Origin of the sequence: Pedobacter ginsengiterrae (genome assembly GCF_039537385.1) — a bacterium.
GTDB lineage: Bacteria > Bacteroidota > Bacteroidia > Sphingobacteriales > Sphingobacteriaceae > Pedobacter > Pedobacter ginsengiterrae.
In genome coordinates, this window is sequence record NZ_BAABAK010000011.1 from 1 (window position 1) to 115,343 (window position 115,343).

Sequence of the window (115,343 nt, forward strand, 5' to 3'; positions counted from 1 at the left end):
GTTGGGAGTGCAAAGGTAGGAATCTTTTTTAAACTTCCAAATAAAATAATTTTTATTTTTTCGTTTGTTTTAAAGGTTAATCATTATCACTCATCTCGCTCGCTAACAACCCTTATTCCCAGTCTTTCATTTTTTCCCTCTTCCTTCCGAAGCGGGATGCAAAGGTAATAATATTTAGCATTCCTGCAAAGCTTATTTTAAAATAATTTAAGCTCCTTTTCCTGCCCTACAATACCTCAAACATCTTTTCCCTTCCTTCCGAAGCGGGATGCAAAAGTAGGAAAATTATTCACTCCTCCAAAGCCTGCCCCGCTTTTATTTGTTAACACCACACTAACTCCATGAAGATCAATAAGAAAAAATGAAAACTTTTTTAAACCTGGTTTGTTTGGCTGGGCGTCTGGATGCTAAATGTCGGGGGACTGAAAAGCATTTTGTTACCTGTTGCACGAATTTTAACCATCTAAGAAGTCTTAGAACATCTAAGTTGATGGCGGATTAGTTTGCACTTTGTGGGTTTTAGCCATATATATAGATAGGACATTTATGTTAAAGGCGGATTTAGTTATATGGTGCACAAATTTTAACCAGCTAAGAACTCTTAGAACATCTAAGTTGATGGCGGATTAGTTTGCACGTTGCGGGTTTAGCCATATATATAGATAGGACATTTATGTTAAAGGCGGATTTAGTTATATGGTGCACGAATTTTAACCATCTAAGTAGTCTTAGAACATCTAAGTTGATGGCGGATTAGTTTGCACGTTGCGGTTTTTAGCCATATAAATAGATAGGACATTTATGTTAAAGGCGGATTTAGTTATATGTTGCACGAATTTTAACCATCTAAGAACTCTTAGAACATCTAAGTTGATGGCGGATTAGTTTGCACGTTGCGGTTTTTAGCCATATCGATAGATAGGACATATAGAAGGTTTACTCGTATTATGTATAGCAGGTAGTATATATATGAATGCCAGAAGTTGAAATTATAGTTTTTACAGATGATTAAGAGGGTTTCGGGGGAATGGTAGAAAATTAAATAACATCGATTAAAGGGGATTTCGAAGTTAATTAGTTGAGGATTCTAAAGTTGATGAGGGAGACAGCTGTATTCGGGCAAAGTTTCTTAGTTGACCAGAGATTTTTTTGGCTAGGGTTAACAGGGTGATAACAGGGTGTAAACTCGGTCAGGACTCGGTTACAACAGGGTCAGTAACCCTGTATAAAGCCTGTGTTTACCCTGTCTAAATCCTGATGACAAATGGGGAATTATCCGCGAAGGTTTTAAATGGCTATAAAAGGTGGTAGCGGGATTGAAGCCAAGAGATTTTTTCGGCTACTTATTAGAACATAAGTTATCAGAATACTTTTTTTGATATAATAAGAATTGCAGGATCTACAACCGTGCAACCTGGCCTTTGAAATACTAGCCAGAATGAATTAAACCCGACCCTAATGGAAAACCCGCAGGATGAAGTAACGATGAGATCGGCACACACCCTAACCGAGGATTTGGAATGGAGGGCGGGACTGCAGAATAATAGTAGAACAAACGTTGATTTACATATAATAAAACTATATGTTAAAAATTGTTAACTATATATATGTACTGATTTGCTTTCCATAGCTTAGCGCAGAATTGTTTTTATTGATGTTATCGTATTATTAATTATCTTTGCAGAATGTTTAAAGTTAAACACTTAATTATTTTAGTATTTGTTGCCGCTATTGGTATGGCGGGGTGTAAAAGTCGTTTCGAAAAACTTAGGGCTAGTAATGACGTTGCTAAAAAATACCAGGAGGCTATTAGATTATATAATAAAAGGGATTTTAGTAAAGCATTAGTGCTTTTCGAAGATTTATCTCAGAAATATCGCGGACGTGAGCAAGCTGAGGGTTTGAACTTTTATTACGCCAATACTTTATATAAATTACAGGATTATACTACTGCAAGATATCAATTTAAAAGCTTTGCCGACACTTATCCTGCGAGTAAAGATGCAGAGGAGGCTCGTTATATGGCAGCATATTGCTACTATTTAGAATCGCCAACTTTTTCTTTAGATCAGGAGAATACGTATAAAGCTATTGATGCATTGCAATTATTTATCAACTTATACCCAACAAGCGATCGTGCTGTGGCTGCTGCAAAGTATATTGCAACGCTTAGAGGTAAATTGGAAGATAAGGCCTTTGAAAATGCGAAAATGTATTTAACTACTGGCCCGAGTAATGTAGAAAATTACAGAGCTGCAGTTATTGCGTTAAAAAATGCACAAAGAGATTACCCAGATATTAAATATGCTGAAGAAATGGATTTTCTAATGATCAAATCTCAGTATATGTATGCTAAAAACAGTATCCCTGTTCGTCAGGAAGATAGATATAATGAGGCTACCGACTTATATAATGAGTTTACACAAAACTACCCTAAAAGTAAGTTTACCAATGATGCTAAACAGCTTAAATCAGATATTGAATCTGGTATAGCATTTAACAAACAAGAAATGGCTACTTTTGCTGCCGACCAGGCTAAGTATATGGAAATGCTTAAAAGAACAGGCAAAATTAAAGACACAATTTCTGCAAAGCCAATTAAAGCAGATAACACAAATATTAAAAACAAGTAACACATGAATACTAACAAACCTGCTGTACCAAATACAACAATTACTAGAAATGTACGCGATTTAGATAAATCAACTGATAACTTATATGAGTCTTTAGTTGTTATTGCTAAGAGAGCAAATCAGATTTCGAATAACATGAAAGAAGAATTGCATGGTAAATTGGCAGAATTTGCATCGAGCAATGATAACTTAGAAGAGATTTTTGAAAACCGTGAGCAAATTGAAATCAGCAAGCACTATGAGCGTATGCCTAAGCCTGTTTTGGTTGCAATTGATGAGTTTTTAAACGAAAAAATTTATCACAGAAATCCTTCAAAAGAACAAAAGTAAATTGCAAAGCATGGCGTTTAGGGCATGGCGTTAATATGCATACGCTCTGGCTCTTTGCATTATAAAGTAATGCGTTTACGCTATGCTGAAAAATAAAAATATAATCCTTGGCGTTTGCGGTAGCATCGCAGCATATAAGTCGGCATTTTTAGTTCGGCTTTTAGTTAAAGCTGGTGCAAACGTTAAGGTTATCCTTACCCCCGATGGTGCTAATTTCATAACACCACTCACCCTTGCTACGCTTTCTAAAAATCCTGTTTATACACAATACTTCGAAGAAGAAACTGGGGTATGGAGCAACCATGTAGAACTTGGGCTTTGGGCTGATTTAATAATTATTGCCCCAATTAGTGCCAATACTTTAGCTAAACTTTCTACTGGAATATGTGATAATCTGTTAACTGCGGTTTATCTTTCTGCCAAGTGTCCTGTTTATGTAGCACCCGCTATGGATTTGGATATGTGGAAGCATGAAAGCACACAACAAAATATTGAGCGCATAAGCAGCTTTGGCAATGTTGTTATTTCGCCAGGAAATGGTGAACTAGCAAGTGGCTTAGTTGGAGAAGGCCGAATGGCTGAACCTGAAGAAATTGTTTCTTTTCTTGACAATGCCATAAAAAAATCGATGCCTTTGTTTGGCAAAAAGGTTATGGTTACAGCGGGACCGACTTACGAAGCCATTGATCCAGTTCGTTTTATTGGAAATCATTCTTCAGGTAAAATGGGTTTTGCCATTGCCGATGAACTTGCAAGTTTAGGTGCTGAGGTAACTTTAATTGCAGGGCCAACTGCTCAACAATCAAATCAAACCTTAAAAAGAATAAATGTAGTAAGCGCTTTAGATATGCTAAATGCCTGCAACGCTCTTTTTAATGAAACCGATATTACAGTAATGTGTGCAGCTGTTGCAGACTATAAGCCTAAAACCGTAGCTAACCAAAAGATTAAAAAACAAGACGGCGATTTTAACTTAGAATTAGAGAAAACAACCGATATTCTTGCGTCATTAGGAAAAAGTAAAAAACCGAATCAGATATTAGTTGGCTTTGCTTTAGAAACTAACGACGAAGAAAATTATGCGAAAGGCAAACTGGAAAAGAAAAATCTAGATTTAGTTGTCTTAAATTCGTTAAACGATGCTGGTGCAGGATTTAAATCAGATACAAATAAAATTACTATTTTTAACAAGGCTTTAGAGAAAACGGTATTCGAATTAAAATCGAAAACTGAAGTTGCGAAAGATATTTGCGAAGCCATTTTAAAAATAATATAATGATAAAAAGGATTATTTGTTTGCTATTGCTTATTGGTTTTGGAAAACTACAGGCACAGGAACTTAATGCAAGGGTACAATTATTAGCGCCCCAGGTTTCGAATATTAGCAAACCTACACTAGATGCCTTACAAAAAACGATTCGGGATTTTTTAAACAACAATAAGTTTACGAACGAAAGCTATAAGCCACAAGAACGCATTGACTGCAATTTTGTAATTACGATAAACTCCTGGGATGGTGGTTCTGGTTATACGGCCGAGGCTCAAATTCAAAGCAGTCGCCCTGTTTTTAACAGCACTTACAACAGCACACTGCTAAACATGAGCGATAAAAATTTCGACTTTAGCTTTAATGATGGCTCCGTAATCGATTTTTCTGACCAGAATTACATTTCGAATATCAGCGCTCTGCTAACCTATTATGCTTATACCATTATTGGTTTAGATAAAGATAGTTTTAGTAAAATGGGCGGTACTTTTTACTTTAAAAAGGCTCAAAACATTATTAATCTGGCACAAGCTTCGGGTAATGCTGGCTGGAGAGCGGCCGATGGGTTACGCAATCGTTTCTGGTTCAATGAAAATGCGCTAAATCCAATTTTCTCTGAGCTACGCAATTTCATTTACAATTATCATTTCTCTGGTTTAGATCAATTAACGGATAACGATAAAGGACTAATGCCGATTGTAAACGCACTTTCTTCCTTGCAACAAATGGATAAACAGAAGTTAGGTTCAATTTTTCCAAATGTGTACTTCGCAACAAAAGCCGAAGAAATTACCAATATACTTTCAAAGTTAAATACCCAGGAAAGAATGAAGGCTTACAATATGCTTTCAGAAATCGACCCAGCAAATATTGGCAAATACGAAGGTTTAAAACAGAATTAATTTCTGCTTGCAACACTTAAAATCTCTTAAATGATGAAAAGGTTTTTGTTTCTTACTGTTTGCCTTTTTCCATTAAGTTTATTTGCCCAATCATCTTTCATTATTCGTGGCTTTGGAAAAGGTTTTAAAGATGGTGATAAGATCTTTTTAAGCTACAGACAAAGTGGTCAGATAATTGATGATTCTACTATAGTACATCGATCTACATTCGAATTTAAAGGAAGCACTAATACAAAAGTAAGAGGCTATTTATCCAGAAACAACAACCCCAGATATGCCGAAGATCTATCTGATTCCTTTAGCATTTATGTTGAGGCAGGACAAATTACTCTAAATTCTATCGATACTTTGAGTAACTCAATCATCTCTGGAACACCATCAAATAATGATTATGCAGAACTTCTTAAAGCATTAGGTCCGCTTAATAAGCAAATGAAAAAATTAAGCGATGCTAATAAAGAATTGAAAGATACGGCATTACTAAATTTGAACAAAACAAGATTAGAGGCTGCCTATTATGATACATTTCCCATTCAATTTAACTTTATAACTAAGCACCCAGATTCTTATGTAAGTCTACTTACTTTAGGAAGTATGGCTCGATCATCCAAATTCTTACCACAAGTAGAACAAAGTTTTGCCAAGTTAAGTGCCAACCTTAAGGCAATGCCAGAAGGCAAGGAAATAATCAGAAGGATTAGTGAAGGCAGAAAAATTTCAATAGGCATGCCAGCAAAGGATTTTATACAAAATGACATAAATGTAAATCCAATTAAACTCTCTTCTTATCGAGGTAAATATGTTCTGGTTGACTTTTGGGCGTCATGGTGTGCTCCTTGCAGAGCAGAGAATCCAAATATTTTAAATATTTATAAGCAATACAATTCTAAAAACTTCACTGTTTTAAGTGTATCTATTGATACAGATAAAACGAACTGGCTGAATGCTATAAAGGAAGACAAACTTCCGTGGATGCAGGTTTCTGATCTTAAAAAAGAAAATGAAGCGGCTAAACTTTATGGTGTTACAACAATACCTTCTAATGTATTAATCGATCCTGATGGAAAAATTATTGCTAAAGATATTAAAGGAAAAGAGTTACGTGATATGTTGGTTTTGTTATTAGATTCAAGGTAAATAACCCAAAAGCAATTACTTTTTTAATTAGCCCCGACAAACGCGAAAATACTTTTGGTTACAACAACTTAAACGCTTGCAGACACCGTAACCAAAAGATTGTAGTATTGGCGGGAACGAGCTTACAAAAGAACCACAGGTTTTGCGCTTCAAATAATTTTATTAAAATCGGTAAGGCAATTAAGTATGTCCTTATTAAATTATAACGAATTACCTCCGAGCAGTTTTTCAAACTCCCCTACTCCGCAAATAATTGCCTAAAATTACATGCAACGTTTTCGATAAAACAACGTCTTATAGCAAACAATACACGTTTTCGTTAAAAATTTGTTAAAACATTTTGATATTACGAATAACTTCGTACATTTGAATACGAAATAATTCGTAGAACTGTAACATATGAGCAATAACAACATCAAACCAACAGAAGGCGAAATGGAGATCTTACAAGTACTTTGGCAAAAAGGCCTTTGCACAGTTCGGGAAGTTCATGAAGCTTTAGATAAAAAAGATTCTGGTTACACAACCACCTTAAAATTAATGCAAATTATGCATGAAAAAGGAATGGTAGAAAGAGATACCAATCAGAAAACACATATCTACAAACCGATAGTTAATCAGGATAAAACTGAAAAACATTTGGTAAATAAAATGATTGACAATGTGTTTAATGGTTCGGCGGCAAGATTGGTTATGCAGGCTTTAGGTAACCATAGCGCAAGTGCAGATGAAATAGACGAGATAAAAAAGTATTTAGAACAATTAGAAAAAAACAACTAATATGGAAACTTTAGTACAACAGTTTATCAAAGCATTCGGCTGGAGCATTGTTAACTCGCTTTGGCAAAGTGCCCTAATTTATGGGGCTTTGTTTATCGTATTACTTAGCTTACCAAAACTTGCAGCGAAGTATAAGCACAACCTCGCTTTTGGAGCAATCGTTTTAATGTTTGCCTTCTTTGTTTACAATTTTGTTAGTCATATTATAAAAAATATGCCGACTCAAAATGCATTGTCTGGAGTACAAAAGTTAGAGGCTTATCAATACTTTAATAATTTGCCACAAAGTTTTAGCAGCAAAGCTGAGCAATATTTCCCATTAATAATTATATTCTACCTGATTGGTATTGCACTGCAGTTATATGTTATTGTTAAAGGTTACAGTAAACTTTCTAAATTAAAAAAGGATAGCCTGAGCGCTATTCCAGCGCATTGGAAAACCATTTTCGAAACTGTTACGGCTAATTTAAAAATTAATAAATCTATCCAGTTTCATTTATCGGCTATTGTAAATGTGCCATTGGTAATTGGGTATTTAAAACCAGTTGTACTCTTCCCTATTGCATTGGTTAACCAATTAGACAACGATCAGGTTGAGGCCATTCTCATTCATGAACTATCACACGTTCGCAGAAACGATTTTCTACTAAACCTAATCAAAACCGCGATCGAAACCTTCTTGTTTTACAATCCGTTTGTTTGGATGGCCGGTAAATTTATACACATTGAACGGGAGCATGCTTGTGATGATCTGGTTCTTAAAATAACTGGAAAGCCACTAAACTATGCGCATGCCCTGCTAAAACTAGAACTACTTAAAGACAAAACCAGTCCAGCTTATGCATTAGCTGCTACTGGCAAATCGCAAAATTTGTATCAACGTATTAAAAGAATAACCAACATGAAAACAAATTATTTAAACGCCAAACAGCAAATGGCAGCGCTAACTTTAGGTGTAGCATGCTTATTCTCAATCGCCTGGATTAATCCTACTGCGAAGAAAAACACGGTAAAAAAAGAAATTAAACATAATATCCTTGAACTTACTGCTGTTGCAGACAACGGTAAAACAGTTGTATTTATGGATACGACTAAGAAACGAAAAATAAAAATTGTAACCATTGATGCAAATGGCAAGAAAACGGAGTACAATTCGGTAAAAGAAATGCCAGATAGCTTGAGAAAAGATTTTTACAGGGACGAGCTTTTTGCTGGTAGAAGAGCTTTCATTTATAAATCAGATTCGTTATTTGAATATAAAGATTCGTTATTAACTAGAAAAATGTACAATGAGTTCCATTCGCCAGCTGCCCAGTTGAAATGGAAGAAATTTGGAGAAGATGTTGCAAAAGAATACAGCTCGCCAGAAGCTCAGGCAAAATGGAAAAAGTTTGGAGAAGATATTGCAAAGGAATATGGATCACCTCAGGCGCAGGCTAAATGGAAAAAAATGGGTGATGATCTAGCAAAGGCATACTCATCTCCAGAGGCACAGGCTAAATGGAAAAAATTTGGAGAAGATGTTGCCAAAGAATACAATTCGCCAGAAGCACAAGCGAAATGGAGAAAAATGGGCGAAGATATGGCGGCCAAAATAAACACACCAGAATTTAGAGCGCAGCTAGATCGGGCCAGAATTAAAGCTTCAACGAATGCTCGTCTTAAAGGCTTATCAGAACTAACAATAGTAAGAGGTGATACTGCGTTTGGAGGTTCAAATAACAAACTTACTGGTCCAGACGGCTCTGTATTTTATTTCAACAACTCAAATAGCAAACTTAGACAAAGCGAAGAATATAAAAAGTTGAAACAAAAATTCGACATGGAAGTAAAAGAACTTAAAGAAAAAATGGAGAAACAGGAAAAGAAAGAAAAACCTGAGCAGCTTGAATTGAAAGAACAATAAAAAAACCAAACAAATTATAACCGACAGCGAAGATTTATCTTCGCTGTTTTTATTTTCGGCCATTGTTAAAATAACTTTTTAGTATTTTTGCTTAGGTATGCTACAAAAACTTTCCATTCGTAATTACGCATTAATTGATAGTCTTGATATCGAATTTGATAAAGGCTTAAACATAATAACTGGTGAAACTGGTGCTGGAAAATCCATCATTTTAGGTGCGCTTTCTTTAATTTTAGGTCAAAGGGCCGAAAGCAAGTATTTCTTTAATCAGGATAAAAAGTGCGTAATAGAAGGCACATTTTTATTAGCTGATGAAAATTTAAAAGTGCTTTTCGAGGAACAGGATTTAGATTTTTTTAACGAAACCATTCTTCGCCGCGAAATATCTATCGATGGAAAATCACGTTCTTTTATAAACGATACGCCAGTAAATTTATCGCTTTTAAAACAAATTGGAGAAAAGTTAATTGACATACATTCGCAACATGCCACACAAGAAATTAACAATGCCGATTTTCAATTGTTGATTGTTGATTCTCTGGCCAACCACAATGCCCCTTTACTTCAGTATCGATCAGGTTTTAAAAAGCTGAAGCAAGATACCAGCCGTTTAAAAAAATTAACCAGTGATGCTGATGAAGCAAGAAGTAAACAGGATTACGAACAGTTCTTATTTAATGAATTGGAACAGGCAAATTTAAAAGAAGGCGAGCAGGAAGAGTTGGAGCTTGAACTGGAAAAATTAACGCATGCTGAAACGATTAAGAGGGCATTAATTACGGCCTCAGGATTATTAACTGAAGCTGAACCTTCGGCCATGCAACTTTTGAAAGAAGCACAGCTACAACTTCAAAGTATAGAAAAATTCGACTCGAATATTAATGTGCTTTACGAACGTTTACGTTCATCAATTATAGAAATTAAAGATATTGCCGATGAAACTTCGGCCATTGAAGCCAACACAATTCATAGCGCCGATCGACTGGAACTTATAAACCAGCGTTTAGATTTACTTTATTCGCTTCAACAAAAGCATCGGGTTGGTGGCAACGCAGAATTACTGGCCTTGCAACAACAATTGGAAAATAACTTGAACCAGTTATTATCGTCTGATGAAAACATTGAAAAGCTGCAAAAGGAAATCGAACAGTTAGAATCTGAATTGCTTAAACAAGCAAACCAGCTTAGTGCTGGACGAAAAAAAGCAATAAAATTAGTAGAAGCGCAAACCGCTCAAACTTTAATAAAGGTTGGTATGCCAAATGCTAAACTAGTATTAGCTCAAAATCAATTATCGGAACTGAACAAAGATGGTTTGGATGAGATTAATTTGCTGTTTACTGCAAATGCGGGTCAATTACCTGCTCCTGTTAGTAAAGTAGCATCGGGTGGAGAGCTTTCGAGATTAATGTTATCCATTAAGGCATTATTAGCTAAACACACAGCACTCCCTACCATTATTTTTGATGAAATTGACACAGGGATTTCTGGAGAAACAGCATTAAAAGTTGGCGAAGTGATTTCGGTATTGGGAGCAGATATGCAGGTTATTTCCATCACCCATTTACCTCAAATTGCTGCAAAAGGCAAGTCGCATTATTTTGTTTATAAAAATGATGATGGCGGAAAAACCACTACAGGAATCAGAAAGTTAAAGCAGGAAGAAAGAGTTAATGTAATTGCAGAAATGTTAAGTGGTAGAAATCCTGGTGCTTCTGCAATAGAAAATGCGAAGGAACTATTAAATTAATTTTCTTCATTAACGGTTTTTTTAAACCTCTTTTATAAACTAACAAATTAGTTTATATTTGTTTTAATGAAAAGAGCGTTAATATTTTCTTTGCTTGTATTTGTCGCCACGATCACATTTGCGCAACAAGCTTTTATGCTTTCGGGCGCAGTTAAAGACAAAAAAGGAGAACCGCTCCCAGGCGCAGGTGTATACGTTAGTGGTTATAAAATTGCTACCGTTGCAGATAACAATGGTCGTTATAGCTTAAGTTTAAAACCTGGAAATTACGATATTCTTGTACAGCTAATCGGTTTTAAAGCTTTCAATAAGAACATTATAGTAGCCGATAAAGCCTTAACATTTGATTTTGTTTTAGAAGAAGATGCCTTCCAGCTTCAGGAAGTTACCATTAAACCAGATCCAAACCGAGAAGGATATATCAGAATGTTTACCGATTTTTTTATCGGGACCACGCCAAACGCCCAGCTTTGCAAAATTATTAATCCAAATGTTCTCATCATTGATTATAGCAACGACGATGCTAAGCTAACGGTGAAAACCAATCAGTTTCTAATAATCGAAAACCAGGCTTTAGGTTATCGGGTAAAGTATCAGTTAAATAATTTCGAGTTTGATAATAAGAGCAGAATCATTTATTATGAAGGCTTTCCTTATTATGAAGATTTAAAAGGATCGAAAGGGAAAATGAAAAGATGGGCTGAAAAAAGAATTGAAGCGTACCATGGCTCAACACAGCACTTTTTTAATAGTTTATATGCAGGAAAATCAAAAGAAGAAGGTTTCGAAATTAACAAATTAATTAGACAGCCAAATCCAAATAGGGCACCAGATAGCCTAATTAATGCCAATATTAAAAGATTAATGCAGGTTAAACAGGCTTTGAATGGTACAATAAAAATTATGGCTGGCGATTCTCTTAACTATTGGAGCAAGCAAAAAAATGCTCCTGCCACAATCGCCATGCTAAACAGGCAACAGGTTAATACCGATACATTAGTTAAAACGTATAACGAAAGTATAAAATCGATTAATTTTAATGATGTACTGTATGTAATTTATAAAAATGAGCGTGAGGCTTCCAGTTATGCCAACCGAATTGGGCAATCGATATCCAGACCTTTAGACATGCCCGATTATCAGGTTTCACTTATAAATTTACAGGTTGCTCCTGTTTATTTTTATGAGAATGGCGGCACTTACAATCCACGATCTATGTTGTATGAAGGCTATTGGAGTTGGGAAAAAATTGCAGATAGCGTGCCGCTCGATTATCTTCCACCAAAGCAAAAACCCTAGAATGTTAAAATTGTTAAAATCCAATAAAAGTTTTAACAATTATTATTCCATTTGGCTACATTCGCTCTCATGATTAAAAGCGCTTTTCTGTTTCTGCTTTTCTGGGTTTTTACAATGAGTGCTTTTAGCCAGGGAACTTTTTCGATAAGTGGAAAAGTTAGAGACAATGGTGGCGTATTACCTGGTGCGGGCGTTTACTTAAGCGGCTATAAAATTGCTACCGTTGTAGATAATAACGGTAACTTTAGCTTACCAAACCTTAAACCAGGGAGTTATGATTTATTGGTTCAAATGGTTGGATATCTACCTTTTTCTAAAAGTGTAATCATTTCAGATCAATCGGTACAGGTTGACCTCCTTTTAAAAGAAAATACATTTCAACTGAATGAAGTTACCATTAGAGCCGATCCAAACCGAGCAAAATATATAAAGCAGTTTACAGAGTATTTTATTGGAATTACACCCAATTCCAAGCAATGCAAAATTTTAAATCCGCAGGTTTTAAATGTAGATTTTGATGTTACTAAAAGCTTATTAACCGTAAAAACTACAGAATTTTTAATTGTAGAAAACAAAGCCTTGGGTTATAGGTTAAAATATATGCTTGATTATTTTGAATACAATAGTCGCACACATATAATTTATTTTTCTGGTCACCCATTTTTTGAAGAATTAAAAGCTTCGGCTGCCAAAAAGAAAAAATATGTTGAAGCCAGAGAAACGGCATATTACGGTTCGTCTCAACATTTTTTCCGTTCACTTTACGAAAATAAAAGTAAGGAAGAAGGATTTCTGATTAACAAAATTATAAAAACACCAAATCCAAATCGTTATCCAGAAGAGGTAATTAACGATATGCTTGTTAAAATAAAAACACTTCCCGAAAAAACAGGGGTAAGAAAAGTTGCAGGCAAGATTGATGGTGGCCTGCTTGAATTTTGGACCAAGCAAAAAGAAATGCCAAGGTTTATAGATAAATTTAGTCGGGCAGATGTTAATCCTGATACGCTTGTTCACGATTACAATAACAATTTAAGGTGGATCAATTACACAGATGCACTTTGTGTTCAGTACACCAAAGAAAAAGAATCTCTTGCTTATTCTAATACAGGTTTTTGGATTTTCCGTCCGCTTGATGTGCCTGAAAATGAAATCTCAGTTATAAATTTAAGTCAGGGTCCAGTTCGTTTCTATGCAAATGGTGGAGTTTACGATGCACGCTCTATGCTTTACGAAGGCTATTGGGCCTACGAAAAAATAGGCGATATGGTGCCGATGGATTATATCCCGATAGGAAAGAAATAGTTACTATGCGCTTTTTCTACTGGTAAATACTTCTACACAAATTATTAACATCTGCATAAAATTACTAAAAATATTAGTAATTTTATATTATGGTTAATGAGGACGAAAGCACATATTTTAAGGGAAGAGGCGCTCAATTTAACCCGCACAATAAATTTTTAAAAGATGCCTACGTAAAAGAGCATGATGAAGGGATTGATGATTGGGAAGAAAGTGATCACAAAACAACTTTTCTCTTCGAAAACTCGAAAACCATTGTGAATAAAGTTGATAGCCCTGATGTTGGCATGGATTATTCATTAAATCCTTACCAGGGTTGCGAACACGGCTGCACTTATTGTTACGCCCGTAATGCACATCAGTATTGGGGTTACAGTGCAGGCTTAGATTTTGAGCGAAAAATAATCGTCAAAAAAGATGCTCCTATCCTATTCAAAAAGTTTCTGGAAAAGAAAGGTTGGGATGCTACCACAATTTCTTTATCGGGCAATACAGATTGTTATCAGCCAGCTGAGAGAAAATTCAGGCTTACCCGCCAGCTTTTAGAAATCGCACTGGAATATAAGCAGCCAATTGGCATGATCACAAAAAATTCGCTTATTCTCAGAGATATTGATATTCTGCAAGAAATGGCTAAGCTTAATTTGATTATGGTTTATTCATCAATAAATAGTTTGAACGATAAACTAAGATTAGCTATGGAACCAAGAACTGCAACGGCAAAACAACGTTTAAAAGTTGTAGAAGAGTTAAGCAAGGCTGGAATTCCGATGGGTGTAATGGTTGCGCCGTTAGTTCCTGGATTAAGCGACCATGAAATTCCTACGGTTTTAAAAGCAGTTGCTAACGCGGGCGCCATTCGTGCAGGTTATACAATTGTTCGTTTAAATGGCGCAATTGCTCAAATTTTTGAAGATTGGTTGCGTAAAAATTTTCCTGATCGGTTTGATAAAGTTTGGCATATGATACAAAGTTGCCATGGTGGTAATGTTAACGACAGCAGATTTGGCGATCGAATGCGAGGCGACGGCAATATTGCGAAAATGATAAGAGATAGTTTTCGGTTACATTGTCGACTTAATGGTATAAATACGAAGGATATATTTTTGGATAGAAGTCAATTCAAAATCCCCACCGATCAAATGTCATTATTCTAATTTTATTTGTCAGTTAGTTGATTAAAACTTAGTTTTAAAAATGAATATTGCTTTAATAACTTACGAAGATAAAGGTGCTTATGATAGTCCGACGGTTGAAAGTGAAGATGATAAACTCCTGTTATTCTTAAAAGAAAAAGGTTTAAATATTGAAACGGTAATTTGGAATGATGAGCAGATTAACTGGGAAAATTATCAGCTTGCAATATTAAAATCGCCATGGGATTATTTTGATTTATATGAAGACTTTAAAAGTTGGTTGAATCTCCTGGAAGGAAAAAACATCAGACTGTTAAATCCGATTGATATTGTTAGATGGAATGCCGATAAACATTATTTAAAAGAAATTGAGTTGGCTGGATTGAATATTACACCTAGTATTTTCATTAACAATAGCGACGAAATAAATCTTAATGCTTTTTTTGAAAAGTTTAATACCGATAAACTTATTGTAAAACCTTGCGTTAGTGGTGGTGCTAAAAATACATTTAAAGTTACAATAGATAATGTTGAGGCGGTTAATGAAAAACTAAGTTTGCTTATTCAAAATGAGGATTTTATTATTCAACCCTTTCTCCCTGAAATTTTAGAAAACGGCGAATGGTCGTTTATTTTCTTTAATGGCATTTATAGCCATACTTTAGTTAAAAAAGCAAAACAAGGAGATTTTAGAGTTCAACCCGCACATGGGGGTTCTGTACATATCCAAAACCCAGATCAGGCTTTAATAGAAATTGCTGCAGAATATGTAAAGCTTTTCGCTAAAGATTGCCTTTACGCCAGGGTTGATGGCACATTCGTAAATAACCAATTCTTACTAATGGAATTAGAATTAATCGAGCCTTTTTTATTTTTGAATACTGCTCCTCAAAATTATGAGAATTATTACAATGCTTTAAAAGCATTAATCTAGATAAGTAAACATTTCATGGCCGTAGCAGCCATAGCCATGAAAACTTATTGCCTGCCAAATTCCTGAGTCCAGTATTTGCCATCTTTGGCAGCACCCATTTCCTTGAAATTAGCATTCATAATATTTTTGCAATGCCCTTCGCTGTTTATCCAGGCATCGAAAACAGATTGTTCCGTTGGTTGTCCTGCGGCAATATTCTCTCCATAGGTTGTCCACTTGTAACCAGCAGCCGTAATTCTATCTCCAGGATTTTTGCCATCTTTAGAAGTATGATCAAAGTAGTTATTGGCATTCATATCTTTACTATGCGATAATGCAGCGGCCGCTAATAAATTATTCCAGGTTAATTTAGCAACAGGAGGCATAACCGTTGTACCACAGTTACAACCAGCAATTCGCTTATCGTTTACAAGTTTTAATAAAAGATCGTTGTTTAAATTTGTGGTAACTGCAGCACCATTATTAATTGGAGGGATCGTTTCAACGTCAATTGCTGTCTTTTTACAAGCAGTAAAAACAATGGTAAAACCAATCATCAGGATAAATATCTTCTTCACAATTCGGGGTTTTGTAACGAAAATACGTAGTTAATTGGTAAAAAAAGAATTTGCTGTTTATTTTCCAACAAGATGGCACAGACTTATTACTCACTACTAACCAGTTATTTACAAAAATGTAAGTTTACCAATACAGTTATTAATAACCACCTTAAGCAAAAAAGCTCCAGATTTTCATCTGAAGCTTTTTCGATTTATTAATTTGAAGAATCTTCTTTTTTAGGTTCTTCTTTTTTCTTCTCGCCCTTTTTATGAACGATGCTAATTAACTCTGTTGTTTTATCATAATCAATTTCTAAAACATCACCTTCGGTTAATTCGCCTTTCAAAATTTCTTCAGCAATTGGATCTTCCAAATATTTCTGAATAGCTCTCTTCAACGGACGGGCACCAAAATTACTATCAAATCCTTTATCAGCGATGTAATCTTTAGCATTTTCAGTTAATACGATTTCGTAACCTAATGTATGAACGCGACCGAATAAAGCTTTTAATTCAATATCGATAATTCTGAAAATTTCATCTTTACCTAAGCTGTTAAATACAACTACATCATCAACACGGTTTAAAAACTCTGGCGCAAAAGCACGTTTTAAAGCACTTTCAATTACACCACGACTGTGAGAATCTGCCTGATTTGTTTTTGCTGCAGTAGAGAAACCAACACCCTGACCAAAATCCTTCAATTGGCGTGCACCAATATTAGATGTCATAATGATAATCGTGTTTCTAAAATCTACTTTACGACCTAAACTATCTGTTAACTGACCTTCATCTAAAACTTGCAATAAGATATTAAATACATCAGGGTGTGCTTTTTCAATCTCATCCAATAAGATTACAGCATAAGGCTTTCTTCTAACTTTTTCAGTCAATTGTCCACCTTCTTCGTAACCTACATATCCTGGAGGCGCTCCTACTAAACGAGATACCGCGAATTTCTCCATGTATTCACTCATGTCAATCTGAATTAGTGAATCATCACTATCAAACATGAAACGAGCTAATTCTTTTGCTAATTCTGTTTTACCAACACCAGTTGGGCCTAAGAAAATAAATGAACCAATTGGTTTTTTAGGATCTTTTAAACCTGCTCTGGTACGTTGGATGGCTTTGGTTAATTTCTTAATCGCATCATCCTGACCGATAATTTTCTCGGCCACTTTATCGTACATGTTCAATAACTTAGCGCTATCTGTTTGGCCAACACGCTGTACAGGAATCCCTGTCATCATGGCCACAACTTCAGCTACATTATCTTCAGAAACTTCGTAGCGCTTAGTTTTAGTTTCAGCTTCCCATTCCGCTTTAGCTTTATCTAATTCTTCAATTAAATTTTTCTCTGTATCGCGAAGTTTGGCCGCTTCTTCATATTTCTGACTACGAACAACTTTGTTTTTCTCTAACTTAATATCTTCGATCTTAGCTTCGATATCGATAATGTTTTGAGGAACATGAATGTTGGTTAAGTGAACTCTCGAACCTGCTTCATCTAATGCATCAATTGCTTTATCTGGCAAGAAACGATCCGAAATATAACGAGAAGTTAAAGTAACACAAGCCTGAATCGCTTCATCGGTGTAGGTTACGCCATGATGTTCTTCATATTTATCTTTAATTCTGGTTAAAATTTCTACAGTTTCATCAGGAGTAGCTGGTTCTACCATTACTTTTTGGAAACGACGGTCTAATGCACCATCTTTTTCGATATACTGGCGATACTCATCTAAAGTAGTTGCACCAATACATTGAATTTCTCCTCTCGCTAAAGCTGGTTTAAACATGTTCGATGCATCAAGCGAACCCGATGCGCCACCTGCGCCAACGATTGTATGAATCTCATCAATAAATAAAATTACATCAGTAGACTTTTCAAGCTCGTTCATTACAGCTTTCATACGCTCTTCGAACTGACCGCGGTATTTTGTACCAGCAACCAACGATGCTAAATCTAAAGTAACTACACGTTTACCGAAAAGCACACGCGAAACTTTACGCTGCACAATACGCAAGGCTAAACCTTCTGCAATTGCCGACTTACCAACTCCTGGCTCTCCAATTAAAATTGGATTGTTCTTTTTTCTACGAGATAAAATTTGCGAAACACGCTCAATTTCTTTCTCCCGGCCAACAATCGGGTCTAAACGACCTTCTTCTGCGGCCTTCGTTAAATCACGACCGAAGTTATCTAATACTGGCGTTTTAGATTTTATATCAGAAACCTTTTTAGGCGCCGTAAAGCTTTCTTCTTCGCGATAATCATCATCACCACCTGTCGATGCGCTGTTTGAAATATCGTCTCTGAAACCGTTTTTATTTACTTCAACTTCCTGTTTAAAAACATCATAAGTAACCCCGTATTGCAACAAGATTTGTGAGGCAATGTTATCATCATCTCTCAAAACCGACAATAATAAATGCTCGGTGCCAATTAAATCGCTTTTAAATATTTTAGCTTCTAAGTAAGTAATCTTTAAAACTTTTTCTGCCTGTTTGGTTAATGGTATATTTCCTAAATTTACGGTAACACTCGATGTACCGCGAACGGCATCTTCAATTGAGCGGCGCAATTTACTGGTATCAACCCCTAACGATCGTAAAATTTTTATTGCCATACCATCGCCTTCGCGGATGAGGCCTAATAATAAATGTTCGGTTCCAATGTAATCATGCCCTAAACGGAGAGCTTCCTCCCTACTAAAAGAGATTACATCTTTAACCTGTGGTGAAAATTTTGCTTCCATAATACCTTTCTTAACAGCTCGCCTCTAAACTATAAAATTAATTATAAAAAGCGACCTTACTGTTTTGTTTATTTTATCAACAATTGCGCCATATAGGTGGATAAACAGGCTTTCGGATATCTAACTACCTAAAAATTACTCTATGAATAGCATTCAAACAAATAATTACTCGCTTAAATATATCTACGTAATAACTGTTTCGTGGGTTTTAAAACAAGTTAAAGTCTAAAGCATAACTAAAACTACCTTATTTGTCGTCTAATTGTAAGGATTTATTCTGGTTATTTTACTGACAAATTGTTGCTTTTCGACTATGCAATTTACAGTTTTTGACAGAAAAATAAAAACAAGCTGACATCATTTAACATATTACAACGTTAAAATCTATATGCTTTTAGAAAATCTACTAACCTAAATAAATATTCATACGAAAGAAACCCTTAAAAAGTTGCTATTGTTTTAGAAAAGCAGTGTAGTTACTAATATTTATTGCCAGTCCCGCTAACGTTGTAATCTTTTGCGAATGGCTCAGGGAATTTATTGGAAGATTAACCAAAGTATTTTCACTTATATCGGGTTACTATACCCAAGCATATAAAACCATCGCGTTTCGGCGGGTGAGACACCAGCCGATAGGTAAATATTAACAAAAGTATTTTCACTTATATCGGGCTACTATACCCAAGCATGTAAAACCATCAGGTTTCGGCGGGTGAGACACCAGCCGATAGGTAAATATTAACCAAAGTATTTTCACTTATATCGGGCTACTATACCCAAGCATGTAAAACCATCGGGTTTCGGCGGGTGAGACACCAGCCAATAGGTAAAGATTAACAAAAGTATTTTTACTTATATCGGGTTACTATACCCAAGCATGTAAAACTATCGGGTTTCGGCGGGTGAGACACCAGCCGATAGGTAAATCTTTTGTGAATGGTATAGGTTATCTGTTGGATCCTTAACATTCTGGAGCAATATGCTCCTGTTTTTTACTTGTTAATGTAGCCCCTGCACTGGCAATAACAACTAAACCGACAGCAAGCCATTCGTAAACCGAAAGATACTCATGCAAAAATATAAGGCCAGATAAGGCCGCAGCAGCGGGCTCCAAACTCATTAAAACACTAAATGTTTTTGCTGGCATTTTCCGTAGGGCATTAATTTCTAAGGTAAAAGGAATAGCACTCGATAGTAAAGCCAGGGCTAAGCCCGAGAGTAAAAAAACTGGTTTTATATTCAATAAAAGTCCATCCCAAATGGCTACAGGAAGCACTAAGGCAGAGGCAAATAACATGCCTATTGCAACTGCTTGTCCGCCATCCATTATTTTAGAAATGCGGCCACCCATAACAATATAGCCAGCCCAGAAAGCTCCAGCCAGTAGCGCCAATAAAACACCGATTAAATCTACACCATTATTACTCCATGGCGCAATTAATGCAATTCCCGCCGCAGCAAGTATTACCCACAAATAGTCTAAAATGCGCTTCGAACCCGTTAAAGCCAAAACCAACGGACCGATAAACTCTAGTGTAACCCCCAATCCGAGCGGAATTCTGGCAAGTGCTAAGTAAAAAATCAAATTCATTGCTCCTAATGTTAAACCATAAAGGGCAACTGCTTTCCATTGTGCTGATGTTAAATTTTTTAAATTGGGCCTATTATAAATGAACAAGATGATAGCAGATAAGCCAATCCTTAATGCAGAAGTTGATGCAGCGCCCAAAGCTGGAAAAATTCCTTTAGCAATTGCAGCCCCACCTTGCACACTTATAATAGATAGTAAGACAGCAGGTACTGGCGGAATTGAAAGGTTTTTTTTATTCTTAGTCATCAATTAAGGATTTCTGCAAAAGTAATCTTTTTGAATGAGCCTAAAATGTTTATTTAATTTATGGATTTACTGTTACGGTCTATCAAAAATGGTGTTATAATAGTAACCATTGCAAGGAAACATAATAAAGAGGCTTTTAAAAGCCTGAAAAGATATTTAACTACTCTTTAAATGACTAGAATTTAGCTTATATTTGAGTATAAACTTACCTCATATGCTATTATTTGCTGCTCCTTTATATTTTATAGCCTTTATTGGCTGGTTAATTTATGTATCTTTAGTAAAGAAAAACATCAAGCAGAACATGCAAATGGTTTACATTGGCTCTGTTTTTAGCGTAATCTGGATCGCTATTATATTCCTATCCATTTAAACGCAAATCCTGGCAATTCGTTAATCTCTTTATCTTTCTCGAAACAAGTTTCCATTTCATTTGAAATTAAGCATCTTTGCAAAAACAAAAATTTCACAATGTCTGACGAGAAAATAATATTTTCAATGGCTGGTGTAAATAAGATTTACCCACCACAAAAACAGGTTTTAAAAAATATTTACCTTTCATTTTTTTATGGCGCTAAAATTGGCGTTGTTGGTTTAAACGGCTCTGGTAAATCATCTTTACTTAAAATTATTGCTGGTTTAGACAAATCTTACCAAGGTGAGGTTGTTTTTTCACCAGGTTTCTCTGTTGGATATTTAGCTCAGGAACCTATTCTTGACCCTGAAAAAACTGTACGTGAAGTTGTTGAAGAAGGGGTTGCTGAAGTAACTGCAATTTTAAAAGAATACGAAGAAGTTAATGAAGCTTTTGGTTTAGAAGAAAACTATTCTGACCCCGATGCCATGGATAAATTAATGGCTAGACAAGGCGAATTGCAAGATAAAATTGATGCAATGGGTGCCTGGGAGCTGGATTCGAAGTTGGAAAGAGCAATGGACGCTTTAAGATGTCCTGATCCTGAAACTAAAATCGGTGTATTATCTGGTGGCGAACGTCGCCGTGTTGCGATGTGCCGTTTGTTGCTTCAAAAACCTGATGTTTTATTATTGGATGAGCCTACCAACCACTTGGATGCTGAAAGTATCGATTGGTTAGAACAGTTCTTACAAAACTACGAAGGAACTGTTATAGCAGTAACCCACGATAGATATTTCTTAGATAATGTTGCAGGCTGGATTTTAGAACTCGACCGTGGTGAAGGTATTCCATGGAAAGGAAATTACAGTAGCTGGTTAGAGCAAAAAGCAAAAAGATTAGCGCAAGAAGATAAAACGGAAAGCAAGCGTCAGAAAGCATTAGAACGGGAGTTAGAGTGGGTACGTATGGCTCCAAAAGCCCGTCATGCAAAATCTAAAGCTCGTTTAGCCAACTACGATAAGTTAGCATCGGAAGATGGAAAAGAAAGAGAAGACAAATTAGAACTTTTCATTCCTGCAGGACCGCGTTTGGGTAATGTAGTTATTGAAGCTACTAACGTAACGAAGGCTTATGGCGATAAGGTACTGTTTGATAACTTAAACTTCTCCCTTCCACCAGCAGGTATTGTAGGCATTATCGGCCCGAATGGTGCAGGTAAAACTACTTTGTTCCGTTTAATCACTGGTCAGGATCAACCCGATAGCGGAACTTTCCGTGTTGGTGAAACCGTAGAATTAGGTTATGTAGATCAAATGCATAACGATTTAGATGCTGATAAAACGGTATATGAAAATATTACGGATGGTTTAGATAATATTCAGTTAGGTACAAAAGCTGTAAATGGCCGTGCTTATGTTTCTAAATTCAACTTTAACGGTGGCGATCAACAGAAAAAAGTTGGTATTTTGTCAGGCGGTGAACGTAATCGTGTTCACCTGGCGATTACTTTAAAGAAAGGTGCTAACGTACTCTTACTCGATGAGCCTACCAATGATATCGATGTTAACACTTTACGTGCGCTGGAAGAAGCTTTAGAAAACTTTGGAGGTTGTGCGGTTGTGATTAGTCACGATAGATGGTTCTTAGACCGTATTTGTACGCACATTTTGGCTTTCGAAGGTAATTCTGAAGTGTATTACTTTGAAGGTAACTATTCTGATTACGAAGAAAACAGAAAGAAACGTCTGGGTGATGTTGCGCCGAAACGAATTAGATACAAAAAATTAAACTAAAAAAAACGCCCGATGAGAATCGGGCGTTTTTTTTATCTATTTTCCTATAGTCTTTTTTATCGCGGCATCGGTTACAACTTCCATAACCTTATAGCCAGCCAAATTTGGGTGAACACCATCTGTCGTATATTCTGCCTTTTGACCATTTCTTTTATCAACCAAAGGGGTAAAATAATCTAAAACAGTAAGGTTTTTGGATTCAGCGTAATCTACGATAGCTGCATTGAGAGCAATAATTTGCTCTGCTGTTCCTTTAAGCGATTTATTCCAAGGGTATTCGTAAACTGGCAGATATTTACAAAGAATAACTTTTATATGATTTTTTTTGGCCAATTCGGCCATTGATTTAATGTTATTGAGAATTGTTTCATTCGAAACATGCCCTCGATTTCCCGCCAGATCATTGCTACCCGCTAAAATAATTACAGCTTTAGGCTTTAAATTTATCACATCCTGCCTGAAACGGATTAACAACTGTGGCGAAATTTGTCCGCTAATTCCTCGATCTAGATAAGCATTGTTACTAAAATACGCTGGATCTTTTTGCTTCCAGAATTCAAAAATAGAACTCCCTAAAAACACCACACGCTTCTCCCCCTTTTTAGGAAGACCAACTAATTCGTTTTCTTTTTTATATTTTGATAAAGCCGCCCAATCATCAGAAAAATCTTCTTTCGTATTTTGTGCATGTAAACTGCACACGCTTGTAACGAGAATAAATAGGGATAATATTATTTTCATTTTTTAATAGAGATCCATTTGTCAAATCAATGATATGCAAAACCTATTGCGATAAACTCAGCCTGACAATCAAATTGAGAATTAACAAGATTTAAAAAATCTACAGAGGTTAAATTATTTATTTTTTCTCTTCTCTTGGGCCTCTTTTATAAATAACCAAACCGTTTAAGAAATTACGTAAAATCTGATCGCCGCAGGGCTTAAAATTTTCATGGTCGTCGTTTCTAAATATATCGCCTAATTCGGCTTTTGTTACTTTAAAACCAACCAAATCACAAATGGTTATAATATCTTCAGTTTTTAAAGAAAGTGCTACTCTTAGCTTTTTTAATATATCGTTGTTACTCATGTTTAATCAATGAATTTTGAATAATTAGATAATCAGATATCAGGCTTAATTACCTAACTTGTCACCCAATTTATTTTAACCTTTAACCTTTAACCTTTAACCTTTAACCTTTAACCTTTAACCTTTAACCTTTAACCTTTAACAAAAAACCTAACTTGCTACTTCGAGTTTTAGTTTTTTACCCTTTATTTTTTCGCCGCTTAATACCTTTAAAAGTTTATCAACTTTATTTCTTTTAACGGCAATGTAACTTGTTGTGTCTTTTACCTCGATAAGTCCCAGATCTTCTTTATCCAAGCCACCTTTTTGCAAAAATAAACCAACAATATCAATCTTGTTTATTTTATCTTTTTTACCATGAGCCAAATAAAGCGTTTGCCAATCACTAACTTCAGGCATTTTATATTTTTCGCCTAACTTTTCCTCTTCAATGTTTTCTGGCAGATATTTATAATGCTCCTCATTAGTTAAAACCGCATAAGCAGTGCCTTTCGCATTCATTCTCGCGGTACGCCCATTACGATGAATGTAGGCGTCTTCTGTGTAAGGAAGTTGATAATGAACGATGTTTTCTACTTCAGGAATATCAAGGCCTCTGGCCGCCAAATCGGTTGTAACTAAGATTTTGTGGCTTCCGTTTCTAAATTTCAGCAAAGCCTTTTCTCGGTCAAACTGCTCCATGCCACCATGAAAAACATCGTGCTCCAAGCCATGTTCAAAAAGTAAATCACTAATTCGGTCAACCGTTTCGCGGTGGTTACAGAAAACTAAAGTATTCTTGTTTCCAATCTTACTCAGCAATTTAAATAAAACATCAAGCTTATCAGCCGCTGTTGGCGCAACAACCTTTTTTAATTTTAAATCGGGCTTTACTTCTGCATTTTTAGAAAAATCAACTTCAACAGGATTATTTAATTTAACAAAGGCAGGAATTTCTTCCATTTTCGTTGCAGAAGTAAGTATTCGTTGTTTTAACGATAAAAGAGAACCGATGATGTACGACATATCCTGTTCAAAGCCAAACTCAAGCGATTTATCAAACTCATCAAGAATTAGGGTTTCAACGAAAGATTCATCAAAATTCTGATGTTCCAAGTGATAGGCAATTCGCCCAGGGGTCCCTATTAATACAGCGGGCGGATGCGCAAGATTGTTCTTTTCTATACGAACAGCATGGCCGCCATAACAGCAATTCACTTTAAAAGAAGTGCCCATTTGCTTAAAAACCTGCTCTATTTGCAAAGCAAGCTCACGCGATGGCACCAAAACAAGCGCTTGTACACCTTTAATGTCGGCTTTGAGGTTCGACAATAAGGGCAATAAAAATGCTAATGTTTTACCCGAACCCGTAGGTGCTATTAAAACAACATCTTTGCCAGCTTTTGCTGCCTTAAGCGATGCATTTTGCATATCGTTAAGGGCAGTTATATTTAATCTTTTAAGCGCATTTTCTATCATTACGCCAAAGATAATCATTTCTCTTTGTTGCTATCTACCGAAGATTTAATTAGAACTTCAGAAATCTTGTTTTTAATCTTTTTAAAACAGAAAAATTAAATCTTTTTTCTAATAACATTAACATTCTGCCTCTTTGCGACATAGAATTCGTAACTTTCTCAGTAACAGCATCAACCGATGAAATAATGGTTTCTGCAAGTTCATCTGCAAATTTATTAGCACGACTTTGTTGTAATAATTGAAGTTCCTGGATTAATTCAGCTTTCATAATAAAAAACGATTTGGTTAACTAATAGTAAATGTAACGTTTAGTAAACTGAAATTGTTGTAAAAAACACCAAAATAACCAACAAATTACATTTAACCTGTTGATAACTAAGTTTTTGTTAGCAAATAAACAATATCGACTTAACAAGGATTTAATTTTTAGCACTTATTTTTATAAAAACCTGATTACCATTTGTTAACCTCAAAAAAAAACAATGTATGACATGGAAAAAATTTAGTGGCGAAGTAATCCAATCTTCTATCCTGGAAGAAATTGAACAAGCAATTATCAGAGAAACAGAAAATGGTTACAAACTTAAAGTCTGTATCGGAACCGATTCGCAGGTTAAGGGTTTAATAACCGATTTTGCGACTGTAATCGTATTACTAAGAGAACATCATGGTGGTTTTATGTACATCCACCAGGAAAAGTCAAATCAACAGGTAAGTATTAAGGAAAGAATGTTAATGGAGGTGCAAAAGTCTATTGAAACAGCCTATTCCATTTGCGACTTGCTCGATATCTATGATGTAGCCCTCGAAGTACATGCAGACATCAACACCAATCCATCGTTTAAATCGAATAAAGCTTTGAACGATGCAATGGGCTATATCTTAAGCATGGGCTTTATTTTCAAAGCCAAACCCGAAGCTTTTGCAAGCTCCACCTGCGCCGATAAAATGGTGCATTAACTATTTAAACATATTATGGAGTATCTTTAAACCTTAACTTATAATGGAAGAGATACTCCTTTTTCATTTTAAAATAAAAACAACAAAATAGCTTTTCGGCTGTTGTGTTTTAAATTTATAATTTGAAAACTTATCGTTTAGAATTCTCGCAAAAAATACCAGTTGATTTAGATACAGCCTGGAACTTCTTTTCATCACCACTTAACTTATCTGAAATTACACCAGATGATATGACTTTTGATGTGACTTCACCGATTTCAAAAGATGCAAAAATGTACCCTGGTATGATTATTACCTATAAGGTTGCACCTTTATTGGGGATCAAATTAAACTGGATGACAGAAATTACCCATGTAAAGGATAAAGAATATTTTATTGATGAGCAGCGATTTGGTCCATTTGCTTTTTGGCACCACAATCATCATTTCGAAGCCATTGATGGTGGTGTTTTGATGCACGATATTTTACACTATGCCATTGGTTGGGGTCCAATTGGATCTATTGCCAATAGTATTATTGTAAACAATAAAATAAATGGAATATTTAATTTCAGATATAAAAAAGTAGAAGCCTTATTGGGCAGGCTCTAAATCCTGGCTACCATTTTTTAGTCGATATTGTTTCCGCCTTTTTTTTCGGTTTCTCCGTAAGGTTAGTCGCAAGTGCTTTCTTAAAATTTTCAGCAAGCTTAGCTGCCTTTGCATAAGTAGCCTCAACAATATCCTTCCATTCGCCAGCATTTAGTTTGCCTGGCGTTTTTTCTAAGGGGGTTGCAATTTTGGTAGTTGCAACGTAATTACCATATCGGTCACGTCCGTATGGAATGTACTCAAATTCGCTTAACCAGAACCTATATTTTTTATCCCTTGCTTCGAAGCTGAACTTGTAATTCACCTCTCCGCTTGGGTGTCCTGCCACTAAGATTGTTTTATCTATTATCATTTTACCCCTAGCAAGCATTGAGGTATCGGTTGTGCTTTCTGTGTTGATCGATTTTTTATAAAGATTAAAAAAAGAGGCAGCTCTTAACATCAAGCTATCTTTATTGGTTGTTTTCGTATCCACAACCTCATAGTAAATATATTTACCATTATCATCTAATGGAAATTGCTTTTGCTGGGCAACAACATTTAATGAAGCAATCGTTAATAATAAAATCAAACTGTATTTCATATTGGCAAATATTTACTAAAAAAATAAAGGTAATAAAAAGCCTCTGGCTTAAAAGCCAGAGGCTAGTTTTCGAAATTAATTATTTCTTAAAAAGCGTAAACAGCTGCTAAAGAGAACTGACCTGCATTAGGCGCAGCACCTCCTGTTTTATTAAAGAATGGTTTATCACCATTGTGATCTAATCTCACCTCAGGAATAAAAGTTAAACCGCCTGATTTAATATTAGCTGTAAGCGTTAAGCCCGTGTAAGATGTGCCTTGCACTGCACCAACATCTTTTGTTTTGAAATACTCCCCTCTTAAACCTAAAGTTACTGCTTCGGCAACAGCAATTTGAGGATACAAAGCAACGCCTGCGTAACCGCCTGCATCATCAGCCATATCGTAATTAGCTGCATTTAAACCCAATTTAAAAGATTTCGTAATTTGATATGAAGTTGTTAAATCTTCGATTGTACCGTAACCATAAGGATCTGCTCCAGATAATACATTTAAGTATGCCGTCCAACCTTCAACAGGCGAAATCATTAACTGACCGCCAATGCTCGAAACACCTCGGGTTGCACTGTAAACATTCCAATCGTTAAATAAACCAGCCATTAAACTCACTTTATCAGAGAATTTATAGGTTGCTTTAATACCTGCATTCTGGAACGGACCATTTGTAAACAAGTATGAAGTTGAATAGTTAAAGTTTCCAACTGGCGAGATCACCTCATAGCCAATAAATGTTCCCATGTAACCTGCAGTCATTGAAAACTTATCCGAAAAATCATAATTCACATATAAATTCTGAATGTGGAATGATGAACCTCCAGCAGCAGCATCTGGAAGAGATTGTGTTTGACCACGGGGACCGAATGAAATTTCACCAACAAACGATGCTTTTCCAGTTTTTTTCTTTAAAACCAAATCGATCATCCCTAGAGAAACTGAATTATGGTCAGAAACGAATGATGTCGGAATATTAGATCTTTTAGCAAAATCATATTTATAATAGGTATCTACAGAACCTGAAAATTCAAGTGGAGACGTTGGCGCCTCTTGCGCCAGGGCACACGTAGTGCTTGCTATACTAAATATAGCGGTTAAAAATTTCTTCATGTTTGAGCTTATGAAATGGGTTTAGATATAAATTACTTGTTCTTAAAGGGCTTCCTGAACAGGACTATTAGATGCAACATAAGCTGCTCTTTCATCCACTAACAAGGTACCTTGAGAATATTTTTCATCATGTTGAGATGCATCAAGACCAATTTCTTCTTCCTCATCAGATACTCTGATTGGGTTGATTAAGTTGACTAGTTTGAAAATTACGAATGATACAACAAAACTAAAGATGATTACAATTACAGCACCTTTTAACTGTGTTACAAAGAATGCAGGGTTACCGTAAAACAAACCATCGGCACCAGCAGCATTTACCGTTTTGGTAGCAAAAACACCAGTTAACAACATACCAACAATACCACCTACACCATGACAAGGAAATACATCTAAAGTATCATCTAAGCTTGTTTTTTGTTTCCATGAAACAACAAGATTTGAAACTACTGCCGCAATAGCACCAATAAATATACTAGAAGGAATACTTACAAAACCTGCACCAGGCGTAATGGCAACAAGACCAACAACGGCACCGATACAAAAACCAAGAACCGAAGGTTTTTTACCTCTTGCGACATCAAAAAACATCCAAGATAAACCTGCCGCACCTGCAGCCGTATTAGTAGTTAAGAAAGCAGAAACAGCTAAACTATTTGCACCCAATGCAGAACCCGCATTAAAACCGAACCAGCCAAACCATAATAAACCTGTACCAATTAATACGTAAGGAATATTAGCAGGTGGAACTTCTTTATGCTCCAGGTGAGATTTTCTACGTTTTAACACTAGCGCACCAGCTAAAGCCGCCATACCAGCAGAAATGTGAACTACTGTACCGCCTGCAAAATCTAAAACACCCATTTTAAACAAGAAACCTTGTGGATGCCAGGTCCAGTGTGCCAATGGTGAGTAAACGAATATGGCGAATAAAACAATAAATAAAATGTAAGAGGTAAAACGGATACGCTCTGCTACTGCACCTACTACTAAACCAGGTGTAATAATTGCAAACATTAATTGAAACACAGCAAACAAAGAAAGCGGAATAGTTAAGTCCGATCCTCCTTGAAGGTGTGGTGCGCCTGAATTTACACCTTTAAAAAATAAGAATGTCGAAGGATTTCCAATAAAACCACCTATAGTATCGCCAAAAGCTAAACTGAAGCCTACAACAGTCCATAGAACCGTAATTACGCCCGCAGCTACTACACTTTTAATCATAGTAGAAAGAACATTTTTACGATGAACCATACCACCATAGAAAAATGCAAGTCCTGGTGTCATTAAAAATACAAGTGCCGCAGCAATTAAGATAAATGCCATGTCTGGCCCACTGTACTTTCCTTCATCAAAATTTGGAAGTAATGGAACAAATAGTGCCAAAATTGCGAAAATTATCAAGATCACAAATGGAGCATACTGTTTAACTAAAATTTTACCCATAGTTTTAAGTTTTATTTTGTTTGGTTGATTAAATAATAGAAATAACTAAAATTATTTCAATAAAAGTACAACATATTGTACTTTTTACACCACCAACATTAAATATTTTAACAAAAACAGAGAATTTTTATAAAACAGAACAAAAAATACATCAATAATTGAAATTAATTAAAAAAAGCAGAGTTATGAACAACTGTTTTTACCAAAAACAAAATAACAAAATACGATACAATTGTATTATTTTACCTATATTTTATGAGAAATTAGCATTCAAAACTTCATAAAAACAAAAAATCTCATGAAATTTCATTAGATTCTATCAAAATTATATAAAATTTTATTTTTTTAGCTAAAATATGCTGAACCTTGAACAACGCCTCTTTTTTCAATTTCTTTATCAATATAGGTTTGAATTGACGATTTATTAAGCCCCCAGTTTGGCGCAATTAATAAATCCCAGTCAGAAATACCAAAAAGTCTTTGTATCACAATATCTGGGCGCAATAATGGAATTAACTCACAAAGCAGATCAGTATATTCCTCTAAAGTAAAAAGCTTAAACGGTTCTTTTTTGTATTTAACACCCATAATCGAGCCTTCTACAATATGTAAATGATGAAACTTTACAAATTTGATTTGAGGAAAGCGGTTAATTTCGTGAATGTAACCCAACATCATTTCTTTTGTTTCCCAAGGGAAACCGAAAATTGTATGCACACATAAGTCAAGCTTGCTATTTTCTAAAAGCTTTACAGCCTCAACAAACTCACCATGACTGCAGCCTCTGTTAATTTGATTAAGGGTTTCATCGTAAATCGACTCCATTCCCATTTCCAAATCAACATCATACCGATCGGTGTAACTTTCTAACAAAGCAACTTTTTCTGCATCGATACAATCTGGTCGGGTACCTACTGAAAAACCAACTACATCTTCTGGATTAACAGAAAGTGCCTCATCATACATCATCTTTAAATAATGTACAGGTGCATAGGTATTGGTATTGGGCTGAAAATAAACTATAAACTTATCTGCCTTATAAAAATTCTTTCCACGCTCCATACCTTTTTCAAGCTGTTCGCGGATTGTAGGCATTTTTCGAGAAATTTCTGGCGTAAAAGAATCTACATTACAATAAGTACATCCGCCATAACCTTTACTCCCATCACGATTCGGACATGTAAATCCGCCATCAACAATAGTTTTAAAAACCCTTTGCCCATTATACTTTTCACGCAAATGCGTGCCGTAATTTTTATATCCTTTTATTCCTAAATCAACCTGTGTTCCCATTGGCTGCAAAAATACACAATAACTATCGAGATTTGAGTATCAAGCAAAAAGACTTATATCAAGATTACAAATGCCTTATCAATTTTAGTTCGATGTTCACTTATCAAGAACTAAGTTTACTTACTTATTAACCTATAATTTCGTCTATTGAATTTATTGGCGTTGTGCGATGTTTGGGTAATCGAGGAACTGCTGTTGAATTTTGCAATTTCACCTCACCACTGCAAACGGCGAAGCCCTCATTGAGGATAAACCCTCGCTGGCGCTTTTCTGTTTATTTTTTACGCCTGTAATAAAGTTGCGTTAAGCCTGTTTCAAATGCTTTGACTTCGATGAATTCAAGTATTTGCTCAGGTCTTCCATCTTTAAAAAGTCTTGTTCCGTTGCCTAATAAAACTGGTATAACCGAAATTATTAGCTCGTCTATTAAATCGTGTTTCAATAGTTCATTTATTACTTCTGCCCCACCGTCGCAGTAAATATTTTTTCCTTCTTCTGCCTTTAATTGTTTAACCAATTCAGTTATGTTTCCGGTATAAAAAATTGTTCTGCCTATCTGCGGCCTTTCAGTCCTTGTAATCACATAAACATCTCGTTTTCCATTGTCGTAGTGAGATGAGCCAATTTCTTTAAGCACATAATCATAGGTTTTTCTACCAATAATAAATGTATCAATCGTGTCCGTAAATTCTGCATAGCCATAGTCTTCGCCTTCCTTTTCAACAAGTTTCAAGAAACTAAGGTCGTTGTTTGGTTTTGCAATGTAGCCGTCTAAACTTGTTGCAATAAAAAGTGATATTTTTCGCATCTGTTTTAAATTTTAATGGTTACGCAAAAATACTTTTTAACAACAAGTTGCACTTTGTAAAAATGCGACAAATTAAAGTAATGATGGTGGGAGACCAGTATTTCGCTTGATTTCATTGCTAAGATGCGAATGGTCGTAATAGCCACATTCAAATGCAATATCTAATAAGCTACCATTTTGACTTGATTTTTTGATTAAACTTAAAGCATTCTGAAAACGAATAATGTTTGAATATTCTTTTGGCGAAAGTCCGATGAGCTTTTTAAAATTTCGCTCTAATTGTCTTACTGTAGTGAAATGTTTTTTTGATAGCTCGTAAATACCAGTTTGTCCACCTGTTGAATGAATATCATTAATAACGGATTGTAATTGCTTGGTTTTTGTTTTTATTCTTTCAGAATAAAAATGGTCGAAATAACTGAATGGATTTTCTAATGTTTTATCAACATTAAATGAATTAGATTTTTCAAATTCAACGGTGTCATTGGTCAGCTCATTTTGTGAAGTATAGTTATAAAAATTTGCAAAGGTCGCAGGTTTTAGACACACACCTGTTAAATGCGTTTCGTTATCAATAAAGCTGTCTTTAAATGAAGTCATTGCTCCAACTACATAAGTTTTCCCAAACTCCATTATAGTTGATCCGTTGTCAGTCAAACAAGCATCTCCCAAATTCATTACAATGCCCGCACAACCATCTGGAAAAACCCGTTCCCATTGTCTTTCAACTTCGTTTCCTTTCAGTTCCCAATAGAAATGAATATAGGGCTCTAATTCTTCGCAAGGTTTTATTTTTTTGTACTTCATTGGTTTCTGAGGCGTTGTTGGTTACGATAGCCTTTTTTGGCTTTCCGAGTGTGGGCAACCGAAGCACAAATCTTCAATTTTGTACAAAAGTTGAACCGAAGAACTGCCGTTGAACTTTGCAGTTTCGCTATTATTGCAAACGGCGAAGCCCTCACCTAAGGTAAACCCTTATTGTGCGTTCGTTATTTTTTAGCTTTATGTTTTTCCAAATTTCTTTTGCCCAATCAAAATCATTCTTTTCGTCAAAATAAATGGCAATTTGTAAAACTTGTTTGTCAATTATTGAAAACCCATAAAACCCTTCTTGTCCTGCGCTAGGCATTTCGCAACCTAATAGAAAAAAAGAGAAACATGCAATAATAATGAAGTATTTTAATTTATGCATTGAGTCGTTATTTAATTACAGCCAACGTTTTGCACGTTTAAGTTGAGCCTAAAATTACTTGCACCAAATGCCCAAAGCACTAATCTAAATAAATGGCATGAAATTTTCGTGTTCTTACTTCGCCCGAGGCTTAACTTAAACCTGTTGTTAGGTGTAGTACTTTTAATCGGGTATTTTGATAAAGGCTTGTTGTTTGATAAAGTCATTTTCGTCAAAATCACCAGTTACATTATAAGAAGTAATTGATAATCCATATTTCGAATTAAAATAGTCGATTTTAAAATGTTTTAAATTAATACTAGTGGCATCCATAGAAATCTGGACGTCATCCATTTTAAATTTTAATAGTTCTTTGTTTGTTTTCAGAGCTATTACATTTCCATCTACTGAATATTTAGTACAATTGTATTCGCCACCTAAACCAGAAGAAAACATGGAAAAATATTCTATTTCAATAGTCCAATCTTTCCACTGTCTTACTTCTTGCTTAAAGGGTTGAGTTTTCTGAAGTCCTGCGCCTTGAACCAGACATCTAACCGAAATTGTGTTTCTATCTTTCCATTTTATCCAAAACGGATAGTTATTTCCGAACCTTAAGAAATCTCGGGAGGAATAGTTGCAGTTTTTATTAAACGGAATAATTTGAATAGCTGTAAATCCCGAACCAAAAGCCATTGAGCTTTCTATGAAATATCGATATAAAGTAAATTCATTATTTGGCGAATTTAGCTTTTCTCTGCTCTTAATTAATGAACTGTCAATGCTGTTGTCACAACCGAGCGTTAATATAATCAACAGAATTGGTAGAAGGTTTTTAATCATATGGTTTGTATTCGGTTGTATTACACCTAACGTTTCGGGGCTTTGCGATGGTGGGGCAATCGAAGCAAAAATCTTCAATTTTGCACAAAAGTTCAATCGAAAAAATACCGTTGATTTTGGCACTTCAGCCCGCCTGAAGAAAAGCCCTTGTTATAGCGCGTTTTTCTATTCAAACTGTTTGTCAATTTGTTCTCTGTCATAGTCAAGTATCCAGTCATTATGTTTCTTGTAAATTGGTCCTAAGGCTTCTCTGTCAGCCGAAACAATGTCAAGTCCCCTGTCGTCATGTAAGCTCCCCTGTTTTTCAGACCATTCAAAAGTATAATTTTGTCCTCAAATTTCCTGCAATAGATCTATAGGAGATTTGAAGTTCAATGCCTGGTGTGGTCGATGGTAATTGTAATCCACCATCCATTCCTCTACTTTCTCCCTTACATCATCCAGGGAGTGAAATATGTAGGCATTTAACAATTCTCTTCTGATGCTTCCATTCAATCTTTCAATATATGCGTTCTGCGTTGGCTCTCCTGGCTGGATAAAGACTAGTTCAACATTGTTTTCCTTTGCCCATTCATCCAACTTATGTGAGATGAACTCTGGCCCGTTATCCATTCTTATTTTTTTTGGGAGCTCCCTATATTGTTTTAGTTCATCCAAGGCTCTTATAACTCGCAATGCCGGAAGTGAGTAATCTATCTCCATATTAAGCATCTCTCTGTTGTAATCATCAGCGATGTTTAACAGCCTAAATTTCCGTCCATTCCAAAGTGCATCACTCATAAAATCCATAGACCATACCTCATTTACCGTTTCTGGCACGAATAAGGGTTTTTTGACTCTTTGTGGCAGCCTTTTTTTTGCCCCTGCGGCGGATATTAAGCCTCATTGAAGTATAAATCCTATAAATCTTTTTATGGTTCCATTGAAGCCCTTTTCGACGCAATCGGTAGTAGCACTGCCAGAAGCCTATGGAAACGTGCTTTTCAACAAGAAGTGAAAGCGCATCAACTACTTCACTGTCATCGCGTCGTTTATGTTGATAATAATGTTTACTTCGGTTCAATCCAACGCATTTACAGGCCTGACGATGGCTAATCCTTTTTACCATTTCATCCACTAAATCCTTCTTTTCGTCAGGCGTTAAAGCTTTTTTTCTACAGCCTCCTTGAACACTTCATGCACCAGGCTAAGATTCGCATACATTTTCTTTAAACGTGCATTTTCTTCTTCCAGCGCCTTTAATTTCGATAGTTCTTTGACTTCCATTCCGCCATACCTTTGGCGCCATTTGTAAAAGGCTGCAGTGCTAATTCCTAATTCTCTGCAGAGATCATGCACGTTTTTGCCGCTCTCATGTTCCTTGATTGCTTTTACAATCTGGGATTCCGTAAACTTGATTCTTTTCATATTACCAATTAAAATTAATAGTTTTTCTAATAGCCTCGCTGCGATCGGTCTAGAATTCTACTTTTAAATGGTCTGAATTTTGGGAAGTGCTCAACGCATAACGTTCGGCGGCTTGGCGAAGGTGGCGGATTAGATAAATTTACTAAAAGATTGGAAAGGTTGAAGAAGAATTCTCCGCCACTTTTGCCAAACCGCTGTTATGTGTAGGCCATGCATGTTAGTCAATTCCAAGGTCTTTGGTAAATGAACTGTCCAGAAAAACTTCAAAAGGACTTACTCCAATTTTCTGAATTGTAATTCCCATAACAGCAATCATAACTTCATATTTGTCTTGAATGTGATTTCTGTCAATAATTTTTTCGTAGTTTACAGCAGCTAGAAGATCAATAAACCTGTCTAAGGTTGTAAGTTCAAGATTGTCTTTTTGCGGAAGTATTCGGTCAATAAATTCCCCCAATGCCCCGGCTGCTAATGGTTCTGGCATTTCCAACTTTGTTTCCAAAGAAATCCTTTTCCAAGTGTCATGGTCCTTTACTGGTATTTGCTGAAATATGTTGTCATGTAAGGTCATGGAAAAGTTAATGCCCAGTTCAACAATGGAATTTCTAAATTCACTTAAAAGCTTTTCTTTTGTGTCAATTTGCTGGTGCGAATATTCTACTTGGGTTGAAATATATTCTATAGCGTCCTGTACAGTTGACATTTTAACAGCTTCTTTATCGGGGATTTCAGTATTGAAATACTTTTCCCATTCCATAACTAGTTCTATGCTGTCAAGTCCCATATTGTCTATGAATTTTGTATTTAAATGTTGGTTTTGCTGTTGGTATGGGCTTACATATAACGCCCCGGGGCTTTACGAAGTTGGCGGTTAAGTTAAATTTCTATGCAATCTAACAGGTTGAAGATGAATTCCCGCCAATTTTGTAAAACCCTTGTTATATGCAGCTTACCTCTTTACCTTGCCGAATTCGTAGAAATGATTTTTATCTTTTCCTGAATAACTGTTGATGACTTTAAAAGTTTCTGGGTCAGCGTTGACCAAAATTTTATTCTTATTGATAACATATCTTTTTGTTTTACCCCAGTCTTTATCAATGGGTACAAAATGTTCGATGTCCTCAAGTTTTAAAGTGTCATAGCCATGCACCAAAATATTGTCAGCTTTCGACCATGGAAAAGTAAGTAACTTTAGCTTGCTGTAATTGATGCCTTTTATTGCACAATTATTAATGTCATTATAGAAACCAAAAAAATAGACGGAGTCTTTGTCTTTGAAAATATAGTTTCCTGCAAATTTAAATGTATTGGGATCAATATCTCTTATAGGCTTACCGTCTATGTAAAGCTTGTTTTTATCTCCACCAAATTCAAAGTCGCAGTCACAATCAAATTTTAATTCTTTAAAGGTTTTAGCATCTGCTCCTTCAATTAATTGTTTTCCTTGTCCAATTCCAATTCCCTCGTTCCAATATTCATAAAATACTTTTCCCTTCTCAACTTTATAGCCGTGTTTACAGCCAGTAAAGGTTATAAGGGCTATTAGAGAAATTATTGATATGTTCTTCATAATCCAAAAAAGTTAGTCAAATGGAACAGTTTGCTCTTGCTAGTTATGCACCCAGAGTTGCATACAACGTTTCGGGGCTTGGCGAAGCTTGGTGGCTCGAGTAAAGTTACTAGAAAACTGGAACGGTCAAAAAAGAACTTCCACCAAGTTTTGCTAAACCCTTGTTAGCAGAAGTTTAGCTTAAACTGTTGTATCTCATCATAATCTTCAATTCCTAATAAATCTATTCCTCTCAAAAAAGGAATTTTATTCAGCTTTATTGCTGAGATAATAAAAGTGCGAAGCTCCCTGTATTGACTTTTAACTGACTGTTTAAAGAATACTCTGTTGCTTGTGCCATCTTGATTGATATACTCTACATAGTTATTAATCCCTTGAGATAGGCCTGGACTAAAAGCTGATCCTCTAGACCTGGTTTGCATTCCATGATAATCTTGGATTTTGATATCTATTTTATTTATTTCATTCAGTTTAATTTGCTTGTCATTAATTTTGAAGTAATCTTCACCGAATTCTAATTCGCCATTATACTTTCCGTTTAAGGGCCTATATTTCCACAGACCAACTAAAGCCCAGTAGCCTGATAAGGCTACAATAGCAACTAAAATACTCAACCTGCCCCAATAGACTAAGTCATTGGATTGGGCATAATTATCTGTTAAAAAAAATATTACAATAGCTAAAAACCATAATGAGTATATTATGGTCTCATTAGAAACAAAATCTTTTTTTTTGCTTGGTTCAAATATCAAGAAGCTATGCTTTTCCATTTTGTTATTACTCCTGTAAGGTATGCACCCTGTATTTCTGCTAACACCTGGCTTTGCACAACTTAAACGTTTATTGTCGAATATAAACGTTTAAGCTTTCTTCTTATTTATAAAAGCATAAACAGGAACGCCCAACAAAACAATCACAAGTCCAGGCCAGGTATATTGTTGTTTATAAATTAAAAGCAAAATACAGAAGGCAGCACCAATTAATAAATATACGATTGGAGTAACAGGATATAACCATGTTTTGTAAGGTCTTTCCATATCAGGTTTTTTAAACCTTAAATAAATCACACCAAAAACTGTAATCATATAGAACAATACAATTACAAAAGAGATCATATCTAAAAGATTACCATACTGACCGCTTAAACACAAAACTGAAGCCCAGATTCCTTGCATCCAAAGTGATTTTTCTGGAACTCCGTTTTTATTATTTTCAATAGCTGCCTTAAAAAACATACCGTCTTTTGCCATGGTTTGAAACACCCTTGATCCAGCAAGTACAATCCCGTTTACACAGCCGAATGTGGAAATCATAACCAACACAGCCATTATAATTGTGCCTAATCCTCCTCCAAAAATCTGTTCAGAAACCACAACGGCAACTCGATCGTTAACAGCAAAAGCAATCCCATCTCTGTTTAAGCCATTTAAATAAACAAAATTGACTAACAAATAAAGGATCATTACTGCCGAAGTACCCAAAACCATCGAACGCACGACATTCTTTTTGGGATTTTCAATTTCTCCCGAAACAAAGGTTACGTTTTCCCAGGCTACACTAGAAAATACCGAACCAACCATTGCAGCTGCAATTCCACCCATTATCGTCATTCCAGAAATAGATTCCCATCCAGATTTGGTAAAGTTTCCGCTAAAATCTGTTTTTAGATTATTAAAAGCACTCCATCCAAAGCCCATATTTTCACTCCAGAAATTGTTTTTCACTAAAAGAAAACCTAAAATAATTAAGCCAATTAAAGCTATAATTTTTGATCCCGTAAAAACATTCTGCAACAATTTACCGCTCTCCACGCCTTTTGTATTAATATAGGTTAAAAGCAAAATAACCGCAATAGCCAGAATCTGGATCCAGGTAATTTTATAACTACCACTTTGAAAAATTGGAGCAGCATCGTTTAATGCTGGAATTAGATAGGCTGTAAATTTACCAAAGGCAACGGCAACAGCTGCAATAGTACCTGTTTGAATTACCGTAAACATACCCCAACCATATAGGAAGCCCATCATCTTACCGAAAATCTCCTTCAAATAAGTGTATTGCCCGCCTGCTTTAGGAAACATGGAAGAAAGTTCGCCGTAAGAAATCGCAGCAGCGACAGTCATTACGCCTGTTATGATCCACACGACAATTAGCCAGTAACCAGACCCTAAATTCCTCATAATATCAGAACTCACGATAAAAATACCGCTTCCGATCATCGAACCCATTACCAGCATTGTAGCATCAAAAAGACCTAATTTTCTTTTAGAAGGTTCTTTTTCCTGTAGTTTTTCCATTTTTTAGTTTTGTTTGGTTTGGTGTTTAGCTTTAGTTTGGGCTAATTTATTTAAAAAAAACAATTCAGCGCATCTTGCATTGTATCATTTTAATCGAATAAAAAATATTTTATTCATGTTATTAATTTTTCCCAGACGAGTAATCAGTAGTAATTTATTTATTATATTGCTAAACTAATAACCAAAACTAAACGATTCAGTATCCTCACATTAAGTACTAACCAAACTTAAAATGTTATGAGCTGTTGAGTACTGAATCAAGAACTCAAAAACCAAATATTAACTATGGATTTTTTACAAAACAATTTAATTTATGCAGTTCCGGCTTTAGGCCTTATCGGAATTATTGTAATGATGTTTAAAAGCGCCTGGGTAAGTAAGCAAGATGCTGGTGATGCGAATATGCAAGAACTCGCTGGTTACATTGCCGATGGGGCAATGGCCTTTTTAAAAGCAGAATGGAGAGTATTAAGCATTTTCGTAGTTTTTACTGCTGCACTTTTAGCATACTCTGGCACCATTACCGAAATTAATGGTGTACCCATGCATTCCAGCTGGATTATTTCCATATCCTTTATTATAGGCGCTGTATTTTCGGCTACAGCAGGATATATAGGAATGAAAGCCGCAACTAAGGCTAACGTAAGAACTACTCAGGCAGCCAGAACCAGTTTAAAACAAGCCTTAAAAGTTTCCTTTACTGGCGGAACGGTAATGGGTTTAGGTGTTGCAGGATTAGCCGTTTTGGGTTTAGGTGGATTATTCATTGTCTTTCTTTCTTATTTCAATGTGATCGGGACCGATGGTACCGTGAGCGTGTTAAATATGAAAACAGCTATCGAAGTTTTAACAGGCTTTTCTTTAGGAGCAGAATCAATTGCTTTATTTGCACGTGTTGGCGGTGGTATTTATACAAAAGCTGCCGATGTAGGTGCAGATTTAGTAGGTAAGGTTGAAGCAGGGATTCCTGAAGATGATGTACGTAACCCGGCAACAATTGCAGATAATGTGGGCGATAACGTAGGTGATGTTGCGGGTATGGGTGCCGATTTATTCGGTTCTTATGTGGCAACTATTTTAGCAACGATGGTTTTAGGCCAGGAAATTACGGTTACCGATAAATTTGGCGGCATGTCTCCTATCCTCTTGCCAATGGTAATCTGCGGATTAGGAATTTTATTCTCAATCATTGGAACCTGGTTTGTAACCATAAAAGATGAAAAATCGAATGTTCAAAATGCATTAAACCTTGGCAACTGGTCTTCGATCGTTATTACAGCAATTGCATCTTTCTTTATTGTGAAATGGATGTTACCTGAAACTTTAAGTTTACGTGGTTACGCATTTTCGAGCATTAATGTTTTTTATGCAATTATTGTGGGTTTAGTTGTTGGTACAATTATGAGTATTGTTACCGAGTATTTCACTGCAATGGGCAAAGGCCCTGTTAATTCAATTATACAACAATCTTCAACTGGCCATGCTACAAACATCATCGCAGGTTTATCGGTAGGTATGAAATCTACGGTTATTCCAATCTTAGTTTTAGCTGGTGGAATTATGGCCTCATATCATTTTGCAGGTTTATATGGAGTTGCTATTGCTGCCGCAGGTATGATGGCGACCACAGCTATGCAGCTAGCAATTGATGCTTTTGGTCCGATTGCAGATAATGCTGGTGGTATTGCGGAAATGAGTCAGTTGCCACCTGAGGTTCGCGAACGTACGGACAACTTAGATGCCGTTGGTAATACAACTGCTGCAACAGGTAAAGGTTTTGCTATTGCATCTGCTGCGCTCACTTCATTAGCACTATTTGCCGCTTTTGTTGGTATTGCAGGCATTACAGCTATCGATATTTACAAAGCGCCTGTTTTAGCAGGTTTATTTGTTGGTGGAATGATTCCTTTTATATTTTCAGCACTGTGTATTCAGGCTGTTGGAAAGGCCGCTATGGATATGGTACAGGAAGTTCGTCGCCAGTTCCGCGAAATCCCTGGAATTATGGAGTATAAAGCAAAACCAGAATATGAAAAATGTGTTGCCATTTCAACCAAAGCATCTATCCGGGAAATGATGATGCCAGGAGCAATCGCTTTAATTACACCAATTATTATTGGCTTTACTTTCGGACCAGAAGTTTTAGGAGGCTTACTTGCGGGCGTAACCGTTACTGGTGTGTTGATGGGGATTTTTCAAAGTAATGCTGGAGGAGCCTGGGATAATGCCAAAAAATCTTTTGAGCAAGGCGTAATGATTAATGGGGAAATGTTTTACAAAAAATCAGAGCCACACAAGGCTTCTGTAACAGGAGATACCGTTGGAGATCCCTTCAAAGACACTTCTGGACCTTCGATGAACATTTTAATTAAATTAATGTCTATCGTTTCATTGGTTATTGCGCCATATATAGCAGTTAAGGCGGTTACAAATGAACATAAGCAGGAAATTCGTAAGGAAATCAGAATTCAGCAAAAAACTGATGGATCAGGCAATACAATTATCGATACTTTAACAAATACAACCGACACTTTAACGCATTAGTTGTAAAAACATAGATATAAACAAATGATAAAGGGGGTTTTAACAAAAATCCCTTTTACTATTTCGTAATTTTTAATTAGGTTTACCGCTTATTATCATAAAATCAACAAACACAAAAGACTAAACAACTTATGAATCTTAAAAAGCCCATTGATGTGCTGATAGCAGAGTCTGCTGAAAGTGGTGAGGGTACACTCAAACGTACACTGAGCAGTACGAGTCTCGTAGCTCTAGGTATAGGAGCTATTATTGGCGCAGGTTTATTTTCTTTAACTGGTATTGCCGCAGCTGACCATGCTGGACCTGCCGTAACTTTATCATTTGTATTAGCTGCAGTAGGCTGTGCTTTTGCAGGATTATGTTATGCAGAATTTGCATCTATGATTCCGGTAGCAGGTAGTGCATATACTTACTCTTATGCTACAATGGGTGAGTTTATGGCTTGGGTTATTGGATGGGACTTAGTATTAGAATATGCCTTAGGTGCAGCCACTGTAGGTGTTTCATGGTCGGGATATTTTAATAAATTATTGCATGAATTTGGCTTGGAAATGCCGCTGTACCTCACAAAATCATTTGCAGAAGTTGATGGCGGAGGTATTAATTTTCCAGCGGTAGTAATTGTTTCATTACTTTCATTAATGTTAATACGCGGTACCAAAGAATCTGCAAGTCTTAACAATGTTTTAGTAATTGTTAAGGTTACAGTGGTGATTGTATTTATTGCGCTAGGTTGGAAATTCATTAACCCAGCAAATCATACACCTTATATACCTGCAAACACAGGCGTTAAAGGTGAATTTGGTATTTCTGGTATTGCGGCAGGTGCTGCATTGGTATTCTTTGCTTTCATCGGTTTCGATGCGGTTTCTACGGCAGCACAAGAGGCTAAAAATCCACAAAAAGGAATGCCAATTGGTATATTAGGCTCATTAGTGGTTTGTACAATCTTATACGTTTTGTTTGCACACGTAATGACAGGTTTAGTGCCTTTTACAGTTTTTAAAGGTGATGCTTCTCCTGCCGCTACAGCATTTAAAGTTACAGGATATACCTGGTTGCAAATGGGTTTAATCATCGCAATTTTAGCAGGTTATACTTCAGTAATATTAGTAATGTTAATGGGTCAATCTAGGGTTTTCTATACAATGTCTAAAGATGGGTTATTACCTAAGTTCTTTAGCAGTATCCACTCTAAATTCAGAACGCCATTCAAAACAAACATATTTTTTATGTTCTTTGTGAGCATCTTTGCAGGATTTGTACCAGTTACAGATTTAGGTCACATGGTATCAATTGGTACTCTATTCGCATTCTCATTAGTTTGTATCGGCGTAATGTTGTTACGCAGAACAGATCCAGACAGACACCGTCCTTTTAGAACACCTTGGGTACCTTTTGTACCAATTATGGGTGTAATTGTTTGCGTGTATTTAATGTCTTCACTTCCGTTAGAAGCTTGGATTAGATTAGCCATTTGGATGGCAATTGGTGTAGCCATTTATTTCTTCTATGGAAAAGGAAATTCAGTTCTTAGAAACAAAGGAAAGGTTGTTCAACCAGTTGACCCTCCTAAGCCAGAATTATAATTCTAAAGAAATATCTTTTTTAAAAGCCCCGACAAAATCGGGGCTTTTTTCATATTAAATAATTGTTAATAATTTATCTTTGCAAAAAAGATCAGATGAGTCATCCATTTTCATTGTTAAAAAAATACTTCTTTACCATTATTCTTATCGTGCTGTTTTCAGCCCAGGCGTATTCGCAAAGAACCATTAACGATGTAATGGATTCCACTACAGTTAATCATTTGTTAATTATTTCCAAAAAATATGGTTCACTTTCTTTTAGTGGGTATTTACAGCCTCAATTTCAGGTTGCTCAATCGAATGGTACACAAGCCGAATACCAGGGCGGCAATTTTGGCGAATATACAAGCAATCGCTTTCGACTAAGAAGAGGGCGTTTACGTGCAGATTATATGCTTTTAACGGATGAAGGTGCGCCATCTACCTATTTCGTGCTTCAATTTGACGGGACAGAACAAGGGGTTGCGATCCGCGATTTTTGGGGCCGTTACTATGAGAATAAATGGAAAATACTGGCCGTAACATTCGGTTTATCTGGTCGCCCGTTTGGAAATGAACTGCAATTATCTTCCTCTGTACGAGAAGCGCCAGAACGCGGCAGAATGTCGCAAATTCTAATGAAAACAGAACGTGATTTAGGGGCTACCTTTACCTTAAATCCAAGATGGAAAGATGCTAAACTTAAAAATATTTCATTGGATTTTGGTATTTATAATGGACAGGGATTAGCGGGTTCAGGAGAATTTGATAACAGTAAGGATTTTATTTTTAGGTTAAGCCATAAGCCTTATAAATTTAAAAATATCCCGCTTAGTATAGCAGGAGGAATAAGTACACTTCAAGGCGGCTTAAATCATAGATTACCTGTGAGCTATAGAATGCAGAAAATTAACGATTCATGGCAAATGGTAAAAGACTCTTCCGCTTCAACCATAAATAAGGTTGCACCAAGAAGGTATTATGGTGCTGATGTTCAATTATCAACCAATACAAAAAGCTGGAAATCAGAGTTTCGGGCAGAAGTAGTTTCTGGATTGCAAACGGCCACAGCAACAACTTCAACAACACCTGGATCATATCCTGTAGATAATAAATCGATCGCACTGCCCTATTATACGAGAACCTTTAACGGTGCATATTTTACCTATGTACAAACGCTTAATAGTACAGATAACCAAATCATCTTCAAATACGACTGGTACGATCCAAATTCAAAAGTAAAAGGCATGGATATTTCAGCCGCTCAGCGTTTAACTGCTGCAGATGTAAGATTTGATACTTTTGGATTTGGCTTTTTACATCACTTTAATCCACATTTTAAGGCTGTAGTTTATTATGATATAATTAAAAATGAATCAACGCAGATACCAGATTATACCGCAGACCGAAAAGACAATGTATTTACTTTGAGAACGCAATTCTATTTCTAATAAATTAATAACGTTTTAGAACAAATTGCTATACCTTTGCTTAAAATTGTTACGCTATGAAATTCGATTTTATGAAGTTCGACTTAAGTCAGATTCTATCGACAACGATGGTTCTTTTTGCTATAATCGATATTTTAGGCGCAATTCCAGTAGTAATTGAGTTACGCAGAAAAGCTGGTCATATCGAATCAGAAAAGGCTTCTCTTGTTGCTGCCGGCTTAATGATTTTGTTTCTTTTTGTTGGCGAATCTTTACTTAAAGTAATTGGTTTAGATGTTGAATCTTTTGCAATTGCAGGTTCATTTGTAATTTTCTTTATTGCAATGGAAATGGTTTTAGGACTCACCATTTTCAAGGAAGAAGCTCCGGAAACGGTTTCAATTGTTCCTTTGGCATTCCCCTTAATTGCGGGAGCAGGCACAATGACCACGCTGCTTTCCTTAAAAACAGAATATCATACTCAAAATATCCTGGTCGGGATTATACTTAATATCCTGTTTGTTTACTTCGTTTTAAAAAACACCAACAGACTCGAAAAATTATTTGGAAAATCGGGCCTAAACATTCTTAGAAAAGCCTTCGGTGTAATCCTATTGGCTATAGCCATCAAGCTATTCAGAAATAATACGGGCTTGTAAGTAGCAATATAGCAAGGAAGATGTTGCATGGAGAATGTGTATGTTCTAGTATCGGTTGGTGTCTCACTGACCGAAAAACTAAGATCTATAACAAAACTTCCTATGGTGTCTCACCGACCGAAAAACTAAGATCTATAATAAACCCCAACCATCTAATCTGTATCCTCATTACCTACCTGTTGGTGTCTCACCGACCGAAAAACTAAAAATCCATAACAAAAACATCCTATCGGTTGGTATTTCATCAACCGAAATCTAAAAATCTGTAACAAAAATTGCGTATATTGATCTAAACAATAAAGCTATTATGAAAAGCTTTGAAGAATATACCGTTATTATCGGGGCAATTGCTGTTTTAATTGAAGCAGTAAAATACCTTAAAAAAAACCTCAAATCCTGGTTTGAGCATTCTTAGGTTTTGATTAACCTGGCCACAAACATCGTGTCAGCATTTTCAGTGTAACCTTTTATTAATTCCATCGATTCTAACTCAAGTGGTAAATTAGTTGTAATGTGCTTGATAACTTCTTCGTTTTCGGCAGCAAAAGCCGAGCAGGTAATGTAAATTAAAGGCTTTCCAGGTTTCAAATATTTAACAACATTTTGAACGATGGTTTTCTGAATTACCGAAAACTGATTTATTTTCCGTTCTTCAAAGAAAGTTAACATTTCAGGAGTTCTGCCCCATGTACCTGAACCTGTGCAAGGCGCATCTAGAATAATGCCATCAAACTGGTAGTGATGTAAAATCTGCTCATTGTTCTGCAATAAATCAAGTTCTTTTTTATGGTACTTTTTAATACCAGCCAATCTAAACCGTTCATCGAGATTCATCAGTACACTTTCACGTAAATCACTGACCAACAACTCCACAACAGGCTCTAAACTATGCAGCAACAAAGATTTGCCGCCCGATGCAGCACAACAGTCCCACCATTTATCCCACTTGTTAGGCTTAAAATAACTACCTGTATGCTGAGATGATAAATCTTGTACCTGATAACTTCCCTCGCTTAAAATAGTTTCGAGTTTAGTACCATTTGGTAAGGCTAGTGTGGTATCCGAAATCACATTAACCTCCACATTTTCTGCTTTTAACTTAGCGGTAACTGATGAAGCATTTTCTGCGGAAACCCTGATAAATAAATCAGGTTGCACAAAAAATGATTTGTAGAATTCTGCTTTATCAATACTTTCTGATAAATGGCTATTGAAGGGGTAAACTTCTTCCAACTTAAAATCGGGGTATTTAGCGGAAATTAGTTTTAGCTTTTCAGTTAAAGCAGCTGTTATTTTTTCACTTAAATCAGGCAAGTTTTTCTCAACAATCAGACTTAAAGTATCATGACAAAGAAAATCAGCTACGCTTAAACGCTCTTCATTAGTTAATGGAGAGAGCGCTTTCCCTAATCTAAAAAAACTATATAAATGCCTGGTCGCCCACCTTCTATCTGAAGAGCCCATTTGTTTGTTTTGCTTAAAGTAAGCTGGCAAAAAGCGATGTAAAGGCAAATTTCCATCGTAATTTTGTAAAACCTGTTCAAAAGCCCTGATCTGGTGTTCAACTCTCATGCATTTAATTAATAAATTTTACTCAATAATATTTAAGGCAAAGTTTTTATAGCGCAAAAGCATCAGGCTCGTGTTAATATAGCCATATTGCTCATCATGGATAAAAGTGAAATTATTTTGTAAGCCCTTATATTTCTCTTTAGTTAAATATTCCAGGTAATCTTCGCCATATGAAGCTAACACCTTACCGAAAAAGTAAGCTACATCGAAGCCTTTAAATGCATATTCTCCTGGCTCAAATCCATATCTGCTACGATATTTCTTTACAAAACTGATCACATTCGAACTCTTATAATCAACCTTATAAGATGAACTGATTATGGTATTTAAATCCTGAAGTTTATCGGTTGGATAATTCTGTTTAGACCACAGTGGGTGCCCGAACAAATTAATGTTGTAACCACCAGAGGGTAAATTCTTCAACTTATAAAGCTTTTCGATAGTTGGTAATACAAAAGCCCGATCTGATGAAGTGATTACCACAACATACTGCTTTCCCTTAATCATTCTGGTTTCGAAGGTAAAAGCCGAAGCGTATTCCTGTACAACAAATTTATTGTTGGTTTGCGCCTGGAAGTAACTTCGTAAAGGATTAGCAAACTGTTCGTCTTCCGTTTTCTTCGGGTTAATAATTACAATAACTGTATTCGAAGGATTATAGGTTTTAGCAATATAAGCAGCTATTTTTTTCGAGTGTAAACCAATGTTGCTCACAACCGATATCAGATTTGGGTTATCAAAATCAGAAGGCTGCGAAGCTGCAAGAGGAGAAACAACGGCAACCTTGTTCAACTTGGAATAATTGGCTATGTATTTTAAACCATCGGGAAAAACTGGTCCTACAACTAAGTTGCTCTTTTTAAAATTTTCGTTTTGATAAAGAGAACCGATCCGTGCATTATTATCCTGGGTATCAAAAACATTAAGTTTAAAATTTAATCCAGAAGCAGCAACGGAATCCAAACCCATTTTAAAGCCTTGGTAAAAATCGATAGGCATAGCATATTTTTCTGCTTCAGCCTTACTCATCGATCTTAAATTAACTTCGTTAAGTTTAAATGGAACAAGAAGCGAAACATTAGCTTGAGAGAATTTTTTAATGCCTTTTTTCTCAGCTGTTTTCTCTTTCTCCTCAGTTTTTTTAGTTTCTGTTTTCGGGGTTAATACCTTAGGCGAACAAGCGCCTAAAATCATGGTAATTAATACCAAAAAACAATAATTCTTATTCAATTTCATACCTATCGTTTTTAACAAAATATGCCAGCAAAGTTTATTCCACATTGCCGGCATAATCATTTATTTTATGCAGCCCAGATCGAAAACCCAGGCTTAAAGCTCGAATGAATTATTCCCACTCTATAGTTGCAGGTGGTTTAGAGCTGATATCGTAAACAACTCTGTTAATACCTTTAACTTTATTGATGATTTCGTTAGAAATTTTTGCTAAAACAGGATAAGGCAAGTGACACCAATCTGCAGTCATACCATCTACTGATTCTACAGCACGAAGCGCAATTACGTTCTCATAAGTACGCTCGTCGCCCATTACCCCAACCGACTGTACGGGTAAGAAAATTGAGCCCGCTTGCCAGATTTTATCGTATAATCCAGCGGCTTTTAACTCATGCATGTAAATTGCATCAGCATCTTGTAATATTGCTACCTTTTCTGCGGTAACTTCTCCTAAAATACGAATACCCAAGCCTGGTCCTGGGAAAGGATGACGGCCTAAAATCACATCATCAATTCCTAATGCTTTACCTACTCGGCGAACCTCATCTTTAAATAATGTTTTTAAAGGCTCAATTACTTTCAATTTCATGAAATCGGGCAAACCGCCCACGTTGTGATGCGATTTAATAGTAGCCGAAGGACCATTAACGGATATGGATTCAATCACATCAGGATAAATTGTTCCCTGACCTAACCAGTTTACACCAGTAACCTCGTGTGCTGCATCATCAAAAACTTCAATAAAAACGCGACCAATAGCCTTGCGTTTGAACTCAGGGTCAGTTAAGCCAGCAAGCTGACTTAAGAAACGATCCTTAGCATCAATTCCTTTAATATTTAAACCCATGTGCTTGTATTGCTCCAGCACCTGACTGTATTCGTCTTTACGTAAAAGGCCATTATCAACAAAAATACAGTGTAAATTTGCTCCGATAGCTTTATGTAATAAAACCGCAGCAACACTGCTATCTACACCGCCTGATAAACCTAAAACAACTTTATCATTACCTAAAGTTTCCTTTAATTCGGCAATTGTAGTATCTATAAATGCTGCCGAAGTCCAGTCCTGACTACATCCGCAAATATCAACAAGGAAATTTTCTAAAAGAATTTTACCGTCGGTGCTATGTGTAACCTCTGGGTGAAACTGAATCGCATAAGTATCAGAATCTTTAATATGATAAGCTGCAACTTTAACACTTTCTGTGCTCGCAATTAATTCAGCATTAGCTGGCATTTCAGTAATGGTATCGCCATGGCTCATCCAAACTTGAGAATCGATGTTAATGCCTTTGAATAACTTGTTCTCTTGGTTTACAAAGTTTAAGTTAGCACGTCCGTATTCACGGGTTGAAGAAGCCTGAACATTTCCACCAGATTGTTGAGCAATATATTGCGCACCGTAACAAACCGCCAATAAAGGAAATTTTAAATGGAAATTGCTCAGATCTACCTGAGGCGCATCATCCTGACGAACAGAATAAGGACTGCCTGAAAAGATAACGCCTTTTACGTCAGCGGTATTAATTTCAGGAAGATTGTTGAATGGATATATTTCACAGTAAATATTCAGTTCGCGAACTCTACGGGCAATGAGTTGTGTAAATTGCGAACCAAAATCGACGATAATGATTTTTTCTTGCATCCGCAAAGATAGAGAAAGAAAGGGAATTGTTAAATTGTTTTAATGTTATTTATTCCCAAATTTAAAGTAAGTTACCTGTTATTATTAGCACGCTATCGATGGTTAATCTTCATCCTAATAATTTGACCTTTTAACGATTGAACAATTGATCAGCTAACCTAATCCTCAATCAACTTCACTTCAACCCCAAACTTTCTTAAAAAATCTACTCCTTCATCGCTTGGCAAGCCTTTGTAGGCCGCATAAGATTTAGAATAATAGACCACTTTAATGCCTGATGATAAAATTAATCTGGCACAAGCAATACAAGGAGATAAAGTAGTATATAACGTACAACCCTCTATTTTGGCTCCATTTTTTGATGCATATAGGATGGCGTTTTCTTCTGCATGTAAAGCTAATGAACAACTTCCCTTACTATCTCTCGCACAACCATGCTCTGGCCATTCTTCATCACAATTATGTGTTCCAGCTGGCGGACCATTATAACCGATAGAAATTATGCGGGTATCTTTAGTTAAAACGGCTCCCACGTGCGCACGAACGCAATGAGAACGTTCAGCCAGCTCAGTGGCTAGATTCATAAAAATAGAATCGAAACTTGGTTTATTGGTCATGTATTGAATTAAAAAAGCCACAAAAGCTTACGCTTCTGTGGCTGCAAAAATAGTTTATTATATTTTAATGACCGCCAGAAATTTTTTGGTCAAAACTTATTCCTTGAGATCTTAATATTCCGCTAACTTTCCAAGCGTAAAATGCTAAATAAGCGAAGCAAATAATACCTACTATATAGCTATATTGAATACCCGTAAATTCTGATACGACACCTTGAAGCCAGCTGATGATACCTCCACCCATAATCATCATGATTAAGAAACTACTGCCCTGACTAGTATGCTTACCTAAACCACTTACTGCTAAAGTAAAAATACAAGGCCATAAGGTACTGCAGAACAAACCAACACTTGTAATGGCGTAAACACTAACCATTCCTTTTGTAAGCATACCAATTAATAAAGCTGCAATTCCTATTGCTGAGAAAATTAATAACATTCGTGCAGGGTTACCTTTACTTGCCATATCTGCAGCAATTAAAACTAAAATAATCAAGCCATAAACATAGAATGGAGCCAAATCGTGTTTAGCAATTGCATTTACAGCTAAGAAGATCCCAAATGCTAAATATGGAGCAATAAATCTTAATACTTTTTGAGTACTTACGTTATCGGTAAAAGCTTCAACAGCACCAGTCCATCTACCAATCATCATACTTGCCCAATAAAGCGAAATATATGGTGCAATGTCTTTAATTTCAAATCCAAGGTCTTTTTCCATGTAAGCAGGCAAATTACTTGCCGTAGAAACCTCTACACCTACATAAACAAAAATAGCAATCATACCTAATACCAGTTGTGGGTATTTTAAAGCAGAGCCTTTAACCGATTTATCATCTTCTCCCGAAGCCTCTACTAAAGTAGGTCGATCAGGCAAAGAAGACATTTTTAAGAATACGGCAACTGCTATGAATGCTACACCTAAAATTAGGTAAGGAATTTTAACACTTTCAACGCTTATATCTGTAGTTGCATTTGCCGCAGAACCAAATATGGCAAAACTTACTACTAATGGACCAATTGTTGTTCCGAAGTTATTAATACCGCCAGCTAATGTTAAACGCTGAGAACCTGTTCTTATTGGACCTAAAGCAATCGCTAGTGGATTTGCAACAGTTTGTTGTAGGGAAAAACCTAATGCAACAATAAATAAACCAGAAAGCATTAAAGGAAAAGAATGAAGATTTGCCGCTGGATAAAAAAGTAAAGTTCCAAGGGCAGAAATTACCAAGCCAAGTGCTAATGAATTTTTATAGCCTAACTTATTAACAATATCTTGTTTCATTAAAACAGAAATTCCATTGTAAATTAAAGCTCCAACGGTATATGCAATGTAAAATGCCAATGAAACCAATTGACTTTCTGCTTGTGATAAATCAAAAGCTTTTTTAAATACTGGAATTAAAATATCATTACTGGCGGCCACAAAGCCCCAAAAAAAGAAAACGGTAACTAAGGGTATAAACTGCCCCCACTTCGTTTGTACTTGTTCTTTGCTCATTTTTTAAATTTAGTTTTAGTGGGGCTAAACATAATTAAAAAAAAATTAAAAAACGGTTATTTTATGCAAAGCACCCAACAAAAATAAAGTTGATATGTTTAGCTTTAAATTGCATATTCGCATATTCATAAAACACACAATGCATGTTTGAAGCCATATTGTTGGGTATAGGGGCAGGGATTATTTCATCGTTTTTAACAGGGCCGGTTTTTTTTGCAATGATAAAAACCAGCATCGAGAGAGGCTTCAAAGCAGGCTTTTCTTTAGCCGTAGGTGTAATTATTAGTGATATTGTTTTAATTGCTTTAGTACTATTCGGTAGTCAGTTTTTTGATTATAAAGCAAGTTTTGATAAATACGTTGGTCTTATCGGCGGTGTATTTCTACTCGCCGTTGGCGTGTATTACCTCGTTTCTAAAATCACGGTTAATTACGATAGTTCTACACTAAAAAAAGTAAGTAAGCGAGGTTACGTTTTAAAAGGCTTTTTAATGTGCATTCTTACACCATCAACCCTTATGTTCTGGATTATTGTAAGCGGCATAATTTCGGTTAAGCTTAACAATATGTTAAACGAAAAGTTGGTTTGTTTTTTCATTGCAATGGCTACCCAGCTCTCTATAGATGGCGCCAAAAGCTTTTACTCGAGTAAACTCCGTTACAAAATCAAAGAAGATTCATTAAAAAAACTGAATAAAATAGCTGGCGTTATTATCGTTTTCTTCGCGATATGGTTATTGTACAAAACGTACATTCAGTTTTACGCTTAAGAAAAATAAGGTTGATATTATATTTGGTAGAATTAACTCGAAATTTTCAAAACTTTTAGAGCAAGAAGGTGTTATTTACTATTATTAATCATACGGTTTTTCTGTATTTTTGATAAATTAATCATTCTCCTATGAAAAGCGAATTTATCTATATCCCCTTCAATAACTCAAATGAAAACTATATTGAAGAGATGGCCAATCTTTCAAGCAATTTATTTCATGTAAGTACGGATGTTAGTTCCGACAAGAAATCTTTGCAAATAGAATCAGAAAATCAAAATCTAGTATCAGTCATGGTCAATCCAGTTTATGCGATTATTACTAAAGTAATTGAAAGCGATCTGGCGAATGAAATCTATGAAATGATCACCGCTAACACAAAGAAGTTCTGCAACTAGTTTTCCTAATGCAATATCGTCAACCGGTATCGGCAAGCGATCTCTTCATTAGTAATATTTAAAAAATAAGCACAAAAAAATAGCTCATATAAAAATATGAGCTATTTGTATTTTATTTAGAATTAAAGCTTTTTAATAAGCTCTTTGATTATTTCCTTCTTTCCAGTTAACAAAAGCTTTGTTTACAACCTTGTTACCACCAGGCGTTGGATAGTTACCAGAGAAATACCAGTCGCCCTTGTTTTTCGGACAAGCAATATGTAAATTCTCTAAACTTTGGTAAATCACCTCAACTTCTGCTACAGTACCTTTAGGTGTAATAATCTGCGCAATCTTAGCCGAAATTTCTTCAGGTGTAAAAGGTTTGTAGATTTCTTTTACATGGTTAACAATTTCTTCCTTTGGAAGGAATAACGAAGCTTTACATTTTGCATAAACATCTTCAATAACCTGCCACATACCCCTTTCAGTTAGCAACTGAATTGCGGCGTCGAAAGCTACAAACTGCCCCATTCTACTCATATCAATACCGTAACAATCAGGGTAACGAATTTGAGGTGCCGAAGAAACGATAATAATTTTCTTGGGATGAAGGCGATCTACTATCTTAATAATACTTTGTTTTAATGTAGTTCCACGAACAATCGAATCATCAAGTGCAACCAAAGTATCCTGGTGGTTATTGATAATTCCGTATGTCGTATCATAAACATGTGCAACCATTTCTCCACGATCTGCATCCTGGGTAATGAAAGTACGAAGTTTAACATCTTTAACAGCTAGTTTCTCTACTCTTGGCGCCATAGAAAGTAATTCATCAAGCTCGGTATCGCTTAATTGTTCTTTTCTATGTAAAAGTGTATCTTTTTGATGGTTACGAACATATTGCTGAACCCCATCTACCATACCAAAAAAGGCCACCTCTGCCGTGTTGGGTATAAACGAAAATACGGTATTCTTTAAATCATGACCAACAGCATTAAGCACCTGGTTGCACAATAAACGACCTAATTGCTTGCGCTCGCGGTAGATTTCTACATCGCTTCCTTTAGAGAAATAAATACGTTCAAATGAACAAGATAATCGCTCGGTAGGCTCACGAAACTGCTCCATGCTCACCTCACCATTTTTCTTGATGATTAAGGCATGACCAGGATCAATTTCCTTTACATCTTTAAACTGAATATTAAATGCAGTTTGTAATGCAGGTCTTTCTGATGCCGCCACAACAATTTCATCGTCGTAGTAATAATAAGCTGGGCGAATGCCTGCAGGATCACGCATGATGAAAGAATCACCATTACCAACCATACCACAAATCGAATATCCACCATCCCATGTTTTAGCCGAGCGACGAAGAATGTTTGCAATATCTAAATTATCAGAAATCTTATGCGTGATGGCTACGTTATCGTGTCCTTCTTTTTTATACTGATCAAAAAGGTCTTGATTTTCATCATCTAAAAAGTGACCAATTTTTTCTAATACCGTTACGGTATCAGCTTTTTCTTTCGGATGCTGTCCCAACTCATACAATTGCTCTAATAACTCATCAACGTTAGTCATGTTAAAGTTACCTGCAATAACCAGATTACGGGTCATCCAGTTGTTTTGCCTTAAAAAAGGATGGCAGTTTTCGATACTGTTTTTACCATGTGTACCATAACGCAAATGGCCCATTAACACCTCGCCGATAAAGCTAACGTTGTTTTTGAGCCATTCTGTATCCTGCATTAATTCAGGTGTGTTTTCTTGAATATCAACGAATTTGCCTTGAACATATTCGAAGATATCTGCTACCGCATTCGAAGCCATGCTCCGGTATCGGCTTATATACCTACTGCCAGGTTTCATATCTAACTTAATGGTTGCAATACCTGCGCCATCCTGGCCTCGGTTATGCTGTTTTTCCATTAAAAGATATAATTTATTAAGGCCGTAAAGTGCTGTACCGTATTTCTGCTGGTAGTAAGAAAGTGGTTTTAACAGGCGAATAAAAGCGATTCCGCATTCGTGTTTTATCTGATCACTCATTGTGTGGGTTTGAAGCCGCAAAGTTATCCTTTTAAACCATAGCTACCTAAACAAAAATGTTTTCTTTTGTCACAAGTAGGTTAATTTGAAATAAACTCAAAATGAAGCTATTGTAAACTTGAACCTATAGTATTATCTAGAATCTTTCTAAATAATTTGGAAGGTAAGTGTAATTTATACACCTTTGCGCTAAATTAGAATCAGTCTAAATTGAAGAAACTATACATTTCATTATTATTAGTTTTGATTTGTTTCGCCGGGATGGCGCAAATTCGGAACGTGGTCACTGGAAAACTGGTCGACCCTCAAAATAAGCCATTAGAGCTTGTAAATATTAAGGTTATAGAAACCAATCAGTATGCAATAACCGATAAATCAGGTGTTTTCAGGATAAATGGTTCAGAAATCAATAGTATTTTGACGCTGGAATTCTCCTATATCGGTTACCAGAAATTGAGAGTTCCTGCCACAATAAAAGCTGGAGAAACCAATCTTGGAAACATCGGCTTAAAAGTATTGGATTTGAGTTTAGAGAACATTGATATCAATGCCAAGAGAAATTATACTGGACAAAGCAACTCTTCTTTGGTAATCAATCGGGATCTAATTGAGCAAATACCAGCATTGAGTGTGAATGATTTATTAAATCAGATTCCAAACAGGAAAATTACACCTCCATCATTACAGAACATTCAAAATTTAACACTTCGTTCTGCATTTGAGCCTACCACGTCTGGTAGAGATGCGTTTACACTAAATAATTCATTTGGTGTGGCCATTATTGTTGATGGAAATAACATTAGCAACAATGCGAATATGCAAGGCTACAATCCTGGTTTAAGAGGTTTAGGCGCTACAAGTATTAGCAGCAACAGCTATGGTTTAACAGGAACCTCATCTACCAGCTCTTATAGCGGAGATTTTGCTTATGGAGGTACCGATTTAAGGCAGATACCAGTTGATAACATTGAAAGTATTGAAGTTATTGCAGGTGTAGCTTCTGTTAAATATGGAGACCTTTCTGATGGAGCGGTTATTATCGAAAGGCAAGCAGGTAAATCTCCTGCGTATGTTCGTATGCAAATAAGAGATAATGCGACATCATATAGTTTCTCTAAGGGCTTTGCATTAAGTCCAAAATTAGGAAGTTTTAACGTAGGCCTTAATTATGTAGATTCTTATGCCGACAATAGGGATAAAATTAAAGCTTATAAACGAATCAATACTAGTGCAATGTGGACTAATAGTTTTGGTCGTGATAATAGATTGAAAAATACATTGAGCTTTGATTATGGTAGAAATTTAGATGGCATTAAAAAGGATGATGACGATCCTACCAGTAGAATAGTAAGCTTTAACAGTTGGAATATGAGCGTTAGTAATCGTTCGAATTATAGACTAAGTGGTTCTTTCTTAAAAAATATTGGTTTAAACTTAAGATATGGCGAATCTCATCAGCGAAGCTATACGGAACAATTTGTTAATAGTCCTTACATTTTATATAGTAATGCAACAGAAACGGGCTTGGTTAGCGGAATTTACGATAAGGGTATTTACACCGCAGTAAGCGATGTAGACGGCAGACCAATTACGGCTTCAGCACTACTCGATTTTAGTGCTGAGTACAAAACAGGTAATCTAAATCATTACCTTAATTTTGGCGCAAGCTTTTCTTACGCAGCAAATAAGGGGTTAGGAAGACTTTCTGATCCAGCGAGGTCCAGAATAGGCTTCAATACTACAGGAAACAGTTTATCCAGCGGTCCATCAGAGCGTTATTATGATTTTGCCCTGGCCTACGCACAGAAAGATTTTGGCTTATATGCCGAAGATGTATTTAGCTTAAAAGTAGGTGGTCGGGATTTAAACTTCAGAGGTGGATTAAGATTAGATGGCCAGAATGGGTTTGTAACTCTATCTCCACGTACCAATATCAACTATCAGTTAACGGATGATTTTAGGTTTGGATTTGCCTATGGTTTATCTGTAAAATCGCCAGGTTTAGGACAAAGATACCCTGGTCCAACATTTGTTGATGTTCCACTTATTAATGCTTATAACGGAAATGCTAATGAAAGTGCGAGTATTTTCTACGTCCGCAGATATGATCCAGATGGCAGCAAATTAAAATCATCAAAAGGGCAAACTTTTGAACTTTCAGGTCTATATAAAATAACAGATTATCAATTATCATTCTCTGTGTTTCATAAACTAAATACACAGGGCTATAATACCGTGATTGAAAGAGAGATAGTTACACTCCCTCAATATTCCTCTACTTTAGTTCCAGGAAGCCAACCATTAATTACACAAAATGGAACAAAAAGATTTTTACTTACACATAATGAGTTCAACAACGATTTAAGGTCAAACAACCAGGGTTTTGATGTGATTCTTAATACGCCCAAATATGAGGCAATTTCTACATCTTTTAGTGTTAGTGGTGGTTTATTCAGATCGAGTTATCAGGAAACCGGACCAAGAGCGGCAGGACCAACTGCTGAAGATACAACTTCCCCAGATTACCCAATAACTGGTCTTTATGCGCCACGTAAAAAGACAACTTATTTTAGCTCAGGAAGAGTTACCTCATCAACCCACATTCCTGCAATAAGTTTAATTGTACAACTTACGGCCGAATTTAGCTTCTTAAACAAAACGATTTATAATCAAAATGATGGTGTTCCTTTTGCCTACTATACCAGGGATATACAATATGTTGAAATAACAAATCCAGATCCTAACAGTAAGGTATATGGTCATTTATTCATTCCACTAAATGAATTAACAACCGATAATCAGTATAGAATTTATTCCAATTATCACCTTAGCTTAGCAAAGGAAATAAAAAAACGATTCAAGTTTGCTTTCAACGCCTATAATTTTTTGAATTATCAGCCACGATATCAAAAGCCCAACAGCAACACGGTAAATGCTCCAAATGGTGCGCCAACATTTGGTATCGAATTATCTTTAAAACTTTAACAACGATGAAAAAAATTGCATTACTAGTAATTATAGGATTAATGTTTGGTTGTAAAAAAAACAATCAACCCGATGTATTACCAACAGATTTGAATGTAAAAGTAACTTTCGATCTTGCAAACAGTGGTTATACCTTTCCTATATCAAATATCACTGTTAGAATAAAAAGCTTAACATCTGGCAGATTTCTATCTATAGCTACCAACGATAAAGGTTTAGGGAAATTTAATAATTTACCCGCAGGAAGATATGATGTTGATGTAAGTTATACAGTTTCAGCTGCCGATTACACTTCAATCACAGGAATCATTACCACAAAGCCCGTTACATTTAATGCTGCCGAAAAAAATAAATTGGTTAATAAAGATAATTCTGCTGAACTAACATTGAACCTAAAAGCAGGTGTTATTGGTACTTGGTTAGTAAAACAAGTGTATTATGCTGGTTCAGACAGAACGCTAGGTGCGCTATACAGAGATCAGTTTATTGAAATTTACAACAACACAAACGAAATTATGTATGCCGACAGCCTATACATCACCGAAATTTGGGGCAGACAAAGTTCAACAAACACTACCTATAATTTACAAGCAAATGGTCAATACGATTGGTCTAAATCTTTAAACATGATTAGCACCAATGGTGATCCAAATACCGATTTTATTTATGCAAAAACACTTTGTATGATTCCAGGCAATGGAAAAACCCATCCCGTAAACCCAGGTGAAAGTATAGTGTTAGCTCAAACGGCTTTAAACCATAAATCTCCATTTGTTGGAACAGATGGTGTAACCATTTCGGTCCGTAGTCCTGAACTTACAGTTGATTTAAGCAAAGCCGATTTTGAAGCCTATTACGGATCTTTTTTAACAAAACCTCTGGATTCTGATATTGATAACCCTCTTGTTCCAAATGTTGAAATATTATCTTACACGGGTACGGATATGATTTTAGATAATACAGGTCGAACTGGTATTGCTATTTTCAAAGTAGATGGAACACAAATTGTTAAAAACTGGCCAATGTACAACGAGCCCAGTAAAACAACACCCTCTTCTACTGCTCGCAAATATTACCAAATTCCATCCAAGTATATTATCGATGCTATGGAAATTCAGCCAAATGTAGCTTCAGCAAGATTACCGAAAAAACTAGGGGCAGATTTAGACGCTGGTTTTGCTTTTGTTCCTAAAGGAGCATACACTTCCCAATCGGTGATTCGCAAAACAGAAAAAGTAGAAAATGGCAGAGTTATACTTAAAGATTCAAATAATTCGACTGAAGATTTTGACTTCTTAGATATTGCTTTACCTCGGGCTTTTAAATAAAATAACCAACAAACACGCACTATTATAAATACATGAGAAAACTCATCATATCATTATTGTTATTGTCAACAATCTCTCGGCTTAATGCACAAACTAAAGATGATAGTTCACAAAATCAATCTTTATTAAGCAAGAGCTATTCAATAGATTCAGCTTTGACACAACTCTACCGATTTGCTAAAAATAATCCATTATTTATGGAAACAATGATGCCAAACAAATTCAATAACCTTACGGTAAAATACAATTTAGATAAAGGTCATTATATTCCAGTGCAGGGAGCATCTAAAACACAGGGCATATCATTATTTAGTGAGGCTAAAACTACTTTAGAAAAATTTCATCTATACGGTGCATTCACTTATCAAAGAACAACTGAAGATAGTACCCGTTGGGCGCACCAAACAAGACAAGCAGGTTATGTACCTTATTATTTTGGCTCACAAAAAAACAATCATTACGAGCGCTCAATTTATAAAATTAATGCAGCCGTGAGCCGAAAAATGATTGGCAATAATCTTCCTGTTTCACTTGGGCTGGATTATCGGATTGGAAATCATTTTAGCAATAACGATCCACGAGGAGATATTAAAGATTTTCAGTTAAATCTTAACCCTGCAGTTGGTTATAATATTTCTAAAACAATTTTAATTGGCGTAGGCTACCAATATGGATATGGCAGAGAACAAACAAAAATAGGATACAAAAATAGTACATATACAGAAAATACGGTAGCCCCAATTTATATCAATTATTTAATGACAGGTTACAGCGGAGCGCAACAGGTTCAACAAACAAATTTGCTTAATTACGATAATAATCAAGATCGCCAGTTTGCTAAAATATTTGCCAACTACACATTAAATTCTAACAGCAGTATCGCTTTAACATTGAAAAAAGGCAAAGAATCACAGCTTTTTAAACGAAACATATCAGATGCGGTAGGATATAATAAGTTTATGACTTACAGTATTAAAACCTCATCCGCAGATTTAATTTGGTACAAAAATATTGGCAAAAATGAACTTAATGTTGCCATTAACTATAATTATGATGAAGGCTGGGCTTATGACAATGCACTTGCTGGTATTAATTACATTAATGATATTGAAAACTATGGTTTGAAATTAAATTACACAGCAAAAGGAAAAGATGGACTAATCAACAACATAATTTTTGGCGTTCAAAGTACCGACGACATTAAAAAAGACGGAAATTATTTGGTTGACATTGCTTACCGAAGAATTAATTTTAATGCAGGTTGGGGATTAAATAAACAGTTGGGTAAAAACCGAAGTTTTGGCGCTGATTTTAATGCTAGATATAGCTTAAAAGCTTCATCACATATTATTGCTCCATTAGAAAATGAAAATATTTTCTACAACTATGTCATGTATCCCGATTATCAATTTAACGCCTCTAACAATTATAGTTTAGGATTATCGGCCGATTACGCTTTCCCTTCATATAAAGGAATACAGACTTCGGTAAAAATATCAGGCAGTTATACGCAACGGGTTGGTAATTATATAGATTTACAAAGAACCATATTTAACACGTCTGGAAAAGACCGTTTTTCTTCCAATATCAGCCTAAATCTGTATTTTTAACCCATGAATAAAGTTTTTATTGCGCTTGCTCTAATCCTCACAGGATTAATTTTATTTTCATTTCAATCTTCAAATTTTAATAATGATGATGACTTGAGCATAGATAGCTTGCGTAAAGTTTATTCGAAACCAACCAGCGAATGGCCCAAACCAACGGTTGATCAAGGTGCCGTTTTTGAAGAGTTGGGCGAGCTACCTCCTACCCCTGTTGATGTAAAAAATGATTCCGTTAAAAAGGTAATCGAACTTGGAAAAATCTTATTTTTCGATCCCCGTTTATCAGGCTCAAATCAAATTTCTTGCTCAAGTTGCCATGCACCAGATTTGCATTGGGCAGATGGTCGCCAGGTTTCTATCGGTCACGATCACTTAGCAAATATCCGCAATGCGCCATCCTTAGAAAATGTTTGGTTCTACAAAAAGCTGTTTTGGGATGGTAGAGCAAATAGTTTAGAAGAACAAGGCGAAAGTCCGATAGGTGCGCATAACGAAATGCATCAGGATACAAAAGCGCTAGCCAAAAAATTAAGTAAAATTAAAGGCTACAAGCCATATTTTACCGATGCCTTTGGCGATGCAAAAATTACAAATCAAAAGATTTTTGAAAGTCTTGCAACCTTTCAACGTAGCATAGTAAGCAGAAGAACTGCATTCGATCGTTTTCTGGCAAAAGATAAAAAAGCCTTAACCGATCAGCAAATTGTAGGCTTGCATTTATTTAGAACAAAAGCACGTTGTATAAATTGTCACAGCGGTCCGCTTTTTACCGATAACGAATTTCATAATGATGGGTTAACTTACTATGGTCGTAAGTACGAAGATTTGGGCCTTTACAACGTTACTAAGAAACCAGAAGATGTGGGTAAGTTTAAAACACCAGGATTAAGAAATGTAATGAAAACAGCCCCATGGTTTCATAACGGGTTGTTTCCAGATATGGATGGCGTGATGAATATGTACAATATGGGTATGCCAGTGCAAAGGGTTAAACCAGAGCAACTGAATGATCCTCTGTTACCCAAAAACGATAAGCTTTTAAAAGGCTTAAGATTAAGCAATGCCGAGAAAGATGCATTAGTTTCATTTTTAGAAGCATTGTCTTCTCCAACCGTTCTAATAAGAGTAGAAACTCTTCCACAGTAAACCCGAATTTATCGTCAGGCTGAATTTATTTCAGCATCTTAATAGAAATGGATAAGTGTGAAATAATTTCAGGTTTAAGGCATAAGCTTTAAGTAAGAGGAAATTGCTTACTAAGTAAAAGTTTGGAACGTTTAACACTTCCCAGATAACCGCATACCTATTGCATACATAGGGCATGCCTAAGGCATGATGATTGCATTTTAAGGCATATGTTATGCAAGCATACAAATATTACATTTTGGCCGATTTCAAATCCTCACCAAAAAAGATGGAAGCATGTTCATCAAATGCTTTGGTATCGCCACTGGTATAAAAAGATTTTCTACCTGTTCTTGCCAGTTTTACTTCAATCTCAGGGTGTCTTTCTAAATAATTAACCAAACTACCAGCAACAATTTCACCCTGTGTTAAAATGCTTATATAATCAGGAAAAGTAGTTTTTAGTTTTGGTAATAACAAAGGATAATGTGTACAGGCTAATAAAACACAATCAATATCATTGGCCTGTGCCAGTAATGAATCGCAATATTCTTTAACAAAAAAATCTGCACCCGTTTGAAGGTGTTCATTATTTTCGATTAAGGGTACCCACATTGGGCATGCCTGCTGGTGAACCTCTATTTCGGGAAAAAATTTATTAATCTCTAACAAATAAGATTTGGAGTTAACGGTTCCTCTTGTACCCATAACCCCCACCTGCTTACTCGTTGTGTAATTACCAATAACTTCTGCTGTCGGCCTGATTACGCCAAGCACCCGATGATTTGGATATTTTGAAGGCAAATCCTTTTGCTGAATGGTTCTTAAGGCTTTAGCTGATGCCGTGTTACACGCCAATATAACAAGCTCGCAACCGCTTGCAAAAAGCCACTCCACACATTCTAAAGTATATTGATAAATGGTTTCAAAAGAATGATCACCGTAGGGAGAACGGGCATTATCACCTAAATAAATATAATCGTATTGAGGTAACTTCTCTGCAATAGAGCGAAAAACCGTCAATCCTCCATATCCTGAATCGAAAATACCTATTGGTGATGATTGTTGCATAGCGTAATCTTTTGCTAATTATTTCGTGCTGAATTGTTAGCAATTAAACAATGTAGCAATTTATTTCCAAGATAAATCTTTCAAACAAAAAAGCGGAATTAAGTTGAACTTAATTCCGCAGTATTTTAATGAGCTAAAAAAAGCTTTCGCTTTAAGTGCTTAAATTATTTTTTAGGAGCTGCTGGTTTTGCTGCAGTAGCAGTAATACCTAATTTAGTTTTTACTGCACCTGTGATATCGTCACCACCTTCCCAGAAAACTAAGTTGTTACCACCTTGTCCGTTAGCAATATCAAAAACGTATGCTAAACCTTTTTCTTTTGCAATTGCAGAAATAGCTGTAGCTACTTTACCTTGAATTGGCTGAAACAACTCACCTTGTTTAGTACCTAAATCTTGTTGAGCTTTAGTCTGTGCATCACCAATACGTTTTTGTAAATCTTGTAATTCAGTTGCTGCTGTTTGTAATTCTTTATCAACAGTTTCTTTATTTGCTTCGCTACGCGTTTTTTCTTTAGCTTGTGCTGCTGTTAATTTAGATTGATATTCTTTAATCATCACATCTATTTCAGCTTGTTTAGTTTTACTTAAATTTTCTAAAGTAGTTTGTGCGGTCTTAGATTCAGGTAAGTTTGCAAATACCTCTTCAGAATTTACGTGACCAATCTTTTGCTGTGCATTTGCCATATTCGCTGTAAACAATAAACCTGCTGCTACAAAGAATACGTTAATTAACTTTCTCATGTTTTATTTTACTTTTTATTTTTTTTAATTGTTTTTCCTAATTCAAAGGGGCGAATATACTAATTATTTACAGTCCCTGGTTTGTAACCTAATTTTACGATAACATCATTACTAACATCGTAACTGCTGCTTGCATAAATCATCATGGTAGCTTCACTACTTTTATCAAAAATGAAATCAAGGTATTTCGCTTTTGCAATCTGTTTAATCACATCTGCTACTTTTTCCTGGATAGGTTTGATCAGTTTAGTTCTGCTTTGGAAAAGATCTCCGTCTGGACCAAATTTCTGACGTTGAAATTCTTTAGCAGCTTTTTCTTTCTCGATGATTTCATTTTCACGACGTTTACGCATATCATCAGTTAACAAAACCTGGTCAGCCTGATAAGCTTTATACATCCTGTCGATTTCACCAAAGTTTTGATCAACCTGTTGTTGCCATTGTTTAGAAGCTACTTCTAACTGGCTTAATGCAGATTTATATTCGGGCATGTGCTTTAGAATATACTCTGTATCTACATAAGCAAACTTTTGGGCAAAAGCGCCAAAAGTTGTGCAAAGTAAAAATGCGATAAAAAGGTACTTTTTCATTTGTGTGTGTATTTAATGATTAGTTCTAATAACCTAAGCTTTTTATAAACTCAACTTACTTTGTTTTATTGCATAATTAATTATTTTTTTAATCATAAACAATTAAAATCCGCCTAATTGTTGTGCAATACTAAAGTGGAACTGGCCTTTATTTGCATCTGGTAAACCAGGAATTGCATCGAAACCATAACCATAATCAATACCCAGTAAACCAAATATTGGTAAGAAGATACGTGCACCAACACCAACCGATCTTCTGATATTAAAAGGGTTGAAGTCGTTAAATCTATCCCAGGTGTTACCACCTTCAGCAAATGCTAAAATAAAGGCGGTAGCTTGCTGACTTTTAATTACTGGATAACGTGCCTCTAAAACATATTTAGTGTAAATCGGGCTACCTGATGTTTGCGCCTGATTAGCATTTGCGCCTACAGGAATAACGGTATTATTCGCGTAACCACGCATCGCGATTAATTCAGAACCTTGTAAGAAATCAAATCCTTGCATACCATCACCACCTAATTTAAATCTTTCGAATGGCGATTGGCCAACACCGCTGTTGTACGAACCTAAGAAACCGAATTGTGCCTGAGCTTTAATTACAAACTGCCCGCCAACACGTTGGTACCATTGAGAATCGAACTTCCACTTGTGGTACTCTGTAAATCTATATCTCGTTTTATCAGAAGCTGTAGCATAATTCACATTGTTAAATAATGAATATGGTGGTGTTGCCTGAATGGTAAAACGCAAGAATGAACCTGATGTTGGATAAATTGGCGAATCCCTTGAATCACGGCTAATCTCTTGTGATAAGTTAAAGTTATATGAAGTACCAGTAGAGAATTTAAATCCTGGGTAATTTTGAAGAATATACTGTTGGAAACTTAAAGAGTGACTTAACTGGAAATAGTTATCTGGCCAGTTTAATCTTCTACCCAAACTTACTGTTACCCCATTTAAACGGATTTTGTAATAATTAGGATTACTAGAATCGCCAATACCACTCGATTGTAATGAAGTAAATGCACTTACACCAAAGCTTACTGGTTTCTCACCACCAAACCAAGGTTGAGAGAAAGAGAAACTATACGATTGGTAATATTTACCATTGGTTTGACCACGTAAACTTAATTTTTGTCCATCACCTTTTGGAAGTGGTTTATAAGCTTTAAGGTTAAATAAATTTCTTAAAGAGAAGTTATTAAAGGTTAAACCTAATGTACCGATAATACGGCCACCACCAAAACCACCCGATAACTCAATCTGATCAGAAGGTTTTTCTTCTACAGCATACTCAATATCTACTGTTCCATCTGCAGGGTTCGGACGAGGGGTTGGTACTGTTTTTTGTTCGTCAAAGTTACCTAAAGCACCAATCTCACGAACGGTACGAATTAAATCACTTTTGTTAAATTTCTGTCCTGGCTTGGTACGAATCTCACGTAAAACTACCTTATCATTAGTAATGGTATTTCCTTTTAAGGTAATACGGTTGTTGGTGTACTGCGGACCTTCATAAATGCGCATCTCTACATCAACAGTATCATTATAAATTTTAGTTTGAACTGGATCAATATTGAAAGTTAAATAACCATTATCAGTATATAAACTGTTAATATCGCCACCATTTTCGCCACCACCATTTATTTTTTTATCTAATTTATCCTCACTAAAAACATCACCTTTTTCGATACTTAAAACTTTATTTAAGATATCAGTGCTGTAAATTGCATTTCCAGCCCAGGTAATTTTACCGAAGTAATATTTTTTACCTTCATAGATATCCATTTTAATATTAACCTTTTTACGGTTATATTGATAAATGCTATCCTTTAAAAGTTCTGCATCGCGGTAACCCTTTTCATGCAGTTTGGCAATCATTTTAATTTTATTCTCTTCGTATTTTTCCTTACTGAATTTACCAGATCCCCAAAAACGCCACCAGGCAAACTGCTTCGGATTTTTAAGGTACTTTCTTAACTTAGCAGCTTTGAAATCCTTATTTCCAGTAAAATCAATGTGCTGAACTTTAACACGATGTCCTTTATCAATATTCGCCTCTAAAACCACACTGTTTTCAGAGTTTGGATCTTTACGCGTTGTGTAATTTATTTTAGTGAAGAAATAACCTTTATCTAAAAGGTATTTTTTTACAATTGCAGAAGTTGTGTTGTATAAGTTATCGTTAACGATTTTACCTGTTTTATCATTCAGCTTTTCTTGAATAGCTGTTTTTTCCGATTTACGAACACCTTTTAAATCAATTGAGCTTAAACGAGGACGTTCAACAACTTCAATTTCAAAATAAACGGTATCCTGAACAAATTTTTCGATATTTAATTTAACATCATCAAACAATCCTTGTGCCCAAAGTGTCTTAATAGCATCAGCGGTTGCTTCGCCTGGTAAAACAACTTTATCACCTTTTGCTAATTTGGATAAAGTAATTAATACCTCTTTATCCAGGTATTCAGTACCAGTAATTTTTGTACCACCAATGATAAATTCCTTTGGACTAAAATAATCGAGATCTAAGCCACCAACCTTCAATGAAGGGGTTGCCGGAGCCTGACCTTGTGGACGTATTTGAGCAAAGGCCGGAGCGGCTAAAACTAATAGGATTAAAACTTGAAATATTCTTTTCATTAAAATAATTTGTTCAGTAATGGCCACGAAGGTAACAATGTTTTACAAAGCAAAATTGCTTTATTTCCCATACCTGTTAAGTGGTTACATTTATCGTATAAAAGTGGCGCTAAGTTAATTTAAACGCTTGTTAAAAAGTGTTAAAAGAAAAATTAGTTTAATTGTTCGCTAATTTTACCAAAACGTCGTTCGCGTTTTTGATAATCAACAATGGCTTCAAAAAGATTTTCTCTTCTGAAATCGGGCCATAAAACATCAGTGAAATAAAACTCTGTATAAGCCATTTGCCAAAGCAAATAATTACTTATACGGTGCTCTCCACTCGTGCGGATCATCAACTCAGGATCTGGAATATTTACAGTTGTTAACTTAGACGAAAACAGATTTTCATCAATATCATTAATATCAATTGTATTATCTTTTACTTCAGCCGCAATTTTCTTTGCTGCATTTACAATTTCCCATTTAGCACTGTAGCTTAAAGCCAGCGTTAATGTGCATTTCACATTATGTGCTGTTTTATCCATAGCTTCTTTCAAATCATCTATACACTCTTGTGGTAACGATTCGATGTTGCCAATCGCATTAAGCTTAACATTGTTTTTGTTAAGTGTTTCGGTTTCCTTGTTTATGGTCGAAATCAGTATTTGCATTAAAGCATCAACTTCTGCTTTCGGACGGTTCCAGTTTTCTGTCGAGAAAGCGTAAAGTGTAAGGTATTCTATACCAACCTCTACACAGCCTTCTACAATATCTTTTACCGAAAGTACGCCTTGTTCATGACCAAAAACTCGCATTTTGCCCTGGCCTTTTGCCCAACGGCCATTACCATCCATAATAACGGCAATGTGCTTTGGTAGGCGGCTATAGTCTATTTGTTCTTTAAATCCCATTAATTATGTCAAAATCAGCTTAAAAGGAATAGCATTTTGAGGATACAAAGGTAAAAGATATGCCAACACTAACAAATAGATAAGTGTCTCTTTTTCTAAAATCTCCTCTTTGTACTCCAGCGGCACCAGTTTGATGCAATGAAGGATCGGATAAATTAAGCCCAGGGTTGTTCCCAACGTACACTGGATTTGCTGGATAAACACCGCTTACATCGTCCAAATAATCAGTAAACGCAGTTCTGTAGCCAAGTTCTGTAAATATGCTCCAGTTATCCTTGTAATTATACCTAAACCCGCCACCAAATGGAATGGCAAGTGCTGTATTTTTATACCCGTTTTCCTGCCCTTCGGTACCTAAATAATCTAATCGGTAAGTTTCTCCCTGGTATTTTATTTTCGGTTTAAAGTTTATAAAACCTATACCTGCAAACAAATACGGTGTAAACCTTCTGGTGCCATCATTTATTGCGTAGTCGAAAAAATTAAAGTCGATAATTGCACTACCTTCATTTAATGCGGTTTTAAAGCTTAGGTTACGTTCTCTGAACTGCTCATTACTTGAATTTGCATCATTGGCCTTAATTTGCCCATAATTGTAATTAAACCGAAGCCCGAGGTACGAATTAAAGTTGCGCTTTACAAAAATACCTGCATTAACCCCACTAACCTGAACTGGGTTATATTGATTTAAATCGCCAACATAACCTGCTCCACCTGCAGAAACACCAATTTCCCAAGCGCCCCTAAACGACTGTGCACGGCTTAATTGAGAAAATGATAAGATAATGAGGATGAAAAGGATAGGTTTGTTTATCGCCATACTTAGTAGTTACGGGTATCGATGCCCCATAATAATTTATTCCTTAACGTACTTAAGTAAGTTTCATTGTTAAGACGAATAAGATTTATGCAAAAGTCGGCTTTTTTAATGGTAATTTTTACCGAGCGTTCTACTGTTACCGTTCTACTATCGCAGCTTACCAGAAATTTCGATTCTCTTGCCTCTACTTCAAAAGAAAGTGCATTATCATCAGGCACAACAACTGGCCTTACATTTAAATTATGCGGCGCAATTGGGGTTATTACAAAATTCTGAGAATCGGGGTAAATAATTGGTCCACCGCAGCTTAATGAATATGCTGTAGAACCCGTAGGCGTTGCAATAATTAAACCATCAGCCCAATAAGAGTTAACAAATTCACCGTTCATAGAGGCATGAATAATCATCATTGCAGAGTTATCACGACGGTGAATCGTAATATCGTTCAAGGCAAAGTTTTCCTCCCCAAAAAGATGGTTATCAGATTCTAAACTTAAAAGAGAACGTTCATCTATAGTATATTCACCATGAATTAGTGCTTTTAAAGCCGATTCTATTTCATCTTTATTAATACTGGCTAAAAAACCCAATCGACCGAAATTAATACCTATTACTGGAATACCCGAATCTCTAATCAAAGAAAGTGTATCCAATAAAGTGCCATCTCCTCCTAAGCTTAATAAAACATCGGCATGTTCTTTTAATTCTTTGTGGTTATGGAATATTACTGTGTTAACTGGAATCTTAATTTTGCCGTGTAAGGAGTTTTTAAACTTATGATGGAGAACAGGCTGTACATTATGCCTTTTTAAATGGTCGAAAACTTCTTGAACATAAGGTAACACGGTGTCATTAAAGTCTCTTCCGTAAATTGCAATCCTCATAATAAATTTAAACGTTTAAATAGTTCATAAAAGAATCAAAACGTTCTTGAGAACCATCATCAATTTGGGTATTGTTATAAACTTCTTTAACCTGATAATCGTAACGTTCGAAAGAAGCGACCAAGGAAGTAATTTCAGTTTTATTTACTTTCAAAGTGATTTCTAAACGAGTAGAATCTTCGAAAGAGCTTACATATGATGAAAGTATTTGTGCATTATCAGCCTCGACGATTTGCGCAATATGTGCCAGAGAGTTATCCCGATTACTGATTTCGAGTACAATAATTCCACCAGGCTCATTAACGGCATACAATTCGGCAACAGAGTTTATAATGTTGTTAATAGTGATTAAGCCTGTATAATTTTTCTGTTGATCCAAAACAGGTACAACAGTTAATTTTAGCGAACCTAATAACCTGATCACATCGTAAGTGTGTGCGTTTGTAAAAACAAAGGCATTTAATAGGTTTACCGAAACCTCTTTTACTAAAATATTATAATCGTGTATTTCCAACAAATCATCTTCGGCAAGCAAACCCAAAAACTGACCATCGCTAACCACAGGGATATGCTTAAGCTTAAACTCGTTCATACGATCTAAAGCTTTTTGCAGCGTGTCGTCCGTTTTTATAGGCGCTATTTCATTCGATATGATTTCTTCGGCAAACATTATTTTAATAATATTCTATCTAAAAACTTCTCTAAATATCCGTTAAATACTTCAGGATGCTCCATCATCGGTGCATGTCCGCATTTATCTACCCAGTTTAATTCTGAATTTGGCAATAGTTGGTGAAATTCTTCTGCAACTTCTGGTGGTGTAACTTTATCGTTTTTACCCCAAATTAATGAAACAGGTATTGTTATTTTCGATAATTCCTTAGCCATATTGTGTCTTATTGCAGATTTGGCCATGGTTAAAATTCGAATTACTCTCGATCTATCGTTAACGGTTTTAAAAACATCATCAACAAGTTCTTTAGTTGCAGTGGCAGGATCGTAAAAAGTAAATTCTACTTTTTCTTTTATATAATCGTAACTCTCTCTTCGAGGGAAAGAGCCGCCAAAGGCATTTTCATATAAGCCAGAGCTACCCGTAAGCACCAAAGCTTTAACAAATTCCTGATGAGCAACAGTAAAAACCAAACCAACGTGACCACCCAAAGAATTTCCAACAAGCACAACCTGATTCAGGTTTTTAAATTTCAGAAAACGATGAACATACCTGGATAATGCTTTAACCCCCAGTGTTAAAATTGGTAAATCATAAATTGGAAGTATAGGAACAATAACACGATATCGATCTTTAAATTGATCTAAAACAAGCTGCCAATTACTCAATTCGCCCATAAGGCCATGCAATAATACCAGCGTTTCGCCTTCTCCAGCTTCGATGTATTTAAATCCGTCTTCTTCTATTACCTGGTATGTCATATATAATAAGTGGTATTGTGTTACTAAGTTAGTAGAGTAAAATTAAATTTTCGCATTTATATGCCATTTTTCTGAAATAAAATCAGAAACGGTATAAAAACATTGATTAAAGTACCAAAAACGAATATTATCAATGATCTATTCCGAATTGGTATTAAAATAATACTACCCGCTGTGTTTTTTTAGCTTTAAGCTCTGTACAGCTTAGCCTAGTTTCTCTTTCACTATTTCAGCAATCAGTTTTCCATCGGCTTTGCCTGCAAGTGCTTTATTAGCCATGCCCATAACTTTTCCCATATCTTTAACTGATGTCGCACCAGATTGTTTTACAACATCTGCAATAATTGCTTCAACCTCTGCACGATCTAATTGCTTAGGCAAGAACTGATTAATTACTTCAATTTCTTCTTCCTCTACCTGATATAAATCTACACGATTTTGCGATTTGTAAATATCAGCAGATTCTCTACGTTGCTTAATTAATTTTTGAAGAATCTTAAGTTCTGTTTCTTCAGTAATTTCTTCTGATGCACCTTTTTCGGTTTTAGCAAGAAGAAGAGCAGCTTTTATGGCTCTTAATCCTCGCAATTGGGCATCGTTTTTAGCCAACATGGCCTTTTTTATTTCCTGATCTATTGTATTTGATATCATTTTTAACCTCAAAACCCAAAAAATGGGCATTCCTAATATTAGTTTAAAATAAAAAAATTATAGTGTTATTCCCTCTCCGTACTAATTCCCATCCAGGTAACTAGGGGGTTCTATTTATGATTGTGCCAGTAGCTTGTGCTGATGGCATAATTATCATATCATTTATATTTACGTGCTTCGGTCTGCTTACTACATACCAGATTGCATCAGCAATATCATCGGCAATTAATGGTTCAAAACCTTCGTATACTTTTTTGGCTCTATCTTCATCACCTTTGAAGCGAACAATCGAAAATTCGGTTTCTACACTACCTGGATTAATTGCCGTAACTTTAATTCCATGTTGCAAAAGATCTATTCGCATCGCTTTATTTAGCGCATCAACCGCATGCTTACTTGCGCAATATACATTTCCGTTTGGATAAACTTCTTTCCCTGCAATAGAACCTATATTAACGATATGCCCCGATTTGCCTGGAATCATCCAATTGGAAACAATTTTAGTTACGTAAAGCAAACCTTTCACATTGGTATCAATCATGGCATCCCAATCATCGGTATCCCCTTGATTAATTGGCTCAAGCCCCCGGCTAAGCCCTGCATTATTAATTAAAACATTTACCTTTTTCCAATCTTCAGGTAAAGCTTCCAGCGCAGCTGATAAACTTTCTTTCTCCTTCACATCGGCTAAAACCTGTTTAATGGCAATACCATATTTAGCTTCCAAATGATGAGCCGTTTTCTCTAAACGATCAGCTCTTCTGGCAACTAGAACTAAATTATAACCATTTTGAGCGAAGATATGTGCGCTAGCCTCTCCTATACCAGAAGTTGCGCCCGTGATTAAAGCTATTTTAGACATTTGATAAAATTAAAAAAATGCAGCTTGTTTTAAACAAGTTACCAATTGCAACAAAGGTAAGTTTTTTTGGTTTGCCAGTCTACTCGAAAAACAAGCTGAATGTAAAATGACGTAGCTTCGCTTTATCTAAAGGATTAGCAAAGGCTGTATTGTCATGTTGTATAATATCATTCATCGAATAGGAAACTTTTATTTCGGGCGACATTTTAAAATACTCGAAATATAAATCAAAGCCGATACCTGTTTCGTAAGAAAGGTAATTCCGCTTATTTTTTAAAAACTTATTAATAGGTGTTTCCCCTTCATCGAAAGTTTTCTTTTTAGAAGCGATATCGATTGAATATTTTGCACCACCAAGCCAATAAGCTCTGAAATTATTTAAACGATTTGATTTTATCTTTATCGCTAAAGGAAATTCAAACATGGTAGCCTGAACTTTTTTATCAATGGAGGTTTGAAAGCCAGCAGGAATAATTGAAGTGTTAACGGGTTGAGCTACTTCTGGAGCAGGCTCATATTCGTAACGCATCACGCGGTCGCTAAAAATTAATGATGGTGTGGCACGCAAATCAAAGTTTTCTGAAATCCTTCTGTTTACAACAAAGCCTAAACCAAAACCAACTGATGGCGGACTTGAAATGGCACGCATAGGTTGGGTAACCTGCTTACCATCAAAAGGATCGAAATAAGGATTACGCCAGTTGGCAGCCTTTAAAATTTTATACTCGGCAGAAATGTATTGAAAGCTGAAGCCAAAATGTAAGTCTTCATCATCTACCCCACCGCCCCAATTTTGAGCAAAAGTGATTGTAGTAACCAGTAAAAAGGAGATGATGAGGCTTAATTTTTTTATCATTTAGTACCCGTATAAATCGAACTTATTCCAAACGTTAAAATTCTTTGTTTGGTACTTTTGAAACCTACTTTTTCCATCAAATTGGTAAAATCAGCTCCATCAGGAAAAGCTGCAACAGATTCTGGCAAATAAGTGTAAGCTCGGTGATCTTTAGAAAACAGTTTTCCAAAGAAAGGAGTAACCTGCTTAAAATAGAAACTGTATAATTGCTTAACAGGGAAAACCTTTGGTTTAGAGAATTCGAGGATAACCATTTTACCACCTGGTTTTAAAACCCGAAACATATCCTGCAAACCTTTTTCCAGGTTTTCGAAATTACGCACACCATAGGCACAAGTAATTGCATCGAAAGTATCGTCGCTAAAATGCAGCCCCTCAGAATCGCCAACCTGAACGGAAAACACTTCATTTAAGCTGCGATCGTTGATTTTCTTTTTAGCCACCTCTAGCATACCTTCAGAAATATCCACACCAATAACTTTTTCAGGATGAAGTTTTTTGATCGCTTCAAAAGCAAAATCGCCCGTTCCGGTAGCAACATCAAGCATAATTCTTGGATGTATAGAAACCAGTTCCTTAATTGCTTTTTTACGCCACAAAACGTCAATACCTAAGGAGAGGAAATGATTTAAAAAATCGTAAGTACCTGAAATGTTGTTAAACATAGTTGCAACCTGCTCCTTTTTAGTTGCATTTTCTACTTGATATGGAGTGATATTCTGATTCATGATATTGGCAAAGATAGGTTTATTGTTTAATTGTTTTAATCGGTGAATTGTCAAATGCGAAACAGATAATCAGTTAAAGAATTGAAACGCTTAACCATCCTCTCAAAATTACTACCTTTGCAATATGATTATCAAAACGGCAACATTTGTTTGCAGCAACACCCAGATCTCGGCTTTGCCGGCACCAACTATGCCAGAATATGCATTTATCGGCCGTTCAAACGTAGGTAAATCTTCTTTAATTAATATGTTGGTTAACCATCATGGTTTAGCAAAAACATCGCAACGTCCAGGTAAAACCCAGTTAATTAACCATTTTTTGATTAATCAGGAATGGTATATTGTCGATTTGCCTGGTTATGGTTATGCAAAGGTTTCTAAAACCAGTAGAGAAAAATGGGAAAAATTTATCCGAGCTTACATTACGAAAAGAGAGAGCTTACAATGTATTTTCGTGCTGATTGATAGCCGTTTAGAGCCGCAACAAATTGATATCGAGTTTTGCTATTGGTTAGGCGAAAAGCAAATTCCTTTTGCTTTGCTTTTTACCAAAGCAGATAAACAAGGAATGAATGAATCTATAAAGAACGCCAATGCCTTTAAGAAAAAGCTTGGCGAATTTTTCGAAGAAGTACCAGCAAGTATTATAACTTCTGCCGAAAAACATACGGGGAAGGAAGATGTTTTGAACTTCATTTATGAAGTAAATAAAGATTTTGTTAAACCCATTATTACCAAGCAGTTTTAAAATTATTGGCTCCCAAAGCCAGATATTATAAAACACCGTATATATTAAAATGAAAAAATACTTTTCACTCGTATTATTCGCACACTCTATTTTTGCTTTGCCTTTTGCTATGATTGGCTTCTTTTTAGGTGTAACAACAACAGAAAATCCTTTTCAATGGCAAAAACTAATACTGGTTTTGCTTTGTATGGTTTTCGCACGTAATTCTGCGATGGCTTTTAACCGCTATCTGGATCGAAACATCGATGCAAAAAACCCGCGGACTAAAATGCGTGATATCCCAGCAGGTAAAGTTTCGGCAAATGAAGCGCTGATTTTTGTAATAGCAAACTGTGTTTTCTTTATTATAGCAACATTTTTCATTAACAGCCTTTGTTTTTACTTATCGCCTGTTGCCCTATTTGTTGTTCTTTTTTATAGTTATACAAAAAGGTTTACCTCTCTTTGCCATTTGGTTTTAGGCTTAGGTTTATCGCTTGCTCCAATAGGCGCTTACATTGCAGTAACAGGTCAATTTGCTTTGGTGCCAGTTTTATATTCGTTTGCTGTATTATTTTGGGTAAGTGGTTTCGATATTATTTATGCTTTGCAGGATGAAGATTTTGACCGTGAAGAAAATTTACATTCCATACCATCGGCCCTTGGCATAAAAAATGCACTTAACGTTTCTGTTGTGTTGCATATTTTCTCTGCTGCCTGCGTTATTGCACCGATATTTTTAATGCCCAATTCGTTTAGCTGGGCTTATTATATCGGGGTTGCTTTCTTCTGCTTTGCCTTAACTTATCAGCATTTGCTGGTAAAGCCAAATGATATAAGCAAAGTGAATAAAGCATTTGCTACTACAAACGGAATGGCATCGGTAGTATTTGCATTGTGCTTTTTAATTGATGCCTATTTAAGAACTAAATAATAGAATTTTGGATAAGTGGATTAGCATTTTGTGTTAAAAAACCTCATCCATCATTCAATAATTATAATACTATGATTATAAATAAAAAACCAAGAACATATATCCCTAACGATTTAAAAATTAGCTGGGAGAGCTTAGAACCACTTTTTGCAGAGTTACAAAATCGTGAAATTAAAAGCGCTGATGAACTTGAACACTGGTTAAAAGATCGTTCGGAGTTAGAAGCTGCCCTGGAAGAAGATTTCGCCTGGCGCTACATAAAAATGAGCTGCGATACTGCAAACGAAGCCCTGGTAGAAAGTTTCCAGTACTTTGCTACAGAGATAGAGCCTAAAATTTCGCCCTTATCAAACGAATTAAATAAAAAATTTAGCGATAGTCCATTTATGGATGATTTGGATAAAGAAAAATATTTCGTTTACAGCAGAGCGATTAAAAAAGCTTTAGAACTTTACCGCGATGAAAACATCGAATTGTTTACGGAATTACAGGTTAAACAGCAAAAATATCAGGGCATAACTGGTGCTATGAGCGTTGAAATAAACGGACAGGAATACACCTTAGAACAGGCTTCGATTTTTGTTAAAGATTTAAACCGAGAAGTTCGTGAAAATGCCTGGAAAACCATTCAACAGCGTAGATTGATTGATAAAGATGATTTAAACATCTTATTTGATGAGTTGATTAAATTACGGAATCAGGTTGCCCTTAATGCAGGATTTGAAAACTATCGCGATTATATGTTTCAGGCTTTAGGCCGTTTTGATTATACGCCGCAAGATTGTTATGATTTTGCCAATGCGATTGAAAAAGAAATTGTTCCGATTTTAAAAGAACAGGCAGAAAAACGCCGAGAAGCTTTGGCTTTAGAAACTTTAAAACCTTGGGATTTAGAGGTAAGTGTAAGTGGTAAGCCTGCTTTAAAACCCTTTAACAGCGGAGCTGAATTGATTGATAAGAGTATTGCCTGCTTTAATGCTATCGACTCAAAACTTGGCGATAAATTGGCGATAATGAAAGCCAATAATCTTTTTGATGTAGAAAGTAGAAAAGGTAAGGCACCAGGTGGCTATAATTATCCATTAGCAGAAACTGGCGCTCCATTTATTTTTATGAATTCGGCGAATTCGCTTCGCGATTTAACCACTATGGTTCATGAAGGCGGTCATGCAATACACACTTTCTTAACTGCAAATTTAGAACTTAACGATTTCAAACACTGTCCTTCAGAAGTTGCCGAATTGGCTTCCATGAGCATGGAATTAATTTCTATGGATAACTGGGATGTTTATTTCGACAATCCAGAAGATTTAAATCGGGCTAAAAAAGAGCAATTGGCTGATGTTTTGAAAACTTTACCGTGGGTTGCAGTCATCGACCAGTTTCAGCATTGGATTTATACCAATCCGAATCATACTGCAGCAGACCGTGAAGAAACTTTTAAACAAATTTATAATCGTTTTGGAGCAGGTTTTGCAGATTGGGAAGATTTACAGGCTCAATTTGGAAACGTTTGGCAAAAACAATTGCATTTATTCGAAGTTCCTTTTTACTACATAGAATACGCAATTGCCCAGTTAGGTGCCATTGCCGTATGGAAAAACTACAAAGAAAACCCTCAAAAAGCATTAGAGCAATATTTAGCTGCTCTTTCATTAGGTTACACCAAACCAATGAACGAGATTTACGAAACCGCTGGTATTAAATTTGATTTCAGCGCAGAATACGTAAAAGAATTAGCTCAATTTGTTAAAGATGAATTAGAAAAACTAGGTTAATACAACATAATTACGAGTAACGAGCCGTAACATTAAATGTTACGGCTTTTTTTAGCTCAATATATTCCTATAAAAGGTTTACAGTTTCATAACTTTTAAAATAGGCTTATCACAAAATTATACCGCAGTTCATTCGGATTCAATTGTCATATGTCCGAACTAAATCCGAATCAACTCCGATTAAGACCCGTACTAAAGGTTAAGATGAACTTAACCTATGTCTTATCCTTATATAGCTATACAGGTTATTGATTTAATTTTGAATTGACTATACATCCAAATTTGGTAATTCTGTGTGAACTATACATTTGTGTTTTGATCTGATTTATATTTTTTAGGCTTCCACCTTTTTTTCAGTTCTCCCTGTTTAATGCTGTTTCTTTTGTTTCCATACACTGTCTTTAGTGTATAGCTTTTTTAGGAATCGACACTATTCGACGCTTTCTTCATTAGAACATCCGGGCAATTTGGTTATTATTTTTTAGTTTTTGTAAGTGTTGTTAAAAAAAATAACACTGTTTAAAAAGGCGATTTCTTTTTAAAAGAACCTGCCTTTTGTGAAAATTTGTTAATAAAGTTAAACATTGTTAAAAAGAGCTGTTTCAAACACCCAATGATTTAGTTTCGTGTAATTAATCCTCAGATCAGGAAACTAATCATCACTACTAAACTGCTATGAAACGAATCGCTCTGTTTTTCATATTACTTTCTGCTATATTATTTATTGATGTACAAGCTCAGGATACCAGAGGTAAGATTTCTGGCTTGTTAATAAGCGAAAAAAAGAAATCAATTTCAGCAGTCATTACAATCAAGAGTTTAAAAGATTCAACATTTATTAAAACGACAGTTTCGGATGCTACGGGTATTTTTTATTTTGAAAATCTTCCTATAGCTACCTATTTGGTATCGGTTAAGGCGATTGGTTTTCAAACAGTTGATGTTAAAATCGAAATTAGCGCTACGCAATTGTCAGTTGATAAAACACTTTTGCTTACTGAAGAAAATATAAATTTAGGCAGTGTTAATATTTCAGGCAAGAAACCATTAATTGAGCGGTTTAGCGATAAAACAATAATGAATGTAGAAAACAGTATTGTTGCAAGTGGAAATACAGCGCTCGAAGTGCTTGCTAAAATGCCAGGGGTTTCTGTTAATCAAGATGGGATTATTAACGTTAAAGGAAAATCGGGTGTTAATGTTTTAATTGATGGAAAAACTACTTATTTATCAGCTGAACAGCTAGTAACCAGACTTCGTTCTCTAAGCAGCAGTGAACTCAAATCAATCGAGTTGATTACTAATCCATCGGCTAAATACGACGCCGAAGGAAATGCAGGTGTAATCAATTTAAAGCTTAAAAAAAATACAGGTTTCGGTACAAACGGTAATTTAGATTTAGGATTTGGCTATGGCAAAAACCCTAAAAGTAATGCGGGAATTTCACTGAATCATCGAAACAAAAATTTTAATATTTTCGGTAATCTTGCTCATAACAATAACAAATACCAGGAAGATTTAGATATTAACCGCATCACAAATAACGGCATATCGAATACTTTTTTTCATCAGTATAATACACAAATCCGTTCTTCTCATAACAACAATTACAAAGCTGGCATTGATTATTTTATTAATGAGAAAAATACAATTGGTTTTTTAACCAGTGGCTACTTTAATAACGGGCACGAAAAATCGAACGGTATAACCGATATTGGTACTAGTTTTATAAAAATAGATTCCTCTATTGTAGCTGATAACCCTTCTAAAAATAAATACCGAAATCAAGCTTATAATTTAAATTACAAATCGATTATTGATACGCTTGGGCAGGAATTTTCTGCTGATTTAGATTACGCACAATATCGAAGTGAAGAACAAACCGTTTATAATAACTATTTTTCAGATGTACTTGGAAATCCTTACAAAGCTCCGTTAACTTTTAGAAATTTAACACCATCCTTAATAAAAATAAAGGCGGCAAAAATTGATTATGTTTTACCTTTGGATACTGCGACAAAACTAGATTTTGGCTTAAAAAGCAGTTGGGTAAGTACTGACAACGATTTTCGATTTGAAAATTTTGTAGCTTCACAATGGCAAAACGACTTAGGTAGAAGTAATCGTTTTATATATGATGAAAACATAAATGCAGCTTATACAAACTTCAAGCACGATTTTAAAACAACGAGTATTGAACTTGGTTTAAGAGTAGAACAAACCAATTCAAAAGGTAATTCGGTTAATGAGCAAAAAGTAGTTAAACGACATTATTTCGATTTCTTCCCAAATTTTTCTCTAAATCAAAAGTTATCCGCAAACAACGAACTTGGATTTTCATACAGCAGAAGGATAGAAAGGCCAGATTATAAATCGTTAAACCCTTTTGTGTACTTTGTCGATTTGTACACTTTTAGTCAGGGAAATCCATTCCTAAACCCAGAATACACAAACTCTTTTCAACTTTCTTATAACTATAAAAAAGAGCTTAATGTAACTTTTGGATACAGCATTACAAACAATTTAATTCTTGATGTGCTCTTGCCTGACAACGTTAAAAAAACACTTTATCAAACCGTACAAAATCTTGATAAACAATATGCTTACGACTTAACTATTGGGTATCCAACTACAATAGGTAAATTTTGGAGTATGGATAATACGATAACGAGCACTTACAATCAAATCAAAACATCCGATTTAGGCGGGAATAATTACGATCGAAAAAAGGTAAATTTTATTTTGAACAGCAACCATAATTTCGTGATCGGCCCATCTATTTCTGCCGAACTTTCAGTCGAATTTGTTTCCGCACAGATTTATGGAACTTATGCCATTAAGCCATATTATGGAATAGATTTCGGCTTAAAAAAATCATTCGCTGATAAAAAATTGAATCTAAAATTTGCCCTTAATGATGTTTTTGATACTCGCAAAGCCAGAATAAGCAGTGCTCTTACTGATTTAAATTATAATCTTACTCAGAAACAGGAAAGCAGAATTTTTAGGTTGAGCCTAGGCTATACTTTTGGCAGCAATGCAATTAAAGCGGTTAGGGAAAGAAAAACCAGCGTTACTGATGAGGAAGGGAGAATTAAATAAGTTGTAAAAAAATATAGTCCGTTTGTTTTCGCAGATTTACGCAGAAAATAAAGATCATAACTACCAAGATCTTTCCCACAGACATCCGAAACCTGCACAACAAAAAACCTAAACCTCTTCTTCCTTTTTAGTTTTCATAATTAAAAACATTACTAAAACAGAAAGTATAATCATAACCAGGTAACTATGACTTAAATTCAATTCATCCTTCGCTGGAATTAAATTCACGATTGCGTAACTCAAAAAAGAAACAATTACATAGGTAATTCCACCTGTTAAACCGCCAGCTATTCCTGCATTTTTAGGAAACTTACTTAAGCAGAAAGTAAAATAGTTGTTAAAGGTAAAACCTGCTCCAATATGAATAATAAATGCAAAAAATATAAGCGACCTGAGGTTGGAAATAAAATTGATGCTAATCATCATTAAAATCACAAATACTACCTGCAATATCGAATTAATCATCAATCGCTTAAAAAACGGCTTATTAATCGTTGCCTTACCAATAAAACCACCAACCATCCAGGCAAAGCCTAAAACAAGCGAGCTATAGCCTGCAACAACTGGCGAATAGTGTAATTCATGTTCAATAATAAATGGCCCTGTCATATTGTAAACCATTACCATACAATAGGCCAAACCAAGCATTACAATTCCTAAAGTAAAACTGGTTGTTTTTATCATATTTATATAGATGCCAGTAATTTTTTTGAGCTGAAATTCGGTAAAATGTTTAAGTGTTTCGCCGCTGAATACAAATTCTAATAACGCAAATACCAAAGCAAAACCTGCCAAGAAGTAAAAGTTAGATTCCCATCCAAAAGCAGTTTGAAGATACCCGCCTACAAACGGTGCTATTATTGGCCCTGTTGACCAAATAATAGAGAATAAACTTAAATAGTGTTTAAGTTGATCGCCAGAAAATAAATCTACAAAATAGGCTCTTTTAGCAACCACAATTGCCCCAACCGAAAGCCCATGAATTATTCGCATTAAGTAAATCAGATAAATATTATGTGTGATTGCAATGATTAAACTTGCTGCAGCAAAAATCAGCAACGCATACAAACCAATTTTATAACGTCCGAAGCTGTCTAAAACACTGCCAATAAATAGCTGTGCTACGCCATAGCTGATTAAGAATATACTCAGCGTTAATTGCACCTGAATATCACTAACCTGCATTTCGCCAGCCATTGTTGGTAATGATGGGATATAAATATCTGTAGCAAAACCAGATAGTGGAATCAACGCAAAAGCCAACAAGGTAGAAATCCCTTGGTTCTTTTCTTTAATATATTTTATGTTATTAATTTCTACAGCGGGCATTTTTATCTTTATTTAAAATCAAAGATCGACAGAAGTCGATTGGGTAATCAAGGAGGCAAAATTAGTCTTTTGCTTTAAACCGAAATTATGAAAATCAAAGAATTAGTTTTACAAAACAAATATTGGCCAAATTTGACTTTCAACCTATATTTAGGGCTTTTTTAAATTAGAATTTTCAGTCTTTTTATCGTGTGATGAAATTTATATCTTGCTTTAAACGTTTTTAACTGATATTTTTTTAAGTTTGAGGAATACAACAACCAAAACAGATGTTCGAAAAGCTATTCAGAAAGAAATCTATCTCCAAGATATTACAAGATGCAGCAAAAGGCTACGGCGATCATGAAAGTTCCTTACATAAAACACTCGGTGTTCGCGATTTAACCGCCTTCGGTATTGCAGCAATTATTGGAGCTGGAATTTTCAGTACAATTGGTAAAGCCAGCGCTGATGGTGGTCCTGCGGTAATATTTTTATTTATTTTTACTGCGGTTGCTTGTAGTTTCGCGGCATTTGCTTATGCAGAATTTGCTTCAATGGTACCTGTTTCTGGTAGTGCTTACACCTATTCGTATGTTGCATTCGGCGAATTAGTTGCATGGATTATTGGCTGGTCGCTCATAATGGAATACTCTATTGGTAATATAACGGTTGCTATTTCCTGGTCAGATTATTTTACTGGACTACTTTCCACCATAAAAATCCCAGCCCTCGGTATTGAAGGCATCCATGTTCCCGATTGGATGACAATGGATTATTTAAGTGCTTACAACGGCCATAAGCATGCTGAAGCACTTTTAGCTGCTGGAAAAAACCTTGCAGATTTAGATACAGCAACAGCTCTTGCTAATAATGCATGGCTTACCGCTCCAAAAATAGGAAGTTTTCATATTGTTGCCGATATTCCCGCATTAGGTATAATTATCTTGATTACCTGGTTAATTTACCGCGGAATGAAGGAAAGCAGAAATGCCAGTAATGCAATGGTTGTGGTTAAACTTGCCGTTATTTTACTAGTATTAGCTGTTGGTGTTTTTTATGTTGATACAAAAAATTGGGATCCATTTGCACCTAACGGTGTTTCTGGTGTATTAAAAGGTGTTTCTGCAGTATTCTTCGCTTATATAGGTTTTGATGCAATTTCTACAACTGCCGAAGAATGTAAAAATCCACAACGCGATTTACCCCGCGGCATGATGTGGGCAATCATTATTTGTACCATTCTTTACGTTGCAATTGCTTTAGTTTTAACTGGAATTGTAAAATCAGATACTCTAGCGGTTGGCGATCCTTTAGCCTTTGTATTCGACCAGATAGATTTAAAATTAATGAGTGGCATTATTGCAGTTAGTGCCGTTTTTGCTATGGCTAGTGTACTTTTAGTTTTCCAAATGGGGCAACCCCGCATCTGGATGAGTATGAGCCGTGATGGTTTACTACCAAAATCGTTCTCTAAAATTCACCCAAAATACAAAACACCTTCATTTGCTACAATTGTGGTGGGTTTCGTTGTTGCTGTTCCTTCGCTTTTCATGAATTTAACTATCGTAACCGACCTTTGCTCAATAGGTACTTTATTTGCCTTTGTGCTGGTTTGCGCAGGTGTTTTAGTTTTACAAAACCGACCAGATGTACAGCGAGGTAAATTCAAAATCCCATATGTAAACAGTAAATTTATTGTTCCCATCGGTTTAATTGCAGGCTTAATTTTTGCTTTTACACAGTATGGAAAAGAAACAAAAGCATTCTTTTTTAATTCTCCTAAAACGGTTCAAACGGTCAACTTTGTTACTTCATTAAGTGGTGATGAATTGAGAATTGTAAAAGAGGAAATCATTAATAATGCAAAACCACAAATCATTTTAAGCGATAAGGTTGATGCTGAATCTTACCTAAGCAATTTGCCTGCGGATAAATATCAACAGTTTATTTCTGCATCTAAGGTATCCATAGAAAAGAAATACGAAAGTGGTTGGAGCTTGTTTAAACACAAAATACCAATGTGGATTTTTATCTTTATTTGTATAACAATTTCTTTTTACTGCGTTACTAAAAATTTATCCTTAATACCTGTTTTAGGCTTAATCAGCTGCTTATATATGATGTGCGAGCTTGGCATATCTAACTGGATTGGCTTCGGCATTTGGTTAGTTATTGGCTTGGTTGTATATTTCGCTTATGGCTTTAGACATAGTAAGTTGGCGAAAGAAAACGCTTAAAAAATTCTTATTTGTTTTGGAAATGAATGACAAGTTCTTAGTGGCGGACTGTAGTCCCGCTATTGCTAATAGTCCTCATTCGTACCTCATTGCGGGCTATTTTGCTCTATCGGGCTTATAAACAAAGGCTTTTGCCCAAAAACCTGAATGTAAAATCGTTTCGGTCGGTGAGACACCAACCGATAGATAAAAGATCTTGCAAATACGATGGGAATGATGAGTTTAATAAATTCTAAACCTTTTTCTTTTTAAACACAAATACGGTTAAAATAATTAATCCAACTCCTGAAAGTATAAGATAGTATTCGCTATGAGCTAAGCCATTAACCTTTGCTGCTGGACCAGCAATAAACAATACTATTGCTAATATTATTAAAATATTTCTCCCCATTATACAGGTAATCTATGTAACTCAATATCATCAGGCGTAACGAAAATTAAAGGAACTTTCTCTACATCAACGTAGCTACTATCCAAACCAAAACTTCGCTCTTCAGATAAGCTCAATTTTTTAAGGATAAAATAATAATCCATTATAGTACGCTCGTATAAACTCAGTTTAGTGAATTTAGATAAATGTTTTTCTAAAAGAACAAAACGGAAATCACCTGCAATTTTATGTTTATTTAAAGAAGTATATTGACTGGTAATATCTACTTCACCATTTCTAACTAACTCTTCAACTACCTTACGGTATAGTAAGTTTACTCTTTGCTCAATTCTGAAACCTAGTTTAAAATCGATACGAATTAACTTCCCTGGAATTAAGAATTCAACTTTATAATCTAATGTATAAGGCTCATCCATTACATCAACGTGCACTAACCAATAAACATCGGCACGTTTTGGCTCTTTCTGAATAATAGAGTAAATAATTTTAGATTCTATTTCCGTTTTGAAGTTTGCACTTGTTAAATAAACCAATTGAGATGAATATTTCGGCACCGTTTCATCGGCGCTCAGCTCACTTAAAATATCATAATAATCTTCAATCTCAACATACTTAACGAAACGATTTTTAATTTTTCTGGCTACAAACCAGCTCCACATCACGGTAAAAAGTACCGAACCAATTAAAACCGTTAACCAGCCACCTTCTGAAAATTTGTGTAGGTTACTGAATAGAAATGTACCTTCGATTACAACGTAAACTGAAATAAAAATGGCAATTAAATACTTTGGAAAACGCTTACTTCTTAAATAAACACTAACCAAAATTGTTGTCATCAACATCGCAATTGTAATGGAAAGCCCGTAGGCGGCATCCATTTTCGAAGATTCTTTCCAGAAAAAAACAATACTACAACAGCCCAACCAAAGCATCCAATTAATGGATGGAACATAAAGTTGTCCTTTCGAGAGTGATGGATAAACAATTTTAATTTTTGGCCAAAGGTTCAAACGAACCGCTTCAGATATTAACGTAAACGAACCACTAATTAAAGCCTGACTGGCAATTACCGCAGCCATAGTTGCCAGAATAACCATCGGAATCTGAAACTGACTAGAAATAATCTGAAAGAAAGGATTCATTTTAGAACTAGGAATAAAAGTACCTTCGTTTTGCAAGATCCAAACACCTTGCCCTAAATAATTCAAAATCAAAGTTACTTTAACGAAAATCCAGCTGATTCTAATATTATTTCTTCCACAATGTCCAAGGTCTGAATACAATGCTTCTGCCCCTGTTGTACAAAGAAATACGCCACCTAATATAACAAAGGCTTTACTGTTGGTAACCAATAAGTGAATGGCGTAGTAAGGATTAAGCGCACGTAAAATGCTTAAATCTTTAACAATGAACAATACCCCTGCAACACCTAAAACAGTAAACCAAACAAACATTACAGGACCAAAAAGTTTACCAACCAAATTGGTTCCGAATTGCTGAATAATAAACAATAAGGTTAAAATTGCAATTACAACAGGTACAACAGGAACATCAAATTTATTGGTTAAACCCTCAATTGCAGATGTTACAGTAATACTTGGTGTAATAACACCATCAGCCAGAAGTGCACAACCACCCACCACAGCAGGAACAATTAGCCATTTAGCTTTTTTTCTTACTAAAGAGAATAAAGAGAAAATACCCCCCTCACCTTTATTATCAGCTCTTAAAGTGATAATAACATATTTGATGGTTGTTTGTAAAGTAAGGGTCCAAATGATACAAGAAAGTACGCCCAGTACGATATCATTAGTTATCGAACCAGGATCTGTAACCAATCCATGCTTAACCCCTAAAATAGCTGTAAAAATTGCATTCAAGGTGTATAAGGGCGAAGTACCGATATCTCCGAAAACGATACCTAAACTTATTAAAACCCCGCCTGCGGTTAACGCATTTACATTCTTATTATTTGACACTTTGTTAATTTTTTAGTGCGGCAAAAGTAAACTAACTATAACAATTTAACAACCAATTTATTGTGTATTTTAAACACTATATAATTGCAATTTTAATATATACTAAAAAAACTCGAAATAGGCCAGCTAAAACGTTTTTTCTAGAAAGAAAATATGTGCATACGTAAAAAAACAAAATTTATTGTTAAATTGTGTTAAATTATCGCTTTTGAACAAAATGTTTAATTTCTTTGTTTTAAATTGATACATTTGCTACATAATTTGATGAAACTCTACCCAAAGATAACGCTTCTTTTAAAACTTGCCTGCATTTTGTGCATAGCAATGTTTTGTGGCATAAATTCTTGGGCTCAACAATCTGATAGCATTCGCATTAGCCTTAAAACAAGAGCTAAAAAAACAAGCAAAATTCCTGAAATTAAAGCCAATATTCAGCCTTATAAACCACTGTATATGTCAATTAACGGTGGTAGTATGTTTGGTACTTATTCTGCAACTAATAAAAGCACAACTGTAGCGACTAAAGATAAACTTCTAACAATTGTTAAAATCTATCCAAATCCAGTAGAAGACCAGTTAAATATCATTATTTCTTTAAACAGAGATACGCCAGTAAATATTAAAATTATTGATCTTTTAGGAAACGAAGTAGTTACTTTGGCTAACGAACGCCTAAATGCTGGCGAGCAAACTAAAAGCTTTGCAATTCCCAGCCGTCTAAATGCAGGCATCTACTTTTTAAAAGTTGCAGCAGGCGCAGAAACTCAGGTAAAACGAATCTCAGTTTTATAACACCGTTTTCTTTTCTATTTTTGAATGATTGAGATTTTTCAAATCTAATCTATTACTATAATTTATTTATATGAAGATAATAGCCATTGGCCGTAATTATGCCGAACATGCAAAAGAGTTAAACAATCCTGTTCCAACAACTCCAGTAATATTCTTAAAACCCGATACTGCACTTTTAAAAGATAATAAACCCTTTTACCACCCCGACTTTTCAACCGACGTTCATTACGAACTTGAAGTTGTTTTAAAAGTATGCAAAGAAGGCAAGCACATTGCGGAAAAATTTGCATCAAATTATTATGATGAAATTGGCTTAGGCATTGACTTCACCGCTCGCGATATTCAAAGCAAGCATAAAGAAAAAGGCTTGCCCTGGGAACTTGCTAAAGCATTTGATAGTTCTGCGCCTGTAAGTATATTTTTACCAAAAACAGATTTCGAAGATTTATATAATTTGAATTTCGAATTGAAGGTTAATGGCGAGCAACGCCAGAATGGTTATACTAAAGATTTACTGTTCTCGTTCGAGAAGATTATAAGTTTTGTTTCTCAATACATCACTTTAAAAAAAGGCGACCTTATTTTTACTGGCACGCCTGAAGGTGTTGGCAAAGTGAATAAAGGCGATAAGCTAGAAGCCTGGTTAGAAGGCAAACAACTTTTAAATTTTGATGTAAAATAAATCGAATGCAAATAAAATCAGGTTTTAATTTTAAGTATTACGTTACTCTTTTTTGTTTTTTAATTTCAGTAAGTCAAACTTTTGCTCAGCAAATATTCAGCAATAATAAATATCCGTTAACTTATTTCCGTCAGCCTTTAGATATTACACCCCCTGCCCTTGCAGGCTCTTTTGGAGAAATCAGGGCAAATCACTTTCATTCGGGTATTGATTTTAGAACCAATCAGAGAGAAGGTTACCCTGTTTATGCTATCGCAGATGGCTATATATCGAGATTAAGAGTACAAAATAGTGGTTTCGGACAAGCGCTTTACATTATTCACCCTAACGGATATACTTCTGTTTATGGACATTTACAACGCTTTGCGCCAAAAATCGCAACGATTGTCAAAAACCTAGAGTATGAAAAGAAGTCATTTGAAATTGACGAATTCCCGAATGAAACTCTGATTCCTGTTCGCAAAGGCGAAGTGATTGCTTGGTCTGGAAACCGCGGCAGTTCTGGAGGCCCACACTTACATTTCGAAATCAGAGATACAAAAACCGAGGAGACCATTAATCCTCAATTTTTCGGAATTGACATTCCAGACAATATTCCTCCCGTAATTTACAGTTTGTACGCTTACCATCTAAATGGAAAAGTGTTTAATGAAAACACAGCTAAGCAAGCAATCCCAATTTCTGGGGCAAGTGGGAATTATAAGGCAACTGCACCTATTAATTTAACTGGTGAAGTTGGTTTTGGCATTGTAGCAACTGATAAACATAATGGTTTATCGGGCACAAATGGCGTTTATTCGATCCAGTTAGAACTGGATGGAAAAATAATCTACATTTCAGCTTTGGAAAGATTTGCTTTCGAGGATAGTAAAGGCATTAACGCACACATCGATTATCCTACCTTTTTAAATACCAAAAGGAGCATACAAAAAAGCTTTGTCGAGCCTGGTAATCCTTTAAAAATATATAGCAATTTAGTTAACCGCGGGCATATAAATTTCAATGATGGCCAACGCCATGAACTGCGTTACACCATTACCGATTCGAAAGGCAATGCCTCTATTTTGCAATTTATAGTTAATGCAGGCAATGCCCCTATCGCATCGCCAGTTGTGGCACCTGGTATAATTTATCCCTACAATAAGGTTAACGAATTTAATAGCGATGAAATAAAAGTTCTTCTCCCTTTAGGAACTTTATATAGTGATTTAAACTTTGCTTATAAAAAACTTCCAAAACCTGCTGGCAACTCTTGGTCTGCAGCGCATCAGATTCACAACCGTTATACACCGCTTCATACAGGTTTCAATTTATGGATAAAAGCAGATCATGTTCCAGAAGAACTAAGAGCAAAGGCACTTATCGTTAACACCAATGGCTCATCACAAGGTGGAGGTTTTGACGATGGCTACATAAAGGCAACACCAAAAAATTTCGGTAGTTTTTACATCGCTATCGATACAATTCCTCCACGAATAGTGCCTGTAAATATTTCAGAGGGAAAAAACATGGCTGGTTTATCTAAAATATTTTTCAAAATCAGCGATAACCTTTCTGGCGTAAAAAGTTTTAACGGCTATTTAGATGGAAAATGGGTTTTAATGGAATTTGATACAAAAACAGCAACACTTTGGCATAGCTTTGATGAGCGTACAACTCCTGGTAAACATACGTTGGAACTGGTTGTTGCAGATCTGAAAGATAATACCAAACGCTATTCTGTGTCATTTTTCAGATAATTTGAGGCAATTACTAAACCGTATCATAGGTTATATTGTTAAATTGCACATCAATCATTTTATTATTCAAAATTCAATCATTTATATATGGCAGAGTTACAAGAAGGTGATTTAGCACCTGAAATTACATCTAAAGATCAAAATGGCGCATTAGTTTCTTTAAACGATTATAAAGGAAAAACGGTTGTTCTTTACTTTTACCCGAAAGATGATACGCCTGGATGTACAGCTGAAGCCTGCGATTTCAGAGATAACTATCAAGGTTTGCAGGCAAAAGGAATTGTAGTTTTAGGCGTAAGTGTTGATGACGAAAAATCCCATCAAAAATTTGTAACCAAGCATAGCTTACCATTTACATTACTAGCCGATACCGACCAAAAAATTGTAAATGATTATGGTGTATGGGCAGAGAAAAACATGTACGGTAAAAAATATATGGGTACCGTCCGTACCACTTTTATTATTGATGGCGAAGGAAAAATTTCGCACATCGTTAAAAAAGTTGACACTAAAAATGCAACACAACAAGTACTCGATTTAATCAATAACTAATTATGATATAGCAAGTAAAATATTAACTTTGCTATGTAACAACAACCTCATATTTTAATGAAACATACAATTAAAGAGCTAGAAGATATTGCCTCTCAAATTAGAAGAGATATCGTAAGAATGGTTCACGGATGTCAATCTGGTCACCCGGGCGCTTCGCTAGGATGTACAGATTTTTTTACCGCTTTATATTTTGAAGTATTGAACCACAAAACGGACTTCACGATGGAAGGTAAAGGGGAAGATTTGTTTTTCCTTTCAAACGGACACATTTCTCCAGTATGGTACAGTACACTAGCGCATGCTGGTTATTTCGATAAAAGTGAATTGGCAACTTTCCGTAAGTTGGATTCGAGATTGCAAGGTCACCCAACTACACATGAGCATTTGCCAGGAATCCGCATCGCTTCAGGTTCATTAGGTCAAGGTTTGTCTGTTGCCATCGGAGCTGCATTAGCTAAAAAGTTAAACGGCGATAAATCTTACATTTTTGCCTTATTGGGTGATGGAGAGTTACAAGAAGGACAAAACTGGGAAGCGGCTATGTTTGCGCCTTTCAATAAAGTTGATCATTTAATTGCTTCAGTTGATTATAACGGACAGCAAATTGATGGACCAACCAGTAAGGTTCTTGCTTTAGATGATTTACAAGCAAAATTTGAAGCTTTTGGATGGCACGTAATCAATACCGACGGAAATGACATGCAAGCTATTGTTGAAGGCTTACATTATGCTAAAACCTTAACTGGTAAAGGTAAACCAATCTTAAACTTAATGAGCACACAAATGGGTGCTGGTGTAGATTATATGATGGGTACACACAAATGGCATGGTACAGCTCCGAATGATGAACAATTGGCAGCGGCTTTGGCACAATTACCAGAAACATTAGGGGATTATTAAAGTGAAAGTTTAGCGTTTAAAGTTTAAAGCTGAAAGGCAAATGATTATAACGAAGAACAGAAACGAAAACAATAAATTAAGAAATTGTGAAAAAATATACATACACAGAGAAAAAAGATACACGTTCGGGATTCGGTGCTGGCTTACATGAAGCAGGCAAGAAAAACGAAAACGTAGTTGCATTATGTGCCGATTTAGTCGGATCGCTTAAAATGGATGCCTTTATTAAAGATTTTCCTGAGCGTTTTACTCAGGTTGGTATTGCAGAAGCAAATATGATCGGTATCGCAGCGGGTATGACCATTGGTGGTAAAATTCCTTTTACAGGTACTTTTGCTAACTTTTCTACTGGTCGTGTTTACGATCAGATTCGTCAATCGGTAGCTTATTCAAACAAAAACGTTAAAATCTGTGCATCTCATGCTGGCTTAACTTTGGGCGAAGATGGTGCAACTCACCAGATTTTAGAAGATATAGGCTTAATGAAAATGTTGCCAGGAATGGTGGTTATTAATCCATGCGATTACAACCAAACCAAAGCTGCAACAATGGCAATTGCCGAGTATGAAGGTCCTGTTTACTTACGTTTTGGTCGCCCAGTAATCCCAGTGTTTACAGATCCTGATCAAAAATTCGAGATTGGTAAGGCCTGGATGGTTAACGAAGGCACCGATGTAACTATTATTGCGACTGGCCACATGGTTTGGAAAGCAATCGAAGCTGGAGAAAAATTAGCAGAGTTAGGTATCGATGCAGAGATTATCAACATCCACACGATTAAACCTTTAGATGACGAAGCAATCTTAAAATCAGTTAAAAAAACTGGCTGCGTGGTAACCTGCGAAGAGCACAATAAATTTGGCGGTTTAGGCGAAAGTGTTGCTCGTTTATTAACTACAGAATTACCTACACCACAAGAATTTGTAGCTACTAACGATACTTTTGGCGAAAGCGGAACACCAGATCAATTAATGTCTAAATACGGCTTAGATGCGGTAAACATTGTTGAAGCTGTTCAAAAAGTTATTGGCAGAAAGAAATAATAATCAAAAATAAACGCCTGTTAAATTTACTGGGCGTTTATTATTTGAAAATGAGCGTACAGAAGTATTTGGCAAATTTGTCCCGCCATTCGCTGTAGCCTGCAATTGATGAAAAATCAATTACAGGGCTGTCGCTTCTGTCGGGTTTAGAAACAACATTTCTGTGCAAACTACGTTTAGTGTTTTTGCACAAACCGCAGTTAATAAACCTGATTGAAGTGAAAAGCCCGCAATCCCGATTTTCTAGGGAGCGGACTTGTAACGAAAAGCAGGGCTGCATAAACCTAAGAAATAAGAACTTACATTTTCTAAAAATATAATGAGCTTTTTGTTAAACGGTTTTTAAAAATGGCCGAAAATTAAAACCCTATTAATGAAACAAGTTGAAGATGCCGAAATTCTTGCAAAGTTTGCTGTCGAGAAAACTCGAAACGAGGCATTTAACTTGCTTTTAAAAAAATATCAGCAAAAAATTTATTGGCACATACGTCGTTTGGTTTTAAATCATGATGATTGTGATGATCTAATTCAAGAAGTTTTTGTTAAGGTTTGGAAAAATCTTGATAAATTCAGAAGTGATTCTCAGTTATATACCTGGATTTATCGCATAGCTACAAACGAATCGATCACATTCCTTAACAAGCAAAAGCAAAAAAACAATACGCCATTAGATGAAGTATCATCTGAATTGGCTGATAACCTTGTTGCCTCTTCTTATTTTAATGGCGATAAGCTTGAGATTAAATTGCAAAAAGCGATTCTTACACTTCCCGAGAAACAGCGGATTATTTTCAATATGAAATATTTTGATGATATGAAATATGAAGAAATTTCTGAAGTTTTAGGAACATCGGTTGGTGCTTTAAAAGCGTCATTTCACATCGCGGCAAAAAAAATTGAAGCTTTTATTACAAATGATGAGATAGACTATTAAACCTTTTCACTTTAATTGTATCATATATCTGTGATGAATGAAAATTTAGAAAATAACGATTGGATTAACGAAGCGCCTACCCTTGCCGCAATGGGCAGACGTAATCCCTTCGCCGTTCCTACTGGATATTTCGACAATTGTGAAGAGGAAGTTTTCAGCAAAATCTTTTTAGATAACCTGAAACAAAAAACATTTGAAAATGCTTTTGAAGTTCCTCAAAATTATTTCGAAGAATTAACAGAAAGAATTGAAACCAAAATTGCTTTGAGGCAAATTATTCAGCGTGAAAAGAGCTTTGCAGTACCAGAAAATTACTTCGAAACCTTACAAAGCAGAATTACGAGTAAAATTGCTGCCGAAGAACCAAAGAAAGAAGCTAGAATTATACCGCTTTGGAAACGCAGTTTTGTTAAATATGCAACTGCTGCTTGTTTTGTGCTTATATCTTCTTTCGGAGTTTATTTCTACCAGAATAACGAAGCTGCAAATATTCCAGCGGCTCAGTTACAATCTGCAGATTTTGCAAACGAACAAATGCTTTATGATATCGACGAAAGTACAATTATAGACCATTTAGAAGCTCAAAACATATCAAATACAAAAACGACTTCTGCTTCAGATACAGAAGTGGAAAACTACATCCTGAACAATTATTCGTCGAGTGATTTGGCTCAGGAATTATAAAAATTAATAAAAATGAAGAAGTTATTTTTTGCCGTTTTAATGTTCATGTTACCTTCGATAATTTGGGCTCAAAAACCAAGAGGAGAAGAAATAGAAGCACTAAAAATCGCATTTTTCACAACAAAATTAGATTTATCAGCTGAAGAGGCAAAAGTATTCTGGCCTATATATAATGATATGCAGGCAGAACAGAATGCAATTAGAAAAGAACGTTTTCAAAAGATGATTTCTTTTAGAAAGGTTGCAGAAATTGATAATTTAAGTGATGCACAAATTCAAACTTTAATTACAAGTGAGTTCGATTTCAGACAGCGTGATTTAAACATCGAAAAGAAATATTACAATAGATTTAAAGCGGTATTGCCTATTAAAATTATTGGCAAATACTACAGAGCGCAAGAAGCCTTTAAGCGAGAGCTGCTTAACCGTTTTAAAGATAAACAGTAAAATGAAAGACTTGCAGCGATGCAGGTCTTTTTTATTTTAAAGCAACCTTCATTTCCGTACTTTTGTACCATGTTAACACAGCGCCAGTTGTTTCTGCAACATAATGCACAAACATCACCAGAACCATTAATGCTCGAATTTGTAAAAGCCAAAGGAATTTATATTTATGATGCTGCAGGTAAAAAACACATCGATTTAATTGCAGGAATTGGCGTAAGCAATGTTGGTCACTGCCACCCTGCGGTGGTTAAAGCTATACAAGAGCAAGCTCAAACTTATATGCATCTAATGGTTTATGGCGAATATGTTCAAACACCACAGGTTAATTTTGCTAAAGCACTCGCTGATATTTTACCAAAAAGTTTAAACTGTACCTACTTTTTAAATTCGGGTACTGAAGCTGTTGAAGGCGCCATGAAGCTAGCGAAACGTTATACAGGAAGAAAGGGTTTTATCGCTTGTAAAAATGCTTATCACGGTAGTACGCAAGGTGCCGAAAGTTTAATGGAAAGCGATTTCTATTCTTCTGGTTATGGACCTTTTTTACCTAACGTAAGTTTTATCCAGCATAACAATATTGATGATCTGGATAAAATAACTGAAGAAATAGCGGCTGTTTTTATCGAACCTATTCAAGGTGAGGCTGGAATTAGGGTTGCTGACTTGGAGTACATGCAGGCGTTAAGAGCAAAATGCAATGAAACCAAAACGCTGTTAATTTTTGATGAAATACAATCTGGTTTTGGCAGAAGTGGTAAAATGTTTGCTTTCGAGCATTATAACGTAATTCCTGATGTTTTGCTTTTAGCCAAAGGTATTGGTGGTGGAATGCCAATCGGTGCTTTCATAAGCTCTTTAGAAATTATGTCTGTACTTTCTCATAGCCCCATTCTTGGTCACATGACAACTTTTGGTGGTCATCCAGTTTGTTGTGCAGCAGGTTTGGCAACTTTAAGAACTTTAGTTGATCACCATATTGTTGATGAAGTTGAAGAAAAAGGACAGCTTTTTAAGCAATTGCTTGTTCATCCTGCAATAAAAGAAATAAGAGGAAGAGGTTTGATGCTTGCCGTTGAGTTCGAAAGTTTTGAAATCAATAAAAAAATTATCGATGCCTGTATTTTAGATGGCATTTTATCTGATTGGTTTTTACATTGCAGTAACTCTATGCGTATTGCCCCACCTTTAATTATTGTTAAAGAAGAAATCGAAGAAGCGTGCCGTATCATTTTAAAAAATATTAACTTAGTTGTTGGTTAAAGCGGAAAAACGAAAGCGGAAAGATTAAAGCAAACCATGAAGGTCAATACCAGAAGCTTTTGCAATTTGTCTTGATACTTGCTACCTAATACTCGATACTAAAATGAACGTACTGATAGTTGAAGATGAGAAAAGCCTTGCGCTTGAAATGGATGAATTTCTGAGCAATGAAGGTTTCATTATTGAGCATGCCTGGAAAAAAGGATCGGCAGAAGAGAAAATCTTTGTAAACAGTTACGATTTTATTTTACTTGACTTAGGCTTACCTGATGGTGATGGTTTTGAAGTTTTAAAACAGCTAAAATCTTTGAAAGACAGAGATGACGCCGTAATTATTTTAACCGCAAGAAGTGCTGTAGATGACCGAATTAAAGGTTTAGATGAAGGTGCAGATGATTATTTACCAAAACCATTTTCTTTAAACGAACTTTTGGCACGTATGCACGCCATTATCCGTAGAAAACATAAACTAGAGAAAAACGAAGTTGATATTCATGGTTTTTTACTAAACATTCAGAACAGAACGGTTTCTTTTGCAGATGAAAGATTAAACTTAACTAAAAAAGAATTCGAAATTTTTAACTACTTAGTACTCAACAAAAATCGAGTGGTTTCGAGAATGAGCTTAACCGAGCATGTTTGGGGCGATATTTTAGAAGTGAATTCAGATTCTAATTTTGTTGATGTACATGTTAAAAATCTTCGAAAAAAATTATCGGCTGTAAACCCTACCGATTGGTTTGAAACGGTAAGAAGCATTGGTTATCGGATTAACTGCTAGTTAGCTAAATATCTAAAAACAGAAAGCCTAAAGGAAATCAATTTCTTAATTTTAAAATCATCCCAATCATCCGCCCAAGGCGAAACAAACGCAACATTCAATTTAACATATAACATCATCCGTAAAAAATGAAGTTACAGGTAAAGTTTTCACTTTATAATGCCATTACCAAAATTGCAATTATAGTGGTTTTGGGCGCTATTATATTGTTTTCACTCGATAGACTTGCCTACAACCAACTCGACAACCGTTTACTCAAAAAAAAAGGAAAAATAATTGAGCATTTAAGCGATGGAGAAATAGATAGCCTTTTAAGCAACGAACCAAGTTTTACCGATTATAATATCTTAAAGGAAGAGTTTATTATTTTAACTGACATTCCAGATAATCAAAAAGATTCATCAGCCAGGATTATCACTGAAAAAAGGGAAATTGAGGGCGATATTGAATTTTACAGAATACTAAACTATAAATTCAATTACCGCCAAAATTGGTATAAACTCGAACTTGGAGAGAGTATGACTGCCTTGCAGGGCATTAAAAACTCTATTCGGTTTTACATGCTAATAGTGCTTGTTGGTGCTTTAGTAATAACCCTACTTACAGATCTTGCTTTTACCAATTTTTTACTAAAACCATTTTATTTAATTATTGATAAAAAACTTAATAAAGTTAACGACCCATCGCATTATAATTATCAAAATATTCCTACAAATACGGATGATTTTAAAATTTTAGATAATAGTATTAATTCGCTAATGCGTAAAATTAACACACTTTTTGCATTAGAAAAGCAGTTTATCGCTAACGTTTCGCACGAATTATTAACACCTATATCAATTCTAAGTACAAGATTTGAAAATATGCTTAACACGCAAGGAATACCTGTTGAACATGAGAATAAAATTTTCGCTTCTTTGAAAACTTTAAATCGCTTAAAATTTATCATTAATAGCTTGCTGTTAATCTCTAAAGTTGAAAACAACCAGTATTTAAAAACAGAAGAAATTAGCTTAAATGAAGAGCTTCAGGATATATATGAAGATTTAGAAGATCGAATGGCTGACAAAAATCTGAATTACCAGCTCGATTTGAAATCAAATTATCATTTTACAGGAAATAAAGCGCTTATACATACTTTACTCATCAACATAATAAATAATGCCATAAAGTACAATAATGAAAATGGCGAAATCAAGGTTATTGGGGAGCTTAGAAATCACCATTACAAATTAACTATTAGTGATGATGGGCCAGGGATGAGTCAGGAGCTATTAGAAAATGCTTTTGATCGTTTTAAGCGTGGAAATACCGAAGAACATGGTTTTGGTTTAGGTTTAGCTATTGTGCAAAGTATAGCCAAATTTCATAAAATTGAAATCGAGATCCACTCTGAAGAGCATAAAGGAACCAGCATAACTTTAATCTTTCCTAAAGAAAATAGTCTGATTTAGTGATGATAATCGGATAGTTACAAATTTGTAACTTTGTGGTTTATGTCGATGAAACTATTTTTCAGAAGTTTATTTCTCTTTACCATAAGTTTTATGGTTCTATTCAGTGCTGAATTAAAAGCTCAAAAAGTTGTAGAAATACACGATTCCATTCCACAGCATATTTTCACTTTTAAAGAAATTGAGGTACTCGAAGATGATGCTGAACAATATTCTTTTGAGCAAATAAGAAGCGATTCTTTTGACAGGAAGTTTAAGGCCAGCATTAGCAGCACACCTCAAACTAAAAAACTTAATAAAACCTATTGGTTTAAAATTAAAATAAAGCAAAATGAATTGGCTAACAAGCCCTTTTTGCTCGAATTCTTTGATCAGACGATCGATCAGATGACCGTTTATATTCCACAAAGTGATGGAAGTTATAAAATTGAAAATCTAGGCGATGCACAGCCATTTAATAAAAGACTTATTCACCATAAAAACTTCGAAATCCCTATTCAGAATGATGGGACAACCGTAAAAACTTATTATTTCAAAATAAAATCGTCGCAGATATCAGATATAATAATTGTATTAAGGAGTGCTGAATGGTTTATTTCTTATGCTTTAGATGAATATTTTTATTTCGGCATTTTCAATGGGATGATTTTAGTTTTCAGTTTCTATAACCTGATTATGTATATCGCAATTAGGCAGAAACAGTATTTATACTATGTTTTATACAACCTTAGTGTTGGTTTTTTCGAAACGAGTAACGATGGGATTGCTTACCAATATTTTTGGCCAAATGCACCTGCCTGGAATCAGGTAGCTTATGCTTTTGCACTTTGTGCTACCAGCATTTTTGCTCTGCTTTTTACTAAAGAACTTTTGCTCATTCAAACAAAAGCCCCAAAAATTAACAAATTAATTTTTGGGGTAATCCTGGCAAGATTAATCTTCTTCGCTTACTGCTATCTGTTTAATCAAAATTTATTTAGCTATAAATTTATCGAAGCAATACCTTTATCAGTAGCTTTTTTTACTGGAATTTATATTTATAAAAAAGGTTATAAACCTGCTCGCTTTTTTGTACTTGGTTACAGCTTTTTATTTGCGGGTTTCATGCTTAAATTTTTAATTATGCTTGGGGTGAGCTGGTTAAATTTTGGCGTGATTACTTATTACAGCCTTAATTTTTGTTTTATACTGGAAATGATTTTCCTCTCATTTGCCATCGGAGATAAAGTTCGAATATTAAAAACAACCAAGGATAAAGCGCAACAAAAAATGATTCGACAAATGGTTGTTAATGCAACATTAAAAGATACCATTAACCGAGAACTGGAGACTAAGGTTGAAGAACGAACCAGAGAGGTTTATCATAAATCATTAATTATCGAAAGCAAAAATCAAGCACTCGAAGAAGTAAATACGTTATTGCAAAAACAGGCTGAAGAAATATCGAGAATGAATGCTTTGTTATCGCAAGACAATGAAGAACTGCAGGAGAATGTAGAGAAAGTAACCAGAGATCGGGTTATGAATACTGAAGTTGATTTTGAAGAGTTCAGCAAAATATATCCAGATAAAGAAGCCTGCTACAATTTTTTAGCAGAATTGAAATGGAGTAATGGTTACCATTGTAGAAGATGCAGTAACGATCATTATTTCAATGGTCATATTTTAAATAGCAGACGTTGCAGTAAATGTGGTTATGAAGAATCGGTAACTACCTATACTATTTTTCATGGTACACGAATTCCAATCAACAAAGCATTCTATATGATTTTTCTAATCTATTCTTCAAAGGGAAAAATCTCTTCACATAAGCTTTCTGAAATTCTTTCTATAAGGCAAAGCACTTGCTGGACATTTGGAGCCAGAATTAAGAAAGTGATGGAAGACAGAAAAAAAACACTTAAAAAAACTGGGAAAAACGGCTGGAGTCAGCTTGTAATCGAATAATTAAACCTTTATTAGGTCACAATAACGTTGTATTAAAACTTTTTTTTAAGATAATACCATAGGTACTTAAGCGTATAAAAATGCATTCGCCAACTAAGTTATTAATGGCACTTAAAGCCTGATAATCAAGCCAGAGCGCGTGTAAATTGGGATGGTATTAAAGCGTATCAAAATAACTATAAAACACTATATATCAATATCTTAAATAAAATTCAACATTCAAAATGCTTGGAATTAACATTTAATCCTTAGTAACTTTACTTCATAATTATATTAACAAACCAAAAAATTATGAGAAAAAAATTTACGTTGCTAATGGTATTTTTTCTTTGTGCCGTCTCTTTCAGTATGGCTCAGAATACGACCATCAAAGGGGAGGTAAAGGATCAAAAAGGCCTGCCGTTACCAGGCGTATCGGTAAAAGTAAAAGGCACAAATCTAGGTGCTTCAACAGCAGATAATGGTACATTCTCCATTTCAGCTCCACAAAATTCGACATTAGAACTTTCATTTATTGGATACAAATCAATCGAGGTACCAGTAAATAATAGTACGACACTTAACATTACTATGTCTGATGATAATCAGCAATTAAATGAAGTTGTAGTTATTGGGTATGGCACTACTACTAAAAAGGATTTAACTACATCAGTTGTATCTGTTTCATCTAAAGATTTAGAAAATCAGCCGATCACCAATCCACTTCAAGCAATACAAGGTCGTGCAGCAGGTGTTCAGGTTAGTTCCCAATCTGGCAAACCAGGTTCTGGCATTACAATCAGTATTCGCGGTAATACTTCGATAACTGCATCCAACAGTCCACTTTATGTAATTGATGGTGTTACTTCGAGAGATGCAAGTTTCTTAAACGCAAACGATATCGAATCCATGACCATTCTAAAGGATGCATCTGCGGCGGCTATTTATGGTTCGAGTGGTGCAAACGGTGTGGTATTAATTACAACTAAAAAAGGTAGTTCAGGAAAATTAAAGGTTGCATTTAATGCTTTTACAGGTTTTTCTAATTTCTGGCAAACTCAAGACGTATTAAACAGTGAGCAATATATTGCTTTAATGAAAGAGTTAGGCTACACCACTTTCGGTGGCAACAATAACACTGATTGGCAAAAGGAAACCTTTAAAACAGGCACTCAAAACCAGTATCAGGCATCCATTTCTGGTGGAATTAAAGGTGGTCAATATTATTTCTCTACGGGCTACCAACAAGATAAAGGTGTGGTTGCACCTGCAAAATTAGACCGCATAACAGCAAACTTTAATGGTAGTCAGAATATAACTTCGTGGTTAAAGTTAACAGGTAATGCAGTTTTAACTTCAAGCACTTCCGTTGATGTTGGGGATAACAGCAGTGTTTCTCGTGGTGGTGTTATTCTTGGTGCTTTAACAACCCCTCCTACTATAGGCATTTTCGAAAGCAATGGCCAATACACTACTATTCCAAACGCTGGCGGATGGGATAACCCATTAGCATTGGCTTTTGGTTCGAATAACAGAACACGTAATTTTAGATTTATTGGCGCTTTTGGTGCTCAGGTAAATTTTACGAAAGATTTATTCTTTAAATCTACAATCAGTACAAACGCTAACAAGAATTTCTATCGCTACTTTACCGATAACTTCTTAACAACTTATGGCCGCCAGGAAAGGGGTGTTTATAGAGATAACACAACCAGAGACCATGTTTGGTTAAACGAAAACATATTAAACTATACAAAAAATGTTGGTAAAAATGCTTTCACTGCAACTGGTGGTTATACATTACAATCATCAGATTGGAAATACAGCAATAACGAATTAACTCGTTTTTATGAGGTATCGGGCAGACCTACAGCACCATCTGTAGCCTTAACTATTCCGCAAAGAGCGCAATGGTCTAAACAATCGTACCTTGCCCGTATCACATACGCTTACGACAGTAAGTATTTATTTAGTTCTAACTTCAGAGCCGATGGTTCATCGAGATTTGCGAAAGAGAAACGTTTTGGATACTTCCCTTCATTTTCTGCAGGCTGGAGAATTTCTGGAGAGAACTTTATGAAAGACAGCAAAACCATTAACGATTTAAAAATTCGTGGAAGCTGGGGTAAAGTTGGTAATGATGAGGGAATTGGAGATTACGCCTATTTAAAACTTTACAGTGTAAATGCTCAAGGCGAATACAATTTGCAAAACCCAGCTAATAATAACCTATCGTGGGAAAAAACCACTCAAACAAATATTGGTTTAGATTTAAGTATGTTTAACAGCCGTATTACATTTACTGCTGATGCGTACTTAAAGAAAACAAACGATTTATTAATCAATGTACAACTACCTCCATCGTCGGGTTTTGGTAGCCAGGCGTACAACATTGGTGCAATGGAAAACAAAGGTTTAGAATTTGTTTTATCAACAAAAAACTTCGATCGTGATAAGTTTAAGTGGAGTACCGACTTAAACTTCTCTATTAACCGAAACAAAGTAACTGATTTAGGTGAAACGACTAAATCTTTAGATTTTGCAGGAATTTATGAGCGTGATGCTGCTGTCCGCGTGGTAGCAGGCAAACCTCTTGGAAGTTTTTATGGTTATGTATTTACAGGTGTAAATCCTGCTACTGGTGCTGCACAGTATGCTGATACAAATGGAAATGGCGTTACTGGCTCAGCTGACCCAGGCGATAGAACTTTCATTGGTTCAGCTCAGCCAAAATTTATATATGGAGTTACAAATAGCTTATCACATGGAAATTGGGGCTTAAATTTGTTTTTCCAGGGCGTACAAGGAAGTCAGTTATTTAATGCTTCAAGAATTGATATAGAAGGTATGTTTGATTCTAAAAATCAATCGGCTGCAGTTTTAAACAGATGGACTACTCCAGGACAGATTACCAATATTCCAAAAGCGCTTAGAAGTAGCTCAGAAAATTCATTAACATCTAGCCGATTTGTTGAAGATGCATCTTACCTACGTTTAAAAACAGCGACGTTATCTTACAGTTTTGGTTCATCAGTATTAGAAAAATTAAAAATGAGTAAGCTTACTGTTTTTGCTACTGGCTACAATTTATTAACCTTTACCAATTATTCAGGTTTAGATCCAGAAGTTAACGTAAACTCGGCGAACGGCCCTGCAATGGGTGTAGATTATGGTACTTACCCACAATCTAGAAGTTTATTATTTGGTATTAATGTTGGATTTTAAGAATTAAAAAAATGAAACTATATATATATTCGTTAGTAGCAGCCGCAGCATTAACCATCACTTTGCAAAGCGGGTGTAAAAAAGATTTCCTGGAGAAACAACCATTTAATCAGGTAACAGGTGATGTAGCGTTTACAACCGCTGCAGGAGCAGAAAAATTAATGGCTGGAGCCTATGGAGGCATGTACAATGATTACCATATCTGGGATTACATGGTTAATGGAGATGTAACATCTGATAATGCTTATGCAGGTGGTGATAATCCTGCTAACATTCAAATCGATTTATTTACAGCAAATTCTACAAATGGTAATGTTGGCCGCGATTGGTCAGGGCTTTATTCGAATATTAAAAATGCGAATGAAGTATTAGAAAACGTTCCAAATATTAAGGATGCCGCTTTAGACGCCAATGGCAGAAGAAACCAGATTTTAGGCGAAGCTTCAACTTTAAGAGCATATTTTTACTTTCATTTAGTAAGATTATGGGGCGGTGTGCCACTAATATTAAAATCACCAACATCATTAGAAGAAATGCAAAAACCACGTTCTTCTGTTGATGAGGTTTATACACAGATTATTAAGGATTTGGAATTTGCTTTACCAAATGTGCGTACAACCGCTCCTAACAAAGGTATTATTACTAAAGGAATTGTTAACGCTTTATTAGCAAAGGTTTATGCTTCTAAACCTAATCCAGATTGGGCTAAAGTGCAACAATATGCCGATGCTACTATAAACGGTGGCTACAGTTTAATTGGCTCTTTTGATCAATTATTTGATGGCGCACACAAAAATAACAGCGAATCTATTTGGGAAATGCAATACGACGGATGGGGCGGCCCTAGTGGTCGTGGAAATTGGATGACTGGTGTAATTGTTGGTACAGGATGGAAACGTTTTTGCACACCAACCAACGATTTAATAGCAGCATTTGATGCAGAAGGTGATGTAATTCGTAAAAACTCAAGTACGAGCTTTAAAAACGTTAGCACTGAAGGATGGTCTGACGATTATTGGACAAAATCTAACTATCCATTTATTAACAAATATCGCAATGATGATTTAGCTAATTCTTACATCATTCGCCTTGCTGATATCAAACTATTAAAAGCAGAAGCTTTAAATGAGTTGAGCACTTCTGGATGGTCTACAGCTGCACCTATTGTTAATGAAATTCGTGGTCGTGTGAATTTAGGTATTACACCTGCCAACGATCAAGCGTCAATGCGATTAGCTATAGAAAAAGAGCGTCGTTTAGAACTTGCCTTCGAAGGCCAGCGTTGGTTCGATTTATTAAGAACAAACAGAGCAATTGCCGTGATGAATGCACAAAAAAATGGAAGCGGTGCTAATTTAAATTACAATGTTACCGCAGCCAAGTTACTTTTCCCTATTCCGCAAGCGGAAATGGATAGAAACCCTAACATACGTTAGTAGGGTTTTAAAACAAAAGGCGGCAATTGTCGCCTTTTGTTTTAAATACGAAATGTTAGACAAACGAACCTTTAAAAAATCTACTCTATTCACTAAACTGAATTCCAAATGAAATTATCCTATAGCATATTTTTACTTAGCAGTCTTATTTTTACTGGATGCGCCTGCAAAAAAAGCAACACGAAAAGTACTAACACAGGCAGCACAGTTCTTATCGAACCTGTAAAAACCGAGGTGGCTTTCTGGCTTACTAAAGGAGATCAATCGCAATTACTGAGCAAGCAAAACATAGCCTTAAATTTTTCTGACGCAACAAATGCGAATCCGACCATAGAGATTGATCCAAATACGAGTTTTCAAAGTATTGATGGCTTTGGTTATACTTTAACAGGTGGTAGTGCAAGTTTAATCAACGCACTTCCTGCAGCCGATAAAGACAAATTATTAAATGAATTATTTGGCACAGCCGATAATGCTATCGCAGTTAGTTATTTAAGAGTTAGCATAGGTGCTTCTGATCTAAGTGCATCAGCCTTTACCTATAATGATTTACCTGATGGTGAAACTGATGAAAATCTAGCTAAATTTTCGTTATCAAAAGAGGAAGCTGATTTAATTCCGATACTTAAAAAGATTGTAGCTATAAATCCTTCGATTAAAATTTTAGGTTCGCCATGGACTGCACCCGCCTGGATGAAAACTAATAAGAGTTTAATTGGTGGAAGCTTAAAGCCAGAATATTATGCTGCTTATTCGAAATATCTAATTAAATATATCCAGGCGATGAAAGCTTTAGGCATTACAATCGATGCCATTACGCCTCAAAATGAACCTTTACACCCAGGTAATAATCCGAGTATGTATATGGAAGCGTTAGATCAGGCCAAATTTGTTAAAGTTTTAGGACCAGCATTTCAAGCCGCAGGCATAACTACAAAAATTATTGTTTACGATCATAATGCTGATAAACCTGAATATCCAATCGCAATTTTGAACGATGCTGAAGCTAAAAAATATGTAGATGGTTCTGCTTTTCACTTATACGCAGGCAATATTTCTGCATTAACTCAAGTGCATAATGCTCACCCCGATAAAAATATTTATTTTACTGAGCAATGGGTTGGTGGTCCATCAAACTTTTCAGAAGATTTAAAATGGCACGTTTCTACATTAATAATTGGAGCAACACGCAATTGGAGTCGTAATGTTTTAGAGTGGAATTTAGCGGCCGATCCAAATTATAATCCACATACCGATAAAGGAGGATGTACAACTTGTTTAGGTGCCATTACCATTGCGCCTGCAGTTAGTAGAAATGTAGCATATTATGTAATTGCTCATGCTTCCAAATTTGTTAAACCAGGCTCAATACGTATAGCATCGAACATAGTTGGTAATTTGCAAAATGTTGCATTTAAAACCCCTGATGGTAAAACGGTATTAATTGTTTGCAATAATAACAATTCTGATACCTCTTTCAACATTAAATACAACGGCAAAATTGTTACCAGCTCTTTAGAAAAAGGTGCGGCTGCTACTTATATTTGGTAAATATATTGGTGAAATTTAATCAGATTTGTTAATTTTAAATTTGAAAAAGCATTTAATTCTTAACTCAATCCCGTTAAAATGAAAAAATCACTCCTATTTATTGCTGCTACATCCATGTTCCTGGCTTCTTGCGAAAGTGATAGTAAAAAGCAAAGTACTTTAGACTCCAGTATAATGAGTGATCATGTTTCAGAGTACTCAAAACCTGATGAGTGTTATATTTACAATAAAGATAAAAACTTAGCAACATTAAGAATTTACAGTACTGGAGGAGATAAAATTTTAGGTCAGCTTACTTACAGCCTTGATGGAAAAGATAAAAATAGCGGCCCAATTTATGGAATAGTTAGAGGAGACACCATTATTGTAGATTACAAATTTCAGTCAGAAGGTGTTTATTCTAGAAGGCAGGTGGTTTGGGTAAAACAAGGAGATTCCTTATTAGAAGGGTATGGAGATGTTTATCAGGTGAATGGTGATGTGAAATTTAAAAACATAAGCAAATTAACATTTGGTAAATCGATAATTTTCGAACATACAAATTGCAAATAAGCAAAAAAGGCTCGCTTCATTTTGAAGCGAGCCTTTTTATTACCGCATACGCGATAATAAGTTTTTATAGGTTTTCGAATCTTTCCCAAAAGCCATCTATTGGTAATTTGGCAAAAATATCAACTGGTTCTTTTTTAACTGGATGCAAAAACCTTAACCTCCTTGCATGTAAGCAAATACTTCCTTTTCTACTTCCTCGTGGATAACCATATTTATTATCGCCAACAATTGGGCAACCCATAGATGAAAGCTGAACCCTAATTTGGTGAGAACGACCCGTTAACGGATCAACTTCAATTAGAAAATAATCGCCAACTTGTCCAATTAAACGATACGAAAGTTCTGCCCTTTGCGAACCCTGAACCTCGGTATTATAATAAGTTACAACGTTTTTTTGCGGGTTTTTAACCAACCAATGAACGAGTGTTCCTGATTCTTTTTCGGGTTTGTTTTTTACTACCGCCCAGTAAGTTTTCTTTACCTCCCGATTTTTAAAAACGGCATTCATCCTTTCCAGTGCTTTACTCGTTTTAGCGAAAAGAATTACACCGCTTACTGGCCGGTCTAAGCGATGTACAACACCCAAAAAGGCGCCATTAGGTTTATTATATTTCTTAGCTATGTACTTTTTTACCTGCTCATCTAAAGGTTCGTCACCAGTTTCATCAACCTGTACAATATCTCCAGCCCTTTTACTTATCGCAATTAGGTGATTATCTTCAAAAAGTATGTCTTTATCGGTAATTGGCATAATACCCCTCCGCCCCAAAAGGAGAACTTAAGTTCATATTTATTATATCAAATTGCATAAATACTTAATCTATTAATTATTTTGAGAAAAGTTTTTTAACTGCCCTTCAGAGTGCTGGGATGGTTAATATTGTTCTTTCTCGCTAGGGAAATCGTTCGCTTTAACATCGCGAATGTAAGATTGCGCAGCACCCAGAATATCATCATATAAATTAATATACTGGCGTAAGAAACGAGGTTTAAAGCCTTTGGTTAAACCAATCATATCATTTACCACTAAAACCTGACCATCGCAGCCATTTCCAGCGCCAATGCCAATTGTTGGAATGTGTAAACTTTCCGAAACTTCTCTGCCCAAAGTTGCAGGAATCTTCTCTAAAACGATTGCGAAACAACCTGCTGCCTGTAAAGCTAAAACATCTGTTTTTAATTTATTAGCTTCCTCTTCTTCTTTAGCACGAACTGTGTATGTTCCAAATTTATAAATAGATTGAGGAGTTAAACCCAGGTGCCCCATTACTGGTATACCTGCAGTAATAATGCGTTGAACTGATTCAGTAATCTCTTCTCCGCCTTCTAATTTTACACCATGAGCACCAGATTCTTTCATAATTCTGATTGCAGAATTTAAAGCTTCTTTAGAGTTTCCCTGATAAGAACCAAAAGGTAAATCGACCACAACAAAAGCACGCTTAACCGCTCTAATTACCGATGCAGCATGATAAATCATCTGATCTAAAGTGATGGGCAAAGTGGTTTCATGCCCAGCCATAACATTCGAAGCCGAATCTCCAACCAATAAAACATCCAAACCTGCATCATCCAAAATGGTAGCCATCGAATAATCGTAGGCTGTTAACATTGATATTTTTTCACCACGTTGTTTCATTTCTTGCAAAATGTGTGTGGTTATTCTTTTTATTTCTTTATGTACCGACATGGCTTTTATTTTGTTGCACCAAAAGTATTGTTTTTTCTTTAATTAAGCCGAAAGACCAAAGTTAAAAGACTGAAGCAATCTCAGCCTTAAATCATTTTTATCCAAATTGGGTTTCTCGGTTTTCTGCTTTTAGCTTTAACCTTATTTCATTTTTTTCTTTAAATTCCCAATCGTAAATCCTATCTTTGTACCCCGAAATGGAAGGGATATATTCATCTTTTTTTGCACCCCGCAAAAACGGCTTTAATGCCGAAAGCCATTCTTTTTTCAACTCTTTTTTAAATCAAAATCCATATTGTAATTACCATGACTAACTACACCAAGTTACCTGCGATTTTATTACTGGCCGATGGCACAGTTTTTTACGGCAAAGCTGCTGGAAAAATTGGAACCACTACTGGCGAAATTTGTTTTAATACCGGGATGACAGGTTACCAGGAAATTTTTACCGACCCAAGTTATTTCGGACAAATTATGGTTACCACCAATTCTCATATCGGGAATTATGGTATCCAGAAAGAAGAAATCGAGTCTGATTCTATAAAAATTGCTGGTTTAGTTTGCAAAAACTATAACATTGTTTATAGTAGAAAACAAGCAACAGAATCTATTCAGGATTATTTCCAGAATGATAATTTAGTTGCAATTTCTGATATTGATACTCGTGCCTTAGTTCGTCACATTAGAGATAAAGGCGCAATGAACGCTATCATCTCATCAGAAATTACCGATTTAGAGGAATTAAAGAAAAAATTAGCTGAAGTTCCATCAATGGAAGGCTTAGAACTTTCATCAAAAGTAAGTACTAAAGAGCCTTATTTTTATGGAAATCCAGAAGCGAGTTTAAAGGTTGCTGCTTTAGATTTAGGCATCAAGAAAAACATTCTTCGCAGTTTTGAAAACCGCGATATTTATGTTCAGGTTTTCCCTGCAAAAACAAAATTTGCAGAAATGCAAAAATTCAATCCAGATGGTTACTTTATTTCAAACGGCCCTGGCGATCCTTCGGTAATGCCATACGCAGTAGAAACCATTAAAGAAATTTTAGAGGAAGATAAACCACTATTTGGTATTTGCCTGGGTCACCAGTTATTGGCAGAAGCAAACGGCATTGGTACCATGAAAATGTTCAATGGTCACCGCGGTTTAAACCACCCAGTTAAAAATATTATTAAAAACCATTGCGAGGTAACTTCTCAAAACCATGGTTTTGGTGTGGTACCTGATGAGGTTAGAAACTCTGATAAAGTTGAAATTACCCACTTAAACTTAAACGATAAATCTATCGAAGGTATTCGTGTTAAAGGTAAAAAAGCATTCTCAGTTCAATATCATCCAGAATCTTCGCCAGGCCCACACGATTCTCGTTATTTATTCGACGATTTTGTTGATGTAATGACTGGTAAATTAACTTGGTAATTTAAGCCAAAAGCTTAAATCAAATTATAAAATCTGCGAATCTATGGCTATAAAAGAGCCGAAGATTCGCAGATTTGTTTTACAGCAAACCTCACCTACCAAAAGCATCATTTTACCGACATTTTCGTTATAACTGATTAAATTCATTTTCTATTCATTTAAAGCTCCTTACATTCGTAATATGGAAACAAACAAAGCCATTATCAGTGTTAAAAATCTGGTAAAAAAGTACGATGATTTTATCGCTGTTCAAGATTTAAGTTTTGAAGTTTACGAAAATGAAATTTTTGGTTTATTGGGCCCTAACGGTGCTGGCAAAACCACAACACTCGAAATTATCGAAACCCTTAGAGCCAAAACATCAGGTGAAATAATCGTCGATGGTTTTTCGGTTGATAAGCAAGCACACGATATTAAGCAAATTATTGGCGTACAATTACAAGCTGCTGGTTATTATCCAAATTTAAACCTTGTAGAGCTGCTGGAGTTATTTGCAGGTTTATACGGAGCAGATATTAAGCCAATGGATATGCTGGAGAAAGTAAATCTTCAAGATAAAGCAAAAGCCAAATACAAAGCACTTTCGGGTGGACAAAAGCAACGTTTTTCTATCGCAACAACCTTAATAAATCAGCCTAAAATTATCTTTTTAGATGAACCAACCACAGGTTTAGATCCGCAGGCAAGAAGAAATTTATGGGATTTGATTACCGAAATTCGCGATGCAGGAACAACGGTGGTAATTACTACACATTATATGGATGAGGCGGAACAGCTTTGCGACCGTGTTGCCTTTGTTGAACGTGGACAAATCATCGCTTTAGATACACCAGATAATTTAATCGATAAGTTAGTTAACAGTGGTTTTGAGCGCAAAAAAGAAGTTAAAAAAGCCAATCTAGAAGACGTTTTCATCAATCTTACAGGCAAAGAGTGGCGAGAATAAACCAGAGCTAATCCTATATCGAAAAGCAATACCTGCATTTCAATTAAAGTTAATCCCGCTTTTCGCTTTAGCCCCGAGAAAATCGGGGGCTGCCGCGCCAATCGGGTTTAAAAACACAAAATAATACAACTATTAATCAGAATAGTAAATGAAAAAATACAGCAATACAACAGCAACACTGGCATTAGCAAAGGCAAGCTTTCGCTCCATCATGAGAAGCCCTTCGGCAGTGGTTTTTACACTTGCTTTTCCCTTAATCTTTATCCTCGTATTTGGCTTTTTAGGTGGCGGCGGCACGCATATCGATGTTGGCATTACACCTGGCTCCGACATAAATAACCCTGTTATTGGTATGTTAGAAAAAACAGGCATGATTCGCCTGGTAAAAGATAAATCAAAAGCAGATTACGACAAATTACTTGAAAAAGGAAATGTTGATGCCATGATTGATGTACACAAAAAGGTAAATTCGGTTGCGTACTCTGTTAATGTTGTTTATACATCGGCTTCAATGGATAAAGGCAATATCCTTAAATCGGTTTTAAACAATTTGTTTTACGATAAAGAATTAAAGCCATCAGTTGCTGAGATTAAAGAAAGTACCGTTCATGGTCGCGAATACAAAACCATCGACTTTATTTTACCAGGACAGTTGGGCTTCTCTTTATTAAGTACGGGCGTTTTCGGAACTGCCTTTGTGTTTTTGAGTTTACGCCAAACCCTTGTTATTAAACGCTTTTTTGCAACACCTGTAAAACGTTCGAGCATTGTAATTGGCGAAGGCATTGCAAGAATCGGCTTTGCGCTACTAGGTGCATTATTTATCATTTTAATCGGTCATTTCTTCTTTGGGTTTACACTAGTTAACGGCGTGCTTACCGTTCTCAATATGCTTATTTTAGCCACACTCGGGATAATTGTGTTCATGGGATTTGGCTTCATTATATCTGGCATTGCAAAAAACGAAAGTATGGTTCCGCCAATATCCAATATCGTAACATTACCACAGTTTTTATTATCAGGAACATTCTTTTCTATAGAAGCATTCCCGACGTGGTTGCAACCGATCAGTAGAGCTTTACCATTAACTTATTTAAACGACGCAATGCGTAAAGTAGCTTTTGAAGGCTTAGGTTTATGGGATGTTAAATTTCAGATAATGATTTTAGTAATCTGGGGAATCGGAATTTACGCTGTTGCGGTAAAAGTATTCAAGTGGGAATAATAAAAAAAGCTTTAAATAAAAATGGGATATTGCTACAAACAATATCCCATTTTTATTTAAACTATAATTTCTTACTATAAAGCTGCCTTTACCAAAAATGGTAAAATCTCCTTTTGAAAACTGACAAAGTTCTTACGAACATCAGAATCGCTAACCGAAGTAAATGCAAATGAGAAAACAATACTTTTGCTCGCCTTAAGTAAAAAGGCTAAACCTTCTCTACGAGCTGGATTATTTTTAAAATTATCCAATTGCAAATAAGCAGCTAATAAAAGTGCCTCAAGTTGATCAGAAAGATGTTTTAAAAATTCCTGAGAATTGGCATTCTCGCGAACAAAATCCCACCCGATAAATTCGTTGCAGGCAGTAAAAGAAAGTCGACTGGTTTTCATTACCAGAGCCTTTAAATGCTCTTCTTCTGATGCATAACTTACTTTATTATGCAAAATTTCGTATAAATTCTGATCTAGATAATCCATTAAAATACTATCTAAAACTTGTTCTTTACTCTCGAAATATTTATAAATAGTTGCTTTAGCAATGCGTGCTTTTTTAGCTATTTCGTTTACACTTGTTTTGTGGTATCCGTATTTTCTAAAAAGTTCTTTAGCTGCCTTTTTTACAGTCTCCTTAATTTTTTCGGCTTCCATTCTAGTTGGTTACTTGTAAATTTTGGCCAGATATAGCCACTGTATATTGTTTTAAACCTCTTACCGCAGGTGCTTTTACTGGGCTTCCATCTTCCAGTAAAAATTTCGCACCAGAACAAGGGTCGGTTACCGTAATTGTTGGGTCATCCAAATTTACAGCACATTTTTGCTCGGGATTTACGCTACTGCAGCGATCGAAAGCTACGTATCTGTTATCCGTTCTTCGGTAAAGTACTAAACCAGCTATTCCATAGCCATTAATAATTACTGCACCACCTGGACTGCTCAACCTGCTTAATCGTGGGTCGCTTGTTGGCATACTAAAACTTACCCCAACTTCTGGAATATAGCCTTCATCTTTTCCGCAACCTGTAAATAATACAAGTACAAATAATGCGCTATATAAATATTTCATCATTATATTAAAGCAGATTTATATTGCTTTAAGAAGCGAACATCGTTTTCTGAGAATAAACGCAAATCTTTAATTACATATTTAAGATTTGTTATTCTCTCTATTCCCATACCAAAGGCAAAGCCGCTGTATTTTTTCGAGTCGATACCACAGTTTTCTAAAACATTTGGATCTACCATACCACAGCCTAAAATTTCTACCCAGCCGCTATGTTTACACATGTTACAACCTGCACCTTTACAAATGGTACAAGAAATATCCATCTCTGCTGATGGTTCTGTAAAAGGGAAATAAGACGGACGGAAACGAACTTTTGTCCCTTCGCCGTATAATTCTTGTACGAAATAAAATAGTGTTTGCTTTAAGTCTGCGAATGATACATTTTCATCCACATACAAGCCTTCTATTTGATGGAAAAAGCAATGTGCTCTGGCCGAAATAGCTTCATTACGATAAACACGTCCTGGCATGATGGCACGGAATGGCGGTTGCCCTTGTTCCATCATACGTACCTGTACCGATGAAGTATGCGTACGCAAAGCGATGTCTCCCTTTTCGCCACCCTTTTTAATGAAGAAAGTATCTTGCATATCTCGTGCGGGATGTTCTTCCGGGAAATTTAAAGCGGAGAAATTATGCCAATCGTCTTCAATCTCAGGACCTTCTGCTACAGTAAAACCTAGTTTTGCAAAAATCTCTACAATTTCGCGACGAACCAAAGCTAGTGGATGACGAGAACCAATCTCAAAACCTTCGCCAGGCAAAGTCATGTCTAAAGCAGACTCTTCTGTTTTCGACGCAGCTCCTTCAGTTAATTCTTTTAAAGCTTGGTATTTTGATTCAGCCAGTTGCTTAAACTCATTTAAAACTTTCCCTAAAGATTTTTTCTCTTCCGTAGAAACCGTTTTAAATTCTTCAAAAATCTCTTTAATGATACCTTTACTACCTAAATATTTGATGCGAAACTGCTCTAATTCATCAGCTTTCTCCGTTACGAAAGCATTGATTTTTTCTGAATATTGTGTTATTTTGTCCTGTAACATGGCTTCAAAGATACAGCAAATAATCTAATAAATTTAATCGAAAGCGGTTCAAAAACTATATTTAAACGTATTTCTTACAACAAAATGAACTATGTCACGCAAAAAGTCATTTCTTGGTAAAATGAGATTTGAATATGGTCCAAATTATTAAAACTCCTAGTCCAAAACCTAATGAAAATAAATAGCAATAGCCGAATTCTATTTTAGTAAAAACATACTTAGACACTACATATAATATTGTTGCCCCAAGTGCAGTCAACCATAAAAATGCAGAACACATCATTAAAACAAAAACACGGTCGCCGCCTAAGTTTTTTAACTTCGATAAAAGCAAAAACAGAGCAAAGGGCAGTATAAATGCTGATAAAATGAATTGATAAGTTTGCATTATTTTATAAATTTATTGAATGTGTAATTTTAGAACCGATTGTTTAAATAAGGCTAACTTATTAAATACTACAGAACTCAGCGATTTATTGGGTTCGAATTGGATGGACGAGATGATACGCCATACTTATCAAACGGCAAGATACCAAGTACTGAAAACACGAAACGTTAAACAAATAGAGGCTTTAATTGGTATAGAAGGAAAAACGGTTTTATATTTAATTGACGAACAATACTATCTTTTTGAGGATATAGACATCTGGATTCATGAAGTATATGCTTCAAAGCAGCTCATGTGTTTAATTGTTGAGCAAATGAGTGCTCAACAAATTACTTAAATCAATTAGAATCTATGTAGAACTGTATCTTCTCTTGGATTTCTGTAGTGAAATAATAATAATCGTAATCGCCGTTTGCATCTACATAATCTTGCAAATGGAACTTATTGGCCAGTTCCACTCCAGTTTTTGCAATCATATAAACCATGTCCTCTTTCAAGCCGTAAGCAATGCCGGAATAGGAAATAACATTAATTAATTCATCATAGATAAAATTGCTAAAAGCTTTACTTGTAATATCGAAAACAGCCCATTTATCGCCTTTTTTGACACCAAAAAATTCATCTCCAATGTATTTGATATCGTCATAAATTAACGGAAAAACG

Annotated in this window: 99 protein-coding genes and 2 pseudogenes (1 of these 101 running past the window's edge); 51 read left to right on the forward strand and 50 right to left on the reverse strand. The window is 35.5% G+C overall.

The window, feature by feature from the left end; genetic code table 11:
- Positions 1-1,685: 1,685 nt before the first annotated feature.
- The 12 genes from ABD692_RS11415 to ABD692_RS11470 all read left to right on the forward strand — a co-directional run bounded on the left by ABD692_RS11415 (position 1,686) and on the right by ABD692_RS11470 (position 15,379).
- On the forward strand, positions 1,686-2,633 hold the full coding sequence (locus ABD692_RS11415; protein ID WP_316764964.1) for an outer membrane protein assembly factor BamD: 948 nt from the start codon (positions 1,686-1,688) through the stop codon (positions 2,631-2,633).
- A gap of 3 nt (positions 2,634-2,636) precedes the next feature.
- A complete protein-coding gene (locus ABD692_RS11420) occupies positions 2,637-2,963 on the forward strand; it encodes a DNA-directed RNA polymerase subunit omega (RefSeq protein WP_316764962.1) in 327 nt (108 codons plus the stop codon).
- 82 nt (positions 2,964-3,045) lie between these two features.
- Entirely contained in the window at positions 3,046-4,239 is a 1,194-nt protein-coding gene (coaBC, locus tag ABD692_RS11425) for a bifunctional phosphopantothenoylcysteine decarboxylase/phosphopantothenate--cysteine ligase CoaBC (protein WP_344767091.1), read from the forward strand.
- A complete protein-coding gene (gene porD, locus ABD692_RS11430; protein ID WP_344767093.1) occupies positions 4,239-5,132 on the forward strand; it encodes a type IX secretion system protein PorD in 894 nt (297 codons plus the stop codon). The genes coaBC and porD overlap by 1 nt, the downstream gene beginning before the upstream one ends.
- Before the next feature lie 30 nt (positions 5,133-5,162).
- Positions 5,163-6,269: a redoxin domain-containing protein gene (locus ABD692_RS11435; protein WP_344767095.1), complete on the forward strand. Its 1,107-nt coding sequence runs from the start codon at positions 5,163-5,165 to the stop codon at positions 6,267-6,269.
- Positions 6,270-6,668: 399 nt separating this feature from the next.
- Positions 6,669-7,049: a BlaI/MecI/CopY family transcriptional regulator gene (locus ABD692_RS11440; RefSeq protein WP_344767097.1), complete on the forward strand. Its 381-nt coding sequence runs from the start codon at positions 6,669-6,671 to the stop codon at positions 7,047-7,049.
- Position 7,050: 1 nt separating this feature from the next.
- Positions 7,051-8,955 carry a M56 family metallopeptidase gene (locus ABD692_RS11445; protein ID WP_344767099.1) on the forward strand — a complete coding sequence of 635 codons (1,905 nt, stop codon included), beginning with the start codon at positions 7,051-7,053 and terminating at the stop codon, positions 8,953-8,955.
- 97 nt (positions 8,956-9,052) lie between these two features.
- Positions 9,053-10,705: a DNA repair protein RecN gene (gene recN, locus ABD692_RS11450; protein WP_344767101.1), complete on the forward strand. Its 1,653-nt coding sequence runs from the start codon at positions 9,053-9,055 to the stop codon at positions 10,703-10,705.
- 66 nt (positions 10,706-10,771) lie between these two features.
- Positions 10,772-12,004: a carboxypeptidase-like regulatory domain-containing protein gene (locus ABD692_RS11455; RefSeq protein WP_344767103.1), complete on the forward strand. Its 1,233-nt coding sequence runs from the start codon at positions 10,772-10,774 to the stop codon at positions 12,002-12,004.
- Positions 12,005-12,073: 69 nt separating this feature from the next.
- Entirely contained in the window at positions 12,074-13,309 is a 1,236-nt protein-coding gene (locus tag ABD692_RS11460) for a carboxypeptidase-like regulatory domain-containing protein (protein WP_344767105.1), read from the forward strand.
- 89 nt (positions 13,310-13,398) lie between these two features.
- A complete protein-coding gene (locus tag ABD692_RS11465) occupies positions 13,399-14,466 on the forward strand; it encodes a PA0069 family radical SAM protein (protein ID WP_344767107.1) in 1,068 nt (355 codons plus the stop codon).
- 40 nt (positions 14,467-14,506) lie between these two features.
- Complete coding sequence (locus ABD692_RS11470; RefSeq protein WP_344767109.1) at positions 14,507-15,379, forward strand: ATP-grasp domain-containing protein; 873 nt, start codon at positions 14,507-14,509, stop codon at positions 15,377-15,379.
- Between the two features lie 44 nt (positions 15,380-15,423).
- Here the strand turns inward: ABD692_RS11470 and ABD692_RS11475 are convergent, their stop codons facing one another.
- The 3 genes from ABD692_RS11475 to ABD692_RS11485 all read right to left on the reverse strand — a co-directional run bounded on the left by ABD692_RS11475 (position 15,424) and on the right by ABD692_RS11485 (position 20,517).
- A complete protein-coding gene (locus tag ABD692_RS11475) occupies positions 15,424-15,936 on the reverse strand; it encodes a CAP domain-containing protein (RefSeq protein WP_344767112.1) in 513 nt (170 codons plus the stop codon).
- Between the two features lie 197 nt (positions 15,937-16,133).
- Complete coding sequence (locus ABD692_RS11480; protein ID WP_316764942.1) at positions 16,134-18,680, reverse strand: ATP-dependent Clp protease ATP-binding subunit; 2,547 nt, start codon at positions 18,678-18,680, stop codon at positions 16,134-16,136.
- A gap of 961 nt (positions 18,681-19,641) precedes the next feature.
- On the reverse strand, positions 19,642-20,517 hold the full coding sequence (locus ABD692_RS11485; protein ID WP_344767115.1) for an EamA family transporter: 876 nt from the start codon (positions 20,515-20,517) through the stop codon (positions 19,642-19,644).
- A 471-nt stretch (positions 20,518-20,988) separates the two neighbouring features.
- On the opposite strand from ABD692_RS11485, the gene ettA reads away from it, so the two are divergent.
- On the forward strand, positions 20,989-22,668 hold the full coding sequence (gene ettA / locus ABD692_RS11490; RefSeq protein ID WP_316764940.1) for an energy-dependent translational throttle protein EttA: 1,680 nt from the start codon (positions 20,989-20,991) through the stop codon (positions 22,666-22,668).
- Positions 22,669-22,704: 36 nt separating this feature from the next.
- On the opposite strand, the gene ABD692_RS11495 is transcribed toward ettA, so the two are convergent.
- The 4 genes from ABD692_RS11495 to ABD692_RS11510 form a co-directional block, all read right to left on the reverse strand.
- Entirely contained in the window at positions 22,705-23,409 is a 705-nt protein-coding gene (locus ABD692_RS11495) for an SGNH/GDSL hydrolase family protein (RefSeq protein WP_344767117.1), read from the reverse strand.
- A gap of 118 nt (positions 23,410-23,527) precedes the next feature.
- Positions 23,528-23,758: a DUF1456 family protein gene (locus ABD692_RS11500; RefSeq protein WP_123205800.1), complete on the reverse strand. Its 231-nt coding sequence runs from the start codon at positions 23,756-23,758 to the stop codon at positions 23,528-23,530.
- Positions 23,759-23,908: 150 nt separating this feature from the next.
- Entirely contained in the window at positions 23,909-25,234 is a 1,326-nt protein-coding gene (locus ABD692_RS11505; RefSeq protein WP_344767122.1) for a DEAD/DEAH box helicase, read from the reverse strand.
- 31 nt (positions 25,235-25,265) lie between these two features.
- Complete coding sequence (locus ABD692_RS11510; RefSeq protein ID WP_316764932.1) at positions 25,266-25,484, reverse strand: hypothetical protein; 219 nt, start codon at positions 25,482-25,484, stop codon at positions 25,266-25,268.
- Between the two features lie 218 nt (positions 25,485-25,702).
- Between ABD692_RS11510 and ABD692_RS11515 the strand changes: the two genes are divergently transcribed.
- Together ABD692_RS11515 and ABD692_RS11520 are read left to right on the forward strand one after the other, a co-directional pair.
- Positions 25,703-26,176 (forward strand): ribonuclease H-like YkuK family protein, encoded by a 474-nt coding sequence (locus ABD692_RS11515; protein ID WP_316764930.1) that lies wholly within the window; start codon positions 25,703-25,705, stop codon positions 26,174-26,176.
- A gap of 122 nt (positions 26,177-26,298) precedes the next feature.
- Complete coding sequence (locus ABD692_RS11520) at positions 26,299-26,766, forward strand: SRPBCC family protein (RefSeq protein ID WP_344767124.1); 468 nt, start codon at positions 26,299-26,301, stop codon at positions 26,764-26,766.
- A gap of 7 nt (positions 26,767-26,773) precedes the next feature.
- Here the strand turns inward: ABD692_RS11520 and ABD692_RS11525 are convergent, their stop codons facing one another.
- The 14 genes and pseudogenes from ABD692_RS11525 to ABD692_RS11585 all read right to left on the reverse strand — a co-directional run bounded on the left by ABD692_RS11525 (position 26,774) and on the right by ABD692_RS11585 (position 39,287).
- Positions 26,774-27,349: a DUF4468 domain-containing protein gene (locus ABD692_RS11525; RefSeq protein WP_316764926.1), complete on the reverse strand. Its 576-nt coding sequence runs from the start codon at positions 27,347-27,349 to the stop codon at positions 26,774-26,776.
- 86 nt (positions 27,350-27,435) lie between these two features.
- Positions 27,436-28,452: a porin gene (locus ABD692_RS11530; RefSeq protein WP_316764924.1), complete on the reverse strand. Its 1,017-nt coding sequence runs from the start codon at positions 28,450-28,452 to the stop codon at positions 27,436-27,438.
- A 42-nt stretch (positions 28,453-28,494) separates the two neighbouring features.
- The gene (locus ABD692_RS11535; protein ID WP_344767127.1) at positions 28,495-29,898 is read right to left on the reverse strand and encodes an ammonium transporter; all 1,404 of its coding nucleotides are present in this window, start codon (positions 29,896-29,898) and stop codon (positions 28,495-28,497) included.
- A 345-nt stretch (positions 29,899-30,243) separates the two neighbouring features.
- Positions 30,244-31,191, reverse strand: coding sequence for a tRNA modification radical SAM protein MnmL/YtqA (gene mnmL, locus ABD692_RS11540; RefSeq protein WP_316764920.1), 948 nt, complete (start codon positions 31,189-31,191; stop codon positions 30,244-30,246).
- 274 nt (positions 31,192-31,465) lie between these two features.
- Positions 31,466-31,999, reverse strand: a complete 534-nt coding sequence (locus ABD692_RS11545; protein ID WP_344767130.1) for a dihydrofolate reductase family protein — start codon at positions 31,997-31,999, stop codon at positions 31,466-31,468.
- Positions 32,000-32,071: 72 nt separating this feature from the next.
- Positions 32,072-32,806 carry a DUF6597 domain-containing transcriptional factor gene (locus ABD692_RS11550; RefSeq protein WP_344767132.1) on the reverse strand — a complete coding sequence of 245 codons (735 nt, stop codon included), beginning with the start codon at positions 32,804-32,806 and terminating at the stop codon, positions 32,072-32,074.
- Between the two features lie 151 nt (positions 32,807-32,957).
- The gene (locus tag ABD692_RS11555; RefSeq protein ID WP_344767134.1) at positions 32,958-33,191 is read right to left on the reverse strand and encodes a hypothetical protein; all 234 of its coding nucleotides are present in this window, start codon (positions 33,189-33,191) and stop codon (positions 32,958-32,960) included.
- Positions 33,192-33,353: 162 nt separating this feature from the next.
- Positions 33,354-34,013 carry a hypothetical protein gene (locus tag ABD692_RS11560; RefSeq protein ID WP_344767136.1) on the reverse strand — a complete coding sequence of 220 codons (660 nt, stop codon included), beginning with the start codon at positions 34,011-34,013 and terminating at the stop codon, positions 33,354-33,356.
- 165 nt (positions 34,014-34,178) lie between these two features.
- Positions 34,179-34,289 (reverse strand): annotated as a pseudogene (locus ABD692_RS20970) (DUF3885 domain-containing protein); the annotation flags it as partial.
- Positions 34,290-34,346: 57 nt separating this feature from the next.
- Positions 34,347-35,420: pseudogene (locus tag ABD692_RS11565) on the reverse strand (IS3 family transposase).
- Between the two features lie 217 nt (positions 35,421-35,637).
- On the reverse strand, positions 35,638-36,204 hold the full coding sequence (locus tag ABD692_RS11570) for an acyl carrier protein (RefSeq protein WP_344767138.1): 567 nt from the start codon (positions 36,202-36,204) through the stop codon (positions 35,638-35,640).
- 165 nt (positions 36,205-36,369) lie between these two features.
- A complete protein-coding gene (locus tag ABD692_RS11575; RefSeq protein ID WP_344767140.1) occupies positions 36,370-36,990 on the reverse strand; it encodes a DKNYY domain-containing protein in 621 nt (206 codons plus the stop codon).
- Between the two features lie 164 nt (positions 36,991-37,154).
- Positions 37,155-37,760, reverse strand: coding sequence for a hypothetical protein (locus ABD692_RS11580; RefSeq protein WP_344767142.1), 606 nt, complete (start codon positions 37,758-37,760; stop codon positions 37,155-37,157).
- Between the two features lie 90 nt (positions 37,761-37,850).
- A complete protein-coding gene (locus ABD692_RS11585) occupies positions 37,851-39,287 on the reverse strand; it encodes an APC family permease (RefSeq protein ID WP_344767144.1) in 1,437 nt (478 codons plus the stop codon).
- Between the two features lie 285 nt (positions 39,288-39,572).
- Here ABD692_RS11585 and ABD692_RS11590 point away from each other — a divergent pair, with 285 nt between their 5' ends.
- The 4 genes from ABD692_RS11590 to ABD692_RS11605 all read left to right on the forward strand — a co-directional run bounded on the left by ABD692_RS11590 (position 39,573) and on the right by ABD692_RS11605 (position 45,488).
- Complete coding sequence (locus ABD692_RS11590) at positions 39,573-41,831, forward strand: sodium-translocating pyrophosphatase (protein ID WP_316764904.1); 2,259 nt, start codon at positions 39,573-39,575, stop codon at positions 41,829-41,831.
- Between the two features lie 131 nt (positions 41,832-41,962).
- Positions 41,963-43,420, forward strand: a complete 1,458-nt coding sequence (locus tag ABD692_RS11595; RefSeq protein ID WP_344767146.1) for an amino acid permease — start codon at positions 41,963-41,965, stop codon at positions 43,418-43,420.
- Between the two features lie 95 nt (positions 43,421-43,515).
- Positions 43,516-44,850 (forward strand): porin, encoded by a 1,335-nt coding sequence (locus ABD692_RS11600; protein WP_316764900.1) that lies wholly within the window; start codon positions 43,516-43,518, stop codon positions 44,848-44,850.
- Positions 44,851-44,921: 71 nt separating this feature from the next.
- Positions 44,922-45,488, forward strand: coding sequence for a MarC family protein (locus ABD692_RS11605; protein ID WP_316764966.1), 567 nt, complete (start codon positions 44,922-44,924; stop codon positions 45,486-45,488).
- Between the two features lie 411 nt (positions 45,489-45,899).
- On the opposite strand, the gene ABD692_RS11610 is transcribed toward ABD692_RS11605, so the two are convergent.
- The 5 genes from ABD692_RS11610 to ABD692_RS11630 form a co-directional block, all read right to left on the reverse strand.
- The gene (locus ABD692_RS11610) at positions 45,900-47,060 is read right to left on the reverse strand and encodes an RsmB/NOP family class I SAM-dependent RNA methyltransferase (protein ID WP_316764898.1); all 1,161 of its coding nucleotides are present in this window, start codon (positions 47,058-47,060) and stop codon (positions 45,900-45,902) included.
- Positions 47,061-47,078: 18 nt separating this feature from the next.
- On the reverse strand, positions 47,079-48,296 hold the full coding sequence (locus ABD692_RS11615) for an ABC transporter substrate-binding protein (protein WP_344767149.1): 1,218 nt from the start codon (positions 48,294-48,296) through the stop codon (positions 47,079-47,081).
- A gap of 109 nt (positions 48,297-48,405) precedes the next feature.
- Positions 48,406-49,938: a glutamine-hydrolyzing GMP synthase gene (gene guaA / locus ABD692_RS11620; RefSeq protein WP_344767151.1), complete on the reverse strand. Its 1,533-nt coding sequence runs from the start codon at positions 49,936-49,938 to the stop codon at positions 48,406-48,408.
- 158 nt (positions 49,939-50,096) lie between these two features.
- Positions 50,097-50,555, reverse strand: coding sequence for a deoxycytidylate deaminase (locus ABD692_RS11625; RefSeq protein WP_344767153.1), 459 nt, complete (start codon positions 50,553-50,555; stop codon positions 50,097-50,099).
- A 64-nt stretch (positions 50,556-50,619) separates the two neighbouring features.
- On the reverse strand, positions 50,620-52,056 hold the full coding sequence (locus tag ABD692_RS11630) for an MFS transporter (RefSeq protein WP_316764891.1): 1,437 nt from the start codon (positions 52,054-52,056) through the stop codon (positions 50,620-50,622).
- 143 nt (positions 52,057-52,199) lie between these two features.
- Here ABD692_RS11630 and ABD692_RS11635 point away from each other — a divergent pair, with 143 nt between their 5' ends.
- Both ABD692_RS11635 and ABD692_RS11640 read left to right on the forward strand, forming a co-directional pair.
- Complete coding sequence (locus ABD692_RS11635) at positions 52,200-52,826, forward strand: LysE family translocator (protein WP_316764889.1); 627 nt, start codon at positions 52,200-52,202, stop codon at positions 52,824-52,826.
- A 131-nt stretch (positions 52,827-52,957) separates the two neighbouring features.
- The gene (locus ABD692_RS11640) at positions 52,958-53,224 is read left to right on the forward strand and encodes a hypothetical protein (protein WP_344767158.1); all 267 of its coding nucleotides are present in this window, start codon (positions 52,958-52,960) and stop codon (positions 53,222-53,224) included.
- A gap of 132 nt (positions 53,225-53,356) precedes the next feature.
- Here the strand turns inward: ABD692_RS11640 and ABD692_RS11645 are convergent, their stop codons facing one another.
- Complete coding sequence (locus ABD692_RS11645) at positions 53,357-55,258, reverse strand: amidophosphoribosyltransferase (RefSeq protein WP_316764885.1); 1,902 nt, start codon at positions 55,256-55,258, stop codon at positions 53,357-53,359.
- A gap of 210 nt (positions 55,259-55,468) precedes the next feature.
- On the opposite strand from ABD692_RS11645, the gene ABD692_RS11650 reads away from it, so the two are divergent.
- From ABD692_RS11650 to ABD692_RS11665, 4 genes are read left to right on the forward strand one after another with little or no spacing between them, the layout of a single operon-like run.
- Positions 55,469-58,243 carry a TonB-dependent receptor gene (locus ABD692_RS11650; protein ID WP_344767160.1) on the forward strand — a complete coding sequence of 925 codons (2,775 nt, stop codon included), beginning with the start codon at positions 55,469-55,471 and terminating at the stop codon, positions 58,241-58,243.
- Positions 58,244-58,248: 5 nt separating this feature from the next.
- On the forward strand, positions 58,249-59,571 hold the full coding sequence (locus ABD692_RS11655) for a DUF4876 domain-containing protein (protein WP_344767162.1): 1,323 nt from the start codon (positions 58,249-58,251) through the stop codon (positions 59,569-59,571).
- A gap of 32 nt (positions 59,572-59,603) precedes the next feature.
- Complete coding sequence (locus tag ABD692_RS11660; RefSeq protein WP_344767164.1) at positions 59,604-61,181, forward strand: DUF6850 family outer membrane beta-barrel protein; 1,578 nt, start codon at positions 59,604-59,606, stop codon at positions 61,179-61,181.
- 3 nt (positions 61,182-61,184) lie between these two features.
- A complete protein-coding gene (locus ABD692_RS11665) occupies positions 61,185-62,324 on the forward strand; it encodes a cytochrome-c peroxidase (protein ID WP_344767166.1) in 1,140 nt (379 codons plus the stop codon).
- 231 nt (positions 62,325-62,555) lie between these two features.
- Here the strand turns inward: ABD692_RS11665 and murI are convergent, their stop codons facing one another.
- The 13 genes from murI to ubiE form a co-directional block, all read right to left on the reverse strand.
- Positions 62,556-63,374, reverse strand: a complete 819-nt coding sequence (murI, locus tag ABD692_RS11670; protein ID WP_316764872.1) for a glutamate racemase — start codon at positions 63,372-63,374, stop codon at positions 62,556-62,558.
- Between the two features lie 164 nt (positions 63,375-63,538).
- On the reverse strand, positions 63,539-64,117 hold the full coding sequence (locus ABD692_RS11675; protein WP_316764870.1) for an OmpH/Skp family outer membrane protein: 579 nt from the start codon (positions 64,115-64,117) through the stop codon (positions 63,539-63,541).
- Positions 64,118-64,176: 59 nt separating this feature from the next.
- Positions 64,177-64,707, reverse strand: coding sequence for an OmpH/Skp family outer membrane protein (locus ABD692_RS11680; protein WP_316764867.1), 531 nt, complete (start codon positions 64,705-64,707; stop codon positions 64,177-64,179).
- A 102-nt stretch (positions 64,708-64,809) separates the two neighbouring features.
- The gene (gene bamA / locus ABD692_RS11685) at positions 64,810-67,356 is read right to left on the reverse strand and encodes an outer membrane protein assembly factor BamA (protein ID WP_316764864.1); all 2,547 of its coding nucleotides are present in this window, start codon (positions 67,354-67,356) and stop codon (positions 64,810-64,812) included.
- A 152-nt stretch (positions 67,357-67,508) separates the two neighbouring features.
- Positions 67,509-68,249: an undecaprenyl pyrophosphate synthase gene (gene uppS / locus ABD692_RS11690; protein WP_344767168.1), complete on the reverse strand. Its 741-nt coding sequence runs from the start codon at positions 68,247-68,249 to the stop codon at positions 67,509-67,511.
- Positions 68,250-68,268: 19 nt separating this feature from the next.
- Positions 68,269-69,069 (reverse strand): type IX secretion system protein PorG, encoded by an 801-nt coding sequence (gene porG / locus ABD692_RS11695; protein ID WP_344767170.1) that lies wholly within the window; start codon positions 69,067-69,069, stop codon positions 68,269-68,271.
- A 2-nt stretch (positions 69,070-69,071) separates the two neighbouring features.
- A complete protein-coding gene (locus ABD692_RS11700; RefSeq protein ID WP_344767172.1) occupies positions 69,072-69,953 on the reverse strand; it encodes an NAD kinase in 882 nt (293 codons plus the stop codon).
- 7 nt (positions 69,954-69,960) lie between these two features.
- Positions 69,961-70,623, reverse strand: coding sequence for a CBS domain-containing protein (locus ABD692_RS11705; protein ID WP_344767174.1), 663 nt, complete (start codon positions 70,621-70,623; stop codon positions 69,961-69,963).
- Complete coding sequence (locus tag ABD692_RS11710; RefSeq protein WP_316764847.1) at positions 70,623-71,387, reverse strand: alpha/beta fold hydrolase; 765 nt, start codon at positions 71,385-71,387, stop codon at positions 70,623-70,625. Before ABD692_RS11710 ends, ABD692_RS11705 begins: the two co-directional genes overlap by 1 nt.
- 204 nt (positions 71,388-71,591) lie before the next feature.
- A complete protein-coding gene (locus ABD692_RS11715; RefSeq protein ID WP_344767176.1) occupies positions 71,592-72,038 on the reverse strand; it encodes a GatB/YqeY domain-containing protein in 447 nt (148 codons plus the stop codon).
- A 100-nt stretch (positions 72,039-72,138) separates the two neighbouring features.
- Positions 72,139-72,900: an SDR family NAD(P)-dependent oxidoreductase gene (locus ABD692_RS11720; RefSeq protein ID WP_344767178.1), complete on the reverse strand. Its 762-nt coding sequence runs from the start codon at positions 72,898-72,900 to the stop codon at positions 72,139-72,141.
- A gap of 79 nt (positions 72,901-72,979) precedes the next feature.
- A complete protein-coding gene (gene porT, locus ABD692_RS11725; protein WP_344767180.1) occupies positions 72,980-73,756 on the reverse strand; it encodes a type IX secretion/gliding motility protein PorT/SprT in 777 nt (258 codons plus the stop codon).
- Entirely contained in the window at positions 73,753-74,484 is a 732-nt protein-coding gene (ubiE, locus tag ABD692_RS11730; RefSeq protein ID WP_316764835.1) for a bifunctional demethylmenaquinone methyltransferase/2-methoxy-6-polyprenyl-1,4-benzoquinol methylase UbiE, read from the reverse strand. Before ubiE ends, porT begins: the two co-directional genes overlap by 4 nt.
- 124 nt (positions 74,485-74,608) lie before the next feature.
- Between ubiE and yihA the strand changes: the two genes are divergently transcribed.
- From yihA to ABD692_RS11750, 4 genes are all read left to right on the forward strand, one after another.
- Complete coding sequence (gene yihA / locus ABD692_RS11735) at positions 74,609-75,232, forward strand: ribosome biogenesis GTP-binding protein YihA/YsxC (protein WP_344767183.1); 624 nt, start codon at positions 74,609-74,611, stop codon at positions 75,230-75,232.
- A gap of 49 nt (positions 75,233-75,281) precedes the next feature.
- Positions 75,282-76,145 (forward strand): UbiA-like polyprenyltransferase, encoded by an 864-nt coding sequence (locus tag ABD692_RS11740; protein ID WP_344767185.1) that lies wholly within the window; start codon positions 75,282-75,284, stop codon positions 76,143-76,145.
- A gap of 71 nt (positions 76,146-76,216) precedes the next feature.
- The gene (locus ABD692_RS11745) at positions 76,217-77,923 is read left to right on the forward strand and encodes a M3 family oligoendopeptidase (RefSeq protein WP_344767187.1); all 1,707 of its coding nucleotides are present in this window, start codon (positions 76,217-76,219) and stop codon (positions 77,921-77,923) included.
- A gap of 675 nt (positions 77,924-78,598) precedes the next feature.
- Entirely contained in the window at positions 78,599-81,025 is a 2,427-nt protein-coding gene (locus ABD692_RS11750) for an outer membrane beta-barrel protein (protein WP_344767189.1), read from the forward strand.
- Positions 81,026-81,133: 108 nt separating this feature from the next.
- Here the strand turns inward: ABD692_RS11750 and ABD692_RS11755 are convergent, their stop codons facing one another.
- Positions 81,134-82,354: an MFS transporter gene (locus ABD692_RS11755; protein WP_344767191.1), complete on the reverse strand. Its 1,221-nt coding sequence runs from the start codon at positions 82,352-82,354 to the stop codon at positions 81,134-81,136.
- A gap of 269 nt (positions 82,355-82,623) precedes the next feature.
- Between ABD692_RS11755 and ABD692_RS11760 the strand changes: the two genes are divergently transcribed.
- The gene (locus ABD692_RS11760) at positions 82,624-84,573 is read left to right on the forward strand and encodes an amino acid permease (protein WP_344767193.1); all 1,950 of its coding nucleotides are present in this window, start codon (positions 82,624-82,626) and stop codon (positions 84,571-84,573) included.
- 232 nt (positions 84,574-84,805) lie between these two features.
- On the opposite strand, the gene ABD692_RS11765 is transcribed toward ABD692_RS11760, so the two are convergent.
- Positions 84,806-84,964, reverse strand: coding sequence for a hypothetical protein (locus ABD692_RS11765; RefSeq protein ID WP_344767195.1), 159 nt, complete (start codon positions 84,962-84,964; stop codon positions 84,806-84,808).
- Positions 84,964-86,943: a KUP/HAK/KT family potassium transporter gene (locus tag ABD692_RS11770; protein WP_316756807.1), complete on the reverse strand. Its 1,980-nt coding sequence runs from the start codon at positions 86,941-86,943 to the stop codon at positions 84,964-84,966. Before ABD692_RS11770 ends, ABD692_RS11765 begins: the two co-directional genes overlap by 1 nt.
- 264 nt (positions 86,944-87,207) lie before the next feature.
- Here ABD692_RS11770 and ABD692_RS11775 point away from each other — a divergent pair, with 264 nt between their 5' ends.
- The 17 genes from ABD692_RS11775 (at position 87,208) to ABD692_RS11855 (ending at position 106,904) form a co-directional block, all read left to right on the forward strand.
- Positions 87,208-87,735, forward strand: coding sequence for a T9SS type A sorting domain-containing protein (locus tag ABD692_RS11775; RefSeq protein ID WP_316756805.1), 528 nt, complete (start codon positions 87,208-87,210; stop codon positions 87,733-87,735).
- Positions 87,736-87,805: 70 nt separating this feature from the next.
- Positions 87,806-88,417 (forward strand): fumarylacetoacetate hydrolase family protein, encoded by a 612-nt coding sequence (locus tag ABD692_RS11780; RefSeq protein WP_316756803.1) that lies wholly within the window; start codon positions 87,806-87,808, stop codon positions 88,415-88,417.
- A gap of 5 nt (positions 88,418-88,422) precedes the next feature.
- On the forward strand, positions 88,423-90,156 hold the full coding sequence (locus ABD692_RS11785) for a M23 family metallopeptidase (protein WP_344767199.1): 1,734 nt from the start codon (positions 88,423-88,425) through the stop codon (positions 90,154-90,156).
- Between the two features lie 87 nt (positions 90,157-90,243).
- Positions 90,244-90,708 (forward strand): thioredoxin-dependent thiol peroxidase, encoded by a 465-nt coding sequence (gene bcp / locus ABD692_RS11790; RefSeq protein ID WP_344767201.1) that lies wholly within the window; start codon positions 90,244-90,246, stop codon positions 90,706-90,708.
- 57 nt (positions 90,709-90,765) lie between these two features.
- Entirely contained in the window at positions 90,766-91,611 is an 846-nt protein-coding gene (locus tag ABD692_RS11795) for a transketolase (RefSeq protein ID WP_316756796.1), read from the forward strand.
- Positions 91,612-91,697: 86 nt separating this feature from the next.
- Positions 91,698-92,654: a transketolase family protein gene (locus tag ABD692_RS11800; protein WP_029274068.1), complete on the forward strand. Its 957-nt coding sequence runs from the start codon at positions 91,698-91,700 to the stop codon at positions 92,652-92,654.
- Positions 92,655-93,027: 373 nt separating this feature from the next.
- Positions 93,028-93,588: an RNA polymerase sigma factor gene (locus ABD692_RS11805; protein WP_316756788.1), complete on the forward strand. Its 561-nt coding sequence runs from the start codon at positions 93,028-93,030 to the stop codon at positions 93,586-93,588.
- A 33-nt stretch (positions 93,589-93,621) separates the two neighbouring features.
- Positions 93,622-94,272: a hypothetical protein gene (locus ABD692_RS11810; RefSeq protein ID WP_344767204.1), complete on the forward strand. Its 651-nt coding sequence runs from the start codon at positions 93,622-93,624 to the stop codon at positions 94,270-94,272.
- A 12-nt stretch (positions 94,273-94,284) separates the two neighbouring features.
- Positions 94,285-94,719 carry a hypothetical protein gene (locus ABD692_RS11815; RefSeq protein ID WP_316756785.1) on the forward strand — a complete coding sequence of 145 codons (435 nt, stop codon included), beginning with the start codon at positions 94,285-94,287 and terminating at the stop codon, positions 94,717-94,719.
- Positions 94,720-94,788: 69 nt separating this feature from the next.
- Positions 94,789-95,979, forward strand: coding sequence for an aspartate aminotransferase family protein (locus ABD692_RS11820; protein WP_344767206.1), 1,191 nt, complete (start codon positions 94,789-94,791; stop codon positions 95,977-95,979).
- A gap of 103 nt (positions 95,980-96,082) precedes the next feature.
- Positions 96,083-96,760, forward strand: coding sequence for a response regulator transcription factor (locus ABD692_RS11825; RefSeq protein ID WP_316756780.1), 678 nt, complete (start codon positions 96,083-96,085; stop codon positions 96,758-96,760).
- A 128-nt stretch (positions 96,761-96,888) separates the two neighbouring features.
- Complete coding sequence (locus ABD692_RS11830) at positions 96,889-98,214, forward strand: HAMP domain-containing sensor histidine kinase (protein ID WP_344767209.1); 1,326 nt, start codon at positions 96,889-96,891, stop codon at positions 98,212-98,214.
- A 42-nt stretch (positions 98,215-98,256) separates the two neighbouring features.
- A complete protein-coding gene (locus ABD692_RS11835; protein WP_344767211.1) occupies positions 98,257-100,161 on the forward strand; it encodes a 7TM diverse intracellular signaling domain-containing protein in 1,905 nt (634 codons plus the stop codon).
- A gap of 291 nt (positions 100,162-100,452) precedes the next feature.
- Positions 100,453-103,365, forward strand: coding sequence for a SusC/RagA family TonB-linked outer membrane protein (locus ABD692_RS11840; protein ID WP_344767213.1), 2,913 nt, complete (start codon positions 100,453-100,455; stop codon positions 103,363-103,365).
- 11 nt (positions 103,366-103,376) lie between these two features.
- The gene (locus ABD692_RS11845) at positions 103,377-104,801 is read left to right on the forward strand and encodes a RagB/SusD family nutrient uptake outer membrane protein (protein ID WP_344767215.1); all 1,425 of its coding nucleotides are present in this window, start codon (positions 103,377-103,379) and stop codon (positions 104,799-104,801) included.
- A 108-nt stretch (positions 104,802-104,909) separates the two neighbouring features.
- Positions 104,910-106,352: a glycoside hydrolase family 30 protein gene (locus tag ABD692_RS11850; protein ID WP_344767217.1), complete on the forward strand. Its 1,443-nt coding sequence runs from the start codon at positions 104,910-104,912 to the stop codon at positions 106,350-106,352.
- Between the two features lie 78 nt (positions 106,353-106,430).
- The gene (locus ABD692_RS11855) at positions 106,431-106,904 is read left to right on the forward strand and encodes a hypothetical protein (protein WP_316756768.1); all 474 of its coding nucleotides are present in this window, start codon (positions 106,431-106,433) and stop codon (positions 106,902-106,904) included.
- A gap of 64 nt (positions 106,905-106,968) precedes the next feature.
- Here ABD692_RS11855 and ABD692_RS11860 read toward each other — a convergent pair whose 3' ends face one another.
- The 3 genes from ABD692_RS11860 to ABD692_RS11870 form a co-directional block, all read right to left on the reverse strand.
- Positions 106,969-107,655 carry an RluA family pseudouridine synthase gene (locus ABD692_RS11860; protein ID WP_344767219.1) on the reverse strand — a complete coding sequence of 229 codons (687 nt, stop codon included), beginning with the start codon at positions 107,653-107,655 and terminating at the stop codon, positions 106,969-106,971.
- Between the two features lie 123 nt (positions 107,656-107,778).
- Positions 107,779-108,594, reverse strand: a complete 816-nt coding sequence (gene panB, locus ABD692_RS11865; protein ID WP_344767221.1) for a 3-methyl-2-oxobutanoate hydroxymethyltransferase — start codon at positions 108,592-108,594, stop codon at positions 107,779-107,781.
- 97 nt (positions 108,595-108,691) lie between these two features.
- The gene (locus tag ABD692_RS11870; protein WP_344767222.1) at positions 108,692-108,865 is read right to left on the reverse strand and encodes a hypothetical protein; all 174 of its coding nucleotides are present in this window, start codon (positions 108,863-108,865) and stop codon (positions 108,692-108,694) included.
- Between the two features lie 35 nt (positions 108,866-108,900).
- Here ABD692_RS11870 and carA point away from each other — a divergent pair, with 35 nt between their 5' ends.
- The 3 genes from carA to ABD692_RS11885 all read left to right on the forward strand — a co-directional run bounded on the left by carA (position 108,901) and on the right by ABD692_RS11885 (position 112,184).
- Complete coding sequence (carA, locus tag ABD692_RS11875; RefSeq protein ID WP_316756764.1) at positions 108,901-110,013, forward strand: glutamine-hydrolyzing carbamoyl-phosphate synthase small subunit; 1,113 nt, start codon at positions 108,901-108,903, stop codon at positions 110,011-110,013.
- A 181-nt stretch (positions 110,014-110,194) separates the two neighbouring features.
- Positions 110,195-110,959 (forward strand): ABC transporter ATP-binding protein, encoded by a 765-nt coding sequence (locus tag ABD692_RS11880; RefSeq protein ID WP_316756763.1) that lies wholly within the window; start codon positions 110,195-110,197, stop codon positions 110,957-110,959.
- 148 nt (positions 110,960-111,107) lie between these two features.
- On the forward strand, positions 111,108-112,184 hold the full coding sequence (locus tag ABD692_RS11885) for an ABC transporter permease (RefSeq protein ID WP_344767224.1): 1,077 nt from the start codon (positions 111,108-111,110) through the stop codon (positions 112,182-112,184).
- Positions 112,185-112,258: 74 nt separating this feature from the next.
- Here the strand turns inward: ABD692_RS11885 and ABD692_RS11890 are convergent, their stop codons facing one another.
- Genes ABD692_RS11890 through pheS form a run of 3 tightly spaced genes read right to left on the reverse strand, consistent with a single transcriptional unit; the run spans position 112,259 to position 114,292 of the window.
- Complete coding sequence (locus ABD692_RS11890; RefSeq protein WP_086547471.1) at positions 112,259-112,834, reverse strand: TetR/AcrR family transcriptional regulator; 576 nt, start codon at positions 112,832-112,834, stop codon at positions 112,259-112,261.
- A gap of 1 nt (position 112,835) precedes the next feature.
- Positions 112,836-113,252 carry a Rieske (2Fe-2S) protein gene (locus ABD692_RS11895; RefSeq protein WP_316756759.1) on the reverse strand — a complete coding sequence of 139 codons (417 nt, stop codon included), beginning with the start codon at positions 113,250-113,252 and terminating at the stop codon, positions 112,836-112,838.
- Positions 113,252-114,292: a phenylalanine--tRNA ligase subunit alpha gene (gene pheS, locus ABD692_RS11900; protein ID WP_344767226.1), complete on the reverse strand. Its 1,041-nt coding sequence runs from the start codon at positions 114,290-114,292 to the stop codon at positions 113,252-113,254. Before pheS ends, ABD692_RS11895 begins: the two co-directional genes overlap by 1 nt.
- Positions 114,293-114,699: 407 nt before the next feature.
- Here pheS and ABD692_RS11905 point away from each other — a divergent pair, with 407 nt between their 5' ends.
- Positions 114,700-115,017: a hypothetical protein gene (locus ABD692_RS11905; RefSeq protein ID WP_344767227.1), complete on the forward strand. Its 318-nt coding sequence runs from the start codon at positions 114,700-114,702 to the stop codon at positions 115,015-115,017.
- A gap of 1 nt (position 115,018) precedes the next feature.
- Here the strand turns inward: ABD692_RS11905 and ABD692_RS11910 are convergent, their stop codons facing one another.
- Positions 115,019-115,343, reverse strand: the 3' portion of a protein-coding gene (locus tag ABD692_RS11910) for a WG repeat-containing protein (protein ID WP_344767228.1). It continues 1,472 nt past the right edge of the window; the window shows 325 of its 1,797 coding nt (coding positions 1,473-1,797); its start codon lies beyond the right edge, outside the window; it ends in the stop codon at positions 115,019-115,021.

What these genes read in the sequence shown, in the direction of transcription:
- ABD692_RS11415 (WP_316764964.1), top strand. Translation starts at nt 1,686, where the DNA reads ATGTTTAAAGTTAAACACTTAATTATTTTAGTATTTGTTGCCGCTATT.
- ABD692_RS11420 (WP_316764962.1), top strand. Translation starts at nt 2,637, where the DNA reads ATGAATACTAACAAACCTGCTGTACCAAATACAACAATTACTAGAAAT.
- coaBC (WP_344767091.1), top strand. Translation starts at nt 3,046, where the DNA reads ATGCTGAAAAATAAAAATATAATCCTTGGCGTTTGCGGTAGCATCGCA.
- porD (WP_344767093.1), top strand. Translation starts at nt 4,239, where the DNA reads ATGATAAAAAGGATTATTTGTTTGCTATTGCTTATTGGTTTTGGAAAA.
- ABD692_RS11435 (WP_344767095.1), top strand. Translation starts at nt 5,163, where the DNA reads ATGATGAAAAGGTTTTTGTTTCTTACTGTTTGCCTTTTTCCATTAAGT.
- ABD692_RS11440 (WP_344767097.1), top strand. Translation starts at nt 6,669, where the DNA reads ATGAGCAATAACAACATCAAACCAACAGAAGGCGAAATGGAGATCTTA.
- ABD692_RS11445 (WP_344767099.1), top strand. Translation starts at nt 7,051, where the DNA reads ATGGAAACTTTAGTACAACAGTTTATCAAAGCATTCGGCTGGAGCATT.
- recN (WP_344767101.1), top strand. Translation starts at nt 9,053, where the DNA reads ATGCTACAAAAACTTTCCATTCGTAATTACGCATTAATTGATAGTCTT.
- ABD692_RS11455 (WP_344767103.1), top strand. Translation starts at nt 10,772, where the DNA reads ATGAAAAGAGCGTTAATATTTTCTTTGCTTGTATTTGTCGCCACGATC.
- ABD692_RS11460 (WP_344767105.1), top strand. Translation starts at nt 12,074, where the DNA reads ATGATTAAAAGCGCTTTTCTGTTTCTGCTTTTCTGGGTTTTTACAATG.
- ABD692_RS11465 (WP_344767107.1), top strand. Translation starts at nt 13,399, where the DNA reads ATGGTTAATGAGGACGAAAGCACATATTTTAAGGGAAGAGGCGCTCAA.
- ABD692_RS11470 (WP_344767109.1), top strand. Translation starts at nt 14,507, where the DNA reads ATGAATATTGCTTTAATAACTTACGAAGATAAAGGTGCTTATGATAGT.
- ABD692_RS11480 (WP_316764942.1), bottom strand. Translation starts at nt 18,680, where the DNA reads ATGGAAGCAAAATTTTCACCACAGGTTAAAGATGTAATCTCTTTTAGT.
- ABD692_RS11485 (WP_344767115.1), bottom strand. Translation starts at nt 20,517, where the DNA reads ATGACTAAGAATAAAAAAAACCTTTCAATTCCGCCAGTACCTGCTGTC.
- ettA (WP_316764940.1), top strand. Translation starts at nt 20,989, where the DNA reads ATGTCTGACGAGAAAATAATATTTTCAATGGCTGGTGTAAATAAGATT.
- ABD692_RS11495 (WP_344767117.1), bottom strand. Translation starts at nt 23,409, where the DNA reads ATGAAAATAATATTATCCCTATTTATTCTCGTTACAAGCGTGTGCAGT.
- ABD692_RS11500 (WP_123205800.1), bottom strand. Translation starts at nt 23,758, where the DNA reads ATGAGTAACAACGATATATTAAAAAAGCTAAGAGTAGCACTTTCTTTA.
- ABD692_RS11505 (WP_344767122.1), bottom strand. Translation starts at nt 25,234, where the DNA reads ATGATTATCTTTGGCGTAATGATAGAAAATGCGCTTAAAAGATTAAAT.
- ABD692_RS11510 (WP_316764932.1), bottom strand. Translation starts at nt 25,484, where the DNA reads ATGAAAGCTGAATTAATCCAGGAACTTCAATTATTACAACAAAGTCGT.
- ABD692_RS11515 (WP_316764930.1), top strand. Translation starts at nt 25,703, where the DNA reads ATGACATGGAAAAAATTTAGTGGCGAAGTAATCCAATCTTCTATCCTG.
- ABD692_RS11525 (WP_316764926.1), bottom strand. Translation starts at nt 27,349, where the DNA reads ATGAAATACAGTTTGATTTTATTATTAACGATTGCTTCATTAAATGTT.
- ABD692_RS11530 (WP_316764924.1), bottom strand. Translation starts at nt 28,452, where the DNA reads ATGAAGAAATTTTTAACCGCTATATTTAGTATAGCAAGCACTACGTGT.
- ABD692_RS11535 (WP_344767127.1), bottom strand. Translation starts at nt 29,898, where the DNA reads ATGGGTAAAATTTTAGTTAAACAGTATGCTCCATTTGTGATCTTGATA.
- mnmL (WP_316764920.1), bottom strand. Translation starts at nt 31,191, where the DNA reads ATGGGAACACAGGTTGATTTAGGAATAAAAGGATATAAAAATTACGGC.
- ABD692_RS11545 (WP_344767130.1), bottom strand. Translation starts at nt 31,999, where the DNA reads ATGCGAAAAATATCACTTTTTATTGCAACAAGTTTAGACGGCTACATT.
- ABD692_RS11550 (WP_344767132.1), bottom strand. Translation starts at nt 32,806, where the DNA reads ATGAAGTACAAAAAAATAAAACCTTGCGAAGAATTAGAGCCCTATATT.
- ABD692_RS11555 (WP_344767134.1), bottom strand. Translation starts at nt 33,191, where the DNA reads ATGCATAAATTAAAATACTTCATTATTATTGCATGTTTCTCTTTTTTT.
- ABD692_RS11560 (WP_344767136.1), bottom strand. Translation starts at nt 34,013, where the DNA reads ATGATTAAAAACCTTCTACCAATTCTGTTGATTATATTAACGCTCGGT.
- ABD692_RS11570 (WP_344767138.1), bottom strand. Translation starts at nt 36,204, where the DNA reads ATGGGACTTGACAGCATAGAACTAGTTATGGAATGGGAAAAGTATTTC.
- ABD692_RS11575 (WP_344767140.1), bottom strand. Translation starts at nt 36,990, where the DNA reads ATGAAGAACATATCAATAATTTCTCTAATAGCCCTTATAACCTTTACT.
- ABD692_RS11580 (WP_344767142.1), bottom strand. Translation starts at nt 37,760, where the DNA reads ATGGAAAAGCATAGCTTCTTGATATTTGAACCAAGCAAAAAAAAAGAT.
- ABD692_RS11585 (WP_344767144.1), bottom strand. Translation starts at nt 39,287, where the DNA reads ATGGAAAAACTACAGGAAAAAGAACCTTCTAAAAGAAAATTAGGTCTT.
- ABD692_RS11590 (WP_316764904.1), top strand. Translation starts at nt 39,573, where the DNA reads ATGGATTTTTTACAAAACAATTTAATTTATGCAGTTCCGGCTTTAGGC.
- ABD692_RS11595 (WP_344767146.1), top strand. Translation starts at nt 41,963, where the DNA reads ATGAATCTTAAAAAGCCCATTGATGTGCTGATAGCAGAGTCTGCTGAA.
- ABD692_RS11600 (WP_316764900.1), top strand. Translation starts at nt 43,516, where the DNA reads ATGAGTCATCCATTTTCATTGTTAAAAAAATACTTCTTTACCATTATT.
- ABD692_RS11605 (WP_316764966.1), top strand. Translation starts at nt 44,922, where the DNA reads ATGAAGTTCGACTTAAGTCAGATTCTATCGACAACGATGGTTCTTTTT.
- ABD692_RS11610 (WP_316764898.1), bottom strand. Translation starts at nt 47,060, where the DNA reads ATGAGAGTTGAACACCAGATCAGGGCTTTTGAACAGGTTTTACAAAAT.
- ABD692_RS11615 (WP_344767149.1), bottom strand. Translation starts at nt 48,296, where the DNA reads ATGAAATTGAATAAGAATTATTGTTTTTTGGTATTAATTACCATGATT.
- guaA (WP_344767151.1), bottom strand. Translation starts at nt 49,938, where the DNA reads ATGCAAGAAAAAATCATTATCGTCGATTTTGGTTCGCAATTTACACAA.
- ABD692_RS11625 (WP_344767153.1), bottom strand. Translation starts at nt 50,555, where the DNA reads ATGACCAATAAACCAAGTTTCGATTCTATTTTTATGAATCTAGCCACT.
- ABD692_RS11630 (WP_316764891.1), bottom strand. Translation starts at nt 52,056, where the DNA reads ATGAGCAAAGAACAAGTACAAACGAAGTGGGGGCAGTTTATACCCTTA.
- ABD692_RS11635 (WP_316764889.1), top strand. Translation starts at nt 52,200, where the DNA reads ATGTTTGAAGCCATATTGTTGGGTATAGGGGCAGGGATTATTTCATCG.
- ABD692_RS11640 (WP_344767158.1), top strand. Translation starts at nt 52,958, where the DNA reads ATGAAAAGCGAATTTATCTATATCCCCTTCAATAACTCAAATGAAAAC.
- ABD692_RS11645 (WP_316764885.1), bottom strand. Translation starts at nt 55,258, where the DNA reads ATGAGTGATCAGATAAAACACGAATGCGGAATCGCTTTTATTCGCCTG.
- ABD692_RS11655 (WP_344767162.1), top strand. Translation starts at nt 58,249, where the DNA reads ATGAAAAAAATTGCATTACTAGTAATTATAGGATTAATGTTTGGTTGT.
- ABD692_RS11660 (WP_344767164.1), top strand. Translation starts at nt 59,604, where the DNA reads ATGAGAAAACTCATCATATCATTATTGTTATTGTCAACAATCTCTCGG.
- ABD692_RS11665 (WP_344767166.1), top strand. Translation starts at nt 61,185, where the DNA reads ATGAATAAAGTTTTTATTGCGCTTGCTCTAATCCTCACAGGATTAATT.
- murI (WP_316764872.1), bottom strand. Translation starts at nt 63,374, where the DNA reads ATGCAACAATCATCACCAATAGGTATTTTCGATTCAGGATATGGAGGA.
- ABD692_RS11675 (WP_316764870.1), bottom strand. Translation starts at nt 64,117, where the DNA reads ATGAGAAAGTTAATTAACGTATTCTTTGTAGCAGCAGGTTTATTGTTT.
- ABD692_RS11680 (WP_316764867.1), bottom strand. Translation starts at nt 64,707, where the DNA reads ATGAAAAAGTACCTTTTTATCGCATTTTTACTTTGCACAACTTTTGGC.
- bamA (WP_316764864.1), bottom strand. Translation starts at nt 67,356, where the DNA reads ATGAAAAGAATATTTCAAGTTTTAATCCTATTAGTTTTAGCCGCTCCG.
- uppS (WP_344767168.1), bottom strand. Translation starts at nt 68,249, where the DNA reads ATGGGATTTAAAGAACAAATAGACTATAGCCGCCTACCAAAGCACATT.
- porG (WP_344767170.1), bottom strand. Translation starts at nt 69,069, where the DNA reads ATGGCGATAAACAAACCTATCCTTTTCATCCTCATTATCTTATCATTT.
- ABD692_RS11700 (WP_344767172.1), bottom strand. Translation starts at nt 69,953, where the DNA reads ATGAGGATTGCAATTTACGGAAGAGACTTTAATGACACCGTGTTACCT.
- ABD692_RS11705 (WP_344767174.1), bottom strand. Translation starts at nt 70,623, where the DNA reads ATGTTTGCCGAAGAAATCATATCGAATGAAATAGCGCCTATAAAAACG.
- ABD692_RS11710 (WP_316764847.1), bottom strand. Translation starts at nt 71,387, where the DNA reads ATGACATACCAGGTAATAGAAGAAGACGGATTTAAATACATCGAAGCT.
- ABD692_RS11715 (WP_344767176.1), bottom strand. Translation starts at nt 72,038, where the DNA reads ATGATATCAAATACAATAGATCAGGAAATAAAAAAGGCCATGTTGGCT.
- ABD692_RS11720 (WP_344767178.1), bottom strand. Translation starts at nt 72,900, where the DNA reads ATGTCTAAAATAGCTTTAATCACGGGCGCAACTTCTGGTATAGGAGAG.
- porT (WP_344767180.1), bottom strand. Translation starts at nt 73,756, where the DNA reads ATGATAAAAAAATTAAGCCTCATCATCTCCTTTTTACTGGTTACTACA.
- ubiE (WP_316764835.1), bottom strand. Translation starts at nt 74,484, where the DNA reads ATGAATCAGAATATCACTCCATATCAAGTAGAAAATGCAACTAAAAAG.
- yihA (WP_344767183.1), top strand. Translation starts at nt 74,609, where the DNA reads ATGATTATCAAAACGGCAACATTTGTTTGCAGCAACACCCAGATCTCG.
- ABD692_RS11740 (WP_344767185.1), top strand. Translation starts at nt 75,282, where the DNA reads ATGAAAAAATACTTTTCACTCGTATTATTCGCACACTCTATTTTTGCT.
- ABD692_RS11745 (WP_344767187.1), top strand. Translation starts at nt 76,217, where the DNA reads ATGATTATAAATAAAAAACCAAGAACATATATCCCTAACGATTTAAAA.
- ABD692_RS11750 (WP_344767189.1), top strand. Translation starts at nt 78,599, where the DNA reads ATGAAACGAATCGCTCTGTTTTTCATATTACTTTCTGCTATATTATTT.
- ABD692_RS11755 (WP_344767191.1), bottom strand. Translation starts at nt 82,354, where the DNA reads ATGCCCGCTGTAGAAATTAATAACATAAAATATATTAAAGAAAAGAAC.
- ABD692_RS11760 (WP_344767193.1), top strand. Translation starts at nt 82,624, where the DNA reads ATGTTCGAAAAGCTATTCAGAAAGAAATCTATCTCCAAGATATTACAA.
- ABD692_RS11765 (WP_344767195.1), bottom strand. Translation starts at nt 84,964, where the DNA reads ATGGGGAGAAATATTTTAATAATATTAGCAATAGTATTGTTTATTGCT.
- ABD692_RS11775 (WP_316756805.1), top strand. Translation starts at nt 87,208, where the DNA reads ATGAAACTCTACCCAAAGATAACGCTTCTTTTAAAACTTGCCTGCATT.
- ABD692_RS11780 (WP_316756803.1), top strand. Translation starts at nt 87,806, where the DNA reads ATGAAGATAATAGCCATTGGCCGTAATTATGCCGAACATGCAAAAGAG.
- ABD692_RS11785 (WP_344767199.1), top strand. Translation starts at nt 88,423, where the DNA reads ATGCAAATAAAATCAGGTTTTAATTTTAAGTATTACGTTACTCTTTTT.
- bcp (WP_344767201.1), top strand. Translation starts at nt 90,244, where the DNA reads ATGGCAGAGTTACAAGAAGGTGATTTAGCACCTGAAATTACATCTAAA.
- ABD692_RS11795 (WP_316756796.1), top strand. Translation starts at nt 90,766, where the DNA reads ATGAAACATACAATTAAAGAGCTAGAAGATATTGCCTCTCAAATTAGA.
- ABD692_RS11805 (WP_316756788.1), top strand. Translation starts at nt 93,028, where the DNA reads ATGAAACAAGTTGAAGATGCCGAAATTCTTGCAAAGTTTGCTGTCGAG.
- ABD692_RS11810 (WP_344767204.1), top strand. Translation starts at nt 93,622, where the DNA reads ATGAATGAAAATTTAGAAAATAACGATTGGATTAACGAAGCGCCTACC.
- ABD692_RS11815 (WP_316756785.1), top strand. Translation starts at nt 94,285, where the DNA reads ATGAAGAAGTTATTTTTTGCCGTTTTAATGTTCATGTTACCTTCGATA.
- ABD692_RS11820 (WP_344767206.1), top strand. Translation starts at nt 94,789, where the DNA reads ATGTTAACACAGCGCCAGTTGTTTCTGCAACATAATGCACAAACATCA.
- ABD692_RS11825 (WP_316756780.1), top strand. Translation starts at nt 96,083, where the DNA reads ATGAACGTACTGATAGTTGAAGATGAGAAAAGCCTTGCGCTTGAAATG.
- ABD692_RS11830 (WP_344767209.1), top strand. Translation starts at nt 96,889, where the DNA reads ATGAAGTTACAGGTAAAGTTTTCACTTTATAATGCCATTACCAAAATT.
- ABD692_RS11835 (WP_344767211.1), top strand. Translation starts at nt 98,257, where the DNA reads ATGTCGATGAAACTATTTTTCAGAAGTTTATTTCTCTTTACCATAAGT.
- ABD692_RS11840 (WP_344767213.1), top strand. Translation starts at nt 100,453, where the DNA reads ATGAGAAAAAAATTTACGTTGCTAATGGTATTTTTTCTTTGTGCCGTC.
- ABD692_RS11845 (WP_344767215.1), top strand. Translation starts at nt 103,377, where the DNA reads ATGAAACTATATATATATTCGTTAGTAGCAGCCGCAGCATTAACCATC.
- ABD692_RS11850 (WP_344767217.1), top strand. Translation starts at nt 104,910, where the DNA reads ATGAAATTATCCTATAGCATATTTTTACTTAGCAGTCTTATTTTTACT.
- ABD692_RS11855 (WP_316756768.1), top strand. Translation starts at nt 106,431, where the DNA reads ATGAAAAAATCACTCCTATTTATTGCTGCTACATCCATGTTCCTGGCT.
- ABD692_RS11860 (WP_344767219.1), bottom strand. Translation starts at nt 107,655, where the DNA reads ATGCCAATTACCGATAAAGACATACTTTTTGAAGATAATCACCTAATT.
- panB (WP_344767221.1), bottom strand. Translation starts at nt 108,594, where the DNA reads ATGTCGGTACATAAAGAAATAAAAAGAATAACCACACACATTTTGCAA.
- carA (WP_316756764.1), top strand. Translation starts at nt 108,901, where the DNA reads ATGACTAACTACACCAAGTTACCTGCGATTTTATTACTGGCCGATGGC.
- ABD692_RS11880 (WP_316756763.1), top strand. Translation starts at nt 110,195, where the DNA reads ATGGAAACAAACAAAGCCATTATCAGTGTTAAAAATCTGGTAAAAAAG.
- ABD692_RS11885 (WP_344767224.1), top strand. Translation starts at nt 111,108, where the DNA reads ATGAAAAAATACAGCAATACAACAGCAACACTGGCATTAGCAAAGGCA.
- ABD692_RS11890 (WP_086547471.1), bottom strand. Translation starts at nt 112,834, where the DNA reads ATGGAAGCCGAAAAAATTAAGGAGACTGTAAAAAAGGCAGCTAAAGAA.
- ABD692_RS11895 (WP_316756759.1), bottom strand. Translation starts at nt 113,252, where the DNA reads ATGATGAAATATTTATATAGCGCATTATTTGTACTTGTATTATTTACA.
- pheS (WP_344767226.1), bottom strand. Translation starts at nt 114,292, where the DNA reads ATGTTACAGGACAAAATAACACAATATTCAGAAAAAATCAATGCTTTC.
- ABD692_RS11905 (WP_344767227.1), top strand. Translation starts at nt 114,700, where the DNA reads ATGTGTAATTTTAGAACCGATTGTTTAAATAAGGCTAACTTATTAAAT.